Here is a 110,274-nt window from a genome sequence, read left to right as displayed (position 1 = left end):
CGCCCAGGGCGCGCCTCGAAATCGGTTCAAGGAACTTTATCCCATCCTGCCAGTTCCAACAGCGCACAGACGGCCTGAGCAGACAGCCGGCTGAAGCATCCTTTGCGGGTGAACCAGGCTGAATGCACTTCCGGTGGCCTCACGAGACATGCAATTTCGGGACTGCAGCTTGTCCCGGCACCTCGTCGCAGCTATGGCGCGTAGATGCCGCAGAACAGAAGAACGCCGCCGATCAGGCAGAAGGCGAGGAGTGTCGCAACGTAGAATCCGGGTTCGCGAAAAATCCTGGTATCGCGTTTCAGACTCACGGCTCAGCCTCTTCGGGACTCTACGAAGCCCTCAACACGGAACGGGACCGGCGAGTTCCGGATGCTGTATTTCCTCTGTTTCGAAGAGCCCCCAATTGGCGGGCGTTGGCCAGCCTCACGGCTGCCGCCGGCGGATCCGCGCTCGCCTCTGGCTGCACCGGTGTGCAGTCGGCGCTCAATCCGCACGGCGAGCGGGCCGACGCCCTGGCTGTTCTGTTCTGGATCTTCACGGCCGTGCTCGGACTCGTCTGGCTGGTCACCATGGCCGGGTTGTTCTTCGCGCTGACACGCCGGCGAGATAGTCGCGGCGAACCGGCGCAAGCGCATCCAGCCGTCAAACGGCCGGTGCGTATCGCCTTTGCTGCGATGCTGACATCGACCGTCATCATTCTCTCCGGCCTGGCCGTGCTCAGCTTCGACGGACAAAGGGCGGTTTTCGGGGATGGGGCCGGGGCGGCCGTGACAATATCAGTCATAGGGCACCAGTGGTGGTGGCAGGTCCGCTACGAAGGAAACAACGGTTTCGAAACGGCAAACGAGATTCGCATTCCGGTAGGCAGCGCGGTCGACATCAAGCTCACCACGGGTGACGTGATCCACTCGTTCTGGATACCGAGCCTTGCCGGCAAGCTCGATCTCATTCCGGGCAAAAGCAATGAACTCCGCATCCAAGCGGATAAGCCCGGCGTGTACCGCGGCCAGTGTGCCGAATTCTGCGGCCAGCAGCATGCGCATATGGCGATCTTCGTGGTGGCGCTGGAGCCGAGCGAATTCGAACGCTGGCGCGCAAAGCAAGCCGCGCCGGCAAGGTCGATGGCTCATCTTGCGAAGCAAAGTGTCTTTGCTTCCGCGGCATCGTCTCCATTCGCCGCCCTTTCGGAGCATTCGCAATGAGCCCGGCGATCGAAGAACGTCACGAGACCCGCGACACCGATCTGGGTGACGAGGAACTGCGCGCAAGGCTGAGCAGGACCTGGGGCTCGGCGCGTGGTCTGATCGGCATTCTCTCGACAGTCGATCACAAGATCATCGGCATCCGCTATGCCGTCACTGCCTTCGTCTTCCTGTTGGCCGGCGGCATCATGGCGATCATCATGCGGCTGCAGCTCGCGCGGCCGGACAGCCACCTCGTCGACGCCGAGCTCTACAACCAGCTTTTCACCATGCATGGCACAACGATGATGTTCCTGTTCGGGGTGCCGGTCGGCGAGGCGTTCGCCGTCTATCTGGTGCCACTCATGGTCGGCACCCGCAACATCGCCTTTCCGCGCCTCAATGCCTTCTCCTATTACGTCTATCTGTTCGGCGGCCTGATGTTGTGGGGCGGCTTCGCGTTGAGCATCCGCCCTGATGTCGGCTGGTTCTCCTATGTGCCGCTCGCAAATCTGAATTTCACTCCGGGCAAGGGGCCGGACTACTGGGCGCAGATGATCACTTTTACCGAAGTCGCAGCGCTCGCAGTCTCGGTGGAGATCGTCGTCACAGTCCTGAAGCAGCGCGCGCCGGGCATGACGCTCGACCGCATTCCACTCTTCGTGTGGACGATGCTTGTCCATTCCTTCATCATCATCTTCGCCATGCCGGCGATCATGCTCGCCTCGTCTATGCTGATCATGGAGCGGCTGGTGGGCACGCAGTTTTTCAATCCGGACGCGGGCGGCGATCCGCTGCTTTGGCAGCACCTTTTCTGGTTCTTTGGTCACCCCGAAGTCTACATCATCTTCCTGCCTGGAACCGCTTTCGTGTCGGCGATCGTGGCGACATTCTCCCGGCGGCCGGTCTTCGGCTATTTGCCGATGGTGCTGTCGCTGATCGCGATCGGCTTTTTGTCCTTTGGCTTGTGGGTTCACCACATGTTCGTGACCGGCCTGCCTGAAATCGGCGCCGCATTCTTCACCGCCTCCAGCATGGCTATAGCCATTCCGAACGGGGTCCAGATATTCTGCTGGATCGCGACGCTCTGGGACGGCAAGCCGGTGCTCAAGACGCCGTTGATCTTCGTGCTCGGTTTCTTCTTCATCTTTGTCGCCGGCGGGCTCTCTGGCGTGATGCTGGCGTCGGTGCCGATCGATACGCAGGTGCACGACACCTATTTCGTCGTCGCCCATTTCCATTACGTGCTTATAGGCGGCACCGTCTTTCCGCTTGTCGCGGCCGTCTATTACTGGTTCCCGAAAGTGACGGGCCGGCTGATGGATGAGCGGCTCGGCAAATGGCAGTTCGTCCTCGCCTTCTGCGGTTTCAACATCACTTTTTTTCCGATGCACCTGCTCGGCCTGCATGGCATGCCGCGCAGGGTCTACACCTATCCCGCGGAGATGGGCTGGGGCGGGCTCAACCTGCTCGCCAGCGCCGGCGCGCTGCTGTTCTTCGCAAGCTTTCTGCTCATGCTCTACAACATGATTGCCAGCGCCCGCTCCGGCGCCCTTGCCGGCGACAATCCCTGGGGCGCCGACACGTTGGAGTGGGCGACCAGTTCGCCGCCCCAGCCGCAGAATTTCGATCGCATTCCGTGCGTCACAAGCGGCTCGCCGCTATGGGATCAGGGCGACGACAATGTGGTGGTCGGCGGCCTCAAGGTTGATGAGCGCGAACTGGTCGTGACGAGCATCAGGGAAGCCCGGCCCGACATTCGCGAGGAATCGCCGGCTCCCTCGATCTGGCCCTTTCTGGCGGCGTTTGCCACAGCCGTCGCGTTCATCGGCTCGATCTACACGCCCTGGGCGATTACTTGGGGTTCGCCCGTCGTCGCCATCGTGCTGGTCGCCTGGTTCTGGCCGAAAACCATCGAGGAGAATGTCTAGATGGCCCGCAGCGTCATCGATGTCTCAGGTTTGCCGACCTATGCCTTCGGTTCGCGTGTCACCCCCTGGTGGGGGACCTTCTCGTTCTGCCTGCTGGAGGGAACTGGCTTCGCCCTCGGCATCGGCGGTTATCTCTACCTGGCAGTCACCAACAAGGATTGGGCGAAGGACGCGGTGCCCTTGAGCCTGCTGTGGTCGGCGCTCTTCACGCTCGTCCTTGTTGTCAGCGCGCTGCCGAATTTCCTGATCAAGCGGGCAGCGACGCGGGAGAGCTTGCGCTCGGTCCGTCTGCTGCTGCTGATCATGAGCGCGGTTGGGCTGGTGCTTATCGGGCTGCGCATCATGGAATTCTCGGCCTTGCCGGTACGCTGGAGCGACAATGCGTATGGCTCCTTTGTCTGGCTCCTTCTCGGCCTGCATGGCGTGCACGTGCTGACTGACGTCGCCGACACGCTGGTGCTGACCGTGCTGATGTTCACGCGGCACGGAACGGGCAAACGCTTCAGCGATGCCGAGGACAATGCTTTCTACTGGTATTTCGTCGTGCTCTCATGGCTACCACTTTACGCCGTGCTCTATTGGCTGCCGAGGTTCTGATGCGGATCGCCCGCTCCGTCGGCGAGGCATCTTTGCTCGGAGCATTTGTTTCGGCGCTGTGCGCCATGCCGGCGCCCGCCGCATTCGCACATGGTGCAGGCCAAGCAACCGGCGGCTGGTCCGTCGCCGGCTTGACTGTTGTTCCGCTTGGCGTCGTGCTGCTTCTCTACGGCGGTGGCGTTGCGCGGCTTTGGCGGCGGGCGGGAGCGGGGCGCGGCGTCGCATGGTGGCAACTGGCCTGCTTCGCGACAGGCTGGTCAGCGCTTGCAGCGGCCCTGATGTCGCCGCTGCATGAATTGGGCGAGCGGCTCTTTACGGCGCATATGCTCGAGCATGAGGTCCTGATGGTGGTCGCTGCTCCTGCGCTTGTTCTGTCGCGACCACTCGGCGCCATGTTGTGGGCGTTCCCGCCCGTCATACGACGACGCCTGGCGCGCGCGGCGCGATGGCCGGTCGTGCGAATAGCATGGCGAGGCCTGACCGAGCCGGGCTCCGCAACGATCCTGCACGGCCTTGCCATCTGGTCATGGCACATCCCGGTTCTCTTCGATGCTGCGCTCGCAAGCGAGCCGGTGCACTGGCTGCAGCATTTCAGCTTTCTGGCAAGCGCGCTGCTCTTCTGGTGGGCTTTGCTCAATGGCCGGGCGCGCCGGAGAGGCTACGGCGCATCGGTGTTCTATCTGTTCTTCACCTCGATGCATTGCGGGCTGCTCGGCGCGATCTTGGCCCTGTCCAAAAACGCTATCTTCGTCGCAAACGGCTCGACGGCGGCGCAATGGAATCTGACGACGATCGCAGACCAGCAGTTGGGCGGCTTGATCATGTGGGTGGGCGCCGCCGCGTTCTATTTGGCTGCCGCGCTGATCCTGGCAGCGCTTTGGATTGAAAACAAATCGTCCGTACGGGAGAAACTCGACAGGTCCTTTGGAATTTGATGCACGGTGCTGCCGAACCGGCGCTGCGCCATGCGCGCCCGGAAATCACCTCACGCCTGGGCGTAGGCTGTCCAAGCGTCAAATGCGGCCCATGAGAGCCATGATCACCAGGATGATAAGTATGACGCCGACCAGGCCCGAAGGGCCATAGCCCCAGCCCGACGAATATGGCCAGGCTGGGATGGCACCGATAAGCAACAGGATCAGGATGATGATGAGGATTGTTCCGAGACTCATGTCGGTTCCCCTTGCTGGTGAGTTGATGCTCGGACCTGCGCCTGAGTTGCTTGCATCATTTGAGGCTCAGTCCAGCTTGCGCAGCATGTCAGCTTCCTGCTCGAGGATGCTGGCGACTTCCTCGCGTTGAAGATGCGTCATCATCAGGCTGATGCAGCATTCGAGATACGTGATGGAGGCTCGTCGCAGGAAGGCGGCGGTTTCCGCGGCCGCCATCTGCTCGATGTCCCTGGTTGATCGCTTCGGCTGCACGACTGCGTTCTCCGTGCCTCTTATCAGGCCCAACCAGAATCTTCGTCGGATGTTCCGCTTCGGCGACAAGAGCGCGGGACACGTCCGCGTCCTCAGGGTCGCCAGCCTCGAATCCAACTGCGCCCGATTTGTTGATCGCGCCAACCGCAGGCACCGTGGCGCTTTCGTCACGATCGGAAAAGTGAACGACCGTCCGCAGCAAACCTTGCCGGAGCGGTACTTTGGGCGACCAGCCAAGAAGCGCCTTCGCACGGGCTATGTCGGGGCGGCGCCGGCGCGGATCATCTTCCGGCAACGGCAGGAATTTCATAGGTGACCTGGTCCCGGTCAGTTCCCTCACCAGGTCGGCAAGTTCGAGGACGGTGAACTCCCCCGGATTGCCAAGATTGATCGGCTGGCGCGGATTGGGCTCGATGTCCATGAGCCGCAGCAACCCTTCGACCAGATCGGTGACGTAGCAGAAGGATCGCGTCTGTCGGCCGTCGCCGAATATCGTCAGTGGCCGCTTTTCCAGCGCCTGCATGACCAGATTGGAGACGATACGGCCGTCGGCAGGATCCATTCTCGGGCCATAGGTGTTGAAGATACGCGCCACGCGGACGTCGGCCATGTCGGCGCGCAGATAGTCGAAGCAAAGCGTCTCCGCGGTGCGCTTGCCTTCGTCATAGCAGGCGCGCGGGCCGGTGCAGTTCACATGCCCGAGATAGTCCTCGCGCTGCGGATGCTGTTCGGGATCGCCATAGACTTCGCTCGTGGAAGCTTGCAGGAACCGCGCGCCATCGCGAACGGCGAGCTCGAGCAAATTGAGCGTTCCGATCACGCAGGTGCGCGTCGTGTGAACCGGATCGGCCTGGTAGCGGGGCGGCGATGCGGCGCATGCCAGGTTGAAAATACGATCGACCGGCTCACCCAGCGTGAGCGGGCTGCAGATATCCTGCTCGATCAGCCGGAAGCGTGGCTGGCCGACGAGCGACTTGATGTTCTCCATTCGGCCGGTGAGAAAATTGTCGATGCAGACCACGCGATGGCCGTCCTCGTGCAGGGCCTCGCATAGATGCGAACCGAGGAAACCGGCACCGCCGGCGACAAGCACCGTCGGTGTCTGTTGGGCCTTTCTTGAACGCCGCATCTCTATGTTCTCCTGTCTGCCTGTCATGCTGCACTTTCGACGTCCAGATCGAGCACCGGACGTATCTGCTTTGATTGCGTAAGCACGGATGTGAACTCGCGCGCCCGAGCAGCCCCGGTATGTCTTGCCAGGACCAGCGAGTGGGCCTGCCTGGCCATGTTGAGCCTTGCGCGGTCCGACTGCCCCAGAAGGATGGCCGTCACGTCATCGGCGCTGCCGGCCGTCTGGATCGCCGACCGGGGAAAGAAACTGTCCAGGCCTGGCCAGCGGTCGCTGATGATCGGCGTCTTGCACGCCGCGGCTTCGAAAAGCCGCACGCTGGGCGACCATCCTGCCGCGATCATCGAAGTGCGCGTCACGTTGAGCGTATAGCGCTGCCGGCTGTAGAAGCTGGCATGCTCGGCAGGCGGCAAATGCTCGATCCGCTCGATGTTGCCGGGCCAGGCGATTTCGTGCGGGTATTGCGAGCCTGCGACGACGAAACGTCTATCCGGGAGCCGGCGCGCGGGCTCGAGCAGAAGTGCTTCCAGGGTTTGCTGCCGATCCGGACTGTAGGTGCCGAGATAGCCTAAATCCCATTCGATGGTATTTCGGTTTCGATGATGCTGCTCCGGGTCGACGGAACAATAGAGCGGTTCGGCCCGGCGCGCGCCGAATTCGGACCTCAGTCGCTCAAGCGTCGGCCCGCCGGTAAAGGAAAAATAGACGTCGAAATACGGGATCTGCCGGCGGGCCAGATAGTCGCAATCATTCTCGGCGACCCTTGCCAGCGTGATCGGGGTGTCGATGTCGTAAAAGCAGAATTGCCCGGTGCACAGCGCTGCGACCTCGTCAATGACGGCCCTGCCTTCCGGTACGAAGGAGCCGATCACTACGACATCGGCCCGCTGAAGCTCCCGGTGATGGTTGCGTCGGAGGTCGTCGATCGCATCGTAATAGCGCAACTCGCAGAAATCAGCCTCGCGCAGATCGCGGTGATGCGCATACCAGGGCACGTCGCGTTCGAGGAAAGTGACGCGATGACCGAGCTTGTCGAGCGCGCGCAACAGACCCCGAAATGTCGTCGCGTGGCCGTTGCCCCAGGAAGAGGACAAGGAAAGGCCGAGGAAAACAATGTCGAGTGTCATTCCGCGGCCTCCACGATCCGGCGCTCGAAATGCGCCTTGAAGATGGTGTCAACCAGTTCAGCTCGCATTGTGTAGGTATGTTCGGCAAGAACGCGCCGAAGCGCTGCCGCGCCGATTGCCTTCGCTCGCTGCGGCGTGAGCGTTCGCATAATCTCGGCGACATCGGCACCGTCCCGCGCGACCAGGATTTCCTCTCCCGGCGTCAGGAACAACTCGATGCCCTCCCAGGCGTCGGTGATGAGGCACGCGCCGGCGCCGGCCGCCTCGAACACTCGCGTGGCCGGCGAAAAGCCGTTGCTGGCCATGCTCTCGCGACTGATGTTCAGCACAGCCTTTGGCGTGACATTGAAGGCGTTGTGATCTCGTGTGCCGACATGCCCGAGCCAGGAAACATTCGCCGGCAGCGGCTTGTCGCCCCAACCCGACCCGCCGAGCAGGAAACGTTGATCGGCCAGGGCGCCAGCGGGTTCGAGAAAGAAGGACTCGACCCGCGCCTCACGGTCCGGCAGGCGATTGCCGAGAAAGGCGAGATCGCAGGCGAAGCGTGAATCCTCGGCGACGGGGTGATGTGTCTCGGGATCGAGCGCATTGTAGATTGGTATGCATTCTGCTGCGCCAAACGCGCGATACTCCCATATGACGGGATCGCCGCCGCCATAGGTGAGCACGAGGCGAATCTTCTTCAGCTCTTCGTGAAGAGGATGATCAGGGTCGTTGCGCAGATCGGCGAGTGTCGCCGGGGCGTCGACGTCCCAGAACACCGTCAGCGCGTCGCTGCGGGCGTGGTGGATCAGGGCGCGCAGCAAGGCTTCGTCTTCGAAGCCGACCCCGCTTGCCTTGACCACGATGTCGGCCTGCGCGGCGCGGGATGCAGCCTGCTTCAGCGCATCCGGCGTCGCCTCATAGACGACGACATCGCACCAATCGGGTACCTCGATGTCTTTATGCTTCTGCCGGTCGAAGGCGTCCGGCTCATAAAAGACGATATCGTAACCGCGATGCGAAAGCGCCTTGAGCAGGCCCCGATAGTAGGTGGCCGCACCGTTCCAATACGACGATAGCAAGCTGGATCCGTAAAACGCGATTTTCATGCAGCAGCCTCCCTTGCAGGCGTTCCTTCGACTGCGTGGCGGTTGCCGCACGCGGCGAGTATGTCGAAGAGCTCGTCGACGCGGCGACGGCATGTGTGCCGCGCGAGAATGGTTTCCAGCCCGGATGCCGCCAGCGCCCTCGCAAGCCCGGTGTCATGCAACACGTCTCGCAGGTGCTGCCGCATCTCGGCCCCGTTGCGGGCGAACAGAAAATCCTTGCCGGGACGGAACAGCCCTTCAATGTCGGACCATGGCGCCGAGATCAGCGGAATGCCGCTGGCCAATGCCTCGAACATGCGGATCGTGGGAATGCCGAGCAGGTGTTCACGGTAAGGCCGGCGCGGGATGTGCATGGTGAGACGATGCTGCGCGAACGCTTTCGGAACGTCCGCATTGGCGATCCAACCCTCGTGGCGCAATCCGGCTTCGGCGAGCGCGGCCTTTGCCTCTGCTGGATAGCGAACGCCGTGAACCGTACCGGACAGGCCGAGCTCGCGTGCCGGCCCAACGAGGAACTCCCGAATTTCGGCGCTGCGCTCGTCATCACCCCAGTTGCCGACCCAGACCAGGTCCGACGAGGGATCGATATCGGGTTGGGGCCTGAACAGCCGGTCGTCCGCCGCTTCGTGCCAGGTAAAGGCCCGCTTGCCCCAGCCGGCGCGGAGATAGCTTTCGCGCAGCGTTTCCCCGAACACCAAAACCCCATCATAATATTCGAGGTTCAGCGCTGAGATCGACTGGGTCGCGGACACGGCACGGTGGTGCGTGTCGTGGAACAGGAGCGTGAAATTGCCGCCATTGAGCTTCGCGCGCCCGATGCGAGCGACGAGGCCCGGATCCGTCCATTCATGGACGATCACCGCATCGGCGTCCGCAAGCCACGCTTCGTGATCGAATGAAGCGTCATAAGTCACCGGTATCAGCTCGGGAAAATCCCTCCGGAAGCGTTCGACGGCGAAGGGGCCTTTTTCGGCCAACAGGTTCGAACGGCTCCACCCGTCAGCGGGCTCCAGCGCAAATGCGTGATGTCCGCGCGCGATAAGTTCCCGCATGACGCCGCGCTGGAAATGCGCGTTGCCATGGTTCCAGTCGGAAACGATGGAATGAGTGTAGAACACGAACCGCATCGTCAGCGCTCCGCGACGGCCATCGCCGCCCGATCGTAGATGTCGCACATCGCCGCTGCCTGGGCCTCCAGCGAGAACCGGCGCGCGCGGCGAGCGGCACGCCGGCCGAGTCGATCCCGCAGGTCCGCGTCGCCGACGAGTTGGGCGATGCATCGGGCGAGCGCGCCGGAATCATGCACATCGAAGAATATCGCCGCGCCGTCCCAGATCTCACGGTAGGTCGCAATGTCGGCAAGCACCAATGGCGTGCCCGAGAGCGCGGCCTCCAAGGCGGCGAGCCCGAAAGGCTCGTAGATCGATGGCGAAACAAAAATGCCGGCCTGGGCCATCAGCCGACGTGCCTCGGCATGGCCGAGCGGGCCAAGCGAGACGCAGTGATCGAGGCTGGCCCGCTGTCCATCCGTCCCGTCGAGCGGACCGGCGGCATAGATCGGCCACTCGGCAATCGCAGCCGCCGCATCGAGCACCGATGCGTTCTTGCCCTCATCCCACCAGCGGGCCGCGGCGAAGACGAACGGCTCGCGGCGCGATGCGCGCGGGCCGGGCAAGGCGCCGTTGTGAACGATGCTCAGGCGCGAGATCGGTCCATAGCAGGCCTCGATCATATCGGCATGGCTTCGACTGGGCGCGACGACCGCCTCGGCACGGTCGAAGCCGGCGCTGTTGCGATCCTTCTGCCAGGCCCAGTCACCCGCCGCGACCTGATTGCGTACCGCATGCAGCCAGGTCACGACGCAGGAATGTGAGACCACCACGACAGGGCAGGGCGGATCGATCCTGGCTGCTTGCGCCGGCGCGTTGAGATGAACAAGGTCGGCGGCAAAGGCCGTTGCCAGCGCCTGCAACTCGTCAGGAAATTGGTCGAGAGCGCTCTCATCGCGCGTCATCCAGTCCGGCGGGGTTTCGAGCCAGGCGGCCGTAGCGAAGGACTGCACCTCCCGGACCTGCTCCGCCGAAGGTCGAGGCCCCAGGCCGGCCAGCATGATGCTGTCGCCACCGGCAGCCAGCGCGCGTGCCAGATCGAGCGAATAGCGCCAGACCCCACCGACGGCGTCGGTGGTCATCAGGATGCGCCTTGGGCGATGGATCAATGATTGCAGCATGAGGACTCCAACTCGGCCAGCGCGCGCGGACGCTGGTCCTGGATGTCGCTGAACGTCCGGAACGAGGCGAGGTAGTGCTCATGCGCTCGTTCCCAGGCAAAATCATCGGGCTCGCCCCATAGCTCGCGGTAGCTCGGCGAGCTCGGATAGGGATAGAGCGGCACCGGCTCGTTGGCCCAGACGCCGTTGTCGATGAGATGCTTGCGCCAATAGTCCACCAGCGCAGGGTCGTCCTCGACCACGCCGATCAGATTGGCCTGCACGAATGGAACGTGGCGGCGGGCGTCGACCAGCAGCGCTGCCAGTTCCTCGGTGCCCAGTCGGCAGCGCTTGGCCAGCATCTCGCGGCCTTCGACGGTCAGGCTTTCGAGGCCTGCTTCGATCGAGACGCAGCCGGCCGCGCCCAGCAATTCCAGCAGCTCCGGCTTCCAAAGATCGATGCGCGTCTGCACGCCGAACTGGACGTCGCGGCTGATCAACGCCTCGAGCAGCGCCTTCTGCGGCAAGAAGATCTCGTCGATGAAATAGATGTAGCCGACCCCCTGAGCGATCAGGCCGTCGATCTCGGCGACGACCGCATCATGGTTCCTGCGCCGATAGGCATCGCGAAAGTCGATCTTGGCGCAGAAGCTGCAATTGTAGGGGCAGCCTCGGGACGCCTCGACTTCCGCGCCGGCGCCCCTCTGGTCGGCGTCGAAGCGGTGATGATGATGGGCGTGCGCCGCGATCCATTCGGACGGCCAGGCGAGCGCAGGATGATCGACGAACTGGCTGGCATGCACGCCGCCATTGAACACTGGAAAATCGTTTTGGAGACGGGCGGTGTGCGCAACCTTGCTCCAGTCGCTTTGCTGCGCGAGCTCCGCCACCACCTCCTCGCATTCACCGCGCACGACAATATCGACGCCTAGCTTGCGCAAGGTGGGAGCCGGCGTTGCCGAGCCATGCGGCCCGACAGCGACGGTGCGGCCTCCGCGCCCGGCAAGATGGTTCAGGAACTCTGCCGGCACGCGCAGCTCCGGCGGCGCGCAGCGCCAGAACAGGTAGGTCGGCGCGGTCGTCACCACAGTCATGTCCGGCGCGAACGCCGCCGCGCGCTCGGCAAGGACCGCGTTATCGAGATCCTGCAACTGACCATCCAGCATCAGCACCTCGTGCTGATTGGCTTCGAGCAGGGCCTTGCAGTATCCAAGCTCCAGCGGCAGATGCGGCTGTCGGCAGCCGAAATAGATGCTGTGCTCATAGGTCCAGTGCGGGTTTACCAGCGCGACCTTCATGCGACGTACCTCTCGGCTTCCGGAAGTGGCTGGAGGCGGTGCCGCAGCAGCCAACTGGCCAGGTCGCGGACACCTTCACGCCACGGGACATGCGCCCGCCAGCCGAGAGCGGCCTCTATCTTGCGGGTGTCGGCGACAAAGAAGGGCTGATCGCCGGTGCGTGCGAGCTCGTGGCGGAGCACGATCTCGCGGCCGGTCATGGCGGCGATCTCCGACAGCAGCGTGCGCAGGCTGACGGCGTTGCGCGGTCCACCGCCGAGGTTGAACGCCTGGCCCTTGAAGTCCTCGATCCTGGCCAGCACGGCGCGATAGGCGGCAACCGCGTCGGACACATGCAGGATGTCGCGCACCTGTTTGCCGTCGCCGTAGATTGTGATGGGCCGGCCGCTGAGCGCGCTCAGCAGGAAATGCGCGACCCAGCCCTGGTCCTCGGTGCCGAATTGGCGAGGTCCGTAAATGCAGCTCATGCGTAGCACCGCCGTCGGCAGGCCGTAGGATTTGGCATAGTCGAGGACATACTGGTCCGCCGCGCCCTTTGAGCAGCCGTATGGCGTGCAGAAGTCGAGCCCGACCGTCTCGTCCACACCATTGGCGCGAATGGCATCGTCGGCGGGCTCATAGCGATCATTGGCCTCGCGCACCGCAATCTGGGGCAGGCTGCCATAGACCTTGTTGGTGCTGGCGAAGACTACCGGTGCGCCCGCCTGGCGAGCAGCTTCGAGCACATTGAACGTGCCTTTCAGATTGATCTCGAGGTCTTTCGCGGGATCGAGCAGGCTCGTGGTTACGGCGGTCTGGGCGGCCAGATGGAAGATCGCCTTTGCCGGCGCCAACGCCGAAGCCACCCTGCTTTGGTCGCGTATGTCCACGGTTTCAACGCTGAAATGACTGCCATGCTTGCGCTGCAGCCATTCGAGGTTCTGCTCGACGCCGGGACGGCTGAAATTGTCGATGACAAGCACCGGCTTTCCATCCGACAACAGACTATCGGCGAGGTTTGAGCCTATGAAGCCGCTGCCGCCGACGATCGCCACCGGCGCCTTGCGAAGGGTGCGATGCCGTTGGCTCATGACACCAGCCCTCGCTCTTCAAGCTCGCGCTTCATGTCGGCGCCGCGGTCGACGGCGACGCTGTTGCGAACCCAGGCTGCGAATTCACCGAGCGAATTCTCCAGCCTGTGGCCTGGCTCGAAACCGAGCAGTTCGCGCGCTTTGCCGATGTCGGCGAAGCAGTTGCGGATGTCGCCGGCGCGCGCCTTGCCTAGAATCTCGGGTGGCCGCTTCGGAACGCCCATCGCCTCGGCAAGCAGGCGGGCGACCTCGGTGATGGTGTAGGCGCGCCCGCTGCCGATGTTGATGGCGTGGCCGGCCGCCTGTCGTTGCTCCAGCGCCAGGCGGAAAGCGCGGGCGACGTCGCGCACATGGACGAAGTCGCGCATTTGCTTGCCATCCTCGAACACCATCGGCCGCTTGCCGTTGGCAAGGCGAGCAGCGAAGTTGGCGAGCACGCCGGTGTAGGGATTGGCGAGTGCCTGTCCGGCGCCGAAGACGTTGAACAGCCGCAAGGCCACGGCATCCACATTGTAGGCCTGGCCGAAGATCAGCACCGCGCGCTCCTGGGCATATTTGGTCAGCGCGTAGATCGAGGCGAGATCAGGCCGCTTCTCTTCGTCGGTGGGGATTGGCGACAGCATTTCGCCCGCGGCCGACAAAAGATCCCACTGGCCGGTTCTGACATCGCTTGGTCTGCGGCGGGCATTATCGACGCGCTTGCCGTCCGGAGTCTGGTACAGCCCCTCGCCGTAGATGCTCATCGATGACGCGACAACGATCCGTTCGACCGGTCTTTTGATCAATGCCTCAAGCAGCGTGGCGGTGCCGAGATCGTTGGTGCCGACATAACGGGCGATCTCGTACATGGATTGGCCGACGCCGACTTCGGCGGCGAGGTGGATGACGGCATCAGCATCCGAAATCGCTTCGGCCATCATCGCCCGGTCACACACATCGCCCTTGGTCAGCGCGGCGCCGGCGGGAATGCTGATGGCTTCGCCGCCATGCACCTGGTCCAGGAGCGCGTCCATGATGCGCACTTCATAGCCATGTTCGATGAGTTCCTGGGTGACATGCCGGCCGATAAAACCGCACCCCCCCGTAACCAGTATACGTTTCACGAGAACTCCTTGCGGATTAGGCGTTGGGCTCCCGAACTGCGGGACAAAAGGTTTGTTCCTTGCTTCAACAAAGTTCCCTTTGCGCGGTTGCAGGCCGGGCCGCGCGAAATGGGAACTTTGATCTTTGGGCGCTGTTAGGGGCATGAGTCCCGAGGCGAGAAAGGAAAAGCCATGTCCGAAGCCAAGACGACCACCAATCACGACGACATCCGTAAATGGGCGGAGGAGCGGGATGGGCATCCCGCCGTTGTTCGCACCAAAGGCGAGGGCGGCATCCTGCGCATCGACTTCGGCGATCCGGAGGAAACACTCGAGCCGATCGAGTGGGACGAGTTCTTCCGCATCTTCGATGAGAACGACCTCGCCTTCCTCTATCAGGACGAGGCCGGAAGCGGAGGAAAGAGCCGGTTCAACAAATTCGTCGAGCGCGGCCGCAACGCTTAACCGCCAGCGCGTTGTCTATTCCGTCACAACAGCCGTTGGCGGCAAGTGCACGACGGAACCATTTCCGGGTCCGGTGGTTGCGCGTCGGCATGGAGTGATTGCCATGGGACTCTTTTCCGACCTGAATAAGAAGCTGACCGAAAACATCTATGCGCATGGCAGCTATCTGACCGATCCGAGTGCCGATCTGCCCCGGCGTGTCGCAGAAACGGTCGATCTTCTCATGCCGTTCATCCAGCCGGATGCGCGCGAGGACGTGAGGCTGCAGATCCTCGGCATTGTCCACGAGCACATGTATGACGAGCCCGAGAGCGGCCCGGAGGATCCAGCTGCCGACAAATGAGATCCTCGCCGGGATCCAGCACGTCGGGAGCGGCATTGCCAGTCCTGCCCTGAAGCGCCCGGGAACTCCAGCTGATGGAACAGCTGGCCGGGCTGACCTTGATGAACTTTGAAGGTTCCCCTGCAGCGGTGCCGAGCAGAGCTGCGCTAGCTGCTGTCGACGATTTTGCTTTTCTTTCTTGGCGACGACTTAGGCTTTGCGGCGCCAGGGGCCGACTCTGCCGCGGCCGTTGCGGCCAGGCGCTGTTCACGCAGCCGAGCCGTCTTTGCCTGCCGTGCCAGCCGTTCGGTTTCGAGCAGTTGGCGCGCCGCAGCAGACGTTTGCTCACCTCTGCCCTTGTCGATCTTCCGCGCGGTCACGGTCGCTCCAAAGTCATTCACTGTTGCATCCAACTTGCCCAGCGGTCTGTCCACCAGCCGACGGACCAACTGGGGAGAAGCTCATCCTTTGTCGCCATGCAATCGCTGATCCTCCGTTTCACGCAACAGCCGCACGATCGCGTCCACCGGTGATGGATCTGCCGCCGGCTGCATTCTGCGCCGCCACAGATGGCGAAGAAGTCTTCTCAGTTTTGACATCGGCATCGCCTCCTTGAGCTACAAACTCGCGTCGAGGAAGGATGTTCCTGAGCGGAGGACCGGGTTCCTTGCACGTCAAAATCAAGCGGCAGTTATCGGAGCAGCGCCGCAAACAGGAAAGCGACGGCCGCCAGGATCACGAGCGCCGCAATCACCAGCACAGGTGCCGTCCTGGCCGGTCGAAGGCCGGTCGCGTTCTCAGGGCGCCGCATTGCGTTCGCGAAGCTCGCCTGGTTGGTGAATTTCGGTTCACGCAGTGCAGCGGGACGGGCCGGATTGGTAGTACCACTGGCCTCTGCATCCGTTTCCAGGGGCGCGGCTGCCGGATCGAAGCCGGGTGTTTTGTCCTGGTTCGTACCCGCCTGAATCTCGCCTCGATCCTCAGCCGGTGTTCGCTTGGTCGGTGCGGTCATGGACATCTCCTTCGCAACCAAACATCCGTTCGGCCTTGCTGTTCCCGCGTGAAGCTGTGACGCAAGAGGCGATGAGAAGCGCCGCCGGAGATCATCTTCTCCGGCTTGCCGACCATTGACGCGGCAAGCTTGAATGGAGCCGGAACTTTTCCGATTGGGCAGCTTTAATCTTCACCAAGTGAACATGACGAGGCGGCGATGCAGGTTCTCGGAGCCGAAGTACATACCGGACTCGACGGCATGATCGTCGAGTTCCTTGGCGAAGGCGGTGAAAAGATCGCCGTCACGATGCCGGTATCCGATCCGCGATTGAGGCTTGATAAAGCCGCTCTTGTCGCCCGCGCCAAAGGTATGATGGCTCAGTGCGCGGTCTTCGACAATTCGGAGGGCCTTCAATCCAGTCAGGACAGCCATCTCGCCAGACCTGCCACCTCAACCAAGCTGGACGGTCCGTTCACATTCGAGTATCGCGACAAGGGCAGCGTGCGACAGCTCGAGGGCGTGGAATTGGCAAGCCTGGAGGTCGCGCATGACGAGGCGTTGCGCTCGGCGATCGATCTGCTGGACGACGCCGCGACCGAAGGCGGGCAGGAGGGCTGGGCCGTCCGGGTCAGGGACGGAAGCGGCAAGATAGTGTCGTCGGTCGACTTCGATGAGGCAAGGCGCGAAAAAGCGGCGGCGGAATGAGAACCGCGGGCTGTGTAGCCCAAAGAAAGGTCATAGGACGCTTCCCTTCCTGCTGCTGGATATGCTGGCAATTCCCAGAGGCGACGGGCTGGACCCCGAGTTTGCCCGCCTGCGCAGATCGGCTTTGCTTCGGCCGAGCCTGGAGTGGTCGTGCTCCGCCAACCCGGAAACGGGTGGGCTGGTTCAGGCCGGTCCCAATCCGCTTGTTTCGTGCTGAAGGACTTATGAGTTGACGGATACGACGTTCGTCTCACGCGCATTGCGACTGACGGGCAAGATACAGGTATCGGGGGAACAACCGGGGCTTTCCGCTGTTCCCGAGTAGCCTGCCGCGCACGTTGCCAGTTTGCGCCCTTCAGGCTACTCCAGTACCTGCCCGTCGGCTCGGCCGGCGGGCTTTTTCTTTTCTTGACAGCCAGCGATAGCACGGACCGGTTTCACGCCGCCCCCTATTTGCTCTGCTGGCGGTAACCGCCGGGCGCCGGGTCAAATCCTGTTCAGCCGTCTGCTTCATATTCGTTGCGCCGTTCGGCGACGTCCACGGATCTGGAGTCGTGAAGGATTGCTTGCGGCTGCGGAGCGAGGTCATCCTCGACGCGAGCGGTGACCAGCGATCTCGGGGGAACGAAAGGGCCGGAAACGGATTGGATATTCATTCGCCGACGAGCAAAACGGCAGGGATGGCGACAAAGCGGGAAAGTTATCATGAGCGAGCCGAAAACCACGAATCACGAGGTGATCCGGCTTGGATCGAAGCCCGCGAAGGCAGACCAGCGGTCGCGCGCACAGCGGGCAAGGCCGCTGTGCTGTGTGTAGATTTCGGCGAGCGCGAAGACGATCTGCAGCCCGTCGAATGGGAAGAGTTCTTCGCGATATTGGATGGCAACGAGCTTGCCTTCGTGCACCAGGACATCACCGCCGAAGGATTGCCCAGCCGTTTCAACAAATTCGTCCAACGCGAATAACGATTCGACCTGAAATCATCCGGCTCTAGGCTCACCCGTTTCGCCTGACGCTCATTGATTGCCTGGCATTTTGCTACTGTCTTGCGGGTTCTTTTTTATCCCGGCCGCCGGAGACGTGTCCTGCGGTGCGTTGCCACCCTGATTCTGCTCGGGCGTCCGCTTCAGCGGCGCCGTGGGCCAGCCTCGCTCGACATAGATGAACGCCGCATAACAGGCCAGCAGGACCACGACAGTCAGTATCAGGGGCCACAGCACTCGTTTCACGCCGCCTCCTATTTGCTCTGCGGGCGGTAATCGCCGGGCGCCGGGTCAAATCCTGTCCAGCCGTCTGCTTCATATTCGTTGCGCCGTTCGGCGACGTCCACGGATCTGGAGTCGTGGAGGATCGCTTGCACCTGCGGAGCGAGGTCATCCTCGACGCGAGCGGTGACCAGCGCGCCGCCGCGGCGGATGCCTTCGGCATAGACATGGGCATCACGTTCCGACACATTGGCGCCATCCGTCAGGCTGCCAATGATGCCGCCGGCCGCTCCGCCCACGACGGCGCCGGCTGCAGCGCCCGCGGCGGTCGCCGCCAGCCAGCCGGCCGCCACGACTGGACCGACGCCAGGTATTGCCATTGCGCCGAGACCGGTCGCCAAGCCACCGGCGCCGCCCACCACCGCACCGATGCCGGCTCCGCTGGCTGCGTCTTCGGCCGCAGGGGAAAGCCGGCCATCGGCATTGTTTGCGACGATGCTGAGGTCGGACGTCGGCACGCCCATGGATTCCAGCTCGCCCACGGCATCAGCGGCATCGTCATAGTCGTCGAACAGCGCGGTGATCGTTTGCATCTTGGTGACTCCTGTCATGATTACTGTTGGCCAACGAATACGTTGCCCTGATAGTCGAGCGCGACGGAGATACTTTTGCCGTCCTTCTTCGCCTCACCGCGCCAGATGCCCTGGCCGTCCTTGGCAAGCGACGAGATGTCGGTATATCCGGCGTCCTGGATGCGGGCTTTTGCCTGGGCTTCGGTGAAACTGTTGGCGCCCGGAACCGGCGCAGGCGGTTTGGGTGTCGATGCCGACTTGACCGCCGGCATGCCTGCGTTCGCGGCCGCGATTTTCTCGATCATGTGCTGATGCATCTTCAGGGTCGGCAGCGTCTCCGCCGCGAACGCCTTCAGGCCGGGATTGTCGCCGTCCTTTGCGTAGGATTGGAAGAGGTTCACCGCATCCGCGTGGGCGCTGCGCTGCATCTCGACATAAGACTGGTCGAATTCTGTCGTGGTGTTCTGCAGCTTTTCCAGGTCGCTTTCATGCATGGCATCGAGCTGAGCCGGGACTCTCAGCTTCTGCTCCGTGGCGAGCTTTTTCAGCTTGTCATTCGCCGCGCCGTGATCGGCAATCATCTTCTCGGCAAAATTCTTGACCTGCTGCTCCTTGGCCCTGTCCTGCGCAAGCTTGCTCGAATCCACCTCGAACAATCCGCCGACGGCGGCCTTGTCGACGAAGGTCTGTGCGTTGTCGGCGCCCGCGGCAGGAAAGGCGAGCGACGCCATGGCCAAAGCCAGCGGTGCGAGAAGTGTCCGCGCGCTCATGATTCAGGCTCCTTTGCTCGATGGACTGGGGCCGAACAATCGTGTCACGGCTTTGTTCCCGGTCGAAGCCGAAGCCGGCGTTGCACGAGTGGCAGGCTCCCGCTTGCGGGTAGACGAGAAAGCAGCGAGTTTCAAAATGGCTTTCACGATCGAAAGCGCTGCATTCGAAAACGTGCGGGCTCTGCGAAGCGGCGCTTCCGACAGCGTCAGCCAGGGTAGGCCAACAGGTCGTTCAGCGGCAACTCGCTATCGCCCCGACGCTCACGATCCGGCCGGGATTTCCCGTTCGCGTCCTCGTCACCCGCGACCTTGCCCTTGAACCATACGGAGGTTGACATGGCCAAGTTGAAACTCGCAACGATAGCCGACGACAAGCCAGTGAAGATTACAGTGGAACTGCCGGCGCCCCTGCATCGCGATTGGTGAAATACGCGGAGATCCTCGGGCGCGAGACCGGGCGGCTATCTGCCGATCCATCGCGCTTGATCGCGCCGATGCTTGAACGGTTCATCGCAACGGACCGCGGCTTTGCGAAAGCAAAGAAGGAGGAGGCTTAAAAACCGAGCTTTCCTATGGCCGACGACCAGCGAGCGCCTTCGCGGAGTTGTCACCGGTCAGCGCGAGGTTTCGGTGTTGCTCAGGACGCAATCACCAATTTGTTCATTGGGCGCGAAGGCATCCTCAGCAACTAACATGATGCTTATCGATCAATGCTTGTGACGCGGTTCGCCGAAAATCGTTTTCGCCCCGCCGCCGGCGTTCGCTCGCTATCCCCGCTTTGCGATGACGCCGTAAAGCACGTTGCGGTTCTCGCCGAAGAACACTTGCGCCTCGACCGTGTTGCGGTCGACGCTCGCATTGATGATGTTCCACATATCGGCCTCAGATCGCAGCAGCAGCACCCAGTCCATAAACGTTTCGCGGTATCCGGCGTCGGGATTGCCCTCGGCGTAGTTCGCGAACAGGAACGTGCCGCCGGGCTTCAGCATCTGCATGCAGTGTTTCGTGAGTTTCACTGCGACGTTGTGCGCAAGATAGTCGTAGAGGCCCGAGGCATAAATAAGATCGAACTTGCCGAGCTTATGGCCCCTAGCGAGCACAGTCCGCACCGAACCGTTGACGGCCTCGACCGCTGTGCCCTGGAATTCGCGCGCGATCAGGCCGACGCTCAGCGGATCCTGATCGAGCGCAACCCAGCGCTTGATACGCCCTTCCGCCAGCGCTGCCGAACGATTGGCCTCCCGCAAATGGCCGGCAGCTATTGCCAGAACCTCGGTTTCCGGCCCGTTTCTGGCCGCGGTCTCATCGACATAGCGGGTCAGAAGATCGCGCCGCTCCCGTGCTGCGATGCAGGACGGCACATTCTTGGTATGGCCGTAGAGCGCCGTGCCGATTTCCGAGGCGTTCGCCACGCTCTCGGCCACGTGAGGGTCGCAATAGATATAGTCGAGCAGCTGCGCGTCGCCGGAATAACCCCTGGGCTTGGTGAAAGACCAGCGCGTCAGCGGGTCTTCGAGAAAATATTCCAGGATTGGATGGTTCTGCGCCACCGGTATTAATGCTTGCCAGACATCGGGGCGAAGCCTGGATCGCAGCGCGTTGAGCGTCGACAGCAGGCGACGAACAAGCTCGGCCGGGTTCTTCCCCTGTTCGATCTGCTGGCTGGTCGTGTGCAGGATGAGCGCAAGCTCGGCGCGTGCGGTTTCGAACGCTTCGCCATGATGTTCTGGTTTTCGATGTAGATTGGTAGCGATCATCTCGGCTGTAATCAGGCTTTGGCCATCTAAGACGGTTTGCACGCGCCGCTCCATAGTTAACAGGCAGTTAACTTATTGCGTAGAATGCTCCATTTGCCAATGTCGGGTCGGACGCATTTTACCGGTATGATTAATTTCCCGTTAACCATTTTGGATCTTTGAGCGTCTCGTAGCTCGGAGTCCGGGTTCCAGTTAATGCAAACTTGTCCTGCACCGGTGCAATGATTGCGTGGAAACCGTGTCCCAAGGAGTCGATGCGCGTGGGGCAGAAGCTGGAAAGGATCTCACAACGCAAAACCCCGTTCAGCCGGGGTTTGCTGTGAACTACCGCGTCTCCTCCGCATTGGCCGATACGGCGCATGTGGAACCGTACGAACCGCGCTACGAGCCGGGGCCTGACGAGCTCCGCGTCCTTTATCGTGCGGAAGCTCAGGCGAAACGAAGAACGGAAGCCAGGCCTGGGCTCTGGATGGCAGTCGCCATTTATCTGATGTTTTCGGCAACGGATCTGCTGCTGATACCGGACGTGGCGGCCTATACGATCGTGGCCCGCTTCGTCGTCGGGATAACCGCGCTGCTGATTTTGGAAGAACAGCTTCGCCGTGGGGTCGCGACGGAATGGCTCGATTTAACTTGCGCCGGAGCCATCATTTTCGGTTATATCGGGTGGCTTTGCCCGGCCTTTACCGGCGCCGACAAGGAAAGCGTTGCGTACTACATGGTGTTCGGCACGATTTTCATGATGAGTGCCAATCTTTTCTTCACATTCAGCTTTAAATTATCGATAGTAACGTCAACAATAATAATGTTCATATTGTATGTGGTAAACTATTTTCTACCGGCCACATTAACCTACAAGATGGTGTTCGCGACCTTCTACGTGTCGTGCTTTACGTTCACTTCATATGTGAACTGGAAGCTGAACGGGGAGCGTTACAACGTCTTCCTGAATGCCCTGGAAGCCAAAATTCAGCACAGGGAGGCCACAGAGCGCGGCAAGGCCCTGCTGCGGCTATCGCGGACGGATCCGCTTACGGGGCTGGAGAACAGGCGGGCGATCGATGAGAAGCTGCGCGACTACTGGAGCGACTGGCAACGGCTCGGCAACGGTTTCGCGGCCATCCTTATCGACGTGGATTTCTTCAAGAAATTCAACGACTGCTACGGCCATCAGGAAGGCGACCGTTGCTTGATCCATGTCGCCAATGCCCTTAGCGATCTCATCAAGCAATATGACGGTTCGATCGGGCGCTACGGCGGCGAGGAATTCATCGTCCTGACCCGCATGGACAAGAAGGAGCGGGTCGCGGAGCTTGCGGAAGCCATTTGCCTCACAGTGGAGAGCCTGGCTCTTACCCACGAGCTGCGGCGTGACGGCATCTCGGTCGTCACGGCGAGCGTCGGCGCCGCCTTGACCAGAGTGCAGGCTGGCGCCAAGCTGGAGAAGATCATTCACGAGGCCGATCGCGCGCTCTACCTGGCAAAAGCCGGCGGCAGGAACTGCGCCCGGCTGTTCGATCCGACCGATCCCCAGAGCAGCGACGAGAGCGAGAACATCGCGGCTTTGCTGAAAATCGCGATCGGCCAGAATCTCGTCTCGCTCGTTTACCAGCCCATCCAGGATGTCGCCTCGGGCAAGGTCGACGCCGCCGAGGCTTTGATGCGCCTCAAGATGCTGGACGGCACTTTGGTCCCGCCAAGCCTGTTCATTCCCGTGGCGGAAAGAACCGGTGCCATCCTGGAACTCGGGCGCTGGGTGATAAGGTCGGTCTGCACCGAGCTCCTGGCGGACGACCACATCGGCGTCGTCAGCGTCAACGTCTCGCCGATCCAGCTCAAGACGCCCGGTTTCGCAACGTCCGTCGCCGGCATATTGGGCGAGACCGGTGTTGCCGGCAGCAGGCTGGCCTTCGAAATTACCGAAGGCCTCGAGATGGAGATGCATTCGGACGTTCTGCGCTGCATCAGCGACCTGAAATTGCTGGGGATCAAGATATGGCTTGATGATTTCGGGACGGGCTTCGCAGGCCTTTCGTGGCTTCGTCTCATCGATTTCGATACGGTGAAAATCGACCGCTCGTTCCTTCACGCCTGCGGCACCCAGAAGGGCATGGCGATGCTCCAGGACATCGTCGCCTTGGTCCGCAATCGCGGCCCCAAAATCCTGGTCGAGGGCGTGGAAACCGACGAGCAGATGGCGCTCATGCGCGAGTTCGGCATCGACTTGATCCAAGGTTATCGTGTCGGCCGCCCTGCCGCCGCCGGAAGCTTCCAGGCAAAGCGGACCACCCAAAAACGCGCATTTACCGTGCTAAAGTCGGCATGACTGAGCAGGCGGCGGCGTTCAGGGCGGCCCGACAGTTCCGCGTTGGGGTGCGTTGGGTTGAACCGCCGGGCCTAACCGACTCGATAGGGGAAGAGTCGGCTAAAAGGCGAGGCTAAATTAGCATCCTCGCATTGATATAGATTTTTATGTCTTTCCACCGGTTTCGCAACTCCCTTAATCGCGCCAGCAGCAACGGCACCGCCAGCGTCAACTGGCCTGATGTGCTCTCATTTCAGTCGATGGCCATGCAGACGAGCGAGAACGCTGCGTACCCCTTGGAGGAGCGTTCACAATGATTCGAATTGGCGGTTTCCTGCTGGTCATGCTCATCGCCACGGCGACCGCGGCCGGTGTGACTTTCTTGCTTTACAGGAACGAGCTTGGTCGACTGCGCGACGCCGTCAGCCGAGGCAGTCTAGTCGCCAAGCTCGACATCGGCCCGATTGAATACGCCGACAGCGGTGCGGGCATTCCGCTGCTGTCGATCCACGGCACCGGCGGCGGCTTTGACCAAGGCCTTGCCCTTGCCGCCGATCTTGTGGGCGGGGGGTTTCGGGTCATCGCGCCGTCGCGCTTCGGCTATCTGCGCACGCCTGTTCCGCGAGACCCCTCGCCAGCCGCGCAGGGCGATGCGCACGCGGCGTTGCTTTCCAAGCTGAACGTTCCCAAAGCGGTGGTTGTCGGTGTTTCGGCCGGCGCCCGTTCAGCGGTCGAGCTGACACTCCGGCACCCTGACAAGGTCGCTGCCCTCATTCTGATCGTCCCAGCCCTTTACTCACCGACTAGTCCGGTGTCGATCGATGTAGGCCGCGGCAATAAATTCGCATTCTGGGCCGTCAATGCTGGTGGTGATTTCGCCTGGTGGGCCGCCGAGAATATCGCGCCGTCGATACTCATTCGCTTTGTCGGCGTTCGACCGGCGCTGCTGGCGGTTGCGCCCCAGGCCGAGAGGGGCCGCGTCATGGGCTTCGTCAGGAGCGTCGAACCGCTGTCGCTGCGCTTCTACGGAATCAATATCGACAGCGCCCCCGACTTACATGAACTGCCGTTGGAAGAAATCACCGCACCGACATTGATTATCTCCGCGCGCGACGACCTGTTCAACACGCTGCCATCAGCCGAGTTCGCAGCGGCCAAAATCCCCGGTGCCAAGCTGGTCGTCTACGACGCTGGCGGACATCTTTTGGTCGGACGGGAGCAGGAGGTTCGAATGGCCGTCCGCACCTTTCTAGCTGGCGCGGGCCTGATCATCCGATAGGCCGAGACAGTGACGCAACATCCGCCCGCGCAGGAGCCGCACCGATCGATTGTGTTGCCGCCGCCCCGTCTGCCCGCTTTGGGCATCAGGGCTGACTGGACGCCGCGTCGTCCTCGGCCTTTCCATTACGTCCCAGTGTCGGCATCAACCAACGGACCAGGCCAAGGCCAAGGAGCGCCAGCGCCGTGAAACCGGCACCCGCCAGGGATGGTCCTCAGGCGGACGGAGGTGATCTGATCGAACTGTTCCATGCCCCTTCGCCCGTCGGCATTGGCTATGCTCAGCGTAGCGAACCGGCGGTGGCGCTGTCTATCGAGGTCGACCACGCAATGGGAAGGCCGTTGCGCCGCTAAGCCAAGGCGACGGCTGCCGTCGAAGCGAATGCGAACAGCAGTGCAAACAGCATCAGCGGCATAACTTCGAACGGATTTCGCGACGTGGCAGGACTGTTCTGTTTCGGCGCGTCGCGCTCATGCCAACCGCGCTCCAGGCCGACGAGCAACCCGATCGCCAAAGCGACGCCAAGTTGAAGGATGAGGGAGTCCATGGTGGGATTGCTCTTGACCGGATTGCGGATGCATCCACCGGCATCGACCTGCGGTCATATAGCCTGCTTTGCGCCAGGCGAACGCGCCTCAGTTAGGCCTCCATCGCCTCCCGGCCCGATACTTCCGCGATGAATATCCTGAAGAACACAGGCGGGTGATGCTCGGCGACCAAGGACATTGCCGGCTTGAGCGCGCCAGGCTCCCACCAGTCGGTGTGCCTGCTCAGCAACGACCAAGCGTGATCGAGCTGCACCTTGTGTCCGATCCGATCTGGAAGCTCCTCGTAACGGCCATTGACGACGACGCTCCTCCAACCTCGGTTTGTGCCATGCTCGTCGACCTGGACCGACACGAGCGGGTTAGCGCGCATCCAGTCGATCTTCTTGCCCAGCATGGAAAAAGCGTAAAGATGGTTGTCGGCATGGGCATAGTAGAATGGCACGATATAGGGCTGCCCGTCCTTCGCGCAGGCCAGGCGGCCTACGCGATTGGCCGTCAGAAGTTTCGTGCATTCCAGAGCGGAGAGCGTGCGGATCTGCATGGGTGAAACTCCTAAGTTCCGGCTTCATGTCGCGATTTGCCTGCGGCGTTTGCGCCGGAGCTTTTTCTGTCGATAGCAGTGCGGCGATCGCCGCGAACATGGGTCATCATATCGAGCGCTTCGCTGTCGGAAAGCTGCGGAAAGCTGGCATAATAATAGCTGAGCGCCCGGAAACGCGCCGGCTGGCTGAGACAGATCGTCAAGTCTGCTTCCTGCGCAAGTTCCTCAACGATTTCCGGCGGCGCGACGGGAAGCGCTACGATGATCTTTCGCGAAGAGCGTCGCTTCAACGCGCGGATAGCCACCTTCATCGTGGTTCCGGTGGCCGCCCCGTCGTCCACGACAATCACCGTTTTGCCGGACACCGACAGGGGCAGGTCTTTCCCGCGAAATATTGCCCGACGCCGCTCCAACTCCGGCCGCTCCTGCGGGATCAAAGAACGAAGGGCGCTGTCATCGAGAGCGTAAGCTTCGACGATCTCCCGGTTGAGAACGACGTCCGGAGGATCTCCGTCCACAATGGCGGCCACGGCAAGTTCCGGATTTCCTGGCGCTCCGACTTTACGAACGATGATCAGATCCATAGGTGCCTGGAGAGCCTTGGCCACTTCGGCCGCTATAGGAACGCCGCCACGCGGCAAGGCGAGTACAATTGGATCCTGCAGCTGGAGGCGCACCAGCGAGGCACCGAGCTTTTGCCCTGCATCCTGGCGATCGCGAAACATCCGTCATCCCTCCGGCCAGAGTTCGCGCAGCGACTTCTTCATCGAGTTTCGGACCTGGACGATCTCGCCATGGGAAATGTGACGGTCGAGAAGTCGGAACACCGCTCCGATGGCCTTTTCGACATCGATCTCCGGCTCGTAGCCAAAGCTGTTGCGGACGCAGATGACGAAGTCGCGCTTCTTCCGTTCCCAGGCCGGTTCGGCCGGGTTCCACCCTTCGAAGTAGATGCCTCTGATCAACGTCGGGAGCTGAGCGGACAGATCGCCCATTTCCTCGCGCGAGAGCCAGTCGCGCAAGGCGTGGAGGACCGACTTCAACAGCCGAAACGCGCTCTGCTCATTCCAATCCAGATCCTTTGCGAGCTCGTTCACCCATTGCTGCGCCTGGTCGGCGGCATGGGTAAGGGAAGTGTGCGAAACAGAGTGTGTCATCGTGGTCGTCCCTTGATCTGTTTCTATTTTTCGTGTCTGCGACCCGCCCGCATTGCGCCGGATCAAAGTTCTGCACCCCCAATTCAGCCACCCGCTTTGTTTACGAGGAGCGGGACAACACGGTCGCTCTTGGCGACGGCAGGACGGCCGGAGCTGGCATAGGGAATGCCCAGCGCATCCCAGGTCTCGAACAGCGCGTCCTGCAGCTCGGCGATCAGCGCGTCCGAATGGAAGGGTGTGGGCGTGATGCGCAGCCGCTCGGTGCCGCGCGGCACCGTCGGATAGTTGATCGGCTGGATATAGATGCCGTGCACGCCGAGCAGCCGGTCGCTGGCCATCTTGCAAAGCTCGGGGTCGCCGACCAGCACCGGCACGATATGGGTGGCCGAGTCCATCACCGGCAGGCCTGCGGCGGCAAGCACCTGCTTGGTGCGTGCTGCCTGGCGCTGCTGCGCGTCGCGCTCGGCCTGCGAGCGCTTGAGATGCCGGATCGAGGTGGTGGCGGCCGCCGCGATCGCCGGCGGCAGCGCGGTGGTGAAGATGAAGCCCGGCGCATAGGAGCGCACCGCGTCGATGACGGCGCTGGTGCCGGCGATGTAGCCGCCCAGCGTGCCGAAGGCCTTGGCCAATGTGCCCTCGATGATGTCGATGCGGTCGGCAAGGCCTTCGCGTTCGGTGATGCCGCCGCCGCGCAGTCCGTACATGCCCACCGCATGGACCTCGTCGATATAGGTCATGGCATTGTAGCGTTCGGCGAGCTCGACGATCTGCCTGATCGGCGCGATGTCGCCGTCCATCGAATAGACGCTTTCGAAGACGATCAGCTTGGCGCGTTCGCGCCCGGCCGCCTGCAGCAGGCTTTCCAGATGCGCCACGTCGTTGTGGCGGAAAATCTTCTTCTCCGCGCCCGAGCGGCGCACGCCTTCGATCATCGAGGCATGGTTGAGCTCGTCCGAGATGATCAGGCAGTTGGGCAAGAGCCGGGCAATGGTGGAGATCGAGGCCTCGTTGGAGACGAAGCCGGAGGTGAAGACCAGCGCCGCTTCCTTGTCATGCAGGTCGGCGAGCTCCTGCTCGAGCTCGACCAGCGGGTTCGAGGTGCCGGAGATGTTGCGGGTGCCGCCGGCGCCCGATCCCATCTTGCCGGCCGCGTTCTGGAAGGCGGCGATGACATCGGCGTTCTGGCCCATGCCGAGATAGTCGTTGGAGCACCATACGGTGATTTCCTGGGCGCGGCCGTTGGAACGCCAGATGGCGCGCGGGAACTTGCCCACAATGCGCTCCAGGTCGGCGAAAACGCGGTAGCGACGCTCGGCATGGAGCTGGTCGATCGCATCTTCGAAGAACCGCTGATAGTTCATGGTGAGCTCCTGTGCGGGAAGTGACGCCGCGTCCCGGCGGGCTCGATCCGCTGGGACCTCAACCTACGAAACACGGGAAGGCACCGCTTTGAGCTATATCAAATTGCGAGGCTCTCGGATGCCTCAGGGTAGGCAGATTCCTCGACATAAGCCGTCCAAAACTGATTCAAATCAAAGCGGGGGGCCCTATCTCAACCCACGCTGGCTAGATGTGGAATCCAATAGCAAGCGCTCCGTTTGGCCGCAGTCTCGAACTAGCCGTTCTGGACGAGGAAGGCTTGCACGCGGTTATATTTCCCTGCGAAAAAGACCGGGAGGGGTGGCGGAATGCCGTCACCGGCATTCGCGTCGATATCCGGCCGACCCACTGGCGCGATTGGGATCTGCCAGAAGACAGTACCGCTTCGCTTGGAAACCTCTCTTAGAGCGGCAATTCCGGAACGGAACCGCTGCGCTTTTTTCTTAATGTTTGGGCTCTGCGATCAAGGCCATTCGTACCAGATGCGAGAGGCTGCCCGCTCCCATCTTGCTCATGACATTGGCACGATGGATTTCAACCGTGCGGGGGCTGATCCCGAGATCATAGGCAATCGTCTTGTTCGGCAAGCCGGAGACGAGCCCGTCGAGCACCTGGCGCTCGCGTTCCGAAAGCGTGGCTAGGTTCTTCCGGATCTCAGTTGATTGCGGGTGCGCCGCAATGGGCTGGCTGCGATTGTCCAAAGCGGAACGAATCGCATCGATGAGCACCTGGTCATCGAAAGGCTTTTCGATGAAATCGGCGGCACCCTCCTTCATCGCCTGGACGGCAAGCGCGACGTCGGCGTGCCCGGTCATCACGATCACCGGCACGCCAAGGCCACGGCTCTTCAGTTGCCGCAGAAACTCGATGCCGTCTATGCCAGGCATCCGCACGTCGGTGACGACGCAGCCGTCGATGTCCGTCGGCTCTGTCGCGAGGAACGCGGTTGCCGATTCGTAGAGGCGCACAGCAAAGTCGGCTGTTGCGAGCAGGAAACCCAGCGACTTGCGAACGTCGACATCATCGTCGACGACATGAACGATATCACTGGCCACCGACGACCTCTTCCTTTTCTACCGCGCGCAAAGTGAAGCGAAAGGCCGTTCCGCCACCGGGCATCGACTCCGCCCAAATATGACCGCCGTGCGACTCGACGATAGTGCGACAAATAGACAGTCCCACGCCCATTCCGTGCTTCTTCGTGGTAACGAAGGGCTGGAAGAGCTGGGCCGAGACCTCCTGCGCCAGCCCAGGCCCGGTGTCGATCACGGCGACCTCTGCCATCCTGTCATGTCGAGAGGTGGTAGAGACGCGCAACTCCCGGCGCGGCAAGCCCTGCATAGCCTCTACGGCGTTCCTCATGAGATTGAGCAGCACCTGCTCGATCTGAATTCGATCGCTCAGAACCAGCTCGGCCGCTGGGTCGAGATCGTATGTGACGCGTACGTCGGCCTCCCTCGCGCCGACCAGAGCAAGCGATGAAGCATCCTCGATAAGCGTTGGCAGGTGTTCGACCTGGCGCTCGCTTTCGCCTCTGGCAACGAAGTCCCTGAGACGACGGATGACGTCGCCGGCACGCAAGGCCTGTTCTGCGGCCTTTTCGACAGCCTCTCGCAACATAGCAGCGTTCTCGTCGTTGCTTTTCTCGAGCAGGCGCCGGCTGCCCTTCAGGTAGTTCGTAATGGCCGTCAGCGGCTGGTTTATCTCATGCGCCAATGTCGAGGCCATTTCGCCGAGTGCGGTGAAGCGCGCCATGTGCAGCAATTCCTGCTGCTGTTCCTGCATCCTGGCTTCGGTTCTGTGGCGTTCCGTCAGGTCGCGGCAGAAGCCGGTGAAGAAGCGGCCTGTTCCCGGATGCATTTCGCCGACAGCGAGTTCCATCGGAAAGGTAGATCCGTCCTTGCGCATACCGGTTACCGCACGGCCGAGTCCGATAATGCGCCGTTCTCCCGTCGTCAGGTAACGCAGCATGTATGTGTCGTGCTCTTCCCGATATGGTGAGGGCATCAGTACCTTGACGTTTTGGCCGATGACCTCGCCGGCCTTGTAGCCAAACAACATCTCGGCGGCCGTGCTGAAGGACTGGATAAGGCCGCTTTCGTCGATGACAATCATCGCATCCGGCACTGTCGCCAGGATCGAACGCAGATGATCCTCGCGCAATTGCAGCGCAGCATTGGCGAACGACAGGTCGCTGACGTCGGTGCCTTGAACGAATATCGCTGTGATCTGGCCGTCCTTCGCCCTAATCGGCTGATAGACGAAGTCGAGGATGCGTTCTTCCGCAACGCCCGTTTCAGCGTTGCGATAGACGACCTTGACGCTTCGGCCCACATAGGGTGCGCCGGTTTCACAAACGCGGTCCAGCAATTCGAAGAAGCCTTGGCCTTCGAGGTCGGGAAAGGCTTCACGCATCGATCTGCCAATGACTTGTCGCTGGCCGACCATTCGCATGTAGGAGGCATTCGCCAGTTCGAACACATGCCCGGGTTCTCTGAGCAACGTCATGAAACCCGGTGCCTGCTCGAACATCAACGCAAGCAACTCATGCTCGGGCAAATCGTCTTGCTCCAGAGGCCTGTCAGCCAGCGGAGTGGGTTTGGCAGCATTTTCGGGCGAAGCTTGCCCCTTGTTGCTCACAAAGCAGTCTCCGGATCGAGAAACGGCAGCGGTCGCTGATCTAGCACTGATCCGTCGGCGCGCCAAACAGCTGCGCCGAGATCTTGATCGCAATCAAAAGCGCCTTGGACTGTTTTATTTTGATCGCAACGCTTCAGGGGCGGTTATCAGGCTCGATCAGTATCCGCTCTGCCGCTCCATCGAGATCCTCGTACTGGCCGCTGCGCAAAGCCCACAGGAAGCCGGACAAGCCGAGCGCTCCCAGAAACAGGGCCACTGGAATGAGATAGACCAGCGTGGTCATGGACGGGCCGCGTCAAGGACATCGCTGCGGCATCGGGCCGGCGCACCTTCAGGTGCCGCTTTCGCCATTCCCTGAAGCCGCATCGCATTTGCAATCACGATCAGTGAAGAGGCGCTCATCGCGATCGCCGCGATGAGCGGCGTCACGTGCCCCAGAACGGCGATCGGAACGGCAAGGGCGTTGTAGGCGATCGCAACGGCGATGTTCTGTCGAATGAGCCGGCCGGCCTTACGCGAGACATCCACCGCCAGAGGGACCGCAAGCAGGCTTTCGCGCAGGAAGACGAAATCGGCGGCCTGGCGGCCAATGTCGGCCGCGGTTGCCGGAGCCATCGAAACATGCGCTGCCCGCAATGCCGGTGTATCGTTGAGGCCGTCGCCCACCATCAGCACCTTGTGTCCGGCGCGGGTCAGCGCTTCGATCCACTCGACCTTGCCGGAGGGCAGCAGAGCCGGCACGAAACTTTCGATCCCCAACGATTTGGCAACCTCGCCGCAGGCATTCGCGGTATCTCCGGACAGCATATCGACCGACAGCCCGGTGTCCTTCAACTGCCGGACCGCTGCCTTGGCGTCTTGCCGAAGGGAGTCCTCGAACGCGAAGCACGCGACGATGTTTCCATTCTTGGAAAGCACGGTGCCGTCGTAGCCGCCGAGTTTGCCTTCGCCGCCGGTGCGAGCCTTCCAGCCCGCCCATCCGCGCCTGCCGAGCCGCCACGTACTCCCCCCCGTTATGGCTTCGATGCCGAAGCCCGGATGCTCGGTGACGGATCCGACGCTGGACTGGCTGGAATACCCCGCATAACTGGCGATTGCCCTCGAGAACGGATGGCGGGAATGAGCCGCCATGCCTGCGGCGATCGCAAGCATGGTCGGATCGATCGAGGACGCATTCACCAGCTTTGGACGCCCGAGCGTCAGCGTTCCGGTCTTGTCGAAGACAGCCGTGTCGATCGCCGCGAGGCGCTCCATCGCCGAACCCTCCTTGACCATGACGCCGGCCTCGAAGAGTCGCCGGGCCGCAACGACCTGTACGATCGGAACCGCGAGGCCGAGCGCGCAGGGACAGGTGATGATGAGGACGGCGATGGCGATGGTGATGGCGCGGTGCCAGTCGCCCGACGCGGCCATCCAGCCGAGGAATGTGGCGAAGGCTGCCAGATGGACCACGGGCGCGTAAAGTGCCGATACGCGGTCGGCAATCCGCCTGTAGCGCGAGCGGCCACCCTCGGCGGCTTCCATCAGTCGAACCATTTCCGCCAGGAACGAATCCTTCGCGGCGGCGGTCGCCAGCATCGTCAGCGGGCCTGTCAGGTTGAGCGTACCGGCTTGCACGTGGGCGCCGGCCCCAACGGCCTTTGGCGCGCTCTCCCCGGAGACGATCGAGCAATCGAGATCGGAATTCCCGCTGACGATATCGCCGTCGACCGGTATCCGTTCGCCGGCCACGACGAGAAGGCGCAGCCCAGGCACAAGTTCGGCGACGGGCAGGTATTCGCGTGTTCCATCGTCACGCAGGACAAGCGAACCTCTTGATGCGAGCCTTGAGAGGCCATTGACGGCAGTTCGCGCGCGCTCGCGCATGACATGGTCGAGCGTGCGGCCGATCAGCAGGAAGAAGAGTAGCGACACCGAGGCATCGAAATAGGCGTGCTCGCCGTGATTGATCGTCTCGTAAAGACTCATCGCGTAGGCGAGCGACACGCCCACCGCGATCGGCACGTCCATGTTCATGCGACCATGACGCAGCGCATTCGCCGCGGAGCGGAAGAAAATTCCGCCGGCGAAGGCGAGAGCCGGGATGGCGATCAGCGCGGACAGCCAGTGGAACAGATCGCGTGTCGCGCCCTCGGCGCCGGACCAGACCGATACCGACAGCAGCATGATGTTGCCGGCTGCGAAGCCTGCTACGGCGACAGCGCGGATCAGCTCCGAGAGCGTCCTGTCCTTCTCGTGAATTTCCGGGTCGAACAGATGCGCCTGATAGCCGAGACGGCCGAGCACGGCGAAAAATGGCGGGACGCTGTCTCCATGCCAGCGTACCGACACTCGTTTCGTGGACAGGTTGACGCGAGCGGACTCGATGTTCTCGACCCTGCCGAGCGCAGCTTCGATCGCTTGTATGCAGGCTGCGCAATGAACCGTCGGCACCGACAGGTCGGTTTGGCGCATGTCGCCGCCCAGAGAGCGGCTGGCCAGCTTGATCTCCTCGCTCGACAGCGGTGCGGACGCCGCGGCGGCCACCTCCAACGCCATCTCGGCCCCTGGCGCGCAGCAGCTCATTGCAGGGCTCCATTCGAGATCATGACACGGCGAACATCGCGAAACGGTGACGCAAGCCCTGCATCTGCATCGATCTCCACGATCCAGACGCCATCCTTGGGAGTGTGCCGAACGGCAAAGGCGTCCGTGTCCCCCGGCGTGCCGCCGGGCACCGCTGCAAGTGTCAGGGCTTCGTCCTCGGCCTCGTAGGCCGGGTGGCGGAACAGCATCTTGACGCCATGCAGCGGCACCGGCTTGCCTTTGCTGTCGACAAGCCTGTAGCGGACCTCGCCTGAGCCGACAGTCAGCTTGCCCGTCCAGCCTAACGCCGCCTGCGCCCTTCCTTTCCTCGCTTCTTCGTTGAACTGCTGGCTGGCAACGTAGGTGTTTTCGACGACGAGGCCGGTCCAGCTCTTCCGGGCGAGCGTGGCCATTGTGATGTTGACCCCGATCACCACCGCGAAGAACGCCAGAATGGAAATCAACATGTGCTTGCCGGTGAACTCGCGCGGCTTCCGCATTTCGACGCTCATCTGCTGTTCTCCGGGGAATTGAAAGTGGCGGTGTATTCGGCGGTTTCGGAACTTGCCGTGTCGTCGATCCGGAATTCGAAGCTCTGGGCCGGCTTCCTGATCCTATCGGCCGGCTGCCTGACGAAGATTTTGAGCGTCTTCAGCCGGTCCGGTTCGACTGCAATGGAGAATGAGCGGCTCGGGGGCTGGTCGATGCCGACGATGCTCATCTCGCCGCCGTCGAGGCCTTCAAGCGTCACCTCGATCGTCCTCGGCTCGGGTATCATGTTGAGCAGCTTGACCGTATAGCCGTTGCGGATCGAGCCGTCCGAGAGCGTTACGAACTGTGGATTGCGATCATGAAGGACATTCAGTTCCAGCCGCTCTCGCGTCAGCAGCGAATAGACGAGCACCAGGCCGATCGCCGACCACACACCGAGATAGATGTAGGTGCGCAACCGGAAGATCTTGCCCAGATGAAAATGTGCCAGGCCTTCGGCGAAGCTGCCGCTCGGCATTCTTACGAGCGCTGGATTAACGGGGCCGGTAACCCCGGAGGTGGCCATCGCCATGTTGGCGTTGTAGTCCGCCAGCGTTGCATAGGAAATCAGCCCGCGTTCCCGGCCGAGCTTGTCCATGACGCTATCGCAGGCGTCGATGCACAGTGCGCAGGTGATGCATTCCAGCTGCTGGCCGTCGCGGATGTCGATTCCCATCGGGCAGACGGCAACACAGGCGTTGCAGTCCACGCAGTCGCCGGCCGATTGCCCGACTGCCGAGGCCTTTTTGGCGTGGCGCGAACGCGGCTCGCCGCGCCAGTCGTTGTATGTGACAGTCAGCGAGTTTTCGTCGAGCATGGCCGCCTGGATGCGCGGCCAGGGGCACATGTAGGTGCAGACCTGCTCGCGCATTAGTCCGCCGAAGACATAAGTCGTGCCGGTGAGCACAGCGATCGTGGCATACGCGACGGGCGCCGCTGTGCCGGTAACAACCTCGCCAAGCAGTTTCGGCGCATCGGCGAAGTAGAAGATCCAGGCGCCGCCCGTGGCTACCGCGATGACCAGCCAGACGGTGTGCTTCGTCATGCGCAGGAACAGCTTGCGGGCGCTCCAGGGAGCGGCGTCCAGCTTCATGCGAGCATTGCGATCGCCTTCGATCGCGCGTTCCACGACAAGGAACAGGTCGACCCAGACGGTTTGCGGGCAGGTATAGCCGCACCAGGCCCGTCCGACCGTCGATGTGATCAGGAAAAGACCGACGCCCGCCATCATGAGAAGGCCGGCGACGTAGTAGAACTCCTGCGGCCAGATCTCGATGAAGAAGAAGTAGAAACGGCGGTTGGCCAGGTCGACGAGAACGGCCTGATCGGGCGCGAAGCGGCCTCGATCCCAGCGCAGCCAAGGCGTCAGATAATAGATGCCGAGCGTGATCGCCATCACCAGCCATTTGAACCGGCGGAAACGGCCGGAGGCCCGCTTTGGGAAGATTTTCTTGCGCGAGGCATAAAGCGGCTGCCGCGTCTTTGCGGAGTTTACCGCTTCAGCCTCGAGCCGTTCTACCTGCGACTGATCCAGCACGACGATCTCCAATAGCGGCGAACGACGCCGCCTGTCTCCACCAGTCTTGCAATCGCTCGCGCGGCGCGTTGATACAGGTCAAATTGTGTCGGCAAAAAGCAAGTCGAGGCCCGGCCATGGCCGGGCCTCGTCGCTTGAGCGGCCGAGGGCCGAGAACAGGCCGCCTCGCTCCTATTCTCCGCCGCCAAGCGAATGGACATAGACAGCCAGTTCCTTGACCGTCGTCTCGCCGAGGCGACCGACCCAGCCAGGCATCACCCCGTTCTTCGGGGCTCGCACCTGAGAAGCAATCGCGGCTTCGCCGGAACCGTGGAGCCAGATCGCATCCGTCAGATCGGGGGCTCCGAGCTCCCTGTTGCCCTTCGCGTTCCCGCCATGGCAAGCAGCGCAATTGTCCGCGAAAATCTTGGCGCCGGGCTCGATCAGGCTCTTGTCTCGCACCGGCCCCGAAAGGCTGGCCACGAATGCGCTGACCTGGGCGACCTGTTCCGGCTTGAGCACGTCGGCAAAGGCCGGCATCTCCGACTGGCGCGTATCCGCGTCCGGGGCGAAACGAATGCCGTGCGTGATCGTCTGCTGGATCTGCTCCGCCTTGCCGCCCCAGAGCCAATCGTCATCGTTGAGGTTCGGAAAATCTGTCGACCCTTGCGCGCCGGAGCCGTGGCACTGCACGCAGTTGACCTTGAATGCCGCGCCGCCGGCCGCGACGGCGAATTCGCGCAAAGTGTCGTCGGCAGCAATTTCCGAAACGGTTTTGGACTGTATCGCCGCGACGTATCCGGCCTTGGCGGCCTCAGCCGCGGCCATTTCGTTCTTGACGTCGTTGCGGCTGGAAAAGCCCAAGACGCCCCTGGTGGCGGAGCCCAGCATCGGCCAAGCCGGGTAGGCAATCGTGTAGGCGAGTGCCCAGGCGATGGTAATGTAGAAGGTTATCACCCACCAACGCGGCAGGGGATTGTTGAGCTCCTTGATGCCGTCCCACTCATGGCCGGTCGTCGTCACGCCGGAGATTTCGTCGACATGCTCGCTGCTCATGATCAATCGTCCTTGAGAGGTATCTGTGCGGCGCGGTCGGCATGCGCCTTGCCACCGGGACGAAGCGCAAAAGCGATGCAGCCTGCAAAGAACAGGGCCATCGCTAGCAGGCCCCAACTGTCGGCGAACTCCCGCATCAGATTGTATTCCATTGATTGCCCTCCTCAGCGGTAGCCGGCGGCTTCGTCGTAGTTCTTGAAGTCGACCAGAGTGCCGAGCATCTGGAGGTAAGCCACCAGGGCATCCATCTCGGTGACCTGCTGCGGGTTGCCGTCGAAGTCGCCGACCTTGGCCTTCGGGTATCTCTTTTCCAGGCCGGACGTGTCGGCGTTGGGATCGGCCTGGGCCATCAGATCCGCATTGGCATTGGCGATCATGTCATCGGAGTAGGGGACACCGACACGCCGGTTGGCGACGAGGTGCGTCGAGAAGTCCTTCACCTCGATCGGCGTATCCTTCAGGAACGCGTAGCTCGGCATGATCGACTCGGGCACGACGGATCGCGGATCGGTGAGGTGCTGGACGTGCCAGCTGTTGGAATAGCGGTCGCCGACGCGGGCAAGATCCGGTCCGGTTCGCTTGGATCCCCATTGGAACGGATGATCGTACATCGACTCGGCCGCCAGGCTGTAATGGCCGTAGCGTTCCACCTCGTCCCGGAACGGCCTGATCATCTGGCTGTGGCAAAGGTAGCAGCCCTCGCGCACATAGATGTTGCGACCGGCAAGCTCGAGCGGCGAGTAGGGTCGCATGCCCTCGACCTTCTCGATCGTATTGTCGAGATAGAAGAGCGGCGCGATCTCGACGATACCGCCGACCGTCACGACCAGCAGGGAGCCGACAAGAAGCAGCGTGGCATTCTTCTCGATCAGCGCGTGTCTGTCCATCAAGCCCATGTCTGGCTCCTTATTCGGCAGGCTGGAGGGTGGGGACGGAAACCGGAAAAGGCTGCTCTTTGCGCTGGTAGCCGCGAATGGTCATAGTGACGTTCCAGGCCATGACCAGCATGCCGGCGAGGTACATGGCGCCGCCGGCGGCGCGCATGACATAATAAGGATGCATGGCGGCGACGGTCTCGGCGAAGGAATAGACGAGGAATCCCTGCTCGTCGTACTCGCGCCACATGAGCCCCTGCATGATGCCCGAGACCCACATCACTGCCGCGTAGACGACGATGCCGAGCGTCGCCAGCCAGAAGTGCCAGGTGACGAGCCGCAGCGAATAGAGCCGTTCGCGGTTCCAGAGCTTGGGCACCATGTAGTAGATCGCGCCAAACGTGATCAGGCCGACCCAGCCGAGCGCGCCCGAATGGACGTGACCGATTGTCCAATCCGTGTAGTGCGACAGCGAGTTGACGGTCTTGATCGACATCATCGGGCCTTCGAAAGTAGACATGCCGTAGAAGGCGATTGCCGCAACCATCATGCGCACGATCGGGTCTGTCCGGATCTTGTCCCAGGCGCCGGAGAGGGTCATGAGGCCGTTGATCATGCCACCCCAGGAAGGCATCCACAGCATCACCGAGAACACCATGCCGAGCGTCTGCGCCCAGTCGGGCAGGGCGGTGTAATGGAGGTGATGGGGCCCGGCCCAGATGTAGAGAAAGATCAGAGCCCAGAAGTGGATGATCGAAAGGCGGTAGGAATAGACCGGCCGGTTAACCTGCTTGGGCACGAAATAATACATCATGCCAAGGAAGCCGGCTGTCAGGAAGAAGCCGACGGCATTGTGCCCGTACCACCACTGCGTCAGCGCATCCTGGACGCCCGAGAAGGCCGAATAGCTCTTTGAGCCAAGAAATGAGGCGGGCATGGACAGGTTGTTGACCACATGCAGCATCGCGATGGTCACGATGAAGGAGAGATAGAACCAGTTGGCGACGTAGATATGCGGTTCCTTGCGCTTCAGAATGGTGCCCAGGAAGAGCAGGAGATAGGCGACCCAGACGATCGTCAGCCAGATGTCGACATACCATTCAGGCTCCGCGTATTCGCGGCTCTCGGTGATACCAAGGAGATAGCCGGTCGCCGCCATGACGATGAACAGCTGATAGCCCCAGAAGACGAACCAGGCGAGATTGCCGCCGAACAGCCGCGCCCGGCAGGTGCGCTGGACGACGTAAAGCGACGTGCAGATCAGTGCGTTGCCGCCGAAAGCGAAGACGACGCCGGAGGTGTGGACGGGCCGCAGCCGGCCGAAATTGAACCAGGGCTGAATGTTGAGGTGGGGATAGGCGAGCTGCAGCGCGATGATCACACCGACCAGCATTCCGACGACACCCCAGAACACCGTCGCGATGGCCCCGTAGCGGATCGGACCATCCATGTAGGCGTCAGGGTCGATCGGTGCCGCGGGCTTGAAATCAGAATTGCGCAGCAAGATCACGGCAAATCCAGCCACCGCGAAGAACAAAACCCACATGTGCTGGCGGAAAGGTTCATCCACGCCGAAGCCGGCGGCCACAAGGGCAGCAAATGCAAACAGGCCTAAAAGAACGATCTCCGTGCCAAATTTCATCGCAGTCCCCGATCTCGTCTCGAAAGTTCGGGCGGAAATGCCCGCTCGGGGCACCATTTCGGGATTTTCCGTTCCCGGACCTTGATCCAGGTCAAACGCGGATTGCTTTTGTCTTTGGCAGGGTTGCTCGTGAGCTTGACCACTCCCGACAGCAGGTTCGAGTAGGGTTCCATCCTCAGGCTGTTCCGTCCCTGCCAAAATGTCTTGCCTGGAGGAAGCTCTGGACGCCAACTCGGCGGGCGTTGAGCGCACCGCATATTCCGGCCCGCGCGCTTCTCAGGACTTACAAATCGCGGGTACCTCAGCCTATTGAGCATCCAGTCTGCCGGCCTCTGCGAAACCCATGGTCAAATAGGGGCGGCGCCGTTTTGGCTTGAGTTGCCTTGATTGAAATCAAGGTTTTGCCTGTGCCGTGCAGATAGTTTGGCCGTCATGACCGCTCCCGCCGCCATCATCCTGCCCCCGCACCCAACTCCGGCCATAGGCCTCGGCGACAACGTGCCGCGCTACACGAGCTATCCGACTGCGCCGCACTTTCATCCGGGCGTCGACGCGATAACGGTTCGCGGGTGGATGGATGCACTCGAAGGCGATGCGGAGATATCGCTGTATCTGCATGTCCCCTATTGCGACCGGCTGTGCTGGTTCTGCGCCTGCCATACCAAACAGACGCGTCACTATGCGCCGGTGGCCACCTTCCTGCGTTCGCTCCACAAGGAGATCGAGACGGTCGGCAGTGTTGTGAGCGGCAGGGGCAGGGTTCGGGCTGTCCATTTCGGCGGCGGCTCGCCGACAATGCTCAAGCCCGGCGACATTCTCACGCTGGGAAAAGCATTGCGGGATCGGTTCGACTTTCTCGATGATGCCAGCCTCAGCGTCGAGATCGATCCGAACGACATGGACGAAGGCCGGCTCGATGCCTTCGCGGCGATCGGCATGACCAGGGCGAGCCTCGGCGTCCAGGACTTCGATCCCAAGGTGCAGAGGGCGATCAACCGCGAGCAGAGCTTTGCGTTGACCAAGAGCATCGTCGATGCGGCGCGCGCGGGGCGTTCGTTCCGTCAACCTGGATCTGCTTTATGGGCTCCCGCATCAAACCGGCGAGAGCGTTGCGGTGACCGTCGCGCAAGCTCTGACGCTGGCGCCAGACCGACTGGCCTTGTTCGGCTACGCCCATGTGCCCTGGTTCAAGAAGCACCAGACGATGATCGATGAAGCCTGGCTGCCCGATTCCGCCGCGCGCCTGGCGCAGTCGCAGCTTGCCGCGCGACTGATCGTCGACGCCGGCTACGAGGCCTTGGGACTGGATCATTTCGCAAAACCGCAAGATGCGCTGGCGGCTGCAGCGCGTGCCGGCAAGATCCGCCGCAACTTCCAGGGCTATACCGAAGATCAGTGCGAAACCCTGATCGGCCTCGGTCCCTCCTCGATCAGCCGGTTCCGCCAGGGTCATGCACAAAACATCGTTGCCACCGGCGAGTACGAAAAGGCTGTGGATTGCGGAGAGCTGGCGACAGCGCGGGGGATCGAGTTCAGTCTCGATGATCTGGCGCGAGGCTGGGTCATCGAGCGCCTGATGTGCAATTTCGCCTTCTCGGCGACAGAACTTGTCGAACGCTTTGGAGCGGCGGGCCAAACGGTGCTGTGCGAAGCGAGCCGTTTGGCAATCAGCGGCGCCGGCCAACTCCTTCGGCTCGACGGCGAAAACTTCGTCGTGCCGGAGGAAAGCCGTCCGCTCGTCAGGACGGTGGCGGCCAGGTTTGATAAATATCTCAACAATGGAACCGGCAGGCATTCGCTGGCGGTTTGAGTCCGGACCCGCGAATCAGAAGTGCTCGCCGATCCTGAACGGGCCGACACGGGTTCCGGCCGCGATAAGGTAAGCGGTCGACCAGCCGATCAGCAAAAACCCGTTGATGCCCTCCAGGGCGGCCAGCACGCGCCAGCCATGGGCGGGCACGACATCTCCATAGCCGACGGTCGAGAAGGTTATGGTCGAGAAGTAAAGCGCCGTCTCGAAATCGCTCAGGATTCCGAGCAGTCGGTACAGGCCAGCCCAAAGCCAGACTTCCGCAGTCATGACCGCGAAGAGCCCCATAACCACGGTGATCATGGCCAGCACCCGGCTGCGCCGGCCCTGCATCCGAAAAAGCGTAACGAGCCGTGCCATCACGTGAGTGATGGCGATAAGGCCGAACGTGTGGATCAGGATCGTCAGGCTGATGACGATCGTGCCGACGAAAAGATTGAGGATCATTCGAGGACATTACGAGCCGAAGCACCCTGTTCCTTGCGCCAGGTCAAACCTCCCAGGCCGGCGTCCTGGAGACGCCTTACTGGCCGCCTGCGGGCGCGGCGCGATCAAGGCGAAAGAACATGGCGAGCTTCAGGCTCGCAGCGATCCGTTCCGCTCGTTCGATGAATACCGCCGCGGTTTCGGGTACGAACAGCTCCGCCGCCGTATCGCGGAAGAGAGCCAACCAGATCTCGAAGTCGGCTTCGGTGACATCCTCAAGCTTCAGATGAGCCGGCACAGGCCGGCCATGGTAGTCGCCGCTCTTCAATATGACGGAGCACCAGAAGTCCGTCATCTTCTCGAGGTGAGGCTCCCAATCACCAGTGATCTCGCGGGCGAAAATGGGACCGAGGCGCTCATTCTTTCTCACCCTGGAGTAGAATTCGCGGACCAGTGCTCCTATCGATGTCCGGTCGACGCCAGGACGCGCCAAAGGCTGTTCGGGGCTGGGGCGCACCCGGTCGAGCAGGACCGATTTGGAAGTCATCTACATTCCTCTTTGAATCAGGTCAGGCCAAGCCGGCGAACGGCGGCCCGCAGGAAGCCGCCGCGTTCATGGACCAGGCGAAACCCGAGATTATCTGGCGGAGTTCCGACGGCGCAGCCGCCGCTTTTGCCGTCACGGATGAAGTTCGACATGTAGGTCCGGTGGAAACCTTCCACAACGTGCACGCCGCAATTGCTCAGTGAACCGGCAATGCGATCGCCGGCTATCGTCACGTGAGCGTAGCATGTCGAGGTCCATTCCCAGACATTGCCGGCAATATCCGCAACACCCTTTGAGTTGGCGCCAAAGGCCCCTAGAGGGCGAGGCTCGGGATCCGCTTTGCGGCCAAGTGCGGACTCGTTGCGGTATTGGGTGAGCCATCGCCTCGCCGGATCCGCCGGGTCGCCGTCGCCCGCTTCGATATCGGCCCGAAACCGCTCGCCGGCGGCATAGGCCCACTCCACATCGGTCGGCAACCGCCAGGTTTCCCCCGTTTTCGCCGACAGCCAATTCGCGTAAGCCTGCGCATCGAGGAAGCTGACGCCGGTCACCGGAACGTTGCCGACGAGAAGCGAGTCGGCAGGCTTGCAGGCGCCGTCCGAAACGCAGCGGTCATAGTCCGACGCCGTCACCTGGAACTTCATGATTTCCAGAGGCGTGTGGATGGTTTCTTTTGTCATAGGGGTCGGTACAGGATGGTTGTCCCGGAGGAACTCGCCAGGCTGTGGGTGTTCGAATGACCCTGGCTTCAGGGTTACCAGTTCTGCCGCCGCAGGTGGAACCCGGAATCGCGAAGGCGTCCCGTCGATCGCGTTGCTGACGCCCAGTCCGATGAGGGCCGCGGCCGCAATCGTTCCAAATGTGAAGACAGGATCGAAGGACATGCTCAACTCCGCCGCCGGGTACGGCCCGCCGGAATCGCCGGCGGGTCATAGGGCGGTCGGCCTTCTATGAGGCAATCGCCTTGGGAGCCTCGATCTGCATCATCAGGTCGTCGTCCCATTTTCCGTCCACCGTGAAGTGCGCGGTGGCGCCGAGTTCGACCGCCTCGATCAGATTGTGATTGACGTAGGCGTAGATGCCCGGTTGCCGGAAGGTATAGAGCGCCGCGCCCGCCGAACCGCCGCGAATGAACCAGGTTTCCATATCCTTGGCGGGCGGGTTGGCAAACTTGCCGCCTTCCCAGACGAAGTCGCCGTGGCCGCCGATCAGGTGCGGGCGTGTGTCGCGATTGGCCTGCGAATGAACGATCAGCACCGTTTCCCCAACCTTGGCCTTCATGGCGTTTTCGCCGGTCAGCGATCCTGCCTTGCCGTTGAAAACGACATGCGTCGGAATCAGCCCGCGCATCACCTTCACCGTGTCCTCGTAGTTGTCGCCGGCCGAGTCGTACCTCTTGAATTTCCCCTGCTCGTCGCGCGGGATATAGAAGTCGTTCTCGCCGATATAGTAGATGCGGTCGTAGCGGACCGGCTTGCCCTTCTCGTCCTTCAAGCCGTCACGCGGCAGGACCATCACCGCGCCGCTCATCCCCGAAACGACATGCCATGGGATCATCGCGCCGCCAGGGGCGCAATGGTAGACGAACGTGCCGGACCGGGTCGCCTTGAAGCGCAACGTCACCTGCTCGCCCGGGTTGATCAGCGTCAGCGCGCCGCCACCGAGGCCGCCGGTCGCCGCATGGAAATCGATATTGTGCGCGAGCGTGTTGGTATCGGGATTGATCAGTGTGAGTTCGAGATAATCGCCTTCATGGACGACCATCAGGGGGCCTGGGATGGAGCCATTGTAGGTCATGGCGTTGAGCTGCGTTCCGGCGGCGTCGATGACCAGCGGCTTCTCCTCGATCCTCATCGTGAACTCGACGACCTTGGGACCACCCTTGGCCGCCTGGTCGTGAGCGTGCACGAAAGGCGGCGCGACAAGCGTCACCTTTTCGCGGGGCAGCCCGGCCACATCCTTCGCGGCGGCCATTACCGGCCCAGAGCCGATGGTAGCGACGGCGGCAGCGGTCAGAACAGAACCCAGCAAAGCTTCCCGTCTGGTAAGCATTCTTCATCTCCTCGACTTCAACGGTTTCGATGAAGCCAGGATAGTGTCTTCGCGCGGCGCGTCTTTGCGTTTGCGCAAATCTGAACCAAATGGATTTTCAACTTGGGACGCGATTGCTGATCCACGTCGTTGAGGGAACGGCCGTTGCAGCGACGTGCCCAATCTCAAGATGAAAATGGCCGGTCAGACCTCTCCCCAGGTCTGCCGGCCAGTGCTTCCGGCTCGCCACCGCCGGAGGCAGTCCCACATACTGTGGATCAGTTCGATGCGGCCTTGGTCGCTTCGGCGAACAGCTCGGCGAAGACCGGCTTTGCTTTGCCGATTTGCTTGACGGCTTCCGCCGCATCCAGATTGACCGGCTTGCCGACGACGATCAGCGCCACCATGCCCATGCCGTAGTGGGGCGCGCACTTCACGCCATAGACACCTTCCTTGGTGAGGGTGACCGTGATCTCCTCGCTCGGCTTGCCCTTGAAGGGCTCGGCGCCGTCCGGAATCATGCCCTTGATGATCTCGGCGTTGTGGGTCTTGTCGGTCGGCACGAACTTGACGGTGTCGCCGGGTGCGGCTGGGACGAAGTCGGGCTGGAAGACCATCGCGCCTTTGTCACCCTTGTTCAGCATCTGGACGACATGTTCTTCGGCATTTGCGGCGCCGGCAATTGAGAGCAACGCGATTGCCGCGGCAATAAGAGGCAGTTTCATTGGATAGTCCTTTCTTTCGTTCACCACGGCATCAACCGTTGCGCTCTTGTAGATCGTCGGACCACTTGGCGATTTGCGCTGGCGCAAATTGCTCAACGAAAATGAGTGGCGCGGGAGCAAGAAAACGGACGTGGCGGAACGTCTCCCGCCAAACTTCATGCTGCGCTCTTGCGACGCGTCTGTAGGCGTGGTCGCATCAGCATTCCGCCGAAATGCGCGGCGTAGCCGACGAAAGCAGCAATCCAGAGCCCCGCCGACATATGCAGGAGCAAAGTTGCGTCGGATGCCATAGCCGCAGCAACGCGCAGAATGGCGGCGATGACGATTGCAGCAAAGATCGCCCGTGTTCCAGCGCCCGCTGCCAGCGCGCGGCCCGTATGGCCGAGGGAAGCGCGGGTCATGACGGCAAGCGTCATGCAGGCCACCGCTCCCATGGCCAAGGCATGAATGCCGGCCGCCACGGGAACCACTCGCGGCGCGAGCGCAGCCAGCCCGGCAAGTAGCAGGCCCAATGGCACAAAGGCGAAAGCAATGTGCAGGATCAGCACCAATGGGTCGGCCAGCGTCCGGTCGCCGGCCCAACGGGCGAGCCGAACGGCGTTGAATATTGCTCCGGCAATAAGCAACGTGCCGGTGCTAGTGTTGTCGGGAAAGAATGTCCACGCGGCAAGGCCGGAGGCGGACAGCGCGATAATCCCAACATCAAACCTGCTGAATGGCGCCGGAAGCCGGCCGGGCTTCGCGCGGACCAGCCAATTGCGGGTGAAACTGGGGATTATCCGCCCGCCGATAATCATGATGAGGACGACAGCGGCCCCGGAGACGCCTTGGTAGTGCACCTCGGCATGGAACATGAGATTCGCCGCAAAAAGGACCGTGACAGGCAGGAGGACCTTGAGGTTTCGCCAGTTCCGGCCGGCGACGATTTCGGTTGCCGCCGCAGCGATCACCGCAAGAAGAAACGAGCAGTCCATGGCCGCGCTCAAGAGCCAGCCCGTTTCTGCAGAAAAGAACACCGCCACACGACCCGCAATCCAGAGCAGCATCAGCATCAGCAAGCCGGCATCCTGAACGGGAAGGCGTCCAGTCCAGTTTGGGATCGCAGTGAGCAGGAAGCCCGTCACGACCGCAGTCAGGTAACCAAAGAGCAGTTCGTGGATGTGCCAGTCGACGGGGGAGAACAGGCTAAGGGTTTCAAGCCTGCCGTAGTAGAGGGGCAGCCACATAAGGATGGCGGCGGCGGCGTGCAGCGACGCCAGCAGGAAGAAAGGTCGGAAGCCATAGGAAAGTATCGCCGGATAGGCGCTTGGCCGCGTCCGCGGAATTGCCATGACATGCCTCATTGAGATCCGGGCAAAGATGCCCATGCGGATCTTTTATCCCGGTGCCAGGGCGAGGCATTTGCCTTAGCGCAAACAAAAGAGCGATTGGCTGGCGGCAGCGGCATCCCTTGCCGATAACCTGTTCCTCGTGACACAGTCTGCTCCGCAACTCGGGGGCTGCGCAGTTGAGTTGGGGAGTGAAGACAGTTGGCAAGCCTTGATCGGTCATTGATTGCCGGACTGTCCGTCTTCGAGGGGATTGCTGCGGCGGACCTCGATCGCATCATAAGCCAGGCGAGGTCCATCCGCATCGCCAGGGATCAGCCGGTGTTCGAGCAGGAACAGGAAGCGCATTCTTTTTTCCTGCTGCTCGACGGCCATGTGCGCGTGATGAAATCGACTCCGGATGGGCATGAAGTGACCGTGCGTTACATAAGCCCTGGCGAGCTGATGGGGATCGCCAGCGCGCTGGGCCGGACGACTTATCCGGCAAATGCCGTCGCGGCCGTCGATTGCGTGGTGCTTGCCTGGCCAAGCCATCTGTGGCCGACATTCGCGACGAGCTTCCCAAGCTTCAGCGCCAACACTTACAAGGTTATCGGATCCAGGCTGCAGGATGCCCACATGCGCGTCATCGAGATGTCGACCGAGCAGGTGGGGCAGCGCGTCGCGCATGCGTTGCTGAAGCTGGTCAAGCAGTCGGGAAAAAAGACCGAGGAGGGGATCCTGATCGACTTCCCGATTTCACGCCAGGACCTCGCGGAAATGACGGGCACCACGCTCCACACCGTAAGCCGCCTGCTTTCCGCCTGGGAGGACCAAGGGCTCGTCAAGAGCGGTCGCCAGAGGGTCGTCGTGGTCGAGCCGCATCATCTGCTTGTCATCGCCGAAGGTCGCGCGGGAAAGAGCTAGTTCGGTCGCTTTCGGTGGCCGACTCAAGATCGCGGCGAAGCTGATCTTCATCCAACTCATGCTCGCGCGCCGCGTCCGAAACGGTGTGAAAGGAAGCGATCGGGCACCCGACGCACAGCATCCCATGCTGGAGAACGACACGGATTGCCGCCGGCGTCTCGCGCATGATCCCGTCCATGGTCGCGTCATCGTTCAGTTTGCGTTTCATGCCGGTTGTCCGCGTTAAAGAACGGCATCTTGCATCCGGTTGCCCGGGTCCTCGTTGCGCTGAAGCAAAGAGGACGCGGTCTGATGCTGTCCTCACGTTTGGATGGAGCAGATCGCGGACCGTGTCAGGAAACGCTTCTCCCGCCCATTATCGAGCGAGAACATGCCGCCACGGCCAGGCACCACGTCGATAACGAGATCGGTATGCTTCCAGGCCTCGAACTGCAATGCGCCAATGTAGAAGGGCGCCTCGGCGATGTGGCCGAGCAGCACATCCTGCTCGCTCACGATGAACTCGGTGCGCAGATAGCACATGGGCGAAGAGCCGTCGCAGCAGCCGCCGGACTGATGGAACAGCACCGGCCCATGCTCGGCGACAATCTCGGCAATCAGCGCGAGGGCTGCTGGCGTTGCAGTGACCTTGGCTTGCATGGGCTCCGCCATTTCCGCCTGCGGGCGCGGCCCGTTTCGGAGCCGCGCCTGTGAGCTCCAGAAGCAATCAGAAGAAACCGAGCTTCTTCGGGCTATAGCTGACCAGCATGTTCTTGGTCTGCTGGTAATGGTCGAGCATCATCTTATGGGTCTCACGGCCGATGCCGGACTGTTTGTAACCGCCGAAGGCCGCATGCGCGGGATAGGCGTGGTAGCAGTTCGTCCAGACGCGGCCGGCTTGGATAGCGCGGCCGAAACGGTAGGCACGGTTGCCGTCACGTGTCCAAACTCCGGCGCCGAGGCCGTAGAGGGTGTCGTTGGCAATGCTGAGCGCTTCTTCATCGTCCTCGAAAGTCGTCACCGAAACGACCGGTCCGAAGATCTCCTCCTGGAAAATGCGCATCTTGTTGTGTCCCTTGAACACCGTCGGCTTGACGTAATAGCCACCCGCCAGATCGCCGGGCAGATGATTGCGGGCCCCGCCGGTCAGCACCTCCGCCCCTTCCTGCCGGCCGATGTCGAAGTAGGACAGGATCTTCTCCAGTTGCTCGCTCGATGCTTGCGCGCCGATCATCGTTGCCGGGTCGAGTGGGTCTCCCTGAACGATCGCCTCGACGCGCTTGAGGGCACGTTCCATGAAGGTGTCGTAGATCGATTCATGGATGAGCGCGCGGCTCGGGCAGGTGCAGACCTCGCCCTGGTTCAGCGCGAACATGACGAAGCCTTCGATCGCCTTGTCGAAGAAATCGTCATCCTCGGCGACAACGTCCTTGAAGAAGATGTTGGGCGACTTGCCGCCGAGCTCCAGCGTGACCGGGATCAGATTCTGGCTGGCATATTGCATGATCAGCCGGCCCGTCGTGGTCTCGCCGGTAAAGGCGATCTTGGCAATCCGCGGCGAGGAGGCGAGCGGCTTGCCGGCCTCGAGGCCAAAGCCGTTGACGATGTTCAGCACGCCCGGCGGCAACAGGTCTGCGATAAGATCGGCCCACAGCATGATAGCGGCCGGCGTCTGCTCGGCCGGCTTCAGCACGACGCAGTTTCCGGCCGCAAGCGCCGGAGCGAGCTTCCAGCACGCCATCAGCAGCGGAAAGTTCCACGGGATGATCTGGCCGACAACGCCGAGCGGCTCATGGAAATGATAGGCGACGGTGTCGTCGTCGATCTGGGAGAGGCTGCCTTCCTGGCCACGCACCGCGCCGGCGAAATAGCGAAAATGGTCGATGGCCAAGGGCAGATCGGCGGCGGTTGTTTCGCGGATCGGCTTGCCGTTGTCCCAGGTTTCGGCGCGGGCAAGGAGATCGAGATTTTCTTCCATGCGGTCGGCGATGCGGTTGAGGATGAGCGACCGCTCGGCCACGCTGGTCCGCGCCCATGCGTCCTTCGCAGCATGCGCCGCGTCCAGGGCTGCCTCAATGTCCTGGGCATCCGAACGCGCGATCTCGCAGAGCAACTGACCGTTCACCGGCGAGTGGTTCTCGAAGTAGCGGCCGGAGCGTGGCTCGGTCCATTTGCCGCCGATGAAGTTGCCATAACGCTTGTCGAAGGGCGCTTTGACCGAGCGTGAGAATTCAACCTTGTTCATGTGCCTTCCTCCCAAAGCTGACGTCGCGGGATGCGACGCTTCGAAGGTAGGCTTGCGGTTTCCGCTGCTGTTGTCACTGCGCCGGACTCGGTGCCCGGCCAGGATGTGTCGCAAGATTGCGACACTCAAGCGAGGATTCGACCATCAGTGAGATCTGTGGACGTCCAGGCGGTTGAGCTTCCGGTGAAGCGTCGCGCGGCTGATGCCGAGGGCTTGAGCCGCGGCGGAGACATTTCCATCTGTTCGCGCCAGCGCCCGTTGGAGGACCCCACGCTCTGCCTCGGCGAGCACTTCAGGGCCATTCTTAGCCCAGCCCAGCAGATCTGCCGCTGGCGTCGGCTTGTCGAGACACTCTTGCGTAATTCCCAGCGCGAGGCGAGCCGAGCGGGTGGCGCCCACCACGAGGTCGTCAGAATCGACGGCGATCAGCGCGCCCGAACCTTTGTCGGCGACCGGCGCCAGTAGAATTCGCGCTTTGGAGAAGGCAATCCTGAAATTTTCCGCTTCGATCCGGCGCGCCGCGTCGACTACAGCCACCGAAATGAGGTTGGCGAATGCCTCTGTCAGGTCCGCCCGGCAGGAAGACACGTCAAGCGCTGCCACAAGATCGCCCTGGTGATCGTAGATCGGCGCGGTGGTGCAGCTCAGCCCCGTGTTGCACGTGTAAAAATGCTGGTCGCGATGGATCGTCAGCGCACGCTGTTCAACCAGGCAAGTGCCGATCCCGTTGGTGCCTTGGCTTTCTTCATTCCAGACGGAGCCGGTCCATAAACCCCAGGAATGAAACGTCTCGTCGTCCACAGGCGAGCCACGCCGCTCGACCGGCACGCCGTCGCAATCGGCGAGAAGGACGCAGCACCCGACGCCGCCCACCGCAAGATACAGCCGGTCGAGACTCGATTGGGCAGTTCGGACGAGCGGTTCTATGCGTTGCCGCGCCTGCCCCAGCTCGAGCTGCGTCAGGTAGCGTGCTGGGCTGCAATCGGCCGGATCGAGCCGGTGCAAGTTGGAAGACCGGCGCCAGGACGCGATCAGCGCGGACTTTGCCGCCGCATCCGAAGCGATCGCGGCTTGAATGCGGTCGGCATGATAGCCGGATAAATCCTCGCCCATGTCTCAGCGCTTTGTTGTATCTGTGCCAGTTTCTGCGGTCGATCTGCACAGCCGTCAATTCGCCAGAAGACTGAGAAGCCGTTTCAACCCGCTTCGTCAGCCAGCGATGAGCGATCGACCTTCTTGTCCGCTGGCGGATCGAGAATCACCGTAGAGGCTATGTCGCGCCCAATTTGACTGCCGCTCAGTTTCCAGGACAGGATTGGCTCCGATGGTCTCATTCTCCCATCGCCAGCAGCGCGTCGCGTTTGAGAATTTCGATGCTGCGCAGGCTGGGCAGACGGATGACGCCTCTCTCCTTCAGGCGGGTGAAAACGCGCGACACGGTTTCGATGGTGAGGCCAAGGTAGTCGCCGATGTCGATCCGCGACATCGGCAGTTCCACCTGCCGCAGGCCGCCCTGGCGCTCCGACATCTCGACCAGAAATGCCGCGACACGCTCGATGGCGTTCTGGCGGCCAAGCACCAGGAGATGTTCCTGCGCCCGGGTCAGGCCCTTCAAGGCAAGCGGCAGCAACTGGCGGGACATGTCCATGCCCGAGGGGGTACGAACGACCCGCACACCGGTTGCGTTGATCGCTTCAGCGAAGAAGTGGTGGGTGGTGTCGGCCTCGAAGCCGAATGTTTCTCCCGCCAGATGGAATGCGCTGATCTGTCTGCGCCCGTCGGCAAGCAGGCGATAGATGCGAATGGCGCCGAACTCGACCTGGTAGAGAGCGCCCGCCTTTTCGCCCTGGGCATATATCTCGGCCCCTGCCGGGAAGAAGCTGACCGGCTGCACCATCGCTCCTTCGAATACCGGCGAGGGATCCTGCTGCGGCAGATAAGACGGCAATTCGATCTTTGCGGAAGGTTGAGCATACATTGCTGTGGTCCCGGTGAATTCGTGACGACAGCAATCGCGCAAATCCCGGGAAGCCGAAATTCGGTTATCTCCCTACGGGAAACTACGTAGAGCGGAATCCGAGATCACCCGATCGACCCGGATCTCCCTGAGCAACCACTTGGTCCGATGTCTTGGGGCCAATCTTCGTTTGTGTCTTTTGGTTCGCCAGACCACACGAGAGAGGTTTGCTAACCAGCGGCTAAACCGTTGATTTTCTTCAGAAGGTGTACACGTGCACCATTGGACACGTTCGGCCTTTGGATAATGGACATCCACGAAATCACGCGTGCAGTGGGCGTCGGCGGCGCGCCGTTCGGTGATCTTGCCCCAAGCCAGGATTGGTGCGCGTCGAGCAAGACGACCAAATCGGCGGTGTCGTTGTTCGCAGTCGTGTGTTGCGGTCAACAGCCCGCCTCGGCTTGACCGCCGTGCAACTCGCCCGACGGTCGGTATTCATTGCCGATTGGCACTTTCAGCGTTCCACATAGACGATGCGGCGCGTCGATGGCTCAACCAGCACCGGTCGGTTGTTCACATAGACATACCGGTACCGGTAGTTCGGGATCTTCTGTAGAGCTACCGTCTCAGGCAGCGTCGCGCCGGTTACAACCTTTCCTTGAAGGTAAACAGGCTTGACCCGATGCGCGCTGATATAAGTGCGCACCTGTTCGGGCGGATTGATCACGGTGCCGGCTGCACCGCCGCCGACGATTCCCGCCGCGCCGCCAACAGCAGCGCCCACCGGTCCTCCGATGACAGCGCCGGCGATCGCTCCGGTGGCGCCGCCGGCGACGGCTCCGGCATTAGCCTGATCGCGAGGAGGTTTCACGACCGCGATGCCGGAATTGGCCGGTCGCTCGGTTAAGACGACCCGATTGCCGCCGAATTCTGCGGTGACGTAGTCGGAATAAACCCAGCCCTGACCACCGGCCTCGGCGATGGTGCACCATTTCGAGTTTTGCAGGCACCCGTTCAGTGTGGCCGTCTGCCCCGCCCGCAGCACGCCGATGACTGGATATTGCGAACCCGGACCGGCGCGAACGTTAAGGTTTGTAGCGGCGGACACGGGAGTGTCGGCAAAAGCTGCGCCAGACAAGGCGACAAGCGCGCCTGTCACCACAGGTAACAAAAGCCTTCTCATCGTTCTCTCTCCGTTTCATGGTTCCCTCAGAGCCAAAACGAGGAAGAACCATGTGCGTTCCGCTGGCGGAATCGCGGAACGGATAGATTCCAAATGTCACCATGGCTCGCTCTGCTGCTCCCGCTTGCGTCTAGATATGGTCGGGTTGCCATCATCGGAGCGGCCGATCTTGCCGCACAGCCTGCGCGGTCGGCCGTGGAGTCGTTGGGGTCCGACCGCTGGAACGGCCATCGTTGCGAGGAGAAGCCCGGGAGGTCTTGAAATGCCGGCACTACTGACGCTATATTGCGTCATAATTTTTGGCAGTGCACGGAGGTGCTGCGATGGGCCTGGCACAATATGCGGATAACGGGTTGTTCGCACCGAAGAAGATTGCGGACGCTTTCCGCACCACGAGCGAGGAGATCGCGCGTACCGCTGGTCTGGGGAAAGACGCGGTCCAGCGCCGGGAGCGGGTGCGCTCAGACAAGACGCAGCGCCGCCTGCGCGAGATGGTGGAAATCGTGAACAAGGTCGAGCCGCGATTTGGCTCCGCGCTCATGGCCTATGCCTGGTATCGGTCCGAGCCGCTGGCGGGTTTTTCGGGGCAGACGGCTATGCAGCTCGTTCGGGAGGGTCGAGCTGATGAGGTCCTCGACTTCATCGACGCGGTCGATGCGGGGATTTACGCCTGACCATCGCCGCGATCACCTATTCGGGCCGGCTCTACCGCGCTCTCAATCCGGTGTATGCCCGCGAGCCTATGTCGGGACGCGGTGCCGAGCTCTATGGAGGGCGTTTCAACCCCAAAGGCATGCCGGCGCTCTATGCGTCGACCTCGGTCCTGACGGCTTTGCGCGAAGCCAACCAGGTGGGCGATCTGCAGCCGACGACGCTGGTCGCTTATCGTGCCGAGATCGAGGCCGTCTTCGATGCGGGCGACGCCACCGTTCTTGCAGCAATGGGTCTCGATGCGACGGCCCTCGCCGACCCGACATGGCGCGATCAGATGAGAGACCATGGCGAGGCACATACGCAGCGATTTGCCCGTGAGCTGGTCGCGCAAGGCTATAATGGCCTGCTCGTGCCGAGCTTCGCCAAGGGCGCCGCAAACGGCGACTTGAATCTCGTTCTGTGGCGATGGGATGGCGCTGCCCCATCCAGGCTCGAGCTGATCGACGACGAGCACCGGCTCGTTTGATCTGGTGGATAAATTCAGACGCTTGGTACCCACCGTGTAGGTCTCCTAAGGGTGGTTTTCTGCCGTCCGTCCCACCGATCAGAACGAGCAATGAGCGCCATGAAGGGGTCGTTCGGTAGCCAAGTGTCTGATCCGCTTTGGAGCGGGCAGCATCGAGATTTGAGGCCAGCGGTCTCCAACTATAAGGTTGGCACGGGTTCGTAAGGACGTCGCTGTCCGGAAAATCCAGGGAAGAATATTGGATGTCGTGGAAACTCGATGAGAACGTGCAAACATCTGCGGGCATGGTCGCAACGGGTCGACTTGGTAGCGGTCCTGCACTGGTGCTGGCCCACGGCTGGCCGTGGTCTTCGTTTTCATGGCACCGGATTATTCCGGACCTTGCAAGCCGGTATCGTGTTCACTGGTACGACATGCCTGGATACGGCCGGTCCGACAAAAGCGCGGAGCAGCGCACGTCGCTCGATGTGCAGGGAAACATCTTCGCCGAGATGCTTTCTCATTGGGGGCTCGCGCGACCAATGGTCGTTGCGCATGACATGGGTGGGGCGACGACGCTGCGGGCACATTTGCTGCATGGCTGTGAATTTGATCGATATGTTCTGATGAATGTCGTCGCGATGCGCCCCTGGGGATCGGAGTTCTTTGATCACGTCGGTCGCCATGTGGATGCCTTTCTGGGCTTGCCTCCGCATATCCACAGAGCTGTCGTGGAGGCCTACATCAAGGGCGCGATCGTGAACAAGATCGGTTCCAGGGACTTCAAAAAGCTTGTCGAGCCGTGGCTTTCCGAAGACGGGCGACAAAGCTTCTACCGGCAATTCGCGCAAGCCGACGAAAAGTACACCGCAGAAGTCGAACCAATGTTCGGGGATATTCGCTGTCGGGTAGAGATCATCTGGGGCGAGGACGATCCATGGATTCCGCTGGAGCGAGGCAAAGCGCTTCATGCGATGATCCCGCAGGCATCATTCGAAACACTGCCGGGCGTCGGCCATCTGCCTCAGCTTGAAGCTCCGGAACTGATGCTGGGGCGGCTGAACGCATTTTTATCACGCCGAGCCGAAGACTGATGAAGGGATCGAATCTCGGGTTGGACGGCAACTTTCCCTCGCTCTCTTCAATGTCCGCTTCGCGCCGCTTGCGTCTCATTTAAGGCCGGCTGGCGAACGCCAGTAACGGGTCGAGAGCAGGCATTTAGCAGAGTGCCAAGCGTCTGATTTTATCCACTAGCCGGCCGCTGCCCGCGCTGCCGCCAGATTCTGCGCATCGCTCATGGACAACTGGCAACGTCGGCGCCAACGGCTTTGCCGGAACCGGGAAATCTCCGGCCGAATACCCGCTTACGAAGATGAATGATATGGCCTGGTGCTCCAATGTGTCGGCGACCGGTCGGGCAGCATCTTCTTTCCGCTACCAGCCATACGTCTTCGGCCACCAACAGCCGGCGGGCGCCGACATCGGAACCTCCTGCGGCTTGGGTGGACGGGTTATAAACGGTTCCATCTTGTCGGCCAGCGGCAGTCAATTTCGCGCATTAATTCTAGGCGAAGAACGCTTGCCGGCGCTGTCGGCGATCCAGTCCGCAAGGCTGTGCGCAAAGCTTCGCGGCACGATCATGTCGCACCCGGTCTCGCTCGTGCGCAGGACGAGCACCGGTACGTGATGGAAGACCGTTTGAAATGCGCGGCCCGGCGCTGCGCCTGGCGAGCGCCAGTCGACTGCGATGCAGCCGGAGAGGATTTCCAGGACGCGCGCGCCGCTCAGGCTGAAGCGCACGCGTCCCTCGCCGAGATGAACCGAACAGCCCAGTTCGGGATCGATCGCTGCCTGCGGCGTTTCTGCATCCGCCTCCATTATCAGCCAGAGGCGGCGGGGGGAGACCCGAACGATGAGCGCGTCGGCATGGCGGCCCGTCTCGCCGACCGAGACGGGCAGGGCAGTGCCCAGCATGTGCGAAAGACTAAGCTCAAACCGGGCCAGCATCCCGTCCCAGCCCTCGGTCTGAACGATCGGGCAGTCGGACCTCGACAGGTTGAAATCTTTCGATGCCAGAGCCTCAGCCATGCAGCCGCTCTCCTTTCGGATCCAGGAAGACGGGCGAAACGATGCGGGCGCGAACGGTTTCAGCCTTCATCGGATAGGTGGCGAAGACTTCGCTTCCCTCCGCCGCGACGTCGGCCGCCAGCAGGGCGAGGCCGACATAACGGCCAAGCTCCGGGCTGAACGTCACCGACGTTATCCGGCCGCGTCCGTGCCCGGCGACGGTATCGCCTGGGATGAACAAAATGGCGCCGCCGCGCAGCCGTTTGCCCTCCTCAGCGCATTCCAAGCCAACCAGACGCTGGCGGTTGGGAGCTTGAAATGCCGGACGCCGCCGCAGGACATCGCCAACAAACCCGGTGCGTTTTGCGGCCATGCGGCCAAGGCCGAGATCGTCGAGCGTGGTGCGGCCATCGATCTCCGGTCCGGCGACATGGCCTTTTTCGACCCGCAGCGCGCCGAGCGCCTCAACCCCGTAAGGCCTCAAGCCGAAGGCCGCGCCGACCTCAAGCAAATGGCGCCAGACCTTCTCGCCGGCAGTGGCGCCGACATAGATCTCGTAGGCGCGCTCGCCGGAATAGCTGAGGCGGATGATGCGCAGCGCCCGTCCTGCAAACTCGGTCTCGATGAAGCCCATATGCGGCAGCGCCTCGTTCGAGACATCGAGCCCCGGGAATGCGGCGGCAAGGACATCGCGACTCTTCGGTCCGGCGACCGACATCGTCGCCCATTCGTCGCTGACCGAGGTGACCGCGACGCGCAGCTCCGGCCAGGCGGTGTCGAGCAGGAATTCCAGTCGCGACAGGACATCGGCCGCTTTGGCGGTCGAGGTGGTCATGAAGAAACGGTTTTCCGACAACCGCGTGGTGGTACCGTCATCGAAGACGATGCCGTCATCGCGTAGCATGACGCCGTAGCGGGCGCGACCGACCGGGAGCTTGGCAAAGCCGTTGGCGTAGACACGGTCGAGGAAAATGGCCGCGTCCGGCCCCTGCACGTCGATCTTGCCGAGGGTGGAAATGTCCATCAGACCGGCGGCCCCGCGCACCATGCGCATCTCGGCGACATAGGCCTCGTTCACGTCACGGCCGGCGACGCGGTAGAAATATGGACGCATCCACAGCCCCACCTCGAGCATGTCGGCGCCATTCGCCACATGCCAGTCATGCATCGGCGTGCGGCGGATCGGCTTGAAATGGCGGCCGACCGAGCGGCCGGCGAGCGCGCCGATGGCGACAGGCGCATAGGGTGGTCGAAAGGTCGTGGTCCCGGTTTGCGGGATCGTCTCTTGGCGTAGCGCCGCCATAGCCGAAAGTGCTGCAAAATTGCTGGTCTTGCCCTGCTCGGTGCCCATGCCGAGCGTGGTATAGCGCTTCAGGTGCTCGACCGATTCATAGCCCTCGCGATGCGCCAATTCGATGTCCTTGGTGGTCACATCCATCTGGAAATCGACGAAGGCCTTTCCACGCACGATGGACGGGATCGCGCGGAACGCGTCGGTTGCGGCTTCGCCGAGATCGAGCCTCGCAGGAGCCGGTGCGGCTGCCGATTTTCCGCAGAAGGCTGTTGCTTCGATGCCGGCACGGTGGCCACTGTCGATGGCATCGGCCGTCGAGAAGCGGCCCATCATCGAGCCGGCGCCAAAGTGGCCCGCCGGAAGGCCGCCGGGAACGAAGCCGTCCATGTCGTCGCGATAGACGGGTCTGACACCAAGATGCGAGGTGAGATGCACCGTCGGCGACCAGCCGCCGGACACGCAGACGAGGTCGCACGCGATTTCCGAATTGCCGCCCGGCCCGGCAAACTTCGCGGCCTTGACCGCGTGGCCGCCACGCAGGTCGGCGATTTGGGTCCCGGATCGGATTGCTATGTTCAGGCGCCTGGCCTCCTCTGCCAGACCGGCGGGTAGGATGCTGCGCTGATCCGCGATGGTCACTCGCGCACCGGCGGCGGCAAGGTCGATGGCGGCGCGATAGGCGCCGTCATTCGTCGTCGCGACCAGTATATTCTCGCCCGGCAGGACGGCGAACCGGTTGAAATAGGTCCGGGCGGCCGATGTCAGCATGACGCCCGGCCGGTCATTGTTGGAGAAGACCAGCGGCCGCTCGATGGCGCCGGCGGCAAAGATGACCGCGCGGGCGCGAAGCATGATGAAGACCTGCCGCGCGGCGCCTTGCACGACCGGATCGTCGTTTCGTTCTATCAGCGCCAGCGTGTTGCCGTCATAGATGCCGAACGCCATCGTCCTGCGCCGCACAGTGACGTTGGGCAGGCCTGCCAGTTCGGTCTCGATCGCCTTCAGCCAAGCTGCCGCCTCGCCATCGGAACGCTCCGACAGAAGCTGACCGCCGAGCAGGAAATCCTGCTCGATCAGCGCGACGTCTGAGCCGGCATACGCCGCGGCGCGCGCCGCCGAGAGGCCGGCAGGGCCGCCGCCGACGATGGCGACATCGGCAAATGCGTGGCGCACCTCGTAGCGGTCGGGATCACGTTCGGTGCCGGCCCGGCCGAGGCCCGCAGCCCGGCGGATGAAATGCTCGTAAAACATCCAGGCGCGCCGCGTCGGTCCCATGAAGGTCTTGTAATAGAAGCCGGCGGAAAGGAATGGCGCAAACAGCCCATTGACGCTCTGCAGGTCGAAGCCAAGCGAGGGCCAGCGGTTCTGGCTTTCGGCGATCATGCCTTGCGCCAGCTCGAGCGCGGTGGCCGGCAGGTTCGGTTCGCGCCGTCCACCGGTTCCAAGCGTGACCAGCGCGTTCGGCTCTTCGGGTCCGGCCGAAAAGGTGCCGCGCGGGCGGTGATATTTGAAACTGCGTCCGGTGAGCGTGATGCCATTGGCCAGCAGAGCCGAAGCCAGCGTGTCGCCTTGATAGCCGTTCAGCGTGCGGCCATCGAAGCTGAAGCCGATCGGTCGCATACGATCGATACGGCCGCCGGCAGGCAGACGTCTGTCGTTCGAGTTCATGCTCGTGTTTTCCTGGCGAAGCCGACGGAGGCGATTGCATGGTCGCGGGTATCGCGCTCGACGACCAGCCATTGCCGACACCCGGTCACGTGTTGCCAGAATTCGCGGTGCGGTCCGGGCGGATTTTTGCGCACATAAACATAGCGGTACCAGGCCTCGGGATCCGGGTCGTCATGGCCCGGACGGGTGATCGAAGCGTCGCCGCCATAGCGGAATTCATCATGGTCGCGCAGGCCACAGCACGGACATTCGATGCGAAGCATTTGTCTTGCTCTGCTCCCTATTGCAGCCAGACCGACGGGCCGGCACCGGCCTCGTCGAGCGTGTGGCCGGTGCGGAAGCGGTCGAGGCGAAAGGCGGCGATCAAGGGATGCGGCTTGCCGGTCGCCAGCGTGTGCGCGAAGCACCAGCCCGAGGCAGGCGTCGCCTTGAAGCCGCCATAGCACCAGCCGCCGTTGAGATAGAGCCCGTCGATCGGCGTCGGGCAGATGATCGGGCTGGCGTCGGGCGTCATGTCCATGACGCCGCCCCAATGCCGCAGCAGCCTGACGCGCGAGATGCAGGGCATCAGCGCGATTGCCGCTTCGGCCACCTCGCGCACGACGCCGAGATTGCCGCGCTGGGCATAGGAATTGTAGCCGTCGAGATTGCCGCCGAAGACCAGCCCGCCCTTGTCGGATTGGCTGACATAGAAATGATCGGCGCCGTAGGCCACGACATGGTCGACCAGCGGCTTCAGCGGCTCGGTGACGAAGGCCTGCAGCACGTGGCTCTCGATCGGCAGCTCCAGCCCGGCCTTCCGGCCGAGCACCGACGTGTGTCCGGCGACCGCAAGGCCGACCTTGCCGGCGCCGATGCGCCCCTTGCTCGTCTCGACGCCGACGATCCTGTCGCCGTCGCGGACGAAGCCGGTCACCTCGCAGTTCTGGATGATGTCGACGCCGTGACTGTCGGCGGCGCGCGCATAACCCCAGGCGACGGCATCGTGACGGGCCGTGCCGGCCCGGCCCTGCAGGATGGCCCCATATATCGGGAACCGCGCCGTGTCGGAGAAATCGAGATAAGGCACGAGCCGCCGCAACTCCTCGCGGTCGAGGATGTCGGCATCGATGCCGTTCAGCCGCATGATGTTGGCGCGATGGCTGAACATGTCGAGCTGGTCCGCCGAATGGGCGGTGACGATCTGGCCCCGCTGCGAGAACATGACGTTGAAGTTCAGCGCCTGCGACAGGCCTTCCCACAGCTTGACCGAGAATTCATAGAATTGGGTGTTGCCGTCGAGCAGGTAGTTGGAGCGGATGACGGTGGTGTTGCGGCCGACATTGCCGCCGCCGACATAGTCCTTCTCCAGTACGGCGACATTGCGGATGCAATGGTTCTCGGCCAGGTAGAACGCCGTGGCGAGGCCATGCCCGCCGCCGCCGACAATGATCACGTCGTAAGCCGGCTTCGGCTCCGCCGCGCGCCAGGCGCGCTGCCAGTTCTTGTGGCCGGACAGGCCGTTGCGGAAAATCGAGAACGCCGAATAGCGTGACATGTTCATGGTCTAACGGACGATCGGGCCGGTCGGCGTGCGGGTCAGCACCTCGGCGCCGGTATCGGTCAGCAGCACGGTGTTTGAGATGAAATCATCGCCGCGGCTTGTGCCCATCAGCCAGGATAGGATGTGGAAGCTCATGCCTGTCTCGATCTCGAGATCGGAATCGTGCCGCAAGCCGGTCACCGAATTGCCGCCGGTCCAGGAAGGCGGCTGGCCGATGCCAACCAGATAGCCACAATGATGGCGGCGATAGTGCGAGAGGCCCGCCTCGTCGGCGACGCCCTGCCAGGCGGCGTAGACGTCGCGGGCCCTGATGCCGGGTTTGAGTGCCCTGACGACGGCATCGAATGCCTTGGCCGTGACCTCGGCCATCGCCGCGTCTTCATCCTTGATGCTGCCGATGCGGATCAGCCGGCCGAGCGGCGCATGATAGCGCGAGACGCAGCCGGAGAGTTCGACGAACACCGGCTCGCCGGCGCGATAAAACCCGTCGCCCCAGGTCGTGTGCTCTTCACCGAGTCGGGCGGCTGGGCGGATGAACGGGCCGAAGCCGGGCGCATGGCCTCCGGCGCGCGCCATCGCCGCGACGCATTCCGCGGCGACCTCCTGCTCGGCGGCGCCATCATGGATCGCCGCGATCGCAGCGCCCGCGGCAGCGTCCGTGACCTTGGCGGCACGCCGCATCAGCGCCTGTTCGTCGGCACTCTTCACCAGCCGCATCCTGTCGACCAGGCCGGAGACGTCGCTCCATTTGGCGTCGGCCTGCGCCTCGAGCCTCAGGGCGAGGCCGTGGCTGAGACCTGAGGTCCAGTATTCGAGACCGATGCGCTTACCTGTCAGTCCGAGTTCGGCAAGGACGCGCGCGGCGAGATCGGCGGCCGTCTCGCTGTCGGAATGGCCGCGGAATTCCGCTGCTTTCGCCTGGTTTTCGATCGTCACCTTCTCCATCGACCGGGTGACCAGCACCGGCTGCCGGTCGAGCGTGACGATCAGCAGATGCGGCGCGAAATAACCCCAATGGTCGAGGCCGCTGAGATAGAAGATGTTCTCCGGCGAGGCGAAAACCGCGGCGTCGAGCCTGCGCTCGGCCAAGGCCTTACGCACTTTCGACAGGCGGCCGGCGATTTCTGCTTCGGAAAAGGGATTGCGGTCCATTGGGTGCCCTTGAAATCGTTGTCAGTCGATGACGATGAGATCGCGGGTCACGTCGCAGAGCCGCTCGCCGCCGTGTTCGGCTACGACGAAGGACTCCGAAATGGCGACGCCGAAATCGTCGAGCCAGACGCCGGCCATGAAGTGGAAGGACATGCCGGGCCGCAGCTCCGTCTTGTCGCCGGGCCTCAGGCTCGCGGTGCGTTCGCCCCAATCCGGCGGATAGGCGAGGCCGACGGGATAGCCGACGCGGCTTTCTTTCTTCAGCCCGTTTTTCCGCAGCACCGCCTGCCAGGCGGCTTCGACCTGTTCACAGGTGTTGCCGGGTCGCGCCAGATCGAGACCGGCATCGACGCCTTCGACGATCACCTTGGCCATATCTGAGAGGGCGGTCGCCGGCTTGCCGAAATGCACCGTCCGGGTCAGCGCCGCGTGGTAGCGCCGCCGCACGCCGGCAATCTCGACGATGGCAAGTCCGCTGTCCGGAAGCGGCGCGTCCGACCAGGTCAGATGCGGCGTGCTCGTGCCTTCGCCCACCGGCATCAGCGGACAGATGGCGGCGTAATCGCCGCCGGCGCCCGGCACGCCGATGATCTGCGCATGATAGATCTCGGCGATCACATGGTTCTGCGGCACGCCCGGCCGCATCTTTTCGACGGCGCGGTTCATGGCGTTGTTGCAGATCGCGCCGGCCTGGCGGATCAGCGCCAGCTCGGCGCCCGATTTCACCAGCCGGGCCCAATTGACGAGGTCGTGATTGTTGCTGAAGCGCGCCGCGGGCAGGCCGCCGACAAGATGGGCATGGCAGCGCGCCGTGTAGTAATGCGCGTCCATCTCGACCCCGATATGCGCCCGGTCCCATCCGCGTGCCCGGATCAGACCGGCGAGCTCGTCATAAGGATGTTCGACGGGCTGCTGCACCAGCCGCTCCGAGAACGGAACGATGTTTTCTTCGGGCAGGCCGGTGGTCATGCGGGCGCTCCTGGCGTCCTGCGCCCTGCCGAACCAGATCGGGCGTTCTTCCTCCAGATGGACGAGCACGCATTGCGGCACGTAGAAGGACCAGCCGTCATAGCCGGTCAGCCAGCACATGTTTGCCGGATCCTGGCAGATGATGAGATCGAAGCCGGCCTTCTCCATGCGCTGCTTAACGTCGGCCAGGCGCCGTGCGTATTCCGCCTTGGTGAACCCGTCCGACCCGCCCAACCGTCATCCCTCCCATTGCCGCGCCCGGATGCGGCTTGCAGCTGCAATTCCAAGAATTGTGCACAACTGTTGAATGTTTTAACCGCAAACCGGTAGGCAAATGGCTATTTTTCGAGATTCGTACAACGCATCTTGCGATATGTCCAGATGAGTTGTATACGTCTTAAGCGCGTGATGCGACGGAGGAGAAACGTCGCTCGAGCCAGGCAATCGTCAAAAAGAAAAAGGGGAATACATGCTCATGTCACACATATCTCGCCGCGCCGTTGTGAAGGCCGCCGCCTGCATTGCGCTCGCCGCGACCGCATTCACGTCATTGCCGGCCCATGCGGAGACGACGCTGGAACGGGCCAAGAAGGACGGCTACATCCGCGTCGGCTTCGCCAACGAGGCGCCGTTCGGTTTTGCGACGCCCGACGGCAAATTGACCGGCGAAGCGCCCGAGGTCGCCAAGGCGGTGCTCGCCAAGATGGGTATCAAACAGGTCGACGGCGTGCTGACCGAGTTCGGCTCGCTCATTCCCGGCCTCAAGGCCGGCCGTTTCGACATCATCGCCGCCGGCATGTTCATCACTCCGAAGCGTTGCGCCGAGATCAATTTCTCGGAGCCGTCCTACGGCATCGGCGAGGCCATGTTGGTGGCAAAGGGTAATCCCAAGGGCGTGAAGGACTTTTCCAGCATCAAGGACAACCCAGATCTCAAGCTCGCCGTCATGGCCGGCGCCGTCGAGGGCGGCTTCGCCAAGGATGCGGGTGTTGCCGAAGGGCAGATCGTGACCTTGCCCGACCAGTCCAGTCTCGTCGCCGCCGTCCAGGCAGGGCGCGCCGATGCAGCCGCGCTTACCGCGCTGTCGATCGCCGACATGGCCAAAAAGGCCGATGGCGTCGAATCGACCAAGCCCTTCGGCGAGGTTGCCGGCAAGTCGGTAAAAGGCCATGGCGGCTTCGGCTTCCGCAAGGAAGACACAGATTTGCAGAAAGCGTTCAACGCCGAACTGAAGAAGTTCATCGGCTCACCCGAGCACATTGCCCTGGTCGAGCCGCTCGGCTTCGGCAAGGATTATCTGCCGAACAAGACTACAGCCCAGCTCTGCAAGGGCGAATAAGTTCCCAACTGCTGGGCGGCGTGAAGCGCCGCCCTCTTTTTTCTTCGGAGAAGCAGATGGGAATCCGAACGCTCGTTGCCATGCTTGTCGCTTCGCTGGCCGTGATCGCCGTGCTGGCAACGCAAGCAGCGTACAGGCTGTTCCTCCCGGGACTGCTGCAGGGCGCCGTCCTGACGATCGAGATCGCGGTCCTGGGCAGCCTGCTGGCGATCGTCATGGGCGTGCTCGCCGCGCTGGCACGCATGTATGGTCCGGCGCCGCTCAGATGGCTGGCGACGGTCTATGTCGAAATCTTTCGCGGCACCTCGGCGCTGGTGCAATTGTTCTGGCTGTTTTTCGTGCTGCCGCAATTCGGCGTCACGCTCGACGCATTTCTCGTCGCCGTGCTGGCGCTTGGCCTGAATGTCGGGGCCTACGGATCCGAATGCGTGCGTGGCGCCATTCAGTCGGTCGCGCGCGGGCAGTGGGAAGCGGGAACGGCGCTCAACATGAGCCGCGCGCAGATGCTGCGCCGCATCATCTTGCCGCAGGCCTTCATCGCCATGATCCCGCCCTGGGGTAATCTGTTCATCGAGCTGCTGAAATCGACCGCGCTGGTCTCGCTTATCACCCTGTCGGACCTCGCCTTCAAGGCGCAGCAGATGAACCAGAACACATTCAAGACCGTTCCAATCTTCACGCTGGTGCTGCTGATGTACCTGGCGATGTCGTTGGTCATTTCTATCGGCATGCGGCTCCTCGAAAGGCGAGCCTCGCTCGGCCTGGCGCGAGGGAGGGCGGCATGATCTGGGATTGGAATTTTACCTTGCAGATCCTGCCGATACTGGCCCGCGCGGCCGTCGTGTCGGTCGAGGCAACGCTTCTCGGCTTCGTCATAGCGGCGACGCTTGGCCTGGTCCTGGCCGTGATCCGCATCGCGGTGCCGTGGACCGCCTGGACGATCTCCGTGCTGGTCGAATTGATCCGCTCGACGCCGCTGCTGATCCAGATCTTCTTTATCTATTTCGTCTTTCCGAAATTCGGCCTTGTGCTCGACGCGTTCACGGCCGGCGTGCTTGCCATCGGCATCCACTACGCCGCCTACTGCTCGGAGGTCTATCGCGCGGGCTTCGACAACATCCATCGCGGCCAGTGGGAAGCCTCGATCGCGCTCAACCTGTCTTCCTGGACGACCTTTCGCGACATCATCATCCCGCAGGCCATCCCGCCGATCGTGCCGGCGCTCGGCAATTATCTCGTCGCGTTGTTCAAGGAGACGCCGCTGCTTTCGGCCATCGCCGTGCTGGAACTCATGCAGACCGCCAAGATCATCGGCTCCGAGACGTTCCGCTACACCGAACCGATCACCTTGGTGGGCCTGTTTTTTCTGGCGATGAGCCTGGTATCGGCCGCGCTTATCCGTGCCCTCGAACGCCTGCTCAATCGGAGGAACGCTCGATGACGGAACAACCGATGGTGCGCTTCGACAATGTTTCCAAACGCTACGGCTCGTTGACCGTCCTCGACGGCCTGAATCTCGAAATCGCGCGCGGCGAGAAGGTTTCCATCATCGGCCCGTCCGGCTCCGGCAAGACTACCGTGCTGCGCATGCTGATGACGCTGGAAACGATCAATGACGGCGTCATCTGGGTCGAGGGCGAGCCGCTGACGCATATGCGGCAGAACGGAAAGCTGGTGCCCGCCAACCTCGCTCATATCCGGCGCATCCGGGCGAAGATCGGCATGGTGTTCCAGTCCTTCAACCTGTTCCCCCACATGACGGCCATGGCCAATTGCATCGAGGCGCCGATAACCGTGCTTGGCATGAAGCGGGCCGATGCCGAAGCGCGGGCGGCCGAGCTTCTCGACATGGTCGGGTTGTCGCAGAAGAAGGATCACTATCCCTCCCAGCTCTCCGGCGGCCAGCAACAGCGCGTCGCCATCGCCAGGGCGCTGGCGATGCGGCCTAAGATAATGCTGTTCGACGAGGTGACCTCGGCGCTCGACCCCGAACTTGTCGGCGAAGTGCTGCAGGTGATAAGGCAAATTGGTCGCGAGCATGATCTGACAATGCTCATGGTCACCCACCAAATGGGCTTCGCCAAGGAATTTTCCGATCGCGTCTGTTTCTTCTATCAGGGAAAGATTTGCGAGCAGGGACCGCCGGGCGAGCTTTTCGGGGCGCCCAAGAACGAGCGGACCCGGCAATTTCTGCACGCAGTCCTGGAGGCTGGATGACGCTTGATACGGATGCCTCGGCCACCACGGCAATCGTTGATGCCTCACGGCCGCTTTCGGCGCGGGAACGGTTCGAGCGTATCTATCGAATCCTGCGCGACCGCATCTGCCTGCTCGACTACCCGCCGGGAAGCCGGCTCTCCGAGGAAGAACTCGCCCAGGAATTCGAGATCAGCCGCACGCCGATACGCCGCGTGTTGGCGCGGCTTGAATCCGAAGGGCTGGTTCAGTCCGTGCACGGCGTCGGCACCATAGTCACTGATGTCGATATCGAGGAATTGCAGCAGGTCTATCACCTGCGTTTGGAACTGGCGCTTCTGGTCGGCAAGCTTTCGCCTATACCGCGCACGGCAGCCGACCTGGACCGGATCCGGGCGCTCGTCGCGCGCTGCGATTCCGATATGCTCAATCCGGATCAGCGGGCTTTCCTGCAGCTGAACATGGATTTCTTCTCCGAGCTGACTGCCATGACCGGGAACCAGCCGCTGCGCGAGATCAGCGAGCGGCTGTATTTCCAGGTGGCGCGCGTCGTCCTGAAGATGATGCCGCAACTGGGTCTCGTAGAGGAATTCACGGCCTTCCGGCGCGAAATGGAGGAGGTCCTGGCTGCGGCGCAGATCGGCGACTGGGAGTCGATCGGGCACATCAGGCGTGCGCATATCTCAATGAGCTTTCGACGCATGATGCGGCATGGGGATCATGCCAAGGACACAAACAGCGAGCGCTTGGTGCGGCAAGAAGAATAGTCCGAGCACTCGCCTGCACAGGCAATTGACGATCCCTCCTTGCCGAAGTTCGAACGAACCAACGACCTTCCGGGCCCACCATTATCCTTGATTTCATTGATGAAAATTGCCATCGGCACAAAAAATGTTATGGGCCCGTTATGGGCCGGTGCAGTCCTAACAAAGATTCCAAGGCGGCGCTCGATTACGGGTCCTCCGCGTGCCGCCTGGGATGCTCGGAAGGCAGTCAGCGGGCATTGGCCGATGGCGCCGTCTTGCCCTGAGTGGCCGATGGCATGGTCCGGAGTGAGGCACCCGTCACCGTGTCGGTGGCCGGCACGGTATGTTCGGCGCCCGATAGCGGACTACCCTGGCCCGGCACAGCATCGGCTGTCGGCGCGTTGTTGTTTGTTCCGTTCAGGAAGGGCTGGCTCGAGGTCGTCAAGCCGCCTGCCGATGTGGCGGTGAAGAGGTGATCGGCTGCCGACGCGGGGCCGGCAAGCAGGGAAAATGCAGCAAAGAGGGTGAGCATTCGCATGATGGATTCTCCAATCATTGCAGAGAGTTCAATGTCCTGTCCGATGCGCGACCTTAAGCTGGTCGGAAGGTCAACGGCGGCAGGGACGGCCGTCCCTTCAATGTCTTCAACGCTGCGTTCCGCCGCCGTGTTCCCGAAAATCGCAAGGGAGACGGTGGCGCATCGGAAACCGATAAGGCTTGCCCAATTGAACCTGGGAATTCGCATGCAGCAGAGATCGCCAATCCATTCATCGCCGGATTCTTTCAGCAGAAGGCGCGGCTGTGGCTATGAGCCATGCAGAGCACGTGGGCATTTCGGAAGGCCGTCATCGGCGGACAGGGCGGTCCGGGCGGTCTGAATGCTGGGTTCTACTCAAACCGACGATTTGTTCCGAGGTGCGCACGCGCATGCGCGTTGCCCGAGAGGAGATATTCGGCCCGGTTCTTCATCTCTTACGAGACAGTTACGAGATAGTGGAGGAGGCCGTCGCCATCGCCAACGACACTGTGTACGACCTCGGAGCGCATGTGCGGGCAAAGATATGGTCGTGGTCAAGGACGCCGCGCGACCTTCTCAATCCCTGCGGAGTTATTTAGGCGAAGCCGGCAAGCCTATGCCGGGCGACCCCCCGTTAGCTCCCCAGGGCGATGCCGTCTTTCCTTGGTTCCGACGCGCCGGTCAGCGTGCCGTTCTCCCAGTCGATGCGGATCGCTTGAGCGCCGCCAATCGGATCCTCCGCTTGAGTAAAGATGAAACCCCGGCGTTCGAGCTCGGCTTTCGTTGAGCCGTCCAACGTATGCTCCGCCTCCACTCCGGTTCCGTTGGATGTCGGCATCACGCGCGGCACCGCGGCTGCGCTTCAAGTCCTATGCCGAGTTGAATGCCTGGCTCGCCGACAAATGCGTCGCCTATGCGAAGGCACACCGCCATATTGACCAGCCCGAACGCACGATCTGGGACGTGTTCGAGGAGGAGCGCGGCAGACTGGTCGAGTATCGCGGTCGATTTGATGGCTTCCAGGCGGATTGAAACGTTGATCGCCCCCGCAGGCGATTGAGCTTCAAGATGCGCTTGAGGTGCGCGAACAGCATCTCGAACCTCTTCCGCTCGCGTCGTGAAGTCACCTAGGCATCGGTAGCGGCAATATCGCGCGCCATGTCGCGGGCGCCCTCGTGGATCGACTGCAGGATCTTGCGGACGTGCGCGTTCGGGCAGCAGCGCTGCTTGAGCTCACAGGCACCGCAGTCGAACTTGCTGGTCATGGCATCGCGTCACCCGTTCTCTCGAAGGAGGGGGAAGCATCCGATAGGCCTTTTGGCGCTGCGGCAACTCCTACCGTCCTTTCAGCGCGCCGGTCCGCCGGGCGGACGAATCGGAACGCGACACGAACTTCGGCTTCACCTCGCTCGCCGCATCCCAGGGCGGCATGGTCGAGCGTGTCGAGGTATTCCTTAACCGATCGACGCACTCGGCCATCGGCTTCCAGCCGACCGGCCCGATCCTTCCGCCGAGCGCTGCTTGTTGGTATCCGCCCGGATCAGGCTCGCATCGACGGCAAATCCTTCGCCGCCGACCAGCCCTTCCTCAACGCGGCGGCGCACCGTCACGAGCATTCTCACGGAGTGGCCTCGCCTTTGTTAGAAGATCAAGACCAGTCATGCTGAAGCCATATTGCGCTAATAAACGCCTGCCACGGGCAATATTCGGAGAATAACGTTTGAACCTCGTTCTCAGGCGTCCATCCGCCCAGGCTTCAATTCACGGGCATGGACAAGCGGGGCTTGCTTATCGTGCGGATATTGACGGGCTGCGTGCCTTGGCAATCGTTCCGGTGGTGCTGTACCATTCCGGCGTTCCAGGCTTCGGTGGCGGCTTCGCTGGCGTCGACGTGTTCTTCGTCATCTCTGGCTTTCTCATGGCATCCCTGATTTCGGGGGAAATCACTCGCGGCGATTTCAGCCTGCTGCGATTTTACGAGCGTCGCATCCGGCGGATCTTTCCGGCGCTCTTTGCAGTTCTGGCGGCCTCGTCCATTGCCGCATGGTTCCTGCTGATGCCAGCCGAACTGGAATACTTCGCCCGCAGCTTGAAGGCCGCAGCGTTGTTCACATCGAATATCCAGTTCGAGAAAGAAAGCGGCTATTTCGACATTGGTGCGCAGATGAAGCCGCTGGTGCACACATGGTCGCTTGCGGTCGAGGAGCAGTTCTACATTCTGTTTCCGCTGCTGTTGGTCGCAATCAACCGATTCGCCCGGCGACACACGGTGCCCATCCTGATCGGGTTGCTGATCGTCTCGTTTGTGGCGAGCGCATGGACGGTCTTCCATTCGCCGGTCGCGGCGTTCTATCTGCTGCAGTTTCGCGCCTGGGAACTGCTGGTTGGCTCGCTGATTGCCTTCGACGCGATACCGAGGCCGAAGCGGTCGGCCATGCGGGGAGGCTTGGCAGCCGGCGGTATTTTGCTGATCGCCTTAGCCATGTTCGGATTTAATGATCGCACTCTCTTTCCCGGCCCGACGGCACTGCTGCCCTGCCTTGGCGCGGCGCTGGTGATCTATGCACACGACGAGCACGGGCCGGTCGGCCAAATCCTGCGATCGAAGCCGGTTGTATTCATAGGCTTGATCTCCTACTCGCTTTATCTGTGGCATTGGCCGGTCATCGTGTTCAGCCGGGAGATGGCCGGGCGTGAACTATCCTTGCTTAACGGCGGCCTGATCGCCCTAATGTCGCTCGCCATCGCCGCTTTTTCGTGGTGGTTTATCGAACAGCCCTTCCGCGGTCGCGATGGCCGGATCGGCCGGCCTTCGCTGTTTGCTGGAGCGGTCCTTATGATTGCGGTGGCCGTCGGATTTGGAAGCCATATAATCCACGACAAGGGCGTTCCATCCCGTCTTCCTGTTGATGCTCGGAACGTCTACGCCGCGACCTACGATGAAAGCCGGTTCAGCGTTCCGCCCTGTTTCGCCGATTCCGACACAACGGGACCAACCCCGGCCGACATACGCATGGGCAAGCTGTGCCCGCTCGGCATCGAAGGTTCGAACAATCCCGCTTTCCTCGTGTGGGGAGACTCCCACTCCGGCGCAATGGCCCCGGCTTTTGATGTGGCCGCCACGCAAACCGGCGTTACAGGTCTCTTTGCCGGTCATTCTTCCTGTCCGCCTTTGCCAGGCGTTCAGCTCACGCCGCGTGGCTATACCGAACGGTGCGGCGACTTCAATGGAGCAGTGCGCGATCTGATCGCGTCCAGGCACATCCCCCTCGTCTTCCTGCTCGCCTACTGGCCCAAATACGTGCACGATGCCGAACTGCCGAACGAGGGTGTTTATTTCGACCCCTCTGTGCCGCCACCTCTTGAAGACAGATCCGCCTCGGTCGTCGAAACGCTCGACCGCCTGATGAGGGAGTTGACGCAACAAGGCACCAAGGTTGTTTTGGTCATGGATGTCCCCGAGATGGGACATTATATGCCGGAGGCGGTCGCCAAGGCGATGATAGCAAGACGTTCCACCGATGTGGCCGCCCCATGGGACTATGTCGAGAAACGGCAGGCGCTTTCGCGTGCGATCTTGACGCGCCTGGCCGAAAAATACGGTGCTGCCATCGTCGATCCACTTCAAACGATTTGCAGCAATGGCCATTGCGACGCAGTTCGAAACGGCTTGCCGATCTATAAGGATGCCGATCACATTACCGCAACCATGGCGAGGAGCCTGAGCTCTCTGTACGTGCCCTTGTTGTCAACGGCTCGTCAGTCGATGGGGACGCCCAACCCCTGAACACCCAGTTGTCAGCTGCGTCTGCCGAGAAAAGAAAAGTCGGATCATTGCCGCAGAGGCGCTCATATCCGTTGCGCCCGGCGCCGCATTCGAAGCTTTCGGCCGGAGGCAAGAGCCTTATGTCGATTGATCCGCCTTCACCACCAGCTGTTCCGGCTTGAATCCGGCATGCTGCGGGGGCCACACATCATCCTCGCGGTTGTACCAATGGCACAGATATCCGCCGGAAGCGGCCATCATCGCTCGCCGTCATCTTCGGGCCACCCGACTTGAGCCTGACGACGTCTCCGGTGTTGAGACTGTTAGGTTTTTTGACCTTCCATCCTGACGCCGGGAGTTACACACCAAAACGAGGCCTCGACAATGGCGGATGCGTTCGGCCAGTATCGCGATCCACAGTGCCAGGCAATTTCGGAATTCGGCGCCATGACATTGCGGGCATTCAGACAATAAGCTTCTTGGCACATATCCCCAAGGATAGCCCTTGCTCGGGGTCAATCGGCAGTATGATCCTCCCGCCAGTTGAGGCCGGGTCTAGGTCGCAGTTGCAGCAATCTGTCTTGCCACTGGTTGTCGAAACTGAATGGTGAAATTCCTATTCGGCTGGCGATGTGAGATTGGCCGTCTGCTGAATGTTGAGTATGGCTATCGCTTCTGCGATGCTGCCGATCTAGCATTTTGAGTTTCGAAGGTCGCTTTGGAGATTGCAGAGCATAGGGCAACATGAATCCCGATGCACCGAAGCCGCTGCGTAAGCGCTTGTTCGATTACCCGCTTCTTGTGATCAAGCGGAAACTGTTATATCGCCTGCTGCACCCTCGTCCGCCGCGGCACCCTGCGCCGCTTACAAAACCGGTCTTCATCGTGGGCTCCGCGCCGGTCTCAAACCCGCCGGTGGGTTTTCGGCGCGATGCTTTCACGATCTTTACCGTGAATGGCTCGCAGACGGTCACGGCACGTTGGGGGATGGGTACTCCTGATGCAACATTTCTTTATGTCCACCAGCTTGACGGGGCCAAGCCCAACGCTTTAGCCGTGCGCGCCGTCTTGACCGGCCAGGAGACCGATCTGCTCTGGATTGTGCGCGCACACCGCACGATCGAGGAATTGCGCCGCAACATCGCGGCCTTCAACTACCGCTGCCGCGACCTGCGCAAGATCACCCGTCACCAGCGCATGGCGCTCTACGAGGCAGTGACAGGTGTGGCCAATTTCGAGATGCATCTGGAGGAGAAATTCTCGACCGGGATCACAGCGGTCCTTTACGCCTTGCACAACGGCGCGCCGGCCGTGATCATCACCGGAATTGACCCAGGTTCGCACGGCCATGTCTACAACGAACTGAACATCGACCGGATGCACATCAGTTCCGACCGTGCCACGCTGCTGGCGCTGTCGGCGCTCGGTTTTCCCCTTTATACGAGCGATCCACATGTGGCCGACTCGCTCGGTCTGCCACTCTGGAAAGGCCAGATCGGGAGATGTGAGGTCCAATAACTGGGCTTGCCGCCATCATGGCCGAGCTGCGCGCGTCTATCCGCAGGGAGGCCCGGATTGCAGAATGCCGCCCATAATCGGCAAGCCGCTCCTCTATTGCCGGATCCCTGCCGCTCGCTGCGCCGACTGCTAAGAAATCAACTGTCAAATCACGCAGGAGGCGGCTGATGGAATACTTTTGCGGACTGGATGTTCCAGTGGACGAGACGGCGGTGTGCGTCGTCGACGAGACGGTGAGGTGCATCTGATGGTCATGGTGGAGACTGATCCCGATGCGTTGTTTGTGGCGTTGAAGCCGTTCATCGCGCGGCTGCGGCGTGTCGGCCATGAGGCGGGATCTCTGTCGCCATGGCTGCATCCCGAGCTTCTGAAACGCGGACTTTCAGTGATTTGCATGGAGACCCAGCACTTGCGCGCAGCGATGTCGGCGCAACGCAACGAGACGGACGCTACCGACGCGCTCGGCATCGCCCACATCATGAGCACGGGCTGGTTCCGTCCGGCTCATATCAAGACGCAGGACTGCTATCGGATGCGGCTTTTGCTGACCCACCGGCGCAATCTGAGGCGCAAGTTCCTCGATCTCGAAAACGCTATCCGCCATTCGCTGAAGGCATTCGGCATCAAGCTTGGCGGCACATCGCGCGGCGGCTTCGACCAGGCGGTACGCACGGCTGTGACGGACGATCCGCCGTTTGTCGAGTTGATGGACGCCGTGTTGTCAGCACGCGCCGCGCTGTGGCGAGAGTACTGTCGGCTGCACGACCTGGTCGTGAAGATCGTCGCGAAGAGCGAGCTCTGCCGGCGCTTCATGGCGATTCCCGGCGTCGGCCGGTGACGGCGCTCTCGTTCATGACAGCGATCGAGGATGGCCTGTACCAGCCTTCGATGAAAGTAAGGATGGAAGACCTGGAGAGGCAGAAGGCGGAGATCATCGCGCGTCTGGCACTGGCGCCCACTGACGTGCCTGACCTGCATCCCAACATAGCCGCTCTCTACCGCAAGCGGGTCGATCAACTCACGCAGGCGTTCGCCGACCACGATGACGGGCGTCCAGCCGCCGAGGCGTTGCGCTCGTTGATCGGCGAGATCGTGCTCACGCCCGGCGAAAAGCGCGGCGAGGTCCATGCCGAGCTACGTGGCGAACTGTTCGGCATCCTCGAACTCGCCAAACTCGGCCAAAAATCAAATGCCTGATGATGTTATGACAAAAGGGGTTGCGGGTCCGTGATTTGAACCTATGAACCAACTCTTGAAGCCGAGGCGATGGAGACTTTCGGTAAGTAGCTCGCTGGTCGCTCGCGGAAGCATACGGAACGATACGGGAAGCTTCGTGATTTTGGCCCACGAGAAACGCAATGATAACCATGCCCTCCGGGCCCACCGAAATATGCCTATATCCACTGTTCTCGCTGAATTTTTTGAGAGTTGCTCACAACTGGCGTCGAACCACTCTCGTTTGAAGAACCTCGAAGTGTCTTTGTGCATTTCAAGGGGGCATCGAATTGAGCCAGTCATCGCGTGTGCTGAACGTGAGCGACCGTGTCGCGTTCAGCGAAATCGGCGGCTTCTGATATTCAGACGGAGTCTAGCGTTGAGATCTCGCGGGTGAATCGACAGTGGAAATCAAGCCGCTGGTTCGCAACCCGTAGCCCATTCAGACAACTTAACGTCGCCCTCAACTGAAACGGCTGGCGCGGAAGGCCGCGAGCATTGGGTGCGGGTTGCCTGAGACAATCTCACGGGCAAGCAACTCTCCGACAATCAGTCCCAGCGTGGCGCCACTGTGGCTGAACGCAACGTGGAGACCGGGGACGGTCTCGAGCTCTCCAAGCACAGGCTCGCCGTCGCCGGGGATGGGCTTCGGACCGACGGCGTAGGCGGCGAGCTGGAGCCGCGGATTGCCCTCGAGCACTGCACTGGCTTCGTCGAGCAGTTCTTGGACGGTCTTGTCGTGCACCGTGTAGGTGCCGTCCGAATTGGCGACGACCTCTTCCTCCGACCATGCCGAATCCAAAACAAGCGCACCATCGGGCGTCGGCCGCACTGCCACCCGCGGCGTGTTCAGAACTGCCCGAAGGCCGGTCTTGATCGATTTGGTCTTCAGGAGCAATGAAATCGGCGTGGCGTCGGGGACATAGATGTCGATCTCGGCAAGCATGGCAGGCGTCGCCGGTCCAACAGCAAGCAGCACCGAACCCGCCTCGATCGGCGCATCGCCGGCAATGACGACGCCACGTGCGCGGCCGCCTGTGGTGTCTATCCGCACACGTCCGGCATCCTGGATAAGCTTGCCTCCAAGAGCGCGAAATTCGATGAGCAGAAGATCGACCAGAGAAGGCAAGTCGACCCATCCTTCGCCAGGATTGAAGATGGCGCCCTGTGGACTGATCGCACCGGCATTGACGCCGGGCGTCACGGCGGCCACTTCCGCCGGGCTGAGCAACAGGGCGTCATAGCCGATGTTCTGCTCCAGCTGGCAGATCGAGACGATCTGGTTTTCGTCCTCATCCGCATCCCAAGTCAGGCCGCCGTCGAAGCGGAGCCACGATGCCGTTTCCGGCCTTGTGGCGACCAGCGTGCGATAGCGATCGATGCCGGCCATCCTTAATCGGTGATAGGCAGTGTCGGCGCGCCGCGCCGAGTTCAGCCAGGAGAGTGAACGGCCCGAAGCCCCTTTGGCCGGCGCACCATCGTTCACGATCGTCACGTCGAGGCCAAGACGAGCAAGATGCAGGGCGGAGGAGACACCAAAAATGCCTGCGCCGACGACGATCACCTGGCGCGGCTTTGGGGATGCGGTCATGGGGAGTTCCTTCTGCGCTGAAGAGGAATGGGGGAGGCCGAGATTGGGCGAAGAACGGCAGACCTAGTAGTCCTTCAGCCTCTTCATGTAGCGCCGGCCCTCAAGCATCGGCCGGTCGCGCAGATCGGCCAGCTTGTAGGCAAACCGCCACAGAGTGTCGAAGAAGACTAGAGGCACGAGATAAGGCTTGATCCGATCTGCCATGCCCGTGAGATCGAGTTCCGTTGCGTCGAGGAGCAGAATGTTTTCGCGGCTGCTATATTTGAAAAGGAAGTCGCGCGCGCGCTCAGTAAGGCGCCGTGTCTCGTCCAGGCCCAGCATCACGATGAAGCCGGCATCCTCGTCTACCACCTCGAAAGGACCATGGAAGAACTCGTTGGCATGTATGGCCTGCGAGTCGTACCACTGCATCTCCATCAAAACGCAGATAGCATACGAATAGGCTGCGCCGTAGCTGGCGCCGCTGGCGAGAGTGTAGATTGCATCGCGCGGCGCAAAGCGGGGTGCAAAGGCCTGAAAGCGGTCGTCAAAGGTTTGCTGCGCACGATCGATCGCCGGCTGGAGATGGCCGAGGCTGATCAGCAGGTCGGCGGACAATCCGGCATTCTCTCGATCATCGATCAGGCCAGCGAGCACCATGTAGAGCACTCCGTAGTTGCTGTAGGCTGAATCGATTGTTTTGCCCGTCGTATAGGAAGCCTGATAGGCGACCGGATGGTCGACCGCCCGAGCAAGCGGCGATGTTTGGTCAAGTGTCATGCCGATCGTCGTGGCGCCTCGATCACGGGCATGGTCGGCTGCGCGCACCGTCTCCTTGGTGGTTCCGGTCTGGGAGCAAAGGACAACGAGCGTATCGGGGCCCAAGCGCCGCGGATCACGGCAGACGAACTCATCCGCATTGTAGATGTCGCAGGCCATCGTGCCGCTGTGACGGTCGACGAAGTATTTTCCTGCCATCATGATGGAGAGCGAGCCGCCGCACGCCACGAGAAATAGATGCGAAAACCGCTTGCCCGCTGTAGCGGCCAGAGCGCGTTCTACATCGGCGGGCAATGCGGAAATCATGAGCATCCTCGTCTCGTTGGAAAGCTTGAGGCTGGTGCACAATTGACAAACAGCAGCCGTTTGTGTGAACGTTCTCATATCCATAAACCGAAAGTTCCGCCATGGTCAAGATTGCCGCGATGGGTGATAACGTTGTCGATTGCTATCTTGCCCGGGACGAAATGTATCCTGGCGGCAACTGCCTCAATGTGTCGGTCTATGTCAGCCGCTTCGGCGGGCAGTCGGCATATGTCGGAGCGATCGGCAGAGACCGCGCCGGGGACCTGATCCAAGCCGCGCTGTCATCGGAGCGTGTGGACATCAGCCGGCTGCGCCGCCCCGACGGGCCTACCGCATATTGCGTCGTAGGTCACCGCGACGCCGATCGGATTTTCCTGACCTTCGATCTTGGCGTGTCGATGTTCACGCCGAACCGGCAAGATCTCGATTTTCTCTCGGCCTTTCAGGCCACCCACATCGGTCAGTCTAGCGGGCTCGATCCATGGGTGCCGGAGGTTTCAACTAAGTCTCTGGTTTCTTACGATTTTTCGACGCGGCGAGACCCGGAGCATCGCTATTCGATCGGACGCCACTGCTATCTGGCCTCAGTGTCGGGTGACGGTCTCGATGACGAGCAATCGGACGCAATCGCATCCGAATTGCTTGCGTGCGGTTCCAAATGGGTTTTGGTCACTCGCGGTCGGGCCGGTGCGCTGCTTCGCAGCCACTCCGTCTCTTACCGTACGCCGGCTCGGCTGGTTGAACCGGTCGATACATTGGGCGCGGGGGACACATTCATTGCCAGGACGCTATTCGGCTTGCTTCGCCAGGAGGCGCCTGAGGACATCCTCGGCCAAGCCGCGGAAGCAGCGGCCGCTACGTGCCAGTACTTTGGTGCGGTCGGTCACGCGGCGGTGATCGATTTGGGCGCGACCACGTCCGAAATCCTCCTCCGAGCACGGCGCCTACAAGGCGAAACGGTATAGTTGCCGGATTCTCCGGGAGAATTGACGCAAAGAATTTGCGGTGCTAACGTGATAACGTTCTCATCATGAATTAGGCACCGTCTGAGAGCGTCGGTCCATGGATGAGAGCTCAAGTGGGGTTGCAGGCCGACTACGGCTATCAATGAGAGGAGAAGACATGCAAACGAATTCGAGCAGGCGTCGGCTGATAAAATGTGGTCTGGCCGCGACCATTGCGCTGGTGACCGGGCTTGGAACTTTGGTCGCGTCAACGCAGTCAAAAGCGGCCGGCAATCCCTACAACCTCATTGATCCTTCGGTAATCAGTGTTGGGACCATGGGCGATGCAAAACCTTATGTCTTCACCGACGCCAATGGCAATTTCACTGGGTTCGACGCGGAATTGTTCCGTGACGTGGCCCACCGGCTCGGTTTCAAGGACGAGCAGGTCGTTTTCACCGGCCAGGAATTCTCGGCGTTGCTGCCCTCCGTTGCCAGCGGCCGTTTCGATGTGGCCGTTGCCGCCATCGGCACGACCGCGGAGCGCAAAAAGACCGTGGATTTCAGTGACGGCTATCTCGCTGGCTACCTGTCGATCATCTCGGCCGATCCGGCACTGACCAGCAATGAGAGCACCGCCGGAAAGCGCATCGGCGTGATCCAGGGAACCCTGCAGGAGATCTATGCCGAGAAGAACCTGAAGGGTGACATCGTCAAATTTCCCGACAACAACACCGCGGTAGCTGCACTGAACAACGGAACGATCGATGGCCACTTCACCGACTATGAATCGGCCAAGCAGTATGTTGAGCGCTATAAAAACCTGAAGATAACGATGAACGTGCCATCCTTCGATGCGCCGGCCGGATTCGTGGTCAAGAAAGGCAACGACGCGTTTCGGGAGGCCCTGAACAAAGCACTGCACGAGGCCATGGACGACGGCACCTGGAAGCGGCTGCACGAGAAATGGTTTCCGGGCACTCCGATGCCGGATCAATATTTGCCCAAGAAGTAAATTGGCGCCTATTCATTGTCGCATTCCGGCCGGGTCCCGTGAGCAGCGGAGCCCGGTCGAACTACAGAAGGGCCTGATATGAGCTGGTTCGATACCTTCTCGCGCAGCTTCCTCGATTTCCAGGCCATGGCGGAAGTTCTGCCGAACATGGTCATGGTCGGCCTCAAGAACACCCTGATCCTGGCCCTTGCCTCGACATTCTTCGGCACGCTCATAGGAATCGTGCTGGCCATCATGGGGATATCCGACAACCCTGTCCTGAAACTCCTGGCGCGCGTCTACACCGATATCTTCCGCGGACTTCCCGCCATCGTCACCATTCTGATCATTGGCCAAGGCTTTGCCCGGCTGGGCCGAGAACTGTTCGGTCCGTCGCCTTATCCGCTGGGCATTCTAGCGCTCAGCCTGATTGCTGGTGCCTACATAGGAGAAATCTTCCGCGCCGGCATTCAAAGCGTCGAGCGCGGACAACTCGATGCCACGCGCACGCTCGGCATGACGTATGGCCAAGGCATGAGGCTGGTGGTCATTCCCCAAGGTATCCGCCGCGTGCTGCCGGCGCTGGTCAACCAGTTCATCGGCAACGTCAAAGATTCCAGTCTTGTCTACTTTCTCGGTCTTCTCGCTTCGGAGCGCGAACTGTTCCGGGTTGGGCAGGATCAGGCCGTTCTGACCGGCAACCTCTCGCCGCTTTTGCTGGCTGGCATGTTCTACCTGGTGATCACCGTACCCTTGACTCACCTTGTCAACTATATCGATGCGCGCATGCGCATCGGAAAGCGTATCGTGGCTGTGCAAAGCGGGCTCAAGGAAGTCGCCGAACTTGCCGACGCGGGCGCGCTGGACGTTGCAAAGTCATCCGTTACAACGCCCACGCCCTTCAAGGGCGGCAGCATTGAAGTCAAAAACGTCGATATGGCCTATGGCAACCTTCAGGTCCTGCATGACGTCAGTCTGAAAGTAGAGCCAGGGACTGTCACCTGCCTCATCGGACCATCCGGGTCGGGCAAATCAACGTTGCTGCGATGCCTGAACCGGCTCGTCGAGTGTCGCGCGGGGGACATTCTGCTCGATGGCGAAAGCATTCATAAATCTACCCCCGACCAGCTTCGCCGACGCGTTGGCATGGTTTTCCAGCAGTTCAACCTGTTTCCCGACCGCAGCGCGCTCGCCAACATTACTTTGGCACTGCGCAAGGTCAAAGGCATGTCACGTGAAAAGGCCGACAGCGTGGCCAAGGCAAGATTGCAGGAGGTCGGGTTGCTGGAGCGCAAGGACCACCGGCCGGCCAATCTTTCGGGTGGACAACAGCAGCGGGTGGCAATCGCCAGGGCACTGGCGCTCGAACCTGAAGTCATGCTCTTCGACGAGGTTACCAGCGCCCTTGATCCGGAACTTGTGAAAGGCGTCTTGAATTTGATGGCCGACCTGGGACAACGGGGGATGACCATGGTCGTCGTTACGCACGAGATGAATTTCGCTCGCAAGGTCGCGAACCAGGTTGTGTTCATGGACGAGGGCCGGATCGTCGAAGCAGGGCGGCCGCAGGATCTTTTCGACAATCCGCAGAGCCCACGCCTTCGGCGCTTTCTGTCCGAGGTGCTATGACTGCAATGGTGTGCGCAACTTCCGGCGACGCGGTTTTCAGCCTTGCGGGACAGGGTGTGCTGCCGCTAGCTCGTCTCTTCACGACGCACCCATGGGCGGCAAGGCTTGCTGAGTGACTCCGAGATCATCGAAGAACCCAACCATCATCGAGGTCGCTCGCCGGGCCGGGGTGAGTTCCGCCACTGCAGGGCGCGTACTTGGTGACTACGGCTACAGCAGCCCCGAAGTTCAGGAGAAAGTGCGCGCCGCCGCAGCCGCGCTGGGCTACCGCCCCAACCGCCTGGCCAAAGGTTTGATTACCGGCAGGACACAGACCATCGGAGTTGTCGTCGGCGACATCGAAAGCCCATTCTATGCGAGCGTGCTGCGCGGAATAGGGGACGTCGCACGTAGCGGAGGCTTCGGCGTCATCGTTACGAACAGTGACGAAAATGCCGAACTCGAGCGAGAGGCGGTTCAGCTGCTGTTGGAAAAGCAGGTTGACGGGCTAATCGTCTCGTCGACCTTTGTTGATGGGCCGGACCATCTGCGGGAGGCTGTCGCAGCCCACTGTCCCGTCGTGCAGTTCGATCGCATCACTGCTGGCCTGGAAACCGATTCGGTGGTGGTCGACAACGTCTCTGCAACGCGCAGCAGCATCGCGACGATGATCGCGGCCGGTCACAGCCGCATTGCCATACTGGCCGAACTCGGACCCGGCCAGCGCGATGATGTCGGCTCCTTTGTGGCAAACACCGATCTCTCCAGCTCTGATGTTCGATACCATCATCCGAGCTGGCAGAGGCTGTTGGGTTACTTGGAAGCCCATCGCGCCGCAGCCGTCGAGCCTGACATACGGTTGATACGCCGCGTAGCGGTCTACTCCAGCGAGGCAGCCCGGAAGGAAGCGCTCGATCTGTTGACAATGCGCAATCCGCCGTCCGCACTGTTTACTGCCGACGGCGTGATGTCGACGGGTGTTTTGGAGGCGACCTCGGCGTTGAAGCTCGCAATCCCTGAAGATGTTTCGCTGCTTTGCTTCGACGATCTCGACTGGATGCAATTCGTGGCCCAAGGTATCACCGCCATAGCGCAGCCAGCGCATTTGATTGGAGCGGCAGCGGCCGAACTCCTCTTAAAGAGGCTGGTGGAGGCCACGAGACCCTTGGAGCACCGTATTCTGTCGGCCCATCTTGTAGAACGCAATTCGATCGCAGTTCGCACCGACCGGTAATCGTCCTTTCCAGGAAGGCGCTGAAACACAAACGTATGCCGGCGGTTTCGAGCGGCAGCGGCTCGTGGCCGAGGCGGCCACCCTGCTGGTCGAGCCTGAACCGGCGGCGGAACTACGCCCTCGTCGTGCGGTTTACGCGACATGTGCCGACAGAGCGACCCCGCTCCTGAGGGCCTGCTTTCTCGAGTTCATCTAGATAGTCGGCCCACCACTGCATCATCTTGACGCGCTCTTCCCAGTGCTCTGCCCGGGCGTAAGCGCGACGAACGTCGTTGTTCTCAATGTGGGCCAGCTGCCGCTCTATGGCATCCGGATGCCATTTTCCGCATTCGTTTAGCAGAGTTGATGCTGTTGCTCGAAAACCATGCGCGGTAGCTTCCTCCTTGCCGTAGCCCATGCGGCGAAGGGCGGCGTTAAGCGTGTTGTCAGAAATCGGACGCGAAACCATCGAACACCAGAAAAGAGCAGCGATCCACCACCAGAGATTTCTTTAAGCGAACTCAGGACGCTTATGGCCTGCCTTGAAAGGGGTACGCGGTGCGGCCGGCGCATTTTCATGCGTGCTTCAGGAATGATCCACGTCGAGCTTTCGAAATCGAACTCTTCCCATTCTGCCGCGCGAAGTTCGCCGGGGCGGGGAAACATCAGCGCCATCAGTTTCAGGGCCGCTCGGGTTGTGGGGCTGTCCGTCAAATGCGCGGATCGCTCTCAGCAAGCCTCCCAAAGCCTTCGGCTCGGTAATCGCGGCGCGTGGCGTGACTGTTGGACTGATGAGTGCGCCCCTCAGGGCGATCGTCGGATCTGCCTCGGCGCGGGCGGTCGCGATTGCGTATCGAAACACGCTACCAATGGTGGAGCGTAGTCGCCTGGCCGACTCGTATCGGCCGCGAACCTCTACGCGACGGGCGGTAAGAATTGTGGCCGGATCGATCTCCCGAATGCACTTGTCGCCAATTGTCGGGTAGGCAAAATCGAGCAGCCATTTGACCTTTTTGATCGTCCGATCGGCACGTCCCTCCAGTTTTTCAACGTATTCGTCCGCGATTGAGCGAAAGGAGTCCTTTTGTGAGCTGGCTTTATGGAACTTGCGCTCCTGCGCCGGGTCGACACCAGACTTAAGAAGGCGTTTGGCTTCATCGCGCGCCTGGCGGGCATCCGCGAGAGAAATGACGGGATAGCCGCCTAGAGATAGGAGCTTCTGCTTTCCGTCGAAGCGATAGGCGAGGCGCCATAGCCGTGTTCCCGACGGCTGGACCCACAGCTGCAACCCGCCGCCGTCGGACAATTTCTGGAGCTTTGACGCAGGCCGGATGCTTCGGCATTTGACGTCGGAAAGAGCCATTTGTGGGACCTGCTGTTGGTGCTTCGATACCAACAGGGTCTCAGATACCAACAAAAATACCAACACCTCGGCCCGTTGGACGAAGTTCGCCGAAACGCGATAAAATTTGCCCAGCCACGACTTGCGCGTCGAAAAGGCAAGCAAATTCAGCGACTTGTGGAGACTGAAGCGTAGAGGCTTCGGCGGAAGGGAATGACGGGAGAAGAGGGGATGGTGCCCAGAGGCGGATTCGAACCACCGACACGCGGATTTTCAGTCCGCTGCTCTACCAACTGAGCTATCTGGGCCTGCGCCGGCTAACGTGAACCGCCCGCCGGATTTCAGAGGAGCGCCAAGCGGCGCCCCTTGAAAGCGCGTGGGTTATAGCACGGGTATCTTGGCTGTCCAGAGCAATTCCAGGAAAAGTGTGCAGCGGTTTTCCGCCCCGGAATTGCGTAAAAAACAAGTGCAATTCCCGGAAAAGTGCGCAGCTCCATTCCGCTCCTGACCTACGTAAAAACAAGCACTTAGCTTAGGCGCTGGCTTTGTCGCAAAGAAAAATTGCTGGATAACAGCGGCCGCCGCCGCTCAATCCTCGTCCTCGGTCGAGGGACTTGGCTTGGGTGCGTCGTCCTCTTCCTCTTCCCCGTCACGGCCGGGGATGACATAGGCGCCTTTCAGCCAGCGATTGAGGTCGATGTCCTTGCAGCGCGCCGAGCAGAACGGATAGTGCTCGCGCGCCGACGGTTTGCCGCATTCGGGGCAGGGCCGCTTCGGCCTCAGCGGCGTTACTTTGTCGCCCGAACTCATGTGGTGACTATGCTCATGAGCGCGGGGCGTGCCAGTTCTGGTGCGACTTGAAGCCTTCGCCGGAAAGCAGCGCCACGCTTTCGTAGAGCGGCAGGCCGACCACGTTGGTGTAGGAGCCGACCAGCTTGACGACGAAGGAGCCGGCCAGGCCTTGCACGGCATAGCCGCCGGCCTTGCCGCGCCATTCGCCGGACGCGACATAGGCGTCGATCTCCTCGCGCGGCAGCCGCTTGAAGCGAACCCTGGTCTCGACCAGCCGCTGGCGCAGCTTGCCGCCGGGCGTGATCAGGCAAATGCCGGAATAGACCCGATGCGAGCGGCCGGAAAGCAGGCCGAGGCAATTGATGGCGTCGTCGATCGTCTCGGCCTTGGGCAGGATGCGCCGCCCGACCGCGACCACCGTGTCGGCGGCAAGGATGAAGGCGGGACCATAGTCCTCCTCGCTTTTCAGCGAGGCCAGCGCCTTCTCGGCCTTGTCCTTGGACAGGCGCTTGGCCAGCGAGCGCGGATGCTCGGCGCGCAGCGGCGTCTCGTCGACATCGGCGGGCAGCACCCGGTCGGGCTCGATGCCGGCCTGCTGCAAAAGTTCGATGCGGCGCGGCGAACCCGAGGCAAGCACGAGCTTCTGCAGGATGTTCATCGCGCTTCGCGCCGGACTGTTATTTGAAACGGTAGGTGATGCGGCCCTTGGTCAGGTCGTAAGGCGTCATCTCGACCAGGACCTTGTCGCCGGTCAGCACGCGAATGCGGTTCTTGCGCATGCGGCCGGCCGTGTGGGCGATGATTTCGTGTTCGTTTTCGAGCTTCACGCGGAACATCGCATTGGGCAGCAGTTCGGTGACCACACCTGGAAACTCGAGGACTTCTTCCTTCGGCATTCGATACCTTTGCTTGGATTGCGGTTCCGGCGCCTAGAGCATGATGCCGAAAAGTGTGAAGCGGTTTTCGGACGACATCATGCTCTGCTCTTGATCTGGAGTCGGATGATTTCAGGTCGGACAGACCTGAAATCATCCGACTCCTACCGGAATTTGCGCGGAACCTATATGATAATCATCCGCTTGTGAACAAGCTTAATCCGGGGCGCTTTCCGCCGCCGGTGCCGCAAAACGTCGGCTTATGCGCGCTTTCAGCCGCTCGCGCACATCGCGATAGGCGGCCATGATGTGTTCTCGGGTGCCGCCTGTATCGGTCGGGTCGGGCATCGGCCAGTATTCGACCTCGACGGCGAGCGAGCGGGTGAGCTCGAGCGCCGCATGATGCGCCTCCGGCGCCAGCGTGACGATCAGGTCGAAATAGTCGTCCTCCATATCCTCCAGCGTCCTGGGTTGGCGCTCGCCAAGCGAGAGGCCTTCTTCGGCGAGCACCGCATCGACGAACGGGTCGCGCTCGCCGGCGCGCACACCGGCTGAGGCGACGAAGGTGGTGGCGGGAAGAATGCGGCGCGCCAGTTGTTCCGCGATCGGCGAGCGCACGGCGTTCATGCCGCACAAAAACAGGATCGAGTGGGGCAGCGCGGCCACTAGAGCATGATCCCAAAAAGTGGGAACCGGTTTCTGGAAAAGATCATGCTCCAACAAAGAGCTGGATCAGGATGGTGTTTCAACGAAACATCATCCTGATCTAGCCCCGCCAGTGCAGCACGCATACCAGCGTGAACAGCCGGCGCGCCGTGTCGAAGTCGATCTCGATCTTGCCGGCGAGCCGGTCCATCAGCGTCTGCGAGCCCTCATTGTGCAGGCCGCGCCGGCCCATGTCGATCGCCTCGATATGGCTCGGCGTCGAGGAGCGGATAGCCTCGTAATAGCTTTCGCAGATCAGGTAATAGTCCTTGACGATGCGCCTCAGCGGCGTCAGCGACAGGATGTGGGTGACGACGTCGGCGCCATTCTCGCGGCTGACGGCAAAGACCAGGCGCGACTCGGCCAGCGAAAGCTTGAGCTTGTAAGGACCCGCGCCGTCATCATTGACCGGCCGAAAGCTGTTCTCCTCGATGAGGTCGAAGATCGCCACGGCCCGCTCGTGTTCGACGTCGGGCGTCGAACGTCCGATCGATTCGTCGAGCTCGACATCGATCAGCCTGTCACGGGTTTGGTGGTGGTGGCCGGACATCGCTACATGTTCAGCCTGATCGCGACGGAGCGGGCATGGGCATCGAGCCCTTCGGCCTTGGCGAGCGCGATCGCGGCGGGCGCCAGCGCCTTGAGCTGCTCCGGGCCGAGCTTCAGGATCGAGCTGCGCTTGACAAAATCGAGCACGGATAGTCCCGACGAGAAACGCGCCGAGCGCGCCGTTGGCAAAACGTGGTTGGAGCCGCCGACATAGTCGCCGATCACTTCCGGGGTGTGGCGGCCGATAAAGACGGCGCCTGCGTTGCGCATCCTGGAAAGGAATGCCTCGGCGTCGTCGAAGGCGAGCTCGACATGCTCTGCGGCGATCCTGTCGACCAGCGGCAGCGAGGCCTCGAGCGTCGGCACCAGGATGACCGCGCCGAAATCCCGCCAGCTCGCTCCGGCCGTCTCGCCGCGCGGCAGGACTTTCAGCTGGCGTTCGACCGCCTGCTCGACCGCCCTGCCGAATTCTGCGTCGTCGGTGATCAGGATCGACTGGGCTGAAACGTCATGCTCGGCCTGCGCCAAAAGGTCGGCTGCGATCCAGTCCGGATCGTTGTCGGCGTCGGCCACCACCAGCACTTCCGACGGCCCGGCGATCATGTCTATGCCGACCGTGCCGAACACCTGGCGCTTGGCCGCCGCGACATAGGCATTTCCCGGCCCGACGATCTTGGCGACCGGCCTGACCGTCTCGGTGCCATAGGCAAGCGCTGCAACGGCCTGCGCGCCGCCGACGCGGTAGATCTCCGAAACGCCGGCGAGGTCGGCCGCCACCAGAACCAGCGGATTGATGACGCCGCCCGAGGCCGGCACGACGATGACGATGCGCTCGACGCCGGCGACCTTGGCCGGCACGGCGTTCATCAGCACCGAACTCGGGTAGCTCGCCGTGCCGCCCGGAACGTAAAGGCCGACGGCTTCGATCGCCGTCCAGCGCGAGCCGAGCTCGACGCCGGCGGCATCCGTGTAGCGGTCGTCCTTCGGCTTCTGCCGCTCATGATGCGAACGAATACGGTCGCGCGCGAATTTCAGCGCCTCGACGGTCGCCGGATCGGCCGCTTCATAGGCCTCGGCGATGTCGTCCCTCGACACGGCGATGCCGAGCTTGCCGAGGTCGGCCTTGTCGAACTTCAGCGTGTAGTCGATCAGCGCCTTGTCGCCCTCGGCGCGCACATGCGCGATGATATCGCGCACTACGGCGTCGACATCGGCCGACACTTCCCGCTTGGTGGTGAGGAAGGCCGAAAAACGCTGTTCGAAATCGGCGTCCTGCTGTCGGAGCGTAATCGCCATTGCGTTTTTAGCCTCTGTGCACGGGTCGCGAGGTGGCTTCCCAGGAGCCGCCGACATCGGCAAGCCGCGCCTCGACGCATTCGACGTCGAGCATGATGGTGCCGCCGCCCGAAAACACCAGTTCGACGATGCCGGCCGGCTTGCTGATGGCGATGAAGCTGACCGCCAGCAGCGACAACACCTCGGCCGGCTTGTCGCGCGGGATGCCGCTGGTCTTGGCGCCGAGCACGCGGTCGAAATGCAGAACGCTCTGCCGGCGTTCGTTGTGCTGGCGAAACAGGCTGGATTTCGCCTCCCAGACGAAGCGGTTCATGGTCAGCACGAAACGCTTGGCCGCCGGCAGATATTCGAGGTCGGAGACCTTCATCACGGCGTCCTGGACATGCGCCGAAACGATGCTCAGATCCTGGTCGTCGAGCGCGATGAGCTTGAGAGCTGCCATGCGGAATGCGCACCTAAGGTTGGTTTCAGCCTTCTGTTAGGCGGTCTTTCAGGTCCGTGCAACCTCGACACAGACGCAGCAAAAGGCAATCACGTCGGCTCTGTGCTGCCCCTCATCGCCCTGCCGGGCACTTCTCCTCGTATAGTGACGGGGAGGAGATGCTGGCAGGCAGATGAGGAGCAGCGCCGATTTCGAAAAATTGGCGGCCAACACGCGAGAGGTTTATTTTGTCTCGGGGCACCTGCTTCGTGCGTATCAGCCCGAAATGCGCTCGATCACCGCGCCGCAGCCGGAGAGCTTCTCTTCCAGCCTCTCGAAGCCGCGATCAAGGTGATAGACGCGATTGACCGTGGTCTCGCCTTCGGCCGCAAGGCCGGCGATGACAAGCGATACCGAGGCGCGCAGGTCGGTCGCCATCACGGGAGCGCCCTTGAGCTTGGCGACGCCGTCGACGATCGCCGTCTGGCCGGAAAGGGTGATGTGAGCGCCAAGGCGTGCGAGCTCCTGCACATGCATGAAGCGGTTCTCGAAGATCGTCTCGGTGATGCGCGACTTGCCCTTGGCCATGGTCATCAGGCCCATGAACTGCGCCTGCAGGTCGGTCGGGAAGGCGGGGAAGGGGGCGGTGGTCACGTCGACCGGCGCGATGCCTGAGCCATTGCGCTTGACGCGGATGCCCTCGTTGGTCGGCGTGATCTCGGCGCCGGTCTCGACAAGAACGTCGAGCGCGGTCTGCAACAGGTCCGGACGGGCGCCGGCGAGCATCACGTCGCCACCTGTCATCGCCACCGCCATGGCATAGGTGCCGGTCTCGATGCGGTCGGGGATGACGCGCACGCGAGCCCCCGACAGCACCTCGACGCCATGGATGGTGATGGTCGAGGTGCCGGCGCCGTGGATCTTGGCGCCCATGGCGATCAGGCATTCGGCGAGATTGACGATTTCCGGCTCGCAGGCGGCGTTCTCCAGCACCGTCTCGCCCTTGGCGAGCGAGGCCGCCATCATCAGCACATGTGTGGCGCCGACCGAGACCTTCGGGAAGACGTAGCGATTGCCGACCAGGCGGCCGTTCTTGGCCTTGGCGATGACATAGCCGTTGTCGACGTCGAGTTCCGCGCCGAGGACCTGCAGGCCCTCGAGGAACAGGTCGACCGGGCGCGTGCCGATGGCGCAGCCGCCGGGCAGCGACACCTTGGCTTCGCCCATGCGGGCCAGCAACGGCCCGATCACCCAGAAGGAAGCGCGCATCTTCGACACCAGCTCGTAAGGCGCGGTGGTGTCGACGATGTTGCGGGCCGAAAAATTGATCGTACGCGAATAGCCTTCCTGCTGCTTTTCGCGCCGGCCGTTAACGGAATAATCGACGCCGTGATTGCCGAGGATGCGGATCAACTGCTCGACATCGGCCAGATGCGGCACGTTTTCGAGCGTCAGCGTGTCGTCGGTGAGCAGCGAGGCGATCATCAGCGGCAATGCCGCGTTCTTGGCGCCCGAGATCGGAATGGTGCCGGCCAGCTGGTTGCCGCCGACAATTCTGATGCGATCCATGAGAAAATGTCCCCTCGGCCCGAACAGGCCGCTTCAATCGGTTGAGTGTGCCCGGCTTAGACCATTGGCCGGCTTGGTTCAAGAAATAGGATTTTCTTGAAACCGGACCGACTTTGGCCGGGCAGTATGGCTGATTTGGTCAGTCCTTGTGCATTTTTCCAGCAGCCGGCAATCCTTCGGATATTCGATCCGCATCGCGGGCGCGCTGCTTGTCGGCGTCCCCGGCGCGCCGCGACCGCGTCTGCGCCTTGCGCTTCTGCAGATTGGCGCGCAGGGCCTCGGCCAGCCGGTCCTTGCGCTCGACGCTACCTTTTTTCGGTGGATTTGCCTTGTCGTTCATTGTCCGATCCCTGGCCGGTGGTCAGCCGGCCGCGATTTCGCAATGGATAGCATTTTGGCCCGGCGATGTCATGAAAGCAGGCGGCCGGGCGGGTTTCGGACTGTCTAACAGCCTCGCATGCCGCTTCGAGCCGCATAATTGTTCCCAAGATCGCATGCGACGCTTTGGGTTTTTCTTGGCCTTGCGCTTACCGGTTCGATATGGCAGAAGCGCCGCCATCGTAGGCTGCGGTAGCTCAGTGGTAGAGCACTCCCTTGGTAAGGGAGAGGTCGAGAGTTCAATCCTCTCTCGCAGCACCAGCCTACAACTTGGCAGCGCTAGTTTGAAAATGGCTAGACAGCGGCATCGTCCTTCGTCGAAGTGCGCTTGATCGGTTGCGCGTCAGTTTGTAGTAGCGGTCGCTCGGAACCTCCATAACTGCGACATGCTCAAGGTTGGCGTACCGCGCTCTGTAGTAGCCCTCCTCCTCGATTTCAGCGAAAGTGGATTGGGAAATGTCAAAGTCCGCTGCTTCCAAGCCGAAGAAAGTGTTGACGCTTCCACCATCTAGGATGTTCCATTCGTCCTCACCATCGTCATATGTCACACGAGCATAAGAAACCATCCGCATTGCTTCGTCTTCGCCGATGTCTGAGATAATCATCTCGCATGAAATCCTCGATTGTTCAGGAATATCGCTTTCGTCCATATCATCAAGAAATCGATATATTTCGTGGCAGTAATATTTCGGCATCGGCTGCACGTCGTCCCCAATGAGCTCAACAGCTTGAACGAATTTAGGATTGATTAGCGCGAGCTTGTTGTTCAAACTCAAGAAGTTAAGCCACCGAAGATTGTTATAACGTGGCCGAAAACGTCTGAGCGATCTTAATTGAAGCAATATGGCGACTCGCGCATGATTATCGATTGGATATTTACGCACTCCAACTGTCCTTTTTACCATCAAGGTGCCGTACGGCATATTCGTGCCAGAATTTGATGAAAAGTTCACGCACGCCTCCTTGTTCTGATATTCCGGCCGGGTTGCTGCAGGATGGCGGCGCGGGAGCCGAGCGTGATAAACTCGTTAGGACCGGGTTCGCGACGCTCCAGGGCTGCGGCTTCTTGGACATTTGCCAAGTTTCGCCGTTTCCTCGCAAAACTGGAACAGCCTTTTCACCGCCCTTTGCCGTCGTTTTTGCTCCTAAGAGGGCCATGCTGCTGGGCTTGCAGGCGCAACACAGCCGGACGCGGCGTGTGTACACTCGACGGACTGCTGCACGTCAAAACAGCAGAGGCGCGATATCCGCAACCCTGAGCCGAGTTACAGGTACAGAATGAGAGCGGGCCGGGGGGCCCCTCAGGTGGGTATGTCGCCGTCAGCTTTTTGTTGGCCGAAATCGCCTCGGGAGATGGTGAGGATTTTTGCGTCGATGGAGCGCTTTCGCATCACCATTGATGAAATGTCCCTGCACCATTTGCTAGGGGGGCGTCGGATTGCCGGCCACCTGGTTCTTTTTTGCGATTGAGAGCTGCCAATTCCTCTCCGAATGTGGCGATGAGGGCGGACACGCGTTTGCGCATTCGCGGGTGAATTTTGATTAGAGCTTCGATCAGTCGTCGTCCTTCCGCGCTGGCAATGAAGTCCAGGCGCTCGTCAACAGGTAAAAGCGGAATGCAATGGCTCATTCCGTTGTTGCCCGGCAGCCCCTCGAAGAAGCGACTTACAGGGACGCCCAGTGAGTTGCCGATCGCGAACAGCATCGAGGCGCTCACGCGGTTCCTCGCGTTCTCGTATTTCTGGAGCTGCTGGAAGCTGATGCCTATCGATCTGGCAAGCTGGGCCTGAGAAATGTCCGATTGGACACGAACCGCAGCTATTTGCCTGCCGACGTGCCGATCGGCGGAATGAGGGCGACTTTCAGCGCTATCCATGGCCGAGCCGCGCGATATCCTTAAGAGCCGAACGAATCTGTGGCCAAGGAAGTTCAGCATCTTCCGACGAAGTCTGTCCTTCTCTAAGCGCGGCATCTAGTTTGGCCGCAACTCCATCGAGAGAGGTAGCCGGTGTTTGCGACAACAGACAGAGAAGTGCTTCCGCTCGGGCAGCTGCTTCGGCCTCAGCAACCAACGTGGAGGTATAGCCGACATTCTGGTCGGCAGAATTCCAGCGGGTCTGATGTGCCGTCAACTCGGCTTCAGCTTTCGCACACGCTGCGGAGTCAGCTTGGCCGATGTCGCGCAGTTCATGCAGCGCCTCAAGTGAATGCAACGTCATGCTCTTGCCGTCGGGCAGCAGAATAGTGGCACGAGGAAGGCCGACGGTTTCGGCGAGCTTGCGCTCAAGGCGCTGGTTCTGATGGCTCAGGCGCTCAGTTTCGTAGTGAGCTTCCTGCCAATCACTCCACACAGCTACTGCGGGATCGGTCCCAGAACCGCTACTGGCAATCGGTTTTGGCTGCTTTTCCGCCGTTGCGTGTGGCATTCCCAGAAGTAATCTGCTCCGGGTGACGTGAGGCAAAGTCATGCTATGGTCGGAATCAGCCATGATCCGAGCTCCCTGAAAGCTAGGCGTGGTCAGGCTGACCTAGGTGTTCGCGCACTTCGGTCAGCCGCACTGGATGCTCACTAGGATCAGCAAGCCAGCAATTGATGGAAAAAATATCAAAGTGACTTTGTGAATGTCAATAGAAAATCTATCAAACAGTCCGATGGCCGTCACAACGAGGCAAGTTAAGGCGGCAAGGGCGCTGTTGGGCTGGTCTCAAGAGGATCTGGCAGAGCGCTCGGCAGTTTCGGAACCCACTATAGCGCGTCTAGAGGCAGAAGATGGGCCGATTGGGGGGCGTCCCGAAACCGTGAAGAAGATCATCAACGCGTTGGTAGCAGCAGGTATCGAATTCATCTCGGAGAACGACGGCGGCCCAGGCGTCCGCCAAGTCAAATAACAGCCAACGATGGGATTTCGAGGCACAAGGGCGCCGGATTTCTTTGCCCCGGAACGTCACGCCTTCGGGATGAAGGCTGCTCGGCCACACAGCAGATCTAGTCTGGGACTGCTAGGCAGGGCAGCATCTCGTCGCAGCAAGCGCTCGACGTAATCGACCTGACTGGGTCGGCGTGGCAACTTCTTGGCGCCCGCCGCCGGCTCAGTTGGTGACATGCGACAGCCGCAGGCCGGCTTCGTCCGGGGTCTCGGCCATGCCTTCTTCCGCGAAGCGAAACATGTCCTCGAAATCCAGCTCCCGCTCGAAAATGACGCCGCCAACTTTGATCGCAAGCACGTCCTTGTCGCCTTTCGGCGCGAAATAGATCTCGCCGACCGTGCCGCGAATGCGCTCGCCGACGTCCTTGGCGTCGTCTTCGCTCGCGCCCGGCAGGAAGACGCCGAACATCGAGGTTCCGATCCTGCCGATCAGATCGTCCTGGCGCACCGCGGATCGGATCGCCGATGCAATCAGCCGTAGGGCCTCGTCGCCCCATTCGAGACCGAAGCGCAGGTTGATCGACGTCAGATGCTCCGGATGGATGACCAGGAAAGCGCCCGAGCGCGGACCGGCCGGTCTCTGCGCCCTCCTGTCGACCATCGAGGTGAACACCTTGCCGTTCAGGCAGCCGGTCAGCTGGTCATAGGTGCCGGATCTGGTGAGTTCCTGCCGGTAGCGGCGGATCTCGATCTGTTGCCGGCCGATGAGGGCAAACAGCGGCAGACCGATGACAATCGGCACGATGATTGCCGTAACGGCGCCGCGGCCAAACGGCGTCAGGCTGTCGCTGAAAAGCAGCAGGTAGTTCAGCGCGAGCGAAAGGCCGACGCAGGCGGCGGTGCCAAGCACGGCCAGCAAGATGAGGTGCTTCCACGTTTGAACCGGCGCGGTCGGTGTTTTCGCGGTCAAGGGGCAATCTCCTGTTCGACGCATGGCTTACAGGAGGTCCGTTACGATTTCGGTGTCAGGGAAGCTTACAATTTGATGCAAGTCAGCATCTTCTCCGTAGCAAGCCGGATCCGGCACACAAGGCTGCCGCAGCCGGCGGCTTGCGCATTTGATGACCGGCCTGGCCAGTCCAGGCTTTAGAAGTGCTGAACCGCCCTGACCATTCCGCTTTCACGCAGGTCCGGGGACGGAACCGGCCGCCGGCTTTCCCGCGGCGGCGCTATTGCGGCGGGCCGAAAATGCCCATCCGAGCGTTTCTCGCCACCGCTTCCGCCTTGCCGTAGTCACCTGTGGGAGCCGCCATCGCCCAGCCGTTCGAAACCAGCCAGGCGCCGACATCCTGCTTGCCGAGGACGCAGGGCGCGGCGATGGCGAAACGGTCGGCATCCGGCGGCAGGAGGCATTTGAGCGCCCGGCCGCGCAGCCAGGCGTTGAAGGCGGCCCGCGCCCGCAGGCCGCAGGGCCAGGCGGTGTTGTCGAACGTGCAGGCCCTGTCGGGGTCGATGTCGACCGTGCCGCTGATGGCGACGCCACATCGGCCACCTCGTCGCAACCATCGAGGCAACCGAATGCAAGAACTACTTCGAAAACGCCGGATACGCTTCCGTCAAAACATGAAAACTCTAGCTCCTGCCGACACGGCGCCACCCCGACCGTTGAACCGGATCACACATTAGACATGAGCGACATTCCTTGAAAAGCAAGGCGTTGCGTTAAGTCTCGCGCAACCAATGCGGCCTAGAATCGCTCAACGGATGTCGAGGGGTGACATGATGCGCAAGCCGATACTGCTTTTTGCCTTTCCTGCCCTGATGCTGCTTCTGCTGGCGGCGGAGCGGATGGCGGCGTTGCTGCTCGGCTTCTATCCCGCCAGCCCCGCTGTGTGGCACGCCTGGCTCGAGCTGCGGCCTTACTCGACCATGTTCTGGCAGCAGGCGCATGTCTATCTCGGCGGGTCGATGGCGCTCGATGCGGCGATTGTTGTCTGCGCAGCGGGCGCCTGCTGGCTGGCCAGCCGCTCAAAATGGTCCGGCGGTTTCTTCATCGCCAATCATGCTGCGATGATTTTCGCCGGGTTCATGATGGCGTTGAGCAGCAACGCGGAAACGGCGAGCACTATCGCCGCCTTCGTCACGCCTCATGGCCTTCAGTTCTCGGTGATGGTCGACCTAAGCCTGAAGAACAGCCTGGTGCTGTGCCTCGGTCTCGCGGCCTGCGCCTATTGCCACGTCGCTTTCCTGCGCGAGGCAAGGCTGTGCGCCGGAGCCCGCGCGGTCCGCATCCTTTCACTGCAGCGCGATCTGTAACCGGCTGGCTCAGTCGGCGGCGAGGGCCCGCGGGCTTAGTTGATCTTCTTGTAATAGACCTTGCCGTCGGGCTGCTGGATGCGCTGATAGGACGGATTGGGGCCGGGAGGGGCGGCCTTGCGCTTGAACGCGGGCTGCCCGTCTCCGGCGCCAGCGCCTCCATCGGCCGCTGACGCATCCGCCACAGTCGTCTTGTCGAGCATGGCGGGCTCCGTTGCGCCAGGCGCCGGTTCGCTGGCCGCGACCGGCTGGCCTTGCTCCAGCTTGGCGATATTGCCGTTGATCTGGCCGAAATTCGCCTGCAGCTGGCGGTCCAGCGTCTCGAACCGGCTTTGGAAACCGTTATTGACGGTGTCGATGCGGGCGCCGATGCGCTGTTCGAACTGGCCGAGCTGTTCCAGCCGCGCTTCCATCGTCCTGAGGTCGCTGACGCCGCGATAGAGATAGACGGCGGCCGTCACATTGACGACAGTGATGAGCAATGCGCCGGACGCGATGACGCCGATCAGCCTGGCCCGGCTGGGCTTTCCCGGAGCGGCTTCCCGTTGACCGAGTTCGATTGCCGAAGCGTCCGGCTCGCTGATCATCGTCATTCAACCACCACCTTTGCGCCCACCGCGACGCGTTTGAAGAGATCGATCACATCGGTGTTCGTGAGCCGGAAGCATCCGGACGTGCCGTCGAAACCGACGCCCTTGGGATCGTTGGTGCCATGGATGCGATAGAGCGTGTCGCGCCCGTCGCGCGAAAGATAAAGCGCCCTGGCGCCGAGCGGATTGTAGGGACCGGCCGGCACCATCGCCGGCAGTTCCGGCCGACGCGCGCGCATTTCCTTGGGCGGGCGCCATTCCGGCCATTCGGTCTTCGACGCGACCTTCACCGTTCCGGTCCAGCCGAAGCCGTCGCGGCCGACGCTGATCTGGTAGCGCAGCGCCTGGCCTTGGCCCGTCACCAGATAAAGCGCCTTCTCGTTTTTGCGGATGATGATGGTGCCCGGCTGCTCGCCGCTCTCGAAGGCGACCGCCTTTCGGAGGCTGGGCCCCATGGCCGGCAGCGGCGGCAGGCTTGACCCGGCCGTCGCCAAGTCACAGGCAGACGCCAGCGCCAGCCCTGCGAGGCACGCGCCGGCCAGATGCATCGCAGCGAAGCGCCTAGCGCTGGGCATTGTCCAGCCGCTCCTTGAACATGCGTTTCAGGTCCTTGTTGAAGCGCGCGCGGCCGTCCACCTCGGAAGGTAGGATGGCGCGGTTCAGCGCGTCGGCCAGAAGCGCGTTGTCCAGCGCCAGCGACTTGATGTGCGGCGCCTTGAAGATCTTCTCCAGTTCGCTGCGCGAGAAGTGGTTGCCGAACCATTTGCGCTTGTGCTTGTTGGCGACCAGCGTGATGCTCACCTTGTTGCCGCGCAATTCGCGGATCTTCTTGTAGAGCCGCTTGCCTTGCCTGAGCGAGGCGACGTTGAGCTCGAAGACGATGAAGATCTCGTCGCTCGTGCGCAGCACCGAATCGTGCCACGGCGCCTCGATGTTGGGCAGGTCGATGACGATGTCGTCGAAGCGGTAGGCGACGAGATCGAGCAGCCGGAAGACGAAGTCGGAACCCTGTGGCTCGAACGGCAATTGCGGCCGCTCGAAGGAATAGAGCGTGAGGCCGGAGGGCCGCGACAATTTGATGACGTCCATCAGCTCGACATCCAGCCGGTCCGGCTGGCCGATGATGCCGGAGAGGTCGAACTGGTTGAACTGGTTGAGATAGGCGCCGCAATTGGCGCTCTGGAAATCGAGGTCGACGAGGCAGGTCGCGGCCGCCCGCTCGGCCGACTTCGAGGCGAGATACTCGGCCGCCGAGATCGCCAGCGTGGTGGCGCCGGCGCCGCCGCTGGCGGCAATGAAGGTGATGATGCGGCTCTTGGTGCCCTGGCTGCCGGTGTCGTGGAAGGTGACGGCGTTGAGCAGTTCCTTGGCGTCGAGCGGCTTGTGCAGCCAGTCGGACGCGTTCATGCGCACCAGAACGCGCGTCTGCTCGGAGGTGAGCTCGTCCGAGATCGCGATCAGCGGCACTGACGCCCAGGCCGCGCGCGCATCGACGATTGCCGGATTGCCGAGCAGTTCGCCATTGGCGAGATCGAGGATGATGATGCCGGGCCGGCTGTCGACAGGCGGCCCCTTCAGGAACTCCGCCGCGTCCGCGACCTTGACGTCATAGATCGCCAGCGCGTCGAGCCGGGTGGTGACGTCGCGCTTGAAATTCGCATCACCGGAAAACAGCGCCACCTGCTTGCGCTTGGTCGGGAGAACTCTGGTGTCGATGGCGTTCATGGGAACGTACTCTTCAAATCTTCGCCCGTGACCGTGCTCAGCATGGAGGGCATGTTGATGTTCGCGAAGCCCATCAGTCCCTGAAGGAAGAAGAACTGGAAAGTCCGGTTCTGAAGACTGACTGTGATCGTCGGCACGGGACCGCCGAGGCGGGTCTGGTAGCCGAGCCCGGTCGCCGTGTAGGTGACGACGACGTTGCTGCGCAGCAGACCTGGAAAGAAGTGGCACATTCCGGGCCGCTGGGTGCCGGTAAGCGCCGGGCAGGTGTCGTCGTTGGTGTTGGCTGTGTCGCCGCGGAATATCTGGCTGAAAGCAGCGGCATTGAATCCGCCATTGTTGGTGCAGGACCCCGTGCCACTGCTGTAACTGCAAACGAACGGACCGTAGGCCCCGGCCACCACGGGCGCGCCGGGGTTAGCCGTCGGTGCGGCGGTAGCAAGGTTGGTCGCGACGGCATCGGATATTGAGGCCAGCCGCGCCCCGACCTGGACGGCCTTGGTTGCCGCATTCCACTGGTAGAAGGCATAGCCAAAATCTACGAAGCCGAGCGTCAGCGCAAAGAGCAGGGTAGACACGATAGTCATCTCGACCATGGCCACGCCGTCTTCGGATCTTGCGAAACGCCTGATCATCGTCAGAACCGCATCAACCGTTCTTGATGTGAGCCGGTCAGGTTGATCGTACCAATGCCGATCACCGATAGCAGGCCCACGCCGCTATAGGGATAGGTGCCGTCCGCCTCGACGACGCAGACTTGCGCCGTCGTGGACCGATACTGCGTGACGCCGCCAACCACCGCATTGTGGCAGCCGGTCCCGATCGTGACGGTGACGTTGGCTGTCGCCCAACCTGCGATTCGCGGAACGTCCGTCTGCGTTGGGGTAGGCTTGCCGTAAACGGCGATGTTGGTGGCCATGGCTGCGCAGTCTATCGCCGCCAGCCCGGCATCCGTGTAGATCTGGCTGTTGCAGCGCGCGCCGAAACGGGCTCCATCGGAAAGACCGGCTTCCATCAGAAGCTTGTCGTGGATGAGATTGCCGAACTCGAACACGCCGGCTGAAAGCGTAAGCATCAATGGCGCGATGAGGGTCATCTCGACCATGACCGCGCCGCATTGGTCGTGTCGAAATTTTTTAAGATACCGAGTGACGAGTCTAAGCATTGTCGTCACCGGTAGAGCTGGGCTTCGTCGCGGAGGAAACTGTCCAGAGTTCCCTGGCCTCCACGGCCTGTCACGTCGACGAGCTCGACAAAAACGGAGCCGCCTGAATTCGCGCCTGCGACAGGCTCCGTCAGGAAAAAGCTGGCAAAGGCCTCGACGGGGAGATTGGTGCTGTTGCCGTTCAGATCATTCCCGGCGGCCTCGAGCGCATTGCAGTTGAGGATCGCACCGTAAAGCAGACGACGATCGACAGATGTCACCGGCGGCTGGCAGCTACTCGGCGGTGTTCCAACTTCGCCGCCTGTGGAGGCGTGATCTACCAGATTATTCGCGATCTCGTATTTGTAGACCTGGTACCGGGTGGGCTTGCTCGTATCCCAGGAAGAAGGATAGCTGGTCCCGCCGAAATTGGTGCTCCAATAGCCAGACAGATTCCAGTTTCCATCGCCCATACGGCCGCTCATATAGGGCGTGGTGGCATCGCGTGGCAGCCCCATGTCGCCGGTCGCATTAAAAGTCAGCTGGTTATACTTCGGGCACTGGTTTCCGTTCCCATTCGCCGACGCTCCCTTCCGAACGTTGGCGGCCGGACCGTAGTCTGGGCTATTGAAGCCATTGCCGCTGGCATCGATTCCAAAACGCACGTTGAAGGCGTCTTGGATCGGACCAGTGTTTTGGCCGGTCTTCGTGCTCACACCCTGGGAGGAATAACAGCCGAGCGGCTTGGATGTGGCGATTGTTTGCGCGAGTCCTTGAGCGCCGTTGCCGACAGTGCTGGGCGGCGCCAGGAATCCGAAATTGCCAGGCCCGTATGCAGCATTGTTTCCCACTGTACGGAGTTCGATCAGCCGCCTGCGAATTGACGGATCCGCCACGGCCTGCTCCAGGGTCACGCCGCCGGCGGCGTTAGTGCCGTTCACCATCTCGTATGGATTGCAGATGAAGACAGGGGTGTAGTTGCAGACACCGGAGGTGAACCCGGCAACAGAGACCGCGCCGACGTTGAAACTGTTGTTCGCGGCGTTCCCGGTCAAGAATGACGCCGGGAATATGGCCGCGAAGCCGACAGGTGTCACCGTCACGCGGATGAACCGGGCGTTCGGCGCATCCGTCACTTCGTCAGTGATGATGTTGGCTGCCGCTATGGGCGAACTGTCTGAGGCGGGAAGCGACCGGAGGTAGGTTCTCGTCACCCCGGCAGCTAGCAATGTTTGCGGAATGTTGGCTGTGGAGAAGGTATACTTGTTGAACACCAGTGTCGACAATGCTCGATCGGCGCGCACGATCGAATCGGTGCGGCCATCCAACTCTGCTGCAGCGGCCAAGGCCAAGCCGTCAGCGCCCTTCTGCAGGTCGTTGTGCATATTGTTGACTCGGCTCATATCGATCGCCAGCAGCGAAAAGCCGATGATAGCCGGCAACATGATGCTGACGAGGAGTAGGGCTATGCCTCTCTGATCGTGCCAGAACTTGCGTATGGTCCCCAACATGACCTTACTCTCTGTTCTCAGCGCTTGGCCTCGTCACCCAGCGCTTTTCAAACCGCACCTTTTTTTCACGGTGTTGCGTTCGTCGTGGCCGCACTCGACGGGCCGACATTGACCGTCATGTTCGTCGTCGGCGCTGGCGATGGCGGAAGCTTGTATTTCTGGACGATGCCGACGGATCGTACCCCATCGCCTTCGATCCTGGTGTTGTTCGAGGCCGGGTTGTATGGATCGACCGTCTGCAGCAGCTGATTGGCCTTCTGCGAGTCGCCCGATGCCAGCGTCATCGTGTCGTAATTGTTTAGATAGTCGGCCGCACAGCCCGCAAGCAGGCTGGAGCTGAGAAGGACGAACAGGAGCTTATTTCTTGACATAGAGCAGCTTGTCCTTCGATTTTACATCCAGCATGTGGCCATAGGGCCCGGTGACGCCCTCGCCATGTTCGTACATGCGGATCATGTCCTTGCTGACTTCGAGCTGGCCGAGCAGCATAAGTTCCGGATCATTGGCGGGCTTGGTCTTGTCGAAGGGTGTCGCCAGCTGTTCGCCGGGCTTCACCGGCCGCACGAGATGCGGCGTGACGATGACGACCAGCTCCGTCTCCTCCTTCTGCGTGCTCGAATTGTGGAACAGTGCGCCGATGATCGGCACTTGGCCCAGCCACGGTACCTGATCCTGCAGCCTCGTGTTCTTGCTTGAGAGCAGGCCACCCACCGCGAAGCTCTGGCCGTCGCGCAGATCGACCACGGTTGCCAGCTTGCGGTTGGTGAAGATCGGGTCGCCCGCGGGGGTGAACCCGGTCAGATCGCTCACTTCCGGCGCCAGTTTGATGTGGATCTTGCCGTCGTCGAGCACTACCGGCGTGAAGTTCAGATTGACGCCGAATTGCTTGAATACGATTTCGATTTCGCCCTGGCTGTTGACGCTGCGGATCGGCACCTCGCCGCCGGCGTTGAAGCTGGCGGTTTCGCCGGAAACCGTGGTGAGGTTTGGTTCAGCCAAAAGGCGCACCACACCTTTTGACTCCAGTGCCTCGATTATCAAATCGACCTTGATGTTGCTGTCGATGACGCGGGTGATCAGTGCTCCGAACGGACTGGCGGTGGACAGAAGGTCACTCAAAAGCTCCCCAGATCCAAGCACCACCTTATCCTTGTCGACTGCGGCGACACCGGTTCCGAACTTAGTCGACCCGCTGCCGTTTTGGCCCTTGAACGAAACACCGAGGTCGCGGCCGGCATTGCGCTTGGCCTCCAGGATGCGAACCGAGAGATTGACCTGCTCGCTGTCGTCGATCGTTACGGCGTTGATGATCGAGTCGGGTCCATACTGCTGTGTGACTTCGACGATTTGCGCCAACGTCGCGGCATCCTTGACATGGCCGCTCAGCCGAACCTTGCCGTTGATCGAACCGATCTCGATGCGCGCCTTCGGCGCCACCTGGCGGATGGCTGCCGCCATATCGCTGACATCCTGGCCGACCTCGATCTGGATCGCACCCAGCGAGCGCTTGTCCTCTGAAAAGAGATTGACCGTCGTGGTGCCGAGGCTCTTGCCGATGATGTAGAGCGTCTTGTCTGTCATCGGCTGCGCATCGGCGATCTTCTCGTCACCGACGACGATGTCGCCCAAGGTGGCGTTCACCTGGATCGTCGCGGATTGCGAGATCGGAATGAAGATGCGATGGAGCGACGGGCTCGATACGTCGATGAAGCGGTCAGCCGCTTTCGCCGAATAGCCGTGGATCGCCGACAACGCCGCAAAGGATAGCGCAGCTGCCGCCATCCTCACCCAAAACCCCTTCATCCTCGTCTCCCACTGCTGCCTGATCGGCAGCCCCTCGTTTGCCGCCCGCTTTTTAGCGTTGGCGTGGCACGTCATAGGTTTCGAGCTTCACGCCACGAAAGACGCCGATTGTAGCTCGGGCGGGTGGCTCCGGCTGTACATATTTTACCACTTCCTTAACAACTTCCTGCGGTTGTGGTGCGGGCGCCACAGTGGGCTTCGTTTTGCTCAACTGGTCGATTTGGCTGCCCACCCGATCTACGGCTTGAGCCAGGCCGGCAATCTTTTCGTCTGAACGCTTGCGTTCGTCTTCGACGCGCTTACGCTCTTCCGCAGCCGCGGCGTCGGCGGCTTTTTGTCTATCGAGTTCCGCCTGCCGCTTGGCGACGTCCTCCGGCGTGTCGCCGGTAAGATCCGACAGCGTTATACGCTCGGTCGATTCTGCCTTGCTGGCGGCTGCTTGACGGAGCGCCAGCGACAACTGGCCGGCATCGGCCGCAAGGGTGAGCTTTTGCGCATCCTTGGTGCTGACTTCGACGGTCACAGCCTTCACGACAGTGGGGCTGTCCTTGCTTTCGTCAGCCACCTGGTCGACGGCAAGCACCTTGACGCTCTGCAGCAGCACGTCGACGTAGCTCTTGTCTGGACCTCCGTCGCTATGCGCGGTGCGAGTCAACAACACGTCGACCCGATCACCCGGGAAAACGAATCCCGCCACGCCGAGCACGTCGTTCACCCGGATCGAGACGGCCTTCATGCCCTCCGCCAGCACGGCCGAAAGTGTGGCGCGTTGGCCTGGGCCTGTGATTTTGGTGGCGAGCACCGGTTCGTTGACGCCGATCGCCTGAAGCGCCTGCTTGGCACCGTCGCCGGCCAGAAGATCCTTGGTCGTTTTGAACGCGCCGGCCGGAACAGCGCCAGCGGGCCACGGGATCTCGCGCAACTTGTCCGCGCTCAGTGAGTCGCCGAATTTAAGCGGAGTGGCGGCCACCACAACCGTATCGCGCGGTAGATCGCCGGGCCTTGCCATGGCGCTGCGCTGGTTCGCCAGCCACATGTTGACCAGCACGACGGCCAGAACTCCGAAGACGCCAGCCAGAATGATCATTACTATGGTATTTGCACGCATCCCCGCCACCCGCTCATTTTGCCGTTCTCGGCGCCCGCTCTATGGGTGCCGAGAAACTGTACTAGGACTTGGCGCCTGCAGCTTCAATTGATCTTATGCAGTTGCAGTTGTCAGTGCTGCGTTGAGCGCCGTCCACTGGCCGCTGACCCAGGTGCCAACTAAGATCACGGTAGCGATGACAGCGACCGTAATGATAGCAAGCAACACTGTATATTCGACCATCGCGGCGCCATCTTCGCCGTCTCGGAATTGCCGAGCCATCGTCACAAACTTTTCCATGCCGATGTACCCTCAAAGATCGAAATCGCGGACCGGCCGAAGCCGAATCCATGCATGCCTCGAAATGGCCCAACCCAAAATAGCTTGGGCCATTTCTTCGCAATTCAAATTAGGCCGTTGCGGTCGTGAGCGCGGTATTCAGCGCAGTCCACCGGCCGGAGACCCAGGTCCCGACCAGCACCACAGTGGCGATAACGGCCACTGTGATGATGCCGAGCAGAACCGTGTATTCGACCATAGCAGCGCCGTCTTCATCGTCGCGGAACTGCCGGGCCATCGTCATGAGCTTCTTCATGCCAATTTCTCCTTTGGAGGTTTTAACCCGACGAGACGAGCCTAAGGATGAACCCCATACCCAAGCATCCCCCGTCACCTTCAATCCTAGGTCGCGCAAAAAAGCCAAGTCAAATGGATTAACAGTCCCTTAACCCTTCAATACTCGATTTGGGGCCCTTTAAATTTTGACAAAAGCTTGATTCGGCTCACTTTTCAAGCGATTTTAACCATTCGTTCACAATTCCGCCGCAGCTATGCCATCGCCTCGATCATATTAGAAAATATGCATAGACCATTATATCTAACGCGTTACAAGCCAAGTTTGCGGGCGAAGCGACAAAGGTCCTAGGACTTTGGTCTATTGCCCGGTGCAATCCGGAAATAAAACGATTTCTCGGAATCCGCTTCTTAACTATGTCGCAAGTAATACGTCCAGTGTGTCCTCAAGGCCGCTTGTGCGGGTCGTGGTTAACGCTTAGTTTCGACGCTGGGGAAACAAGCAGGGGTTCAGCGATATGCTGGGTCGCTTCATCAAAGGGTCAAACGAACAGAAGGCGGCGCAGTCGGCGCCCGTTCCGGCATTGAGCGGGGCCGCAAGCGCTCCGGTTATGCAGGCCGAATCACAGGACGAGGACTTCCTCTCTTTGAAGGTGGATCTCCATCGCCACCTCATCGATCGCTTCAACCTGACTGCGCTCGAAAATGCGTCCAAGGACGAAATACTCAACGAGATACTGCCGATCGTGCGCGAGTTCGTCCGAGGCCGTAACGTGCCCCTGAATGCGCGCGAACTTGACCAACTGACCAGTGACACGGCCGACGAGATGCTCGGGCTTGGACCGATCGAGCCTCTTCTCAAGGATGACTCTATCGCGGATATTCTGATTAACACGCACAAGCATGTCTTCGTCGAGCGCCGTGGCGTTTTAGAAGAAACAGCCATTCGCTTTCGCGATGAAGCTCATCTTCTGCGAATCGTTAACAAGATCGTCTCAAATATCGGAAGGCGGGTCGACGAATCGGCTCCTATGGTCGATGCGCGTCTTGACGACGGTTCGCGTGTCAATATCGCGGTGCGACCGATATCCGTCGATGGGCCGCTGGTGTCGATCCGCAAATTCTCCAAAAACCCTTATTCGCTCGAGCGGCTGATGGCGTTCAATTCGATCCGTCAGCCGATGATCGAACTGCTGCGCATCGCCGTGCAAGCGCGCAAGTCGATCCTTGTGTCCGGCGGCACTGGCAGCGGCAAGACCACGTTGCTGAATGCCCTATCAAGTTACATCCCTGCCAAGGAGCGCCTTGTTACGATCGAGGACGCGGCGGAACTGCAATTGCAGCAGCCGCATGTCGGCCGGCTCGAAACGCGCCCGCCCAATGTCGAGGGGAAGGGGGAGGTTCGTCAGCGCGAGCTGCTGAAGAATGCGCTGCGCATGCGTCCAGACCGCATCATCGTAGGCGAAGTGCGCGGCGAGGAGGCCTTTGACATGCTGCAGGCCATGAACACTGGTCACGAAGGCTCAATGACAACCATTCACGCCAACACGCCCCGCGATGCGATCTCGCGCCTCGAGCAAATGGTTGGCATGGCGGGCATGCCGATGACCAATGACTCGATCCGCGCTCAGATCGCCTCAGCCATCGACATCATCATACAGACGCAGCGCCTTTCGGATGGCGGCCGGCGGGTCGTATCGATTTCGGAGATCACCGGCATGGAGGGCAACGTCGTCCAACTCCAAGAGATCTACCATTTCGTTCGTCGCGATGTTGCTTCAGACGGGTCAATCGTAGGCGAGTTCCGCGCTACGGGTGTTCGGCCACGTTTTGCGACTGAGGTCGCAACCTTGGGCCATCATTTCGCGAAGGATGCTTTCAATCCTCAGGTTCCTTTATGATCCCGACCGGTCAGACTCTGCTTTATCTCATATACGTGCTGGCTGCGGCGTCTGTCATTCTCGCGGTCGAAGTGATGTTCGTTTCTATAGCCGGAACGCGAGCGCGAGCCGGAATCATAAACCGCCGCCTCCAATTGATGGGCGATCATGCGGCTGCGGAACAGAGCCTGCAGGGACTTCTGCAGGAGCGCGGCTTGACCGCGTCAGGCGATTTCATTTTCGGCGCCATTAGCCTCAATCGCCTTTATACACAGTCCGGCATAACCGGTAATCCGATCAGTTTTGCTACCGTCTTTGTACTGGCTGCCCTAGTGCTGGCTTTGATCGCGGTTCTTCTAATGGGATCCTCGGCAGTTGTAGCGGCTCTCATTTTTCTCCTTATTTCAGTTGCCCTGCCTTTACTTGTACTGAAGCGGGCCAGGAGTAAACGAATCAACAAATTCGCAAGCCAACTACCCGATGCCCTCGACATGATCGTGCGGTCGCTCCGCGCAGGTCATCCGACAACGGTGGCGATCGGGCTGGTCGCTCGTGAAATGCCGGATCCCCTCGGAACCGAATTTGGTATCGTCTCTGACGAGATCTCCTTTGGCCTGAGTCTAGAGCAGGCTGTCCGCAGGCTGTCGGAGCGGGTCGGCTTCGAAGGACTGCACCTCCTGTCGGTGTCTCTGTCGATACAGGCCAAAACGGGCGGCAATCTCACCGAGATACTGTCCAACCTTGCTTTAGTGATGCGGGAGCGGCGTAAACTTCGGCTGAAGATCAGGGCCTTGTCGGCAGAGGGGCGAATGTCGGCATGGATCATTTCTCTCTTCCCGGTGCTCATGTTTCTGATCTTATGGGGCGTTGCGCCTAGCTACTATGGCGACGTTTGGGGCAATCCGATCATTGTGCCCGTCTTCGTCATCTTCGGGTGCTGGGCGCTCCTGGGCGACTACATCATGTATCGGATGGTCAATTTCGATTTCTAGAATGCGAGACTAGCTTGTTCAACGACCTTGGAAATTCCGCCCAACTGCTTTCCGTAGCCGTTTTCATCGCGGCGGGCGCGCTCTTCTTATTGGTCGCCTTGATGCTGGCGCCGGTTCTTGAGACGAGAAAGCGGATCGCCGACAGTCTTCTGTCGGAAGGTGTAACCAGTCGTCGTTCGCTTGCTGCGCAGCAGGAAATCAACAAGATTTTGGCTCAACGACCAGTCGACGCTTACTTCCGGGCCCTTGAGAAGGAGCGCGGGGAACCCAATGCGCTCGAAGCAAAGCTATTTAGGGCTGGGTTCCACCAACCGAGCGCTCCGATCATCTATATGCTTTCACGACTCGGTGCGGTGTGTGCCGGGTTTCTCGGTAGTTTCGCACTCCTGTCGGCTCTGCTGCCGCCTCAACTGCCTAGCGTGCTCGCTTTTTTCGGCGCCGCCTTGCTTGGGCTGGGCTGTATAGTCATTCCCAGCATCATGCTGGATCGTTTTGAAAACACCCAAAAGCAAATCTATCGCCGAGGATTTCCCGACTTCATGGATATGATGATCACCTGCGCCGATGCAGGCATGAGTCTCGAGGGGGCGGTTGATCGAGTGGGAGCCGAACTCGCCGGCACCCACAAGTGGCTCGGAATCCAACTCGCCATCATGAACTTGCAGTTGCGCGCCGGCAAGCCGTTGCGCGAGGCGTTGCGTGAGCTTGCGGATCGCATCGGCCTCGACGAGGCGAAGGCACTGGCGGTTCTCTTCCGGCAATCGGAGGAACTCGGCACCAGCCTCACGGAAGCGTTGCGGGTGTATAGCGACGAGATGCGTACCCAGAGGATCATGAGCGCGGAAGAGCAGGCCAATGCGCTGCCGGTCAAGATGATGATTCCTCTGGGGCTCTGCATCTTTCCGGTCGTGATGATGGTTGTCATGTTGCCGGTCCTCATCCGCATGAAAGGCGTTTTCTTCTAGTTGAACATATGCTTTGGTCCTAATATGGGTCGGGGGACTCTCGGGGAAGCCACATGAAGAAGCTGATAGCCGTTACAGCCGGCCTGTTGATGATAGCAATTGCCGGCTGTCAAACGGGCGCCACCGGCGGCGTTGTACGCACCAACGAGCCGGCAAAAGGCGACTACACTGCCTTCGGCGACGCCTTCGACGGGCTGAAAACGGTAAGCGATGTCGACTATTACGCTTCAGACCAGGCGGTCACCGAGGCCAAGACCCAGTTCCGTTCCGAAAACTACGGCAACGCTGGCGCCCTGTTCTACAAGGCCACGCGGCTGGCACCCAATGACGGCGTGGCATGGCTGGGCCTTGCCGCATCCTGCGACCGCATCCGTCGCTTCGATCTTTCCGATATGGCCTACGGCCGTGCCTACAAGCTGCTCGGAGCGACGCCTGAATATTACAACAATGTCGGCTATTCCTATTTGCTGCGCGGCAAGCTGCAGGACGCGCGCAGCAACTTCCTCAAGGCATACGAGCTCGCGCCCAACGACCCGACCGTGGCCAACAATCTGAAGCTGCTATCGTCCAGCGTGCGGAACATAGAGCGGTCATGAGCCTTTTGCTCGCCGCATCGCTGTTGCTCAGGGTGCTGGCCATCCTGCTTCTTGGCAGAATAGCCTGGACTGATTTCACAACGCAGAAGATTGCCAACCGGGACGTGCTGCTGCTTATATGCCTCGGCCTCGGCTCTCTTCAGTTAACGGCTGTAGTCGCAGGAACCTGGTGGGACATGGGAATGAGCGCGCTCGCCGGATTGCTGCTGTTCGTCGTGCTCTTTCCGTTCTGGGCCTTACGCAAGCTTGGCGCCGGCGACGTGAAGCTCATGGCCGTCATGCCGTTTTTGATCGGAGGCAGCGGCCTCGCCGTGTTTTCCGTCCTACTCCTCGTGCTCGCCCTCGCCACCGCGATGGTTATGAAATTTCCGTTTATGCTGCCGGAGGGGGTCTTTCGCGTCTACATCCAGCATCTGGATCGTAAGGGGGTTGTGCCCTTTGGCGTACCCATCGCCATCGCTGCAATCTGCACGATAGCGTTTGACGTCATATTGGGCGCCAAGGCGTTCGTTAATCCGTTTTGACACAACGGGCCGTTCTTCGATTAACCGTTCGGAAACCATTAGCTTGCGCTAAAGCTGGTCGAGTGGTTGAATTGCGGCTTGTCGCGGAAGCTGTTGAATGGACCTCATAAATCTCAAGGCTATCCTAATTTCGGCTCTGATCTTCCTGCCGGCCGAATACCTATTCGCCTTGCGACCACATCAGAAGATTCTTCGAAAGGCATTCTTCAACGACCTGATCTACGCGTTATTCAATGGCATTCCCATCAAGCTTGGTCTGGCTGCGGTTGTTGCACTGGCAACGAGCACAGTTGGTCAGTTGGTGCCTGCATACGTTGCGCCAGCTGTATCGTCGCAGCCCATTTCGTTGCAGCTTATTGAGATCATTCTAATCGCGGACTTTGGGCTTTATTGGGCGCATCGTGCTTTTCATGCCATCCCGTTCCTGTGGCGCTTTCATGCGATTCACCACAGCATCGAAGAGCTGGACTGGCTTGCCGGATCCCGTGTGCATCCGGTGGATCAGATTCTTACAAAAAGCGCGTCGCTCGTGCCAGTATTTCTGCTGGGCTTCAGCAATGACGCCATAACAATATTCGCAGCTATTTCTTACGGGCACGCCCTGTTGTTACATGCCAACGTAAAGATGAACGTAGGACCATTTCGATGGTTGATAGCGTCGCCCCAATTCCATCACTGGCACCATGCCAACCAGCGCGCCGCATATGACAAGAATTTCGCCGCCCAGATTTCACTTATCGATATGCTCTTCGGCACCATGTATTTGCCCGGCGATGTGGTGCCGGAGCGGTACGGCGTCGATGATACAATACCGCCAACCTACGTCGAGCAACTCGTTTATCCACTGATCCCAAAGGATAAAGCCAATGAAGCTTCCTTCACCAGAGATGCGTGACTTCATAGGTCGTGCGACGATGACGCTGTACTTCACATTCTGGGTGACTTTGAAAACTCTGGGGCTCATTACCGCGATTCAAGCAAGCGGAGAGTGGACGGGCGTCCGGATAATCGATGTTGTAGCTGAGATCGCTGCCATATGTTTTGTGTCTCTAATGGTCATCACCACTGTAGCTCGCCTCTCGCCGCTTAAGACGGCTGAGGGCGTCGAACCTCGTATATCGGCGCTTATTGGTTCATTTGCTACGGTAACTTTGATCGCGGTTCCTCGGGCCCAAATAGCTCCGCAGCTTGAGCTCGTAGCAGACTCAGTGACAATCTTCGGCTTCGTGCTTTGTATTTCCTGCCTGTGGTGGCTTGGCAGATCATTCAGTATCGTTGCGCAGGCGAGGCGGCTCGTCACAACGGGTCCCTACCGAATTGTGCGTCATCCGCTTTATGTTTGTGAAACTGTTGTGCTGCTCGGTATCGTCCTGCGCAATCCGAAGTGGGCTACAGTGACGGTATGCATAGTCTGTCTCGCTTTTCAATATCGGCGCTTGATCAACGAAGAAAAAGTATTGCGGGCCGCTTTCCCTGAGTATGACGAGTACGCTCGACGAGTTCCCATGCTCCTGCCGCGAGTATACGGCGCAGCGGCGCCAGTGTCGGGCCATTTCTAGCCTAGAGCGTTTCACCGCTCGATAGAATCGGAAGGGATTCCCGCTCGGTTGGATTTGTGATTCAAGATGCTGGCTGGATTGGAGGCCAGCATCAGATGGTTCGACCTCTTTCCGATGATCTTCGCGAGCGGGTTGTAGCGGCAGTTTTGAGCGGCGAGAGCCGCCGGTCGGCCGCCAAGCGGTTCGGCATTTCGGTTTCGGCGGCGGTGAAGTTGTTGCAGCGTCATCAGGCGACCGGCTCGATAGCGCCTGGCAAAATGGGCGGGCATCGCAAGAGGGTGCTGGAGCCGCACCGTGCCTTCATCGTGGAGCGGATCAATCAGACCTGTGAATTGACTCTGCATCGGCTGAAGGACGAGTTGGCCGCTCGCGGGGTCAAGGTCTCGCACAACGCAGTGTGGCAGTTCCTGCGCCGCGAAGGCCTGAGTTTTAAAAAAAACGCTGGTCGCCCTTGAGCAGGCACGCGCCGATATTGCCCGCAGGGTAAGCGCTGTTCCGACCGCACCTTTCGCGGGTTGCGTTAAGCCGCGATGTTTGGAGCCTTTGAAGGCTTCGACACATGACGATTTCAGAGCTTACGCTTAAATCCAAGGACGAGGAGCCGATCCGTCGGCTGGAGATATTCACCGGCGCGGGTCGGCGACGCGAGTGGCTGCCGGAGGAGAAGGCGCGGATCGTGGCGGAAAGCTACGAGACCGCCGAGAGCGTGAGCGCGGTGGCTCGCCGATATGCACTATCCCCGCAGCAACTGTTCGCCTGGCGTCGAGCCGCCCGTCTGCCGGCGGCGGAACCGGCGGCGCCCGAACCGCTGTTTGTTCCGGCGGTGGTCGCAGGGCCAAGGTCGGAGCCGGCAGCAATGCGGCCGGCGACGCAGCGGAAACGGAAGGCCGCCCGGGTCGCCGGGGTGATCGAACTTGAGATTGACGGTGTCGCCATGCGGGTTGGCCGTGGCGCCGACGCCAGGACGGTGGCGGCGGTGATCCGTGCGCTGAAGAGTTCGTCGTGATCGGCCCGACCGGCGCCGTGCGCGTCATGGTGGCGACCAGGCCGGTGGACTTCCGCAAGGGCGCCGAGGGATTGGCGGCGCTGGTGCGCGACACGATGGGCGCCGATCCGTTCTCCGGCGCAGTCTACGTCTTCAGGGCGAAGCGTGCCGACCGGGTCAAGCTGGTCTACTTCGACGGCACCGGCGTGTGCCTGCTGGCAAAGCGCCTGGAGGACGGAAAATTCTGCTGGCCTGCCATCACCGATGGCGTGGTGAGGTTGACGGCGGCGCAATTGCAGGCGCTGCTGGAAGGGTTGGATTGGCGTCGCGTGCATGACGCCCGGGAGACGCGCGCGCCGGTCGCGGCAAGTTGATTCCACGGACGGCCAAGGCGCTGGCAAACTATTGGAATGCATGATTGAATCGGCTTTGTGACCAATCCGGCCGAGCCACTGACCAACGATCCGATCGCGCTTCAGGCGATGCTCGCAGCGGAGCGTGCCGAGAACGAACGGTTGCGCCAAATCATCAAGGAGCTGCAGCGCCACCGCTTCGGCCGCAGGGCAGA

General features: G+C 61.3%; 115 protein-coding genes, 2 tRNA genes and 10 pseudogenes. 45 read left to right on the top strand and 82 right to left on the bottom strand.

What is annotated here, in order from left to right; all coding sequences use genetic code 11:
• Positions 1-413: 413 nt before the first annotated feature.
• The 4 genes from coxB to LB565_RS02775 are packed head-to-tail and all read left to right on the top strand — an operon-like array spanning position 414 to position 4,644.
• Positions 414-1,202, top strand: a complete 789-nt coding sequence (gene coxB, locus LB565_RS02790) for a cytochrome c oxidase subunit II (protein WP_224581651.1) — start codon at positions 414-416, stop codon at positions 1,200-1,202.
• Positions 1,199-3,112, top strand: coding sequence for a cytochrome c oxidase subunit I (ctaD, locus tag LB565_RS02785; protein WP_224581650.1), 1,914 nt, complete (start codon positions 1,199-1,201; stop codon positions 3,110-3,112). The genes coxB and ctaD overlap by 4 nt, the downstream gene beginning before the upstream one ends.
• Complete coding sequence (locus LB565_RS02780; protein ID WP_224581649.1) at positions 3,113-3,709, top strand: heme-copper oxidase subunit III; 597 nt, start codon at positions 3,113-3,115, stop codon at positions 3,707-3,709. It begins immediately after the preceding gene.
• Positions 3,709-4,644 (top strand): cytochrome c oxidase assembly protein, encoded by a 936-nt coding sequence (locus LB565_RS02775; protein WP_224581648.1) that lies wholly within the window; start codon positions 3,709-3,711, stop codon positions 4,642-4,644. Before LB565_RS02780 ends, LB565_RS02775 begins: the two co-directional genes overlap by 1 nt.
• A 78-nt stretch (positions 4,645-4,722) precedes the next feature.
• Here LB565_RS02775 and LB565_RS02770 read toward each other — a convergent pair whose 3' ends face one another.
• From LB565_RS02770 to LB565_RS02730, 9 genes and pseudogenes are all read right to left on the bottom strand, one after another.
• Positions 4,723-4,881, bottom strand: a complete 159-nt coding sequence (locus LB565_RS02770; RefSeq protein ID WP_224581647.1) for a DUF3309 domain-containing protein — start codon at positions 4,879-4,881, stop codon at positions 4,723-4,725.
• 430 nt (positions 4,882-5,311) lie between these two features.
• A pseudogene (locus LB565_RS02765) lies at positions 5,312-6,262 on the bottom strand (UDP-glucuronic acid decarboxylase family protein); the annotation flags it as partial.
• A gap of 23 nt (positions 6,263-6,285) precedes the next feature.
• The gene (locus LB565_RS02760) at positions 6,286-7,389 is read right to left on the bottom strand and encodes a glycosyltransferase (protein ID WP_224581646.1); all 1,104 of its coding nucleotides are present in this window, start codon (positions 7,387-7,389) and stop codon (positions 6,286-6,288) included.
• Positions 7,386-8,480 (bottom strand): glycosyltransferase, encoded by a 1,095-nt coding sequence (locus tag LB565_RS02755; RefSeq protein ID WP_224581929.1) that lies wholly within the window; start codon positions 8,478-8,480, stop codon positions 7,386-7,388. The genes LB565_RS02760 and LB565_RS02755 overlap by 4 nt, the downstream gene beginning before the upstream one ends.
• On the bottom strand, positions 8,477-9,607 hold the full coding sequence (locus tag LB565_RS02750) for a glycosyltransferase (RefSeq protein WP_224581645.1): 1,131 nt from the start codon (positions 9,605-9,607) through the stop codon (positions 8,477-8,479). The genes LB565_RS02755 and LB565_RS02750 overlap by 4 nt, the downstream gene beginning before the upstream one ends.
• Before the next feature lie 2 nt (positions 9,608-9,609).
• On the bottom strand, positions 9,610-10,671 hold the full coding sequence (locus LB565_RS02745; protein WP_224581644.1) for a glycosyltransferase family 4 protein: 1,062 nt from the start codon (positions 10,669-10,671) through the stop codon (positions 9,610-9,612).
• 23 nt (positions 10,672-10,694) lie between these two features.
• On the bottom strand, positions 10,695-11,987 hold the full coding sequence (locus tag LB565_RS02740) for a TIGR04295 family B12-binding domain-containing radical SAM protein (RefSeq protein ID WP_224581643.1): 1,293 nt from the start codon (positions 11,985-11,987) through the stop codon (positions 10,695-10,697).
• Positions 11,984-13,057 carry an NAD-dependent epimerase/dehydratase family protein gene (locus LB565_RS02735; protein ID WP_224581642.1) on the bottom strand — a complete coding sequence of 358 codons (1,074 nt, stop codon included), beginning with the start codon at positions 13,055-13,057 and terminating at the stop codon, positions 11,984-11,986. The genes LB565_RS02740 and LB565_RS02735 overlap by 4 nt, the downstream gene beginning before the upstream one ends.
• Positions 13,054-14,160: an NAD-dependent epimerase/dehydratase family protein gene (locus LB565_RS02730; protein WP_224581641.1), complete on the bottom strand. Its 1,107-nt coding sequence runs from the start codon at positions 14,158-14,160 to the stop codon at positions 13,054-13,056. Before LB565_RS02730 ends, LB565_RS02735 begins: the two co-directional genes overlap by 4 nt.
• Positions 14,161-14,331: 171 nt before the next feature.
• On the opposite strand from LB565_RS02730, the gene LB565_RS02725 reads away from it, so the two are divergent.
• On the top strand, positions 14,332-14,604 hold the full coding sequence (locus LB565_RS02725; protein WP_224581640.1) for a hypothetical protein: 273 nt from the start codon (positions 14,332-14,334) through the stop codon (positions 14,602-14,604).
• A 103-nt stretch (positions 14,605-14,707) separates the two neighbouring features.
• A complete protein-coding gene (locus tag LB565_RS02720) occupies positions 14,708-14,947 on the top strand; it encodes a hypothetical protein (RefSeq protein WP_224581639.1) in 240 nt (79 codons plus the stop codon).
• A gap of 146 nt (positions 14,948-15,093) precedes the next feature.
• Here LB565_RS02720 and LB565_RS02715 read toward each other — a convergent pair whose 3' ends face one another.
• From LB565_RS02715 to LB565_RS02705, 3 genes are all read right to left on the bottom strand, one after another.
• Positions 15,094-15,306: a hypothetical protein gene (locus LB565_RS02715; protein ID WP_224581638.1), complete on the bottom strand. Its 213-nt coding sequence runs from the start codon at positions 15,304-15,306 to the stop codon at positions 15,094-15,096.
• 81 nt (positions 15,307-15,387) lie between these two features.
• Positions 15,388-15,525 carry a hypothetical protein gene (locus LB565_RS02710; protein ID WP_224581637.1) on the bottom strand — a complete coding sequence of 46 codons (138 nt, stop codon included), beginning with the start codon at positions 15,523-15,525 and terminating at the stop codon, positions 15,388-15,390.
• Positions 15,526-15,617: 92 nt separating this feature from the next.
• Positions 15,618-15,938 carry a hypothetical protein gene (locus LB565_RS02705; protein WP_224581636.1) on the bottom strand — a complete coding sequence of 107 codons (321 nt, stop codon included), beginning with the start codon at positions 15,936-15,938 and terminating at the stop codon, positions 15,618-15,620.
• 198 nt (positions 15,939-16,136) lie between these two features.
• On the opposite strand from LB565_RS02705, the gene LB565_RS02700 reads away from it, so the two are divergent.
• Both LB565_RS02700 and LB565_RS02695 read left to right on the top strand, forming a co-directional pair.
• On the top strand, positions 16,137-16,625 hold the full coding sequence (locus LB565_RS02700; protein ID WP_224581635.1) for a DUF6894 family protein: 489 nt from the start codon (positions 16,137-16,139) through the stop codon (positions 16,623-16,625).
• Positions 16,626-17,269: 644 nt separating this feature from the next.
• The gene (locus LB565_RS02695; RefSeq protein ID WP_318012111.1) at positions 17,270-17,590 is read left to right on the top strand and encodes a hypothetical protein; all 321 of its coding nucleotides are present in this window, start codon (positions 17,270-17,272) and stop codon (positions 17,588-17,590) included.
• Positions 17,591-17,641: 51 nt separating this feature from the next.
• On the opposite strand, the gene LB565_RS02690 is transcribed toward LB565_RS02695, so the two are convergent.
• Genes LB565_RS02690 through LB565_RS02680 form a run of 3 tightly spaced genes read right to left on the bottom strand, consistent with a single transcriptional unit; the run spans position 17,642 to position 19,172 of the window.
• A complete protein-coding gene (locus LB565_RS02690) occupies positions 17,642-17,854 on the bottom strand; it encodes a hypothetical protein (RefSeq protein ID WP_224512693.1) in 213 nt (70 codons plus the stop codon).
• An 8-nt stretch (positions 17,855-17,862) separates the two neighbouring features.
• Positions 17,863-18,423: a hypothetical protein gene (locus LB565_RS02685; protein WP_224581634.1), complete on the bottom strand. Its 561-nt coding sequence runs from the start codon at positions 18,421-18,423 to the stop codon at positions 17,863-17,865.
• 20 nt (positions 18,424-18,443) lie between these two features.
• Entirely contained in the window at positions 18,444-19,172 is a 729-nt protein-coding gene (locus LB565_RS02680; RefSeq protein WP_224581633.1) for a DUF4142 domain-containing protein, read from the bottom strand.
• 172 nt (positions 19,173-19,344) lie between these two features.
• Here LB565_RS02680 and LB565_RS02675 point away from each other — a divergent pair.
• Positions 19,345-19,507: pseudogene (locus LB565_RS02675) on the top strand (TrbI/VirB10 family protein); the annotation flags it as partial.
• 1 nt (position 19,508) lies between these two features.
• A pseudogene (locus LB565_RS02670) lies at positions 19,509-19,729 on the top strand (DUF2274 domain-containing protein).
• A 210-nt stretch (positions 19,730-19,939) separates the two neighbouring features.
• On the opposite strand, the gene LB565_RS02665 reads toward LB565_RS02670, so the two are convergent.
• Entirely contained in the window at positions 19,940-20,983 is a 1,044-nt protein-coding gene (locus tag LB565_RS02665) for a class I SAM-dependent methyltransferase (protein WP_224581632.1), read from the bottom strand.
• Positions 20,984-21,272: 289 nt separating this feature from the next.
• Between LB565_RS02665 and LB565_RS02660 the strand changes: the two genes are divergently transcribed.
• Both LB565_RS02660 and LB565_RS02655 read left to right on the top strand, forming a co-directional pair.
• Entirely contained in the window at positions 21,273-23,255 is a 1,983-nt protein-coding gene (locus tag LB565_RS02660; protein WP_224581928.1) for a putative bifunctional diguanylate cyclase/phosphodiesterase, read from the top strand.
• Between the two features lie 292 nt (positions 23,256-23,547).
• The gene (locus tag LB565_RS02655; RefSeq protein ID WP_224581631.1) at positions 23,548-24,513 is read left to right on the top strand and encodes an alpha/beta fold hydrolase; all 966 of its coding nucleotides are present in this window, start codon (positions 23,548-23,550) and stop codon (positions 24,511-24,513) included.
• Between the two features lie 349 nt (positions 24,514-24,862).
• On the opposite strand, the gene LB565_RS29790 is transcribed toward LB565_RS02655, so the two are convergent.
• From LB565_RS29790 to ccoN, 15 genes are all read right to left on the bottom strand, one after another.
• The gene (locus LB565_RS29790; RefSeq protein WP_263488330.1) at positions 24,863-25,060 is read right to left on the bottom strand and encodes an MgtC/SapB family protein; all 198 of its coding nucleotides are present in this window, start codon (positions 25,058-25,060) and stop codon (positions 24,863-24,865) included.
• 92 nt (positions 25,061-25,152) lie between these two features.
• Complete coding sequence (locus LB565_RS02645) at positions 25,153-25,602, bottom strand: pyridoxamine 5'-phosphate oxidase family protein (protein WP_224581630.1); 450 nt, start codon at positions 25,600-25,602, stop codon at positions 25,153-25,155.
• An 11-nt stretch (positions 25,603-25,613) separates the two neighbouring features.
• Positions 25,614-26,327: a phosphoribosyltransferase gene (locus tag LB565_RS02640; protein ID WP_224581629.1), complete on the bottom strand. Its 714-nt coding sequence runs from the start codon at positions 26,325-26,327 to the stop codon at positions 25,614-25,616.
• A 3-nt stretch (positions 26,328-26,330) separates the two neighbouring features.
• Positions 26,331-26,759 carry a DUF2267 domain-containing protein gene (locus LB565_RS02635; protein WP_224581628.1) on the bottom strand — a complete coding sequence of 143 codons (429 nt, stop codon included), beginning with the start codon at positions 26,757-26,759 and terminating at the stop codon, positions 26,331-26,333.
• Between the two features lie 83 nt (positions 26,760-26,842).
• Positions 26,843-28,120 carry a 5-aminolevulinate synthase gene (hemA, locus tag LB565_RS02630; protein WP_224581627.1) on the bottom strand — a complete coding sequence of 426 codons (1,278 nt, stop codon included), beginning with the start codon at positions 28,118-28,120 and terminating at the stop codon, positions 26,843-26,845.
• 462 nt (positions 28,121-28,582) lie between these two features.
• Positions 28,583-29,194: a response regulator FixJ gene (gene fixJ / locus LB565_RS02620; protein WP_224581625.1), complete on the bottom strand. Its 612-nt coding sequence runs from the start codon at positions 29,192-29,194 to the stop codon at positions 28,583-28,585.
• The gene (locus tag LB565_RS02615) at positions 29,184-30,647 is read right to left on the bottom strand and encodes a PAS domain S-box protein (RefSeq protein ID WP_411970604.1); all 1,464 of its coding nucleotides are present in this window, start codon (positions 30,645-30,647) and stop codon (positions 29,184-29,186) included. Before LB565_RS02615 ends, fixJ begins: the two co-directional genes overlap by 11 nt.
• 265 nt (positions 30,648-30,912) lie before the next feature.
• Complete coding sequence (ccoS, locus tag LB565_RS02610) at positions 30,913-31,062, bottom strand: cbb3-type cytochrome oxidase assembly protein CcoS (RefSeq protein WP_224581624.1); 150 nt, start codon at positions 31,060-31,062, stop codon at positions 30,913-30,915.
• A complete protein-coding gene (locus LB565_RS02605) occupies positions 31,059-33,344 on the bottom strand; it encodes a cation-translocating P-type ATPase (protein ID WP_224581623.1) in 2,286 nt (761 codons plus the stop codon). The genes ccoS and LB565_RS02605 overlap by 4 nt, the downstream gene beginning before the upstream one ends.
• Positions 33,341-33,856, bottom strand: coding sequence for a FixH family protein (locus tag LB565_RS02600; protein WP_224581622.1), 516 nt, complete (start codon positions 33,854-33,856; stop codon positions 33,341-33,343). Before LB565_RS02600 ends, LB565_RS02605 begins: the two co-directional genes overlap by 4 nt.
• Entirely contained in the window at positions 33,853-35,412 is a 1,560-nt protein-coding gene (ccoG, locus tag LB565_RS02595) for a cytochrome c oxidase accessory protein CcoG (protein ID WP_224581621.1), read from the bottom strand. Before ccoG ends, LB565_RS02600 begins: the two co-directional genes overlap by 4 nt.
• Before the next feature lie 171 nt (positions 35,413-35,583).
• Positions 35,584-36,447 carry a cytochrome-c oxidase, cbb3-type subunit III gene (gene ccoP / locus LB565_RS02590; RefSeq protein ID WP_224581620.1) on the bottom strand — a complete coding sequence of 288 codons (864 nt, stop codon included), beginning with the start codon at positions 36,445-36,447 and terminating at the stop codon, positions 35,584-35,586.
• Positions 36,448-36,449: 2 nt separating this feature from the next.
• Complete coding sequence (locus LB565_RS02585; protein ID WP_224581619.1) at positions 36,450-36,599, bottom strand: cbb3-type cytochrome oxidase subunit 3; 150 nt, start codon at positions 36,597-36,599, stop codon at positions 36,450-36,452.
• Positions 36,600-36,611: 12 nt separating this feature from the next.
• A complete protein-coding gene (gene ccoO, locus LB565_RS02580; protein ID WP_041005793.1) occupies positions 36,612-37,343 on the bottom strand; it encodes a cytochrome-c oxidase, cbb3-type subunit II in 732 nt (243 codons plus the stop codon).
• 10 nt (positions 37,344-37,353) lie between these two features.
• Positions 37,354-38,964, bottom strand: a complete 1,611-nt coding sequence (gene ccoN, locus LB565_RS02575; protein ID WP_224581618.1) for a cytochrome-c oxidase, cbb3-type subunit I — start codon at positions 38,962-38,964, stop codon at positions 37,354-37,356.
• Between the two features lie 432 nt (positions 38,965-39,396).
• Here ccoN and hemN point away from each other — a divergent pair.
• A pseudogene (hemN, locus tag LB565_RS02570) lies at positions 39,397-40,774 on the top strand (oxygen-independent coproporphyrinogen III oxidase).
• A gap of 15 nt (positions 40,775-40,789) precedes the next feature.
• Here the strand turns inward: hemN and LB565_RS02565 are convergent.
• The 6 genes from LB565_RS02565 to LB565_RS02540 all read right to left on the bottom strand — a co-directional run bounded on the left by LB565_RS02565 (position 40,790) and on the right by LB565_RS02540 (position 45,834).
• Entirely contained in the window at positions 40,790-41,221 is a 432-nt protein-coding gene (locus LB565_RS02565) for a potassium channel family protein (protein WP_224581617.1), read from the bottom strand.
• 76 nt (positions 41,222-41,297) lie between these two features.
• On the bottom strand, positions 41,298-41,747 hold the full coding sequence (locus tag LB565_RS02560; RefSeq protein WP_224581616.1) for a group III truncated hemoglobin: 450 nt from the start codon (positions 41,745-41,747) through the stop codon (positions 41,298-41,300).
• A 17-nt stretch (positions 41,748-41,764) separates the two neighbouring features.
• Positions 41,765-42,631 carry a formylglycine-generating enzyme family protein gene (locus LB565_RS02555; protein WP_224581615.1) on the bottom strand — a complete coding sequence of 289 codons (867 nt, stop codon included), beginning with the start codon at positions 42,629-42,631 and terminating at the stop codon, positions 41,765-41,767.
• A gap of 64 nt (positions 42,632-42,695) precedes the next feature.
• On the bottom strand, positions 42,696-43,799 hold the full coding sequence (gene nirK, locus LB565_RS02550; RefSeq protein ID WP_224581614.1) for a copper-containing nitrite reductase: 1,104 nt from the start codon (positions 43,797-43,799) through the stop codon (positions 42,696-42,698).
• A 257-nt stretch (positions 43,800-44,056) separates the two neighbouring features.
• Positions 44,057-44,503, bottom strand: a complete 447-nt coding sequence (locus LB565_RS02545) for a pseudoazurin (RefSeq protein ID WP_224581613.1) — start codon at positions 44,501-44,503, stop codon at positions 44,057-44,059.
• A gap of 155 nt (positions 44,504-44,658) precedes the next feature.
• On the bottom strand, positions 44,659-45,834 hold the full coding sequence (locus LB565_RS02540) for an NnrS family protein (RefSeq protein ID WP_224581926.1): 1,176 nt from the start codon (positions 45,832-45,834) through the stop codon (positions 44,659-44,661).
• Between the two features lie 198 nt (positions 45,835-46,032).
• On the opposite strand from LB565_RS02540, the gene LB565_RS02535 reads away from it, so the two are divergent.
• Positions 46,033-46,737 (top strand): Crp/Fnr family transcriptional regulator, encoded by a 705-nt coding sequence (locus LB565_RS02535; RefSeq protein ID WP_224581612.1) that lies wholly within the window; start codon positions 46,033-46,035, stop codon positions 46,735-46,737.
• Here the strand turns inward: LB565_RS02535 and LB565_RS02530 are convergent.
• The 6 genes from LB565_RS02530 to LB565_RS02505 all read right to left on the bottom strand — a co-directional run bounded on the left by LB565_RS02530 (position 46,706) and on the right by LB565_RS02505 (position 52,101).
• On the bottom strand, positions 46,706-46,945 hold the full coding sequence (locus LB565_RS02530) for a DUF1858 domain-containing protein (RefSeq protein ID WP_224581611.1): 240 nt from the start codon (positions 46,943-46,945) through the stop codon (positions 46,706-46,708). The two genes, LB565_RS02535 and LB565_RS02530, sit on opposite strands and share 32 nt — an antisense overlap.
• 92 nt (positions 46,946-47,037) lie before the next feature.
• Positions 47,038-47,376: a DUF779 domain-containing protein gene (locus LB565_RS02525; protein WP_224581610.1), complete on the bottom strand. Its 339-nt coding sequence runs from the start codon at positions 47,374-47,376 to the stop codon at positions 47,038-47,040.
• Positions 47,377-47,443: 67 nt separating this feature from the next.
• Positions 47,444-48,961: an aldehyde dehydrogenase gene (gene adh / locus LB565_RS02520; protein ID WP_224581609.1), complete on the bottom strand. Its 1,518-nt coding sequence runs from the start codon at positions 48,959-48,961 to the stop codon at positions 47,444-47,446.
• 144 nt (positions 48,962-49,105) lie between these two features.
• Positions 49,106-50,074, bottom strand: coding sequence for a helix-turn-helix domain-containing protein (locus LB565_RS02515; RefSeq protein WP_224581608.1), 969 nt, complete (start codon positions 50,072-50,074; stop codon positions 49,106-49,108).
• A gap of 217 nt (positions 50,075-50,291) precedes the next feature.
• Positions 50,292-50,939 carry a helix-turn-helix domain-containing protein gene (locus tag LB565_RS02510; RefSeq protein WP_224581607.1) on the bottom strand — a complete coding sequence of 216 codons (648 nt, stop codon included), beginning with the start codon at positions 50,937-50,939 and terminating at the stop codon, positions 50,292-50,294.
• A 493-nt stretch (positions 50,940-51,432) separates the two neighbouring features.
• Positions 51,433-52,101, bottom strand: a complete 669-nt coding sequence (locus LB565_RS02505; RefSeq protein WP_224581606.1) for a DUF1236 domain-containing protein — start codon at positions 52,099-52,101, stop codon at positions 51,433-51,435.
• Between the two features lie 323 nt (positions 52,102-52,424).
• Here LB565_RS02505 and LB565_RS02500 point away from each other — a divergent pair, with 323 nt between their 5' ends.
• From LB565_RS02500 to LB565_RS02490, 3 genes are all read left to right on the top strand, one after another.
• A complete protein-coding gene (locus LB565_RS02500; protein ID WP_224581605.1) occupies positions 52,425-52,775 on the top strand; it encodes an antitoxin Xre/MbcA/ParS toxin-binding domain-containing protein in 351 nt (116 codons plus the stop codon).
• An 11-nt stretch (positions 52,776-52,786) separates the two neighbouring features.
• Positions 52,787-53,281, top strand: coding sequence for an RES family NAD+ phosphorylase (locus LB565_RS02495; protein ID WP_224581925.1), 495 nt, complete (start codon positions 52,787-52,789; stop codon positions 53,279-53,281).
• A 242-nt stretch (positions 53,282-53,523) separates the two neighbouring features.
• Positions 53,524-54,354, top strand: a complete 831-nt coding sequence (locus LB565_RS02490; protein ID WP_224581604.1) for an alpha/beta fold hydrolase — start codon at positions 53,524-53,526, stop codon at positions 54,352-54,354.
• 451 nt (positions 54,355-54,805) lie between these two features.
• On the opposite strand, the gene LB565_RS02485 is transcribed toward LB565_RS02490, so the two are convergent.
• Genes LB565_RS02485 through LB565_RS02460 form a run of 6 tightly spaced genes read right to left on the bottom strand, consistent with a single transcriptional unit; the run spans position 54,806 to position 62,187 of the window.
• Positions 54,806-55,348, bottom strand: a complete 543-nt coding sequence (locus tag LB565_RS02485) for a sarcosine oxidase subunit gamma family protein (RefSeq protein ID WP_224581603.1) — start codon at positions 55,346-55,348, stop codon at positions 54,806-54,808.
• Positions 55,341-58,289: a sarcosine oxidase subunit alpha family protein gene (locus tag LB565_RS02480; RefSeq protein WP_224581602.1), complete on the bottom strand. Its 2,949-nt coding sequence runs from the start codon at positions 58,287-58,289 to the stop codon at positions 55,341-55,343. Before LB565_RS02480 ends, LB565_RS02485 begins: the two co-directional genes overlap by 8 nt.
• On the bottom strand, positions 58,286-58,552 hold the full coding sequence (locus tag LB565_RS02475; RefSeq protein ID WP_224581601.1) for a sarcosine oxidase subunit delta: 267 nt from the start codon (positions 58,550-58,552) through the stop codon (positions 58,286-58,288). Before LB565_RS02475 ends, LB565_RS02480 begins: the two co-directional genes overlap by 4 nt.
• A 17-nt stretch (positions 58,553-58,569) precedes the next feature.
• Positions 58,570-59,826 carry a sarcosine oxidase subunit beta family protein gene (locus LB565_RS02470; protein WP_224581600.1) on the bottom strand — a complete coding sequence of 419 codons (1,257 nt, stop codon included), beginning with the start codon at positions 59,824-59,826 and terminating at the stop codon, positions 58,570-58,572.
• A gap of 9 nt (positions 59,827-59,835) precedes the next feature.
• A complete protein-coding gene (locus LB565_RS02465) occupies positions 59,836-60,984 on the bottom strand; it encodes a M24 family metallopeptidase (RefSeq protein WP_224581599.1) in 1,149 nt (382 codons plus the stop codon).
• Positions 60,985-61,005: 21 nt separating this feature from the next.
• Positions 61,006-62,187, bottom strand: coding sequence for a M24 family metallopeptidase (locus tag LB565_RS02460; protein WP_224581598.1), 1,182 nt, complete (start codon positions 62,185-62,187; stop codon positions 61,006-61,008).
• Positions 62,188-62,428: 241 nt separating this feature from the next.
• Here LB565_RS02460 and ehuB point away from each other — a divergent pair, with 241 nt between their 5' ends.
• The 5 genes from ehuB to LB565_RS02435 are packed head-to-tail and all read left to right on the top strand — an operon-like array spanning position 62,429 to position 66,255.
• Positions 62,429-63,292, top strand: a complete 864-nt coding sequence (gene ehuB / locus LB565_RS02455) for an ectoine/hydroxyectoine ABC transporter substrate-binding protein EhuB (protein ID WP_224581597.1) — start codon at positions 62,429-62,431, stop codon at positions 63,290-63,292.
• A gap of 56 nt (positions 63,293-63,348) precedes the next feature.
• On the top strand, positions 63,349-64,077 hold the full coding sequence (ehuC, locus tag LB565_RS02450) for an ectoine/hydroxyectoine ABC transporter permease subunit EhuC (RefSeq protein ID WP_224581596.1): 729 nt from the start codon (positions 63,349-63,351) through the stop codon (positions 64,075-64,077).
• Positions 64,074-64,733: an ectoine/hydroxyectoine ABC transporter permease subunit EhuD gene (gene ehuD / locus LB565_RS02445; protein WP_224581595.1), complete on the top strand. Its 660-nt coding sequence runs from the start codon at positions 64,074-64,076 to the stop codon at positions 64,731-64,733. Before ehuC ends, ehuD begins: the two co-directional genes overlap by 4 nt.
• On the top strand, positions 64,730-65,509 hold the full coding sequence (ehuA, locus tag LB565_RS02440; protein WP_318012109.1) for an ectoine/hydroxyectoine ABC transporter ATP-binding protein EhuA: 780 nt from the start codon (positions 64,730-64,732) through the stop codon (positions 65,507-65,509). Before ehuD ends, ehuA begins: the two co-directional genes overlap by 4 nt.
• Positions 65,506-66,255 carry a GntR family transcriptional regulator gene (locus tag LB565_RS02435; RefSeq protein ID WP_224581594.1) on the top strand — a complete coding sequence of 250 codons (750 nt, stop codon included), beginning with the start codon at positions 65,506-65,508 and terminating at the stop codon, positions 66,253-66,255. Before ehuA ends, LB565_RS02435 begins: the two co-directional genes overlap by 4 nt.
• A gap of 226 nt (positions 66,256-66,481) precedes the next feature.
• Here the strand turns inward: LB565_RS02435 and LB565_RS02430 are convergent, their stop codons facing one another.
• A complete protein-coding gene (locus LB565_RS02430) occupies positions 66,482-66,979 on the bottom strand; it encodes a hypothetical protein (protein WP_224581593.1) in 498 nt (165 codons plus the stop codon).
• A gap of 62 nt (positions 66,980-67,041) precedes the next feature.
• On the opposite strand from LB565_RS02430, the gene LB565_RS02425 reads away from it, so the two are divergent.
• On the top strand, positions 67,042-67,350 hold the full coding sequence (locus tag LB565_RS02425) for an aldehyde dehydrogenase family protein (RefSeq protein ID WP_411970600.1): 309 nt from the start codon (positions 67,042-67,044) through the stop codon (positions 67,348-67,350).
• Between the two features lie 35 nt (positions 67,351-67,385).
• Here LB565_RS02425 and LB565_RS02420 read toward each other — a convergent pair whose 3' ends face one another.
• Positions 67,386-67,589, bottom strand: a complete 204-nt coding sequence (locus tag LB565_RS02420; RefSeq protein ID WP_318012108.1) for a hypothetical protein — start codon at positions 67,587-67,589, stop codon at positions 67,386-67,388.
• An 11-nt stretch (positions 67,590-67,600) separates the two neighbouring features.
• Here LB565_RS02420 and LB565_RS02415 point away from each other — a divergent pair.
• Positions 67,601-67,777 (top strand): annotated as a pseudogene (locus LB565_RS02415) (IS21 family transposase); the annotation flags it as partial.
• A gap of 14 nt (positions 67,778-67,791) precedes the next feature.
• Here the strand turns inward: LB565_RS02415 and LB565_RS02410 are convergent.
• Positions 67,792-68,013: pseudogene (locus LB565_RS02410) on the bottom strand (transposase); the annotation flags it as partial.
• Between the two features lie 458 nt (positions 68,014-68,471).
• On the opposite strand from LB565_RS02410, the gene LB565_RS02400 reads away from it, so the two are divergent.
• Entirely contained in the window at positions 68,472-70,538 is a 2,067-nt protein-coding gene (locus tag LB565_RS02400) for an acyltransferase family protein (RefSeq protein WP_263488325.1), read from the top strand.
• 187 nt (positions 70,539-70,725) lie between these two features.
• On the opposite strand, the pseudogene LB565_RS02395 reads toward LB565_RS02400, so the two are convergent.
• Positions 70,726-70,809, bottom strand: a pseudogene (locus LB565_RS02395) (hypothetical protein); the annotation flags it as partial.
• Positions 70,810-71,261: 452 nt separating this feature from the next.
• Here LB565_RS02395 and LB565_RS02390 point away from each other — a divergent pair.
• The 3 genes and pseudogenes from LB565_RS02390 to LB565_RS02380 all read left to right on the top strand — a co-directional run bounded on the left by LB565_RS02390 (position 71,262) and on the right by LB565_RS02380 (position 73,232).
• Positions 71,262-72,035: a membrane-anchored protein gene (locus LB565_RS02390; RefSeq protein ID WP_224581592.1), complete on the top strand. Its 774-nt coding sequence runs from the start codon at positions 71,262-71,264 to the stop codon at positions 72,033-72,035.
• A gap of 167 nt (positions 72,036-72,202) precedes the next feature.
• Positions 72,203-72,905: pseudogene (locus tag LB565_RS02385) on the top strand (IS110 family transposase); the annotation flags it as partial.
• Positions 72,888-73,232: a hypothetical protein gene (locus LB565_RS02380; RefSeq protein WP_224581945.1), complete on the top strand. Its 345-nt coding sequence runs from the start codon at positions 72,888-72,890 to the stop codon at positions 73,230-73,232. The pseudogene LB565_RS02385 and the gene LB565_RS02380, both read left to right, overlap by 18 nt.
• A 481-nt stretch (positions 73,233-73,713) precedes the next feature.
• Here LB565_RS02380 and LB565_RS02375 read toward each other — a convergent pair whose 3' ends face one another.
• Both LB565_RS02375 and LB565_RS02370 read right to left on the bottom strand, forming a co-directional pair.
• The gene (locus LB565_RS02375) at positions 73,714-74,841 is read right to left on the bottom strand and encodes an NAD(P)/FAD-dependent oxidoreductase (protein WP_224581591.1); all 1,128 of its coding nucleotides are present in this window, start codon (positions 74,839-74,841) and stop codon (positions 73,714-73,716) included.
• Between the two features lie 63 nt (positions 74,842-74,904).
• Positions 74,905-75,912 carry an SIS domain-containing protein gene (locus LB565_RS02370; RefSeq protein WP_224581590.1) on the bottom strand — a complete coding sequence of 336 codons (1,008 nt, stop codon included), beginning with the start codon at positions 75,910-75,912 and terminating at the stop codon, positions 74,905-74,907.
• A gap of 95 nt (positions 75,913-76,007) precedes the next feature.
• Between LB565_RS02370 and LB565_RS02365 the strand changes: the two genes are divergently transcribed.
• The 4 genes from LB565_RS02365 (at position 76,008) to LB565_RS02345 (ending at position 80,686) form a co-directional block, all read left to right on the top strand.
• Positions 76,008-76,871 (top strand): PfkB family carbohydrate kinase, encoded by an 864-nt coding sequence (locus tag LB565_RS02365; protein WP_224581589.1) that lies wholly within the window; start codon positions 76,008-76,010, stop codon positions 76,869-76,871.
• Between the two features lie 157 nt (positions 76,872-77,028).
• Positions 77,029-77,865: an ABC transporter substrate-binding protein gene (locus tag LB565_RS02360; protein ID WP_224581588.1), complete on the top strand. Its 837-nt coding sequence runs from the start codon at positions 77,029-77,031 to the stop codon at positions 77,863-77,865.
• Between the two features lie 78 nt (positions 77,866-77,943).
• Entirely contained in the window at positions 77,944-79,473 is a 1,530-nt protein-coding gene (locus tag LB565_RS29940) for an amino acid ABC transporter permease/ATP-binding protein (protein WP_318012107.1), read from the top strand.
• Positions 79,474-79,585: 112 nt separating this feature from the next.
• A complete protein-coding gene (locus tag LB565_RS02345) occupies positions 79,586-80,686 on the top strand; it encodes a LacI family DNA-binding transcriptional regulator (RefSeq protein WP_224581587.1) in 1,101 nt (366 codons plus the stop codon).
• 112 nt (positions 80,687-80,798) lie between these two features.
• Here LB565_RS02345 and LB565_RS02340 read toward each other — a convergent pair.
• The 11 genes and pseudogenes from LB565_RS02340 to LB565_RS02290 form a co-directional block, all read right to left on the bottom strand.
• A pseudogene (locus tag LB565_RS02340) lies at positions 80,799-82,028 on the bottom strand (tyrosine-type recombinase/integrase).
• A 211-nt stretch (positions 82,029-82,239) separates the two neighbouring features.
• Positions 82,240-82,315: transfer RNA gene (locus LB565_RS02335), tRNA-Phe, on the bottom strand.
• Positions 82,316-82,595: 280 nt separating this feature from the next.
• Positions 82,596-82,817 (bottom strand): DNA gyrase inhibitor YacG, encoded by a 222-nt coding sequence (gene yacG / locus LB565_RS02330; RefSeq protein WP_224581586.1) that lies wholly within the window; start codon positions 82,815-82,817, stop codon positions 82,596-82,598.
• Positions 82,818-82,830: 13 nt separating this feature from the next.
• Positions 82,831-83,457 carry a Maf-like protein gene (locus tag LB565_RS02325; RefSeq protein ID WP_224581585.1) on the bottom strand — a complete coding sequence of 209 codons (627 nt, stop codon included), beginning with the start codon at positions 83,455-83,457 and terminating at the stop codon, positions 82,831-82,833.
• A 19-nt stretch (positions 83,458-83,476) separates the two neighbouring features.
• Positions 83,477-83,695: a translation initiation factor IF-1 gene (gene infA / locus LB565_RS02320; protein WP_006200926.1), complete on the bottom strand. Its 219-nt coding sequence runs from the start codon at positions 83,693-83,695 to the stop codon at positions 83,477-83,479.
• A gap of 195 nt (positions 83,696-83,890) precedes the next feature.
• On the bottom strand, positions 83,891-84,340 hold the full coding sequence (locus LB565_RS02315; protein ID WP_224581584.1) for a low molecular weight phosphatase family protein: 450 nt from the start codon (positions 84,338-84,340) through the stop codon (positions 83,891-83,893).
• Between the two features lie 100 nt (positions 84,341-84,440).
• Positions 84,441-84,929 (bottom strand): UPF0262 family protein, encoded by a 489-nt coding sequence (locus LB565_RS02310; RefSeq protein ID WP_224581583.1) that lies wholly within the window; start codon positions 84,927-84,929, stop codon positions 84,441-84,443.
• Positions 84,930-84,931: 2 nt separating this feature from the next.
• Complete coding sequence (hisD, locus tag LB565_RS02305; protein ID WP_224581582.1) at positions 84,932-86,224, bottom strand: histidinol dehydrogenase; 1,293 nt, start codon at positions 86,222-86,224, stop codon at positions 84,932-84,934.
• 7 nt (positions 86,225-86,231) lie between these two features.
• The gene (locus LB565_RS02300; protein WP_224581581.1) at positions 86,232-86,666 is read right to left on the bottom strand and encodes a DUF2948 family protein; all 435 of its coding nucleotides are present in this window, start codon (positions 86,664-86,666) and stop codon (positions 86,232-86,234) included.
• Positions 86,667-86,921: 255 nt separating this feature from the next.
• Positions 86,922-88,214, bottom strand: a complete 1,293-nt coding sequence (gene murA / locus LB565_RS02295; protein WP_224581580.1) for a UDP-N-acetylglucosamine 1-carboxyvinyltransferase — start codon at positions 88,212-88,214, stop codon at positions 86,922-86,924.
• A 139-nt stretch (positions 88,215-88,353) separates the two neighbouring features.
• Positions 88,354-88,554 (bottom strand): hypothetical protein, encoded by a 201-nt coding sequence (locus LB565_RS02290; RefSeq protein WP_224581579.1) that lies wholly within the window; start codon positions 88,552-88,554, stop codon positions 88,354-88,356.
• 224 nt (positions 88,555-88,778) lie between these two features.
• Between LB565_RS02290 and LB565_RS02285 the strand changes: the two genes are divergently transcribed.
• Positions 88,779-88,853, top strand: a tRNA-Thr gene (locus tag LB565_RS02285).
• 2 nt (positions 88,854-88,855) lie between these two features.
• On the opposite strand, the gene LB565_RS02280 is transcribed toward LB565_RS02285, so the two are convergent.
• From LB565_RS02280 to LB565_RS02270, 3 genes are all read right to left on the bottom strand, one after another.
• Entirely contained in the window at positions 88,856-89,545 is a 690-nt protein-coding gene (locus tag LB565_RS02280; RefSeq protein WP_224581578.1) for a hypothetical protein, read from the bottom strand.
• A gap of 437 nt (positions 89,546-89,982) precedes the next feature.
• On the bottom strand, positions 89,983-90,468 hold the full coding sequence (locus LB565_RS02275; protein ID WP_224581577.1) for a helix-turn-helix domain-containing protein: 486 nt from the start codon (positions 90,466-90,468) through the stop codon (positions 89,983-89,985).
• Entirely contained in the window at positions 90,461-91,081 is a 621-nt protein-coding gene (locus tag LB565_RS02270) for a hypothetical protein (protein WP_224581576.1), read from the bottom strand. The genes LB565_RS02275 and LB565_RS02270 overlap by 8 nt, the downstream gene beginning before the upstream one ends.
• A gap of 133 nt (positions 91,082-91,214) precedes the next feature.
• Between LB565_RS02270 and LB565_RS02265 the strand changes: the two genes are divergently transcribed.
• Positions 91,215-91,481 carry a helix-turn-helix transcriptional regulator gene (locus tag LB565_RS02265; RefSeq protein WP_318012106.1) on the top strand — a complete coding sequence of 89 codons (267 nt, stop codon included), beginning with the start codon at positions 91,215-91,217 and terminating at the stop codon, positions 91,479-91,481.
• Positions 91,482-91,682: 201 nt separating this feature from the next.
• On the opposite strand, the gene LB565_RS02260 is transcribed toward LB565_RS02265, so the two are convergent.
• Complete coding sequence (locus LB565_RS02260) at positions 91,683-92,429, bottom strand: GGDEF domain-containing protein (RefSeq protein ID WP_224581575.1); 747 nt, start codon at positions 92,427-92,429, stop codon at positions 91,683-91,685.
• A gap of 259 nt (positions 92,430-92,688) precedes the next feature.
• The gene (locus tag LB565_RS02255) at positions 92,689-93,021 is read right to left on the bottom strand and encodes a thermonuclease family protein (protein ID WP_224581574.1); all 333 of its coding nucleotides are present in this window, start codon (positions 93,019-93,021) and stop codon (positions 92,689-92,691) included.
• A gap of 217 nt (positions 93,022-93,238) precedes the next feature.
• On the opposite strand from LB565_RS02255, the gene LB565_RS02250 reads away from it, so the two are divergent.
• Positions 93,239-93,775, top strand: coding sequence for a hypothetical protein (locus LB565_RS02250; protein ID WP_224581573.1), 537 nt, complete (start codon positions 93,239-93,241; stop codon positions 93,773-93,775).
• A 35-nt stretch (positions 93,776-93,810) separates the two neighbouring features.
• Here the strand turns inward: LB565_RS02250 and LB565_RS02245 are convergent, their stop codons facing one another.
• The 11 genes from LB565_RS02245 to LB565_RS02195 all read right to left on the bottom strand — a co-directional run bounded on the left by LB565_RS02245 (position 93,811) and on the right by LB565_RS02195 (position 102,227).
• Positions 93,811-94,368: a hypothetical protein gene (locus LB565_RS02245; RefSeq protein ID WP_224581572.1), complete on the bottom strand. Its 558-nt coding sequence runs from the start codon at positions 94,366-94,368 to the stop codon at positions 93,811-93,813.
• Positions 94,365-94,940: a L,D-transpeptidase gene (locus tag LB565_RS02240; RefSeq protein ID WP_224581571.1), complete on the bottom strand. Its 576-nt coding sequence runs from the start codon at positions 94,938-94,940 to the stop codon at positions 94,365-94,367. The genes LB565_RS02245 and LB565_RS02240 overlap by 4 nt, the downstream gene beginning before the upstream one ends.
• Positions 94,927-96,090 carry a CpaE family protein gene (locus LB565_RS02235; protein ID WP_224581570.1) on the bottom strand — a complete coding sequence of 388 codons (1,164 nt, stop codon included), beginning with the start codon at positions 96,088-96,090 and terminating at the stop codon, positions 94,927-94,929. The genes LB565_RS02240 and LB565_RS02235 overlap by 14 nt, the downstream gene beginning before the upstream one ends.
• The gene (locus tag LB565_RS02230; protein ID WP_224581569.1) at positions 96,087-96,722 is read right to left on the bottom strand and encodes a TadE/TadG family type IV pilus assembly protein; all 636 of its coding nucleotides are present in this window, start codon (positions 96,720-96,722) and stop codon (positions 96,087-96,089) included. The genes LB565_RS02235 and LB565_RS02230 overlap by 4 nt, the downstream gene beginning before the upstream one ends.
• 2 nt (positions 96,723-96,724) lie before the next feature.
• Positions 96,725-97,192: a TadE/TadG family type IV pilus assembly protein gene (locus LB565_RS02225; RefSeq protein ID WP_224581568.1), complete on the bottom strand. Its 468-nt coding sequence runs from the start codon at positions 97,190-97,192 to the stop codon at positions 96,725-96,727.
• A gap of 65 nt (positions 97,193-97,257) precedes the next feature.
• Positions 97,258-98,742 carry a TadE/TadG family type IV pilus assembly protein gene (locus tag LB565_RS02220; protein WP_224581567.1) on the bottom strand — a complete coding sequence of 495 codons (1,485 nt, stop codon included), beginning with the start codon at positions 98,740-98,742 and terminating at the stop codon, positions 97,258-97,260.
• Positions 98,743-98,807: 65 nt separating this feature from the next.
• The gene (locus LB565_RS02215; RefSeq protein ID WP_224581566.1) at positions 98,808-99,113 is read right to left on the bottom strand and encodes a hypothetical protein; all 306 of its coding nucleotides are present in this window, start codon (positions 99,111-99,113) and stop codon (positions 98,808-98,810) included.
• Positions 99,100-100,545 carry a type II and III secretion system protein family protein gene (locus LB565_RS02210; RefSeq protein WP_224581565.1) on the bottom strand — a complete coding sequence of 482 codons (1,446 nt, stop codon included), beginning with the start codon at positions 100,543-100,545 and terminating at the stop codon, positions 99,100-99,102. Before LB565_RS02210 ends, LB565_RS02215 begins: the two co-directional genes overlap by 14 nt.
• Positions 100,546-100,597: 52 nt before the next feature.
• Positions 100,598-101,653, bottom strand: a complete 1,056-nt coding sequence (gene cpaB, locus LB565_RS02205) for a Flp pilus assembly protein CpaB (RefSeq protein ID WP_318012105.1) — start codon at positions 101,651-101,653, stop codon at positions 100,598-100,600.
• Between the two features lie 93 nt (positions 101,654-101,746).
• Positions 101,747-101,932: a Flp family type IVb pilin gene (locus LB565_RS02200; RefSeq protein ID WP_224581563.1), complete on the bottom strand. Its 186-nt coding sequence runs from the start codon at positions 101,930-101,932 to the stop codon at positions 101,747-101,749.
• A gap of 109 nt (positions 101,933-102,041) precedes the next feature.
• On the bottom strand, positions 102,042-102,227 hold the full coding sequence (locus LB565_RS02195; protein WP_224581562.1) for a Flp family type IVb pilin: 186 nt from the start codon (positions 102,225-102,227) through the stop codon (positions 102,042-102,044).
• 496 nt (positions 102,228-102,723) lie between these two features.
• Between LB565_RS02195 and LB565_RS02190 the strand changes: the two genes are divergently transcribed.
• The 10 genes and pseudogenes from LB565_RS02190 (at position 102,724) to tnpB (ending at position 110,080) form a co-directional block, all read left to right on the top strand.
• Positions 102,724-104,106: a CpaF family protein gene (locus LB565_RS02190; RefSeq protein ID WP_224581561.1), complete on the top strand. Its 1,383-nt coding sequence runs from the start codon at positions 102,724-102,726 to the stop codon at positions 104,104-104,106.
• A complete protein-coding gene (locus LB565_RS02185) occupies positions 104,103-105,077 on the top strand; it encodes a type II secretion system F family protein (RefSeq protein ID WP_224581560.1) in 975 nt (324 codons plus the stop codon). The genes LB565_RS02190 and LB565_RS02185 overlap by 4 nt, the downstream gene beginning before the upstream one ends.
• 14 nt (positions 105,078-105,091) lie before the next feature.
• Positions 105,092-106,042, top strand: a complete 951-nt coding sequence (locus tag LB565_RS02180) for a type II secretion system F family protein (protein ID WP_224581559.1) — start codon at positions 105,092-105,094, stop codon at positions 106,040-106,042.
• Between the two features lie 53 nt (positions 106,043-106,095).
• Positions 106,096-106,638: a tetratricopeptide repeat protein gene (locus LB565_RS02175; RefSeq protein ID WP_224581558.1), complete on the top strand. Its 543-nt coding sequence runs from the start codon at positions 106,096-106,098 to the stop codon at positions 106,636-106,638.
• Positions 106,635-107,162 carry a prepilin peptidase gene (locus LB565_RS02170; protein ID WP_224581557.1) on the top strand — a complete coding sequence of 176 codons (528 nt, stop codon included), beginning with the start codon at positions 106,635-106,637 and terminating at the stop codon, positions 107,160-107,162. Before LB565_RS02175 ends, LB565_RS02170 begins: the two co-directional genes overlap by 4 nt.
• 97 nt (positions 107,163-107,259) lie before the next feature.
• Positions 107,260-108,057 carry a sterol desaturase family protein gene (locus LB565_RS02165; RefSeq protein WP_224581556.1) on the top strand — a complete coding sequence of 266 codons (798 nt, stop codon included), beginning with the start codon at positions 107,260-107,262 and terminating at the stop codon, positions 108,055-108,057.
• On the top strand, positions 108,029-108,721 hold the full coding sequence (locus LB565_RS02160) for a methyltransferase family protein (protein ID WP_224581555.1): 693 nt from the start codon (positions 108,029-108,031) through the stop codon (positions 108,719-108,721). The genes LB565_RS02165 and LB565_RS02160 overlap by 29 nt, the downstream gene beginning before the upstream one ends.
• 95 nt (positions 108,722-108,816) lie before the next feature.
• A pseudogene (locus LB565_RS02155) lies at positions 108,817-109,204 on the top strand (IS630 family transposase); the annotation flags it as partial.
• A 76-nt stretch (positions 109,205-109,280) separates the two neighbouring features.
• Positions 109,281-109,727, top strand: coding sequence for an IS66-like element accessory protein TnpA (tnpA, locus tag LB565_RS02150; protein WP_224581554.1), 447 nt, complete (start codon positions 109,281-109,283; stop codon positions 109,725-109,727).
• Positions 109,728-109,753: 26 nt separating this feature from the next.
• A complete protein-coding gene (tnpB, locus tag LB565_RS02145) occupies positions 109,754-110,080 on the top strand; it encodes an IS66 family insertion sequence element accessory protein TnpB (RefSeq protein WP_263488346.1) in 327 nt (108 codons plus the stop codon).
• Positions 110,081-110,274 lie beyond the last annotated feature (194 nt).

The sequence above is a fragment of the Mesorhizobium sp. CA14 genome (genome assembly GCF_020165195.1).
Classification (GTDB): domain Bacteria; phylum Pseudomonadota; class Alphaproteobacteria; order Rhizobiales; family Rhizobiaceae; genus Mesorhizobium.
This window is presented reverse-complemented; position numbering and strand designations above follow the sequence as displayed.

What these genes read in the sequence shown, in the direction of transcription:
- ctaD (WP_224581650.1), top strand. Translation starts at nt 1,199, where the DNA reads ATGAGCCCGGCGATCGAAGAACGTCACGAGACCCGCGACACCGATCTG.
- LB565_RS02780 (WP_224581649.1), top strand. Translation starts at nt 3,113, where the DNA reads ATGGCCCGCAGCGTCATCGATGTCTCAGGTTTGCCGACCTATGCCTTC.
- LB565_RS02775 (WP_224581648.1), top strand. Translation starts at nt 3,709, where the DNA reads ATGCGGATCGCCCGCTCCGTCGGCGAGGCATCTTTGCTCGGAGCATTT.
- LB565_RS02770 (WP_224581647.1), bottom strand. Translation starts at nt 4,881, where the DNA reads ATGAGTCTCGGAACAATCCTCATCATCATCCTGATCCTGTTGCTTATC.
- LB565_RS02760 (WP_224581646.1), bottom strand. Translation starts at nt 7,389, where the DNA reads ATGACACTCGACATTGTTTTCCTCGGCCTTTCCTTGTCCTCTTCCTGG.
- LB565_RS02755 (WP_224581929.1), bottom strand. Translation starts at nt 8,480, where the DNA reads ATGAAAATCGCGTTTTACGGATCCAGCTTGCTATCGTCGTATTGGAAC.
- LB565_RS02750 (WP_224581645.1), bottom strand. Translation starts at nt 9,607, where the DNA reads ATGCGGTTCGTGTTCTACACTCATTCCATCGTTTCCGACTGGAACCAT.
- LB565_RS02745 (WP_224581644.1), bottom strand. Translation starts at nt 10,671, where the DNA reads ATGACCACCGACGCCGTCGGTGGGGTCTGGCGCTATTCGCTCGATCTG.
- LB565_RS02740 (WP_224581643.1), bottom strand. Translation starts at nt 11,987, where the DNA reads ATGAAGGTCGCGCTGGTAAACCCGCACTGGACCTATGAGCACAGCATC.
- LB565_RS02735 (WP_224581642.1), bottom strand. Translation starts at nt 13,057, where the DNA reads ATGAGCCAACGGCATCGCACCCTTCGCAAGGCGCCGGTGGCGATCGTC.
- LB565_RS02725 (WP_224581640.1), top strand. Translation starts at nt 14,332, where the DNA reads ATGTCCGAAGCCAAGACGACCACCAATCACGACGACATCCGTAAATGG.
- LB565_RS02720 (WP_224581639.1), top strand. Translation starts at nt 14,708, where the DNA reads ATGGGACTCTTTTCCGACCTGAATAAGAAGCTGACCGAAAACATCTAT.
- LB565_RS02710 (WP_224581637.1), bottom strand. Translation starts at nt 15,525, where the DNA reads ATGTCAAAACTGAGAAGACTTCTTCGCCATCTGTGGCGGCGCAGAATG.
- LB565_RS02705 (WP_224581636.1), bottom strand. Translation starts at nt 15,938, where the DNA reads ATGACCGCACCGACCAAGCGAACACCGGCTGAGGATCGAGGCGAGATT.
- LB565_RS02700 (WP_224581635.1), top strand. Translation starts at nt 16,137, where the DNA reads ATGCAGGTTCTCGGAGCCGAAGTACATACCGGACTCGACGGCATGATC.
- LB565_RS02685 (WP_224581634.1), bottom strand. Translation starts at nt 18,423, where the DNA reads ATGCAAACGATCACCGCGCTGTTCGACGACTATGACGATGCCGCTGAT.
- LB565_RS02680 (WP_224581633.1), bottom strand. Translation starts at nt 19,172, where the DNA reads ATGAGCGCGCGGACACTTCTCGCACCGCTGGCTTTGGCCATGGCGTCG.
- LB565_RS02665 (WP_224581632.1), bottom strand. Translation starts at nt 20,983, where the DNA reads ATGGAGCGGCGCGTGCAAACCGTCTTAGATGGCCAAAGCCTGATTACA.
- LB565_RS02655 (WP_224581631.1), top strand. Translation starts at nt 23,548, where the DNA reads ATGATTCGAATTGGCGGTTTCCTGCTGGTCATGCTCATCGCCACGGCG.
- LB565_RS29790 (WP_263488330.1), bottom strand. Translation starts at nt 25,060, where the DNA reads ATGGACTCCCTCATCCTTCAACTTGGCGTCGCTTTGGCGATCGGGTTG.
- LB565_RS02645 (WP_224581630.1), bottom strand. Translation starts at nt 25,602, where the DNA reads ATGCAGATCCGCACGCTCTCCGCTCTGGAATGCACGAAACTTCTGACG.
- LB565_RS02640 (WP_224581629.1), bottom strand. Translation starts at nt 26,327, where the DNA reads ATGTTTCGCGATCGCCAGGATGCAGGGCAAAAGCTCGGTGCCTCGCTG.
- LB565_RS02635 (WP_224581628.1), bottom strand. Translation starts at nt 26,759, where the DNA reads ATGACACACTCTGTTTCGCACACTTCCCTTACCCATGCCGCCGACCAG.
- hemA (WP_224581627.1), bottom strand. Translation starts at nt 28,120, where the DNA reads ATGAACTATCAGCGGTTCTTCGAAGATGCGATCGACCAGCTCCATGCC.
- LB565_RS02615 (WP_411970604.1), bottom strand. Translation starts at nt 30,647, where the DNA reads ATGACGTTGCTCAGAGAACCCGGGCATGTGTTCGAACTGGCGAATGCC.
- ccoS (WP_224581624.1), bottom strand. Translation starts at nt 31,062, where the DNA reads ATGACCACGCTGGTCTATCTCATTCCAGTGGCCCTGTTTCTGGGAGCG.
- LB565_RS02605 (WP_224581623.1), bottom strand. Translation starts at nt 33,344, where the DNA reads ATGAGCTGCTGCGCGCCAGGGGCCGAGATGGCGTTGGAGGTGGCCGCC.
- LB565_RS02600 (WP_224581622.1), bottom strand. Translation starts at nt 33,856, where the DNA reads ATGAGCGTCGAAATGCGGAAGCCGCGCGAGTTCACCGGCAAGCACATG.
- ccoP (WP_224581620.1), bottom strand. Translation starts at nt 36,447, where the DNA reads ATGAGCAGCGAGCATGTCGACGAAATCTCCGGCGTGACGACGACCGGC.
- LB565_RS02585 (WP_224581619.1), bottom strand. Translation starts at nt 36,599, where the DNA reads ATGGAATACAATCTGATGCGGGAGTTCGCCGACAGTTGGGGCCTGCTA.
- ccoO (WP_041005793.1), bottom strand. Translation starts at nt 37,343, where the DNA reads ATGGGCTTGATGGACAGACACGCGCTGATCGAGAAGAATGCCACGCTG.
- ccoN (WP_224581618.1), bottom strand. Translation starts at nt 38,964, where the DNA reads ATGAAATTTGGCACGGAGATCGTTCTTTTAGGCCTGTTTGCATTTGCT.
- LB565_RS02565 (WP_224581617.1), bottom strand. Translation starts at nt 41,221, where the DNA reads ATGATCCTCAATCTTTTCGTCGGCACGATCGTCATCAGCCTGACGATC.
- LB565_RS02560 (WP_224581616.1), bottom strand. Translation starts at nt 41,747, where the DNA reads ATGACTTCCAAATCGGTCCTGCTCGACCGGGTGCGCCCCAGCCCCGAA.
- LB565_RS02555 (WP_224581615.1), bottom strand. Translation starts at nt 42,631, where the DNA reads ATGTCCTTCGATCCTGTCTTCACATTTGGAACGATTGCGGCCGCGGCC.
- nirK (WP_224581614.1), bottom strand. Translation starts at nt 43,799, where the DNA reads ATGCTTACCAGACGGGAAGCTTTGCTGGGTTCTGTTCTGACCGCTGCC.
- LB565_RS02545 (WP_224581613.1), bottom strand. Translation starts at nt 44,503, where the DNA reads ATGAAACTGCCTCTTATTGCCGCGGCAATCGCGTTGCTCTCAATTGCC.
- LB565_RS02540 (WP_224581926.1), bottom strand. Translation starts at nt 45,834, where the DNA reads ATGGCAATTCCGCGGACGCGGCCAAGCGCCTATCCGGCGATACTTTCC.
- LB565_RS02530 (WP_224581611.1), bottom strand. Translation starts at nt 46,945, where the DNA reads ATGAAACGCAAACTGAACGATGACGCGACCATGGACGGGATCATGCGC.
- LB565_RS02525 (WP_224581610.1), bottom strand. Translation starts at nt 47,376, where the DNA reads ATGCAAGCCAAGGTCACTGCAACGCCAGCAGCCCTCGCGCTGATTGCC.
- adh (WP_224581609.1), bottom strand. Translation starts at nt 48,961, where the DNA reads ATGAACAAGGTTGAATTCTCACGCTCGGTCAAAGCGCCCTTCGACAAG.
- LB565_RS02515 (WP_224581608.1), bottom strand. Translation starts at nt 50,074, where the DNA reads ATGGGCGAGGATTTATCCGGCTATCATGCCGACCGCATTCAAGCCGCG.
- LB565_RS02510 (WP_224581607.1), bottom strand. Translation starts at nt 50,939, where the DNA reads ATGTATGCTCAACCTTCCGCAAAGATCGAATTGCCGTCTTATCTGCCG.
- LB565_RS02505 (WP_224581606.1), bottom strand. Translation starts at nt 52,101, where the DNA reads ATGAGAAGGCTTTTGTTACCTGTGGTGACAGGCGCGCTTGTCGCCTTG.
- LB565_RS02500 (WP_224581605.1), top strand. Translation starts at nt 52,425, where the DNA reads ATGGGCCTGGCACAATATGCGGATAACGGGTTGTTCGCACCGAAGAAG.
- LB565_RS02490 (WP_224581604.1), top strand. Translation starts at nt 53,524, where the DNA reads ATGTCGTGGAAACTCGATGAGAACGTGCAAACATCTGCGGGCATGGTC.
- LB565_RS02485 (WP_224581603.1), bottom strand. Translation starts at nt 55,348, where the DNA reads ATGGCTGAGGCTCTGGCATCGAAAGATTTCAACCTGTCGAGGTCCGAC.
- LB565_RS02480 (WP_224581602.1), bottom strand. Translation starts at nt 58,289, where the DNA reads ATGAACTCGAACGACAGACGTCTGCCTGCCGGCGGCCGTATCGATCGT.
- LB565_RS02475 (WP_224581601.1), bottom strand. Translation starts at nt 58,552, where the DNA reads ATGCTTCGCATCGAATGTCCGTGCTGTGGCCTGCGCGACCATGATGAA.
- LB565_RS02470 (WP_224581600.1), bottom strand. Translation starts at nt 59,826, where the DNA reads ATGTCACGCTATTCGGCGTTCTCGATTTTCCGCAACGGCCTGTCCGGC.
- LB565_RS02465 (WP_224581599.1), bottom strand. Translation starts at nt 60,984, where the DNA reads ATGGACCGCAATCCCTTTTCCGAAGCAGAAATCGCCGGCCGCCTGTCG.
- ehuB (WP_224581597.1), top strand. Translation starts at nt 62,429, where the DNA reads ATGTCACACATATCTCGCCGCGCCGTTGTGAAGGCCGCCGCCTGCATT.
- ehuC (WP_224581596.1), top strand. Translation starts at nt 63,349, where the DNA reads ATGGGAATCCGAACGCTCGTTGCCATGCTTGTCGCTTCGCTGGCCGTG.
- ehuD (WP_224581595.1), top strand. Translation starts at nt 64,074, where the DNA reads ATGATCTGGGATTGGAATTTTACCTTGCAGATCCTGCCGATACTGGCC.
- ehuA (WP_318012109.1), top strand. Translation starts at nt 64,730, where the DNA reads ATGACGGAACAACCGATGGTGCGCTTCGACAATGTTTCCAAACGCTAC.
- LB565_RS02435 (WP_224581594.1), top strand. Translation starts at nt 65,506, where the DNA reads ATGACGCTTGATACGGATGCCTCGGCCACCACGGCAATCGTTGATGCC.
- LB565_RS02430 (WP_224581593.1), bottom strand. Translation starts at nt 66,979, where the DNA reads ATGCGAATTCCCAGGTTCAATTGGGCAAGCCTTATCGGTTTCCGATGC.
- LB565_RS02425 (WP_411970600.1), top strand. Translation starts at nt 67,042, where the DNA reads ATGAGCCATGCAGAGCACGTGGGCATTTCGGAAGGCCGTCATCGGCGG.
- LB565_RS02420 (WP_318012108.1), bottom strand. Translation starts at nt 67,589, where the DNA reads ATGCCGACATCCAACGGAACCGGAGTGGAGGCGGAGCATACGTTGGAC.
- LB565_RS02390 (WP_224581592.1), top strand. Translation starts at nt 71,262, where the DNA reads ATGAATCCCGATGCACCGAAGCCGCTGCGTAAGCGCTTGTTCGATTAC.
- LB565_RS02380 (WP_224581945.1), top strand. Translation starts at nt 72,888, where the DNA reads ATGACAGCGATCGAGGATGGCCTGTACCAGCCTTCGATGAAAGTAAGG.
- LB565_RS02375 (WP_224581591.1), bottom strand. Translation starts at nt 74,841, where the DNA reads ATGACCGCATCCCCAAAGCCGCGCCAGGTGATCGTCGTCGGCGCAGGC.
- LB565_RS02370 (WP_224581590.1), bottom strand. Translation starts at nt 75,912, where the DNA reads ATGCTCATGATTTCCGCATTGCCCGCCGATGTAGAACGCGCTCTGGCC.
- LB565_RS02365 (WP_224581589.1), top strand. Translation starts at nt 76,008, where the DNA reads ATGGTCAAGATTGCCGCGATGGGTGATAACGTTGTCGATTGCTATCTT.
- LB565_RS02360 (WP_224581588.1), top strand. Translation starts at nt 77,029, where the DNA reads ATGCAAACGAATTCGAGCAGGCGTCGGCTGATAAAATGTGGTCTGGCC.
- LB565_RS29940 (WP_318012107.1), top strand. Translation starts at nt 77,944, where the DNA reads ATGAGCTGGTTCGATACCTTCTCGCGCAGCTTCCTCGATTTCCAGGCC.
- yacG (WP_224581586.1), bottom strand. Translation starts at nt 82,817, where the DNA reads ATGAGTTCGGGCGACAAAGTAACGCCGCTGAGGCCGAAGCGGCCCTGC.
- LB565_RS02325 (WP_224581585.1), bottom strand. Translation starts at nt 83,457, where the DNA reads ATGAACATCCTGCAGAAGCTCGTGCTTGCCTCGGGTTCGCCGCGCCGC.
- infA (WP_006200926.1), bottom strand. Translation starts at nt 83,695, where the DNA reads ATGCCGAAGGAAGAAGTCCTCGAGTTTCCAGGTGTGGTCACCGAACTG.
- LB565_RS02310 (WP_224581583.1), bottom strand. Translation starts at nt 84,929, where the DNA reads ATGTCCGGCCACCACCACCAAACCCGTGACAGGCTGATCGATGTCGAG.
- hisD (WP_224581582.1), bottom strand. Translation starts at nt 86,224, where the DNA reads ATGGCGATTACGCTCCGACAGCAGGACGCCGATTTCGAACAGCGTTTT.
- LB565_RS02300 (WP_224581581.1), bottom strand. Translation starts at nt 86,666, where the DNA reads ATGGCAGCTCTCAAGCTCATCGCGCTCGACGACCAGGATCTGAGCATC.
- murA (WP_224581580.1), bottom strand. Translation starts at nt 88,214, where the DNA reads ATGGATCGCATCAGAATTGTCGGCGGCAACCAGCTGGCCGGCACCATT.
- LB565_RS02290 (WP_224581579.1), bottom strand. Translation starts at nt 88,554, where the DNA reads ATGAACGACAAGGCAAATCCACCGAAAAAAGGTAGCGTCGAGCGCAAG.
- LB565_RS02275 (WP_224581577.1), bottom strand. Translation starts at nt 90,468, where the DNA reads ATGGATAGCGCTGAAAGTCGCCCTCATTCCGCCGATCGGCACGTCGGC.
- LB565_RS02270 (WP_224581576.1), bottom strand. Translation starts at nt 91,081, where the DNA reads ATGGCTGATTCCGACCATAGCATGACTTTGCCTCACGTCACCCGGAGC.
- LB565_RS02265 (WP_318012106.1), top strand. Translation starts at nt 91,215, where the DNA reads ATGTCAATAGAAAATCTATCAAACAGTCCGATGGCCGTCACAACGAGG.
- LB565_RS02250 (WP_224581573.1), top strand. Translation starts at nt 93,239, where the DNA reads ATGATGCGCAAGCCGATACTGCTTTTTGCCTTTCCTGCCCTGATGCTG.
- LB565_RS02245 (WP_224581572.1), bottom strand. Translation starts at nt 94,368, where the DNA reads ATGACGATGATCAGCGAGCCGGACGCTTCGGCAATCGAACTCGGTCAA.
- LB565_RS02240 (WP_224581571.1), bottom strand. Translation starts at nt 94,940, where the DNA reads ATGCCCAGCGCTAGGCGCTTCGCTGCGATGCATCTGGCCGGCGCGTGC.
- LB565_RS02235 (WP_224581570.1), bottom strand. Translation starts at nt 96,090, where the DNA reads ATGAACGCCATCGACACCAGAGTTCTCCCGACCAAGCGCAAGCAGGTG.
- LB565_RS02230 (WP_224581569.1), bottom strand. Translation starts at nt 96,722, where the DNA reads ATGATCAGGCGTTTCGCAAGATCCGAAGACGGCGTGGCCATGGTCGAG.
- LB565_RS02225 (WP_224581568.1), bottom strand. Translation starts at nt 97,192, where the DNA reads ATGGTCGAGATGACCCTCATCGCGCCATTGATGCTTACGCTTTCAGCC.
- LB565_RS02220 (WP_224581567.1), bottom strand. Translation starts at nt 98,742, where the DNA reads ATGTTGGGGACCATACGCAAGTTCTGGCACGATCAGAGAGGCATAGCC.
- LB565_RS02215 (WP_224581566.1), bottom strand. Translation starts at nt 99,113, where the DNA reads ATGTCAAGAAATAAGCTCCTGTTCGTCCTTCTCAGCTCCAGCCTGCTT.
- LB565_RS02210 (WP_224581565.1), bottom strand. Translation starts at nt 100,545, where the DNA reads ATGAAGGGGTTTTGGGTGAGGATGGCGGCAGCTGCGCTATCCTTTGCG.
- cpaB (WP_318012105.1), bottom strand. Translation starts at nt 101,653, where the DNA reads ATGCGTGCAAATACCATAGTAATGATCATTCTGGCTGGCGTCTTCGGA.
- LB565_RS02200 (WP_224581563.1), bottom strand. Translation starts at nt 101,932, where the DNA reads ATGGAAAAGTTTGTGACGATGGCTCGGCAATTCCGAGACGGCGAAGAT.
- LB565_RS02195 (WP_224581562.1), bottom strand. Translation starts at nt 102,227, where the DNA reads ATGAAGAAGCTCATGACGATGGCCCGGCAGTTCCGCGACGATGAAGAC.
- LB565_RS02190 (WP_224581561.1), top strand. Translation starts at nt 102,724, where the DNA reads ATGCTGGGTCGCTTCATCAAAGGGTCAAACGAACAGAAGGCGGCGCAG.
- LB565_RS02185 (WP_224581560.1), top strand. Translation starts at nt 104,103, where the DNA reads ATGATCCCGACCGGTCAGACTCTGCTTTATCTCATATACGTGCTGGCT.
- LB565_RS02175 (WP_224581558.1), top strand. Translation starts at nt 106,096, where the DNA reads ATGAAGAAGCTGATAGCCGTTACAGCCGGCCTGTTGATGATAGCAATT.
- LB565_RS02170 (WP_224581557.1), top strand. Translation starts at nt 106,635, where the DNA reads ATGAGCCTTTTGCTCGCCGCATCGCTGTTGCTCAGGGTGCTGGCCATC.
- LB565_RS02165 (WP_224581556.1), top strand. Translation starts at nt 107,260, where the DNA reads ATGGACCTCATAAATCTCAAGGCTATCCTAATTTCGGCTCTGATCTTC.
- LB565_RS02160 (WP_224581555.1), top strand. Translation starts at nt 108,029, where the DNA reads ATGAAGCTTCCTTCACCAGAGATGCGTGACTTCATAGGTCGTGCGACG.
- tnpA (WP_224581554.1), top strand. Translation starts at nt 109,281, where the DNA reads ATGACGATTTCAGAGCTTACGCTTAAATCCAAGGACGAGGAGCCGATC.
- tnpB (WP_263488346.1), top strand. Translation starts at nt 109,754, where the DNA reads ATGGTGGCGACCAGGCCGGTGGACTTCCGCAAGGGCGCCGAGGGATTG.